Source organism: Pedobacter sp. G11 (assembly GCF_003860265.1).
Lineage (GTDB): Bacteria > Bacteroidota > Bacteroidia > Sphingobacteriales > Sphingobacteriaceae > Pedobacter > Pedobacter agri.
In genome coordinates this window covers 1,275,023-1,390,365 of the sequence record NZ_CP034190.1, presented here as the reverse complement: position 1 = coordinate 1,390,365, position 115,343 = coordinate 1,275,023, and the positions used below count along the sequence as shown (strand labels likewise).

The following is a 115,343-nucleotide window of genomic DNA, read 5'->3' as shown; positions in this document are numbered from 1 at the left end:
CATGGGTAGGATGATAACGTTCGCAACGGCGTATCCAGTAGATAACCAGGCGATATCCTCGAGGGTAGCGCCCAGGTTTCCCTGTATTTGAGGGATTGCTACGTTTACGATAGTCGTATCAATCAGCTCCAATAAAGAAGCTGTGATTACCGTAAAAGTAATAATCCACTTTTTTAAACCTACTTCGGCCATTTGACTATTAGTTTGTAGAAACTGAAGCTTTCACGCTCATTCCAGGGCGTAATTTTGCTAACAATTCTTTTGATGGATGAATTTTAATTTTTACAGGAATACGTTGTACAACTTTAACAAAGTTACCTGTAGCATTATCTGGAGGAAGTAAAGAACCTTTTGCACCAGTAATTGGAGAGAAATTGTAAACTTCGCCCTGAATTTTTTCTTCAGGATAAGCATCAACCTCGATTTCTACTTTCGAACCCGTTTTGATTTTTTCCAATTGAGTTTCTTTGAAGTTAGCGGTTACGTAAATGCTACCATCATTCACTACAGAAAATAAAGATTGACCGGCTTGCACCAATTGCCCTTTTTGCACATTCTTTTTAGAAACAATACCTGTAGCCGGCGATTTAATATCAGTATAAGATAATTGAAGTTTCGCAAAATCGATATCGCTTTGGCGTTGGCTAATCACATTACTGCTTACTGCCAGTTGCGATTGTGTTGTTCCAACCTGTTTAACAGCGGCGTTGTATTGGTCTTGCGCTGCCTGAAATGCGGCCTGTGCAGACTGCCTTGCTGCTTCCGCAGATTCTTTATTTGCTTTTGCCTGGTCGAAAGCCTGTTGTGTAATCGAACCGTCTTTTACAAGGTTTGCATAACGAGCGTAATCCTTTTGTGCTAAATTAACTTTAACGTTTGCTGCCTGTACATTTGCTCTGGCCGATTCTACATTTGCTTTAGCCGTGCTTGTATTGGCTTGTGTGGCCACAATTTGCGATTGCGCAACACCTACACCTGCGTTAGCACCTTTTTGACCAGCTTGAGTTTGCTCTAGTTTAATTTTGAAATCAGCATCATCCAGTTTAACTAAAATTTCACCTTCAGTTACGTGGGTATTCTCTTCGAAATTAATGTCTTTAACATAACCACTAACACGGGCAACAACCGGACTGATGTCGCCATCAATCTGAGCATCATCCGTATCTACGTGTTTGCTAAAATAATTCCACTCGGTGATACCGAAAACGATACCAATGATTAGTAAAACACCTAAAATGATGGGTACTACTTTGCTCTTCTTTTTATTTTCAGTTGTCATTGTTGTATTTATTGCGTTATTTTTCCTGTTGATTTTAGTAATGTGTAGTAAGCCAAACCTGCATCAGCTTTAGCTATTTCTAAATTTATTTTTGCCTGATACAATAAAGTTTCAGCATCAATTCTATCCGTAACAGATGCTACGTTGTTTTTATATTTTGATGCCAGTAACTTATCATTCTCGGTAGCCTGGGCAATGGAAGTTTCTAAAACCTGAATCTTATTCATTGCTACCTGGTAATTTTGAAAGTTTTTGTTGATATCCGTTTTTACGTTATCAGATAAAATATCTTTTTGGATGCTGATTTCGCTTTGCTGAATTTTAGCTTCCTGCACTTTATTTCTATTATTCCAAATACTACCAATATTCCAGCTTACTGTTGCGCCTAAAGTTATCGGCATTAAGTATTGGTTTACTGGCGGAATAAAATTACCGCTTGGGTTAATGTAGTATAAGTTTGCACCCACGCCAACCGTTGGTAAAGTATTCGCTCTGATGGTTTTGATATTGTAATCAGCAACTTTATTCTGCGCATCAAGTTGTTTCAATTCCTGTCGGTTTGCCATTGCCAGGCCAATATATTCATTTAATGAACTGGCTGCTTTTAAACCTGCATTCGGATCGCTGATTTTAACTTCGGTATCTTCTGGCAAACCTAAAAGAATGTCAAGATTGTAATTGATAATCTTGCGGTTGCTCTCAATGTCTAGCTGCGTAAGCGTAACATTTGCCTGTTGCAATTGAAAGCGCAACACATCGTTTTTAGTTACAATGCCTTGCTCAAAGAAACGTTGTGCCTGCTTAATTTGAGCCGCAATTGATTCTAAATTCTGGCCAACTACTTTTTTACTTTGCTCTACCTTATACAAAGCATAATACGTACTAATTACCGCGTAAGTAATTTCTTCTTTGTTTTTGTCTGCATCTAAACGGGCAACATCGGCTAATAATTTGGTCGACTCTTTTGCATATTTTAATTTTCCACCACCATAAACCAATTCCTGCACTGCTGCTGTACCTACAAAAGCATCAGCTCTGCGTGGTAATTGTAAAGAAGAACCACCGCCCGGTAACGTAAATGTACTGGTTGGGATTTCTGCGTGGTTATACATAAAACTAGCATTCGCCGTTGGCAGTACATTATCTTTTACCACTGCTAACTGCGCCTCGGCTTGCTGTATTTTATTCTGAGATAGTTTTAAGTTTTTACTATTGGCTATGCCAAGTTCTATTGCCTGATTGATATTTAGTTCTTTAGTGCTTTGCGCAAATAAAGCCGCTGGAACTAATGATGCCACAAGCATTAATCTAATCGATTTGGGTATCATTTTTTTGATGTTAAATAAACGGTTACAAGGTTTTGTAAATGAGCAATGGCTCGCTCTTTAATAAGTTTGTTATCCTTCGGGTTGCTTAAATCGATAACCTCTCCCTGAGAAATTTTATGTGGCGCAATTACAACATTGGTTAGTGTACCCATAATGGTAGAAATTACCATTCTAACATCCACATTGCTGAAACTACCGTCTTCAATTCCATCTATGATAATTCTATCCAGGATTGCCATGTTGTGGCTCATCGCGTTTTTGATTTTATCATACATTTCGGGCCTTTGTGTAAGGGAAAGCTCACGATGCATCATTTTATGAAAAGCGATGTTGGAGAAAATTCTGTTTGCATAGCCTTCAATAACCTTGTGTAATTTCTCAAGTGAAGAGATTTTATCTTCATTAATAATTTTCAACTGAGATGCGAATCCCGCGATGCGATTATTCATAATCTCAATAAATACGCCTTCTTTCGAGCCGAAGTAATAATTAATCATGGCCATGTTGGCACCCGATTCTTTCGAAATCTGTCGGGTTGAAGTTCCCTCATAACCCGTTTCACAAAACAACTTCTCAGCGGCTTCTAAAATGGCTTGTTTTTTATCTACTTTTTCTGTCTTCATTTCTATTTGATGGCACAAAATTAATCAATCGTTTGATTAACTTCCAAATGTATTTATACTTCTTTTACATTATATTGATAAAAGATTAATTTTATATTAAAAACTCACCTATGGTAAAACATCTTTTAAGTATTTTACTGATTTCTTTAGCTTACCTTTTCGGCTCATTGAAGTCGTTCGAAAATGAGCAACAGCAAAGCTGGATAAGAATCAATTTGCTTGGCTACCCTGTTCATGGATCGAAAGTGGCCGTTTGGGCAAGCAAGGTGGATAAAGTACCTGTACTTTTTGAACTTATAGATGAGCAGACTAAAAAGGTCGTTTACACCTCACTTAATATTAAGCCATTTGGGGCTTACGGACCATTCAAACATACAGCAAGAATAAACTTTTCAGGCTTTAAAGGATCTGGAAGATTTTACATTAAAGCCGATGGTGTTTTATCACCAAAAGTTATCATCAATGACGAGGTATACAAAGGCACTGCAGATTTTTGTCTTCGCTATATGCGCCAGCAACGCAGCGGATTTAATCCTTATTTGAAAGACAGCTGCCATACTCATGATGGATTTGCATTGTATGGCGCAAAAGCTGGAATAAAGGATAGTACCCACTTCGATGCTTCGGGTGGTTGGCATGATGCGAGTGATTATCTTCAATACGCTACCACATCAGCAAATGCAGCCTATCATTTATTGATGGCTTATCGGGATTTTCCTCAGGTTTTTAGCGATGAGAAACAAGCAAACGGACTTGATGGCAAGAATAATATTGCAGATGTTTTGGATGAAGCCAAATGGGGATTGGATTGGTTGCTCAAAATGCACCCTAAAAAAAATATTATGTTTAACCAATTGGCTGATGACCGGGATCACATTAGCATGCGTATCCCAAAAGAAGATAATCAATATGGCAAAGGTTTTGAAAGGCCGTTATACTTCATTTCCGGAGAACCGCAGCAACGTGGAAAATTTTTAAATCACACCACTGGTACAAGTTCTACGGCGGCAAAATTTAGCAGTGCGTTTAACCTTGGCGCATTTTTATTTAATAAAATTGATGTTAAGTATTCAAAACGACTTAGTGCCAAAGCTGGTACAGCAATGCGATTTGCAATGAAAAAGCCGGGGGTTACACAAACTGCCTCCGTAAAATCGCCTTATATCTATGCAGAAGACAATTGGGTTGATGATATTGAACTTGCCGCTGTAGCATCAAACTTCAATAAACCCAAACCAGTTAAAAATAATTTGTTAGCCGCTATACACTTTGCAGAAAGAGAAAAAATTACGCCCTGGATGGCAAAAGATACCGCAGCACATTATCAATATTACCCATTTATAAATATTGGACATTATGAACTTGCAAAACAGTTAGATGGTGAGGAAAAACTCAAAATAACAGATTATTATAAAGCCGGAATAAATGAAGTATGGAACCGGGCAAAACAAAATGCTTTCTATCGTGGTGTCCCATTTATTTGGTGCAGCAATAATTTAACGGCTTCGTTTGCCATTCAATGTTCGTGGTATGCAGATTTAACTGGCGATAAAAGTTTCATGGAACTTGAGCAGGCTAATTTCGATTGGCTTTTCGGCTGTAACCCATGGGGAACAAGCATGGTTTACGGTTTACCAAGCTGGGGCGATACCCCTATCGATCCACATTCGGCCTTTACGCATTTAAAAAATTACCCAATTGATGGTGGGTTGGTTGATGGTCCTGTTTATACGAATATCTACAACAGCTTGATTGGAATCAAACTATCTGATGCAGATGAATATGCTGAATTTCAAAGTGACTTGGCGGTTTACCACGATGATTATGGTGATTACAGCACCAACGAGCCTACCATGGATGGAACGGCATCACTCATTTATCTCCTGGCGGCAAAAGAACATCAGGCCAAATCAATTCAGCATAAAACCTACAGCTTAGGTGCGAACACCAGGAGTGATTCTACCGTTAAAAAGATTTCATTGATTTTTACTGGCGATGAATTTGCGGATGGCGGACAGAAAATATTAAAAACACTGCAGGAAGAAAATGTAAAAGCATCCTTTTTCTTAACAGGTAACTTTTATCGAAACGCCAATTTCAAATCCTTAATAAAAAAAATAAAAGCAGCCGGGCATTATCTTGGTGCCCATTCTGATAAACACTTGCTTTATTGCGATTGGAAAAATCGCGACAGCTTGTTACTTACCCAAAAACAATTCAGCGATGATTTAAATGCTAATTATGCGGCGATGTTGAATTTTGGTGTTGAGAAGAAGGATGCGAAATATTTTTTGCCGCCATACGAATGGTATAATGAAACCATAGCTAATTGGACAGCCAAGCAAGGATTAATGCTAATCAATTTTACACCAGGAACCCGTTCAAATGCAGATTATACCTTTCCTGAATTGGGCAAAAGTTATCGCTCCAGCGAGGAGATTTTTAAATCAATAACCAATTTTAATACACAGAAAAATAATGGCCTGAATGGATTTTACTTGTTATCGCATATAGGCACTGATCCAAAACGAAAGGATAAGTTTTATGATCGGTTACCAGAGTTAATCCGTTATCTCAAAAAAGATGGATATAAATTAGAAAGAATTGATAATTAATTGGAATATTGAGAGGCATTCACAAATTAAAATTTAAAATAAATACTAACTTTGCCTCCAAATAACAAAAACATGAGTGTACAAGAAAACAGCAACAATAATTTTAACTGGTTATATTATGCCTTAGGTTTATTCTTCGGAGTTTTAACTGGAGCAATCATTACACAAAATTACATATTTGCACTTTTAGGTGGCGTTTTAGGTTTGTTAACTGCAGGCTTATTTTTAAATGCTATCGTTAAAGGAAGAAAATACTAATCTATCCCTGTAGTAAGACATCCCTTTTTAAGGACATTTTAATTATACCACAGCAAATGAAAAATATCTTCATTGTTGTTTTCGCTCTTTTGTGTTTTAGCGTAAAGGCTCAGGAAACGTCATCTGGTGAGGTTAAGTTCCCTGTTGCAGATCCAAGTCCGGCAGATATTGTTTATTTTCCGTTAAATGCACCTAAGGCTAAAGATGCAACTAAACCTGTCATCAAAATTGTTTATTCTCGCCCACAGCGCAAAGGCCGTGAAATTTTCGGCGTTTTAGAGCAATACGGAAAGGTTTGGCGTTTTGGCGCTAACGAAAATACAGAAGTTCGTTTCTTTAAAAAGGTAAGCATTGGCGGTAAGAAAATCAAAGCCGGAACTTATAGTTTGTTTGCCATTCCAAATAAGGATGTGTGGACAATTATTGTGAATAAGCAGACCGATAAATGGGGAGCCTTTAGTTACGATCAGACAATGGATGTTGCCCGGGTTAATGTTCCTGTTAAAGCCTTATTGAAACCGCTAGAGTACTTCTCCTTAACCTTTACAGCAAAAGAGAGTGGCGCAAACCTGATTATTGGATGGGATAAAACCCAGGTAGATTTACCGATTTCTTTCTAAATATAAAAAATTGGAGGGCTTCTGAACTAAATCTGAAGCCTTTTTATTTAAACAACATTTCCCATAAACGGATCTGAAGTCGTAACCTCTCCGGTTTCTACCTTTCCGGCGTAGCGGTGTTTGAAAATTGAATTTCCCGCTTCGGTGATGCTGAAATCATACCAGTTTGCATTTTTTGAAAGTTTCACTGCTACTTTGGTTAGCTGTTTTGGCTTGAGGCTTAAACGTTGAACGGCTGCTTTAAACTTGTTGTCTACGATCTGAATATTTACTGGCGAGGAACTTCTATTCTCTATTAAGAAGATTAAATTCCCGGTTAACTTTTTGGTAACGAGTCCACTTTGTTCTGCCTTTGCTTTTATATTGATGTAATTTTTGTTACTTCCAACAAATTGTCTGTAAAATCCGTTCGGACCAGCAATCCTAAAATCGTAAATCTCATCATCAAAATCTTCAATATTAACTTTATCAACCAGAGTTTCACCAGCTTTAACGCCATAAGCCCAAACTTTACCTGTAACGCCTTTAAAACTGGCAATGGTATTCATGGTAAAAGGTGCGCCAACGGCTTCAGTTTCACTTCCAAAAAGCGTTTTAACAGAAGTGAAAGAGAGTTCAATTTCATTACCAACAACAGCTGCATCTACCTCAAGTTGATACGGCAAGGCGCAAGCAGGTTTAGTTCCTTTCTCCTGCTTTGGTGCATGCACTGATGTTTCTGGTGAGAAAGCCTCGAATCTATTAATTTTTGCAACTTCTGTTTTATTTAAGGCCGTTGGATTTACCTGAGCGGGTTTGTTCTTTGCATTTCCAATATTGGTTACAACGGTTTCGCGTTTCAAAAATTCGGGAGATTTTATTTCTTCGCCATTATATGGTCTGAATGCGGAAGTTAAATCGCCACAAAAATTTCTTCTCCAATCGCTGATATTATTGCTCTTAATCGTTTTTCCGGTTTTCTTACTCAACCATTTTTCCATAAACATCAATGAAGAAGTGTGGTCGAAAACCTGTGAATTAACAAAGCCCCCTTTACTCCATGGTGAGGCAATAACCATTGGCACACGGTAACCTAAGCCGATCGGACTACCTTTCCTGCTTTCAAAATCAGTAGTATAGTTTATTCCTTCCGAAACCTTTCCACTTGAAGGATCTTCGGGATTTGGTACCACAAATGGAGGTTGATGATCGAAATAACCATCGTTTTCATCGTAGGTTAATACGAATATTGTTTTTTTCCAAACTTCCGGGTTTTGAGTTAAAATATCCAAAGCCTCACTTACATACCAAGTTCCGTACAATGGAGAGCTGGTATGATCGGAAAATCGTTGTGGTGCCACCAACCATGAAACAGTGGGAAGTTTACCTTCATCTACATCCTTTCGGAACTGATGAAAAATATCACCTTTAGGAATATTGATGGTCTCTGATTTTCCCTGATCGTTGGTGAATATATATGGAGCCAGTTCTAAATAGTCCTTTTGACTAATATTCGTTTGAAAAGCTTTATCAATGAGGTTTTTTTCCCGTTGGGATAGCTGATTATATTTCGCCTGAACTTCGGAAGGAGTTAGTGCTGGTTTTACAGTATGATCACCATTTTTCCTAAAGTAAGCAGAAAGTTTAACATTGTGCCTGGTTACATATTCAACAGGATTGTCGCCATAGTTGCCTAACCAGTCATCAATTTCCCCTTCAGGAAGTTTTGATGTCCACAGTTCATTCTGATAAATGCGCCAGTCAATGCCATTATCTTCGAGCGTTTCCTGAAAAGTTGGCCAATCTACAAAAACATTATTTTGAGATTCTGCCTGGTCGTTATTTACTACGGCAACTTTGTTCAGGCTTTTCTCACCCCTTACTGTTCCGGTAAAAAAGAATAATCGATTTGGTGTAGTTCCGGTTAATGAAGAGCAGAAATGTTGGTCGCAAACGGTAAATGCATCGGCTAAGGCGTAATAGAAAGGTACATCGTTCCGATCATAATAAGATAAAGTCATTGGTGCTTTAGCAGGCAACCATTTATCATATTTGCCTCCATTTCTGGCTGCAACCTGATCATTCCAGGAGTGTGGCAAACCACCTTGCCACGTAATTTTAGTTTTGTTGATATCAACATGAAAGGGTGCGTAGGTATACCCTTGACCATCTTTCTGCAACCAAACTTTATTTCCGTCGGGTTGAATGTGAGGATGGGGATCATTAAAGCCACGAACACCTTTCATTTTGCCGAACATGTGGTCAAACGATCGGTTTCCTGCATTAGGAATACAATATGTTCTGCATCGTAAAAAGTAGTTCCGAGTTCGGCATTAATTGCCATCGCTTTTAAAATGGAACCCGGCAAGGTATTGGCCAGACCTGTGGCGCCTGTAAACAAAGCCGCTTTTTTCAGAAATTCTCTGCGTGAATCCATGTTAAGCTTTAATGATGATTACTTTTGAAAAACCCTGACATAATCTACCTTCATCGTTGCAGGAAAGATTGTATCGTCAACTCCATTTTTTCCACCCCAGTTTCCACCAACTGCCAGGTTTAAAATGACATGAAAGTTTTGATCGAAAGGCCAGTCGGCGGCGCCTTTGCCGGTATTTTTAAAAGTCAGGTATTTTTGGTCATCTACAAAGAAATCAATTCGATCTTTAAACCATTCCACAGCATAAATGTGGTAAGCATTATAAGGATTAATTTTAACACCCTTACCCACCTGTGTTTTCAATACGTGATTAAACTTTTCGGTGTGAACAGTTCCGTAAACGCTATCGGGTTCGTAACCTACATGTTCCATAATATCAATTTCACCACTTTTTGGCCAATCTCCGTATTTCCAATCGGTTGGAAGTGCCCAAATGGCCGGCCATAATCCCCTGCCTTTTGGCAACATAGCCCGCACTTCTACCCTTCCGTACTTAAAGTCGAATTTGTTCTTCGTTACTAACCGGGTTGATGTGTATTTACTATTTTCTTTGTTTGCTTTAACTGCTGTGATATTCAAATTTCCTTTAACAATTTTCGCATTTGTAGTATCTGCCTCGGTATAATATTGTAATTCATTATTGCCCCATCCTTTTCCACCAACATCGTAACCCCAATTTTTGCTCAGTGGCAAACCTTTATCATCAAATTCGTCGGCCCATTTTAATTTCCATCCACTTTTAACGGGCGTTTTCTTTAACTCTTCAAAGGTAAGTTCTGGCTCATTGGTGGTGATGTAATCTACATTATGGGCCAAAAGCCACTGCATTTCCGGGGCGGTGTTTACTGTCCAGGCGTTAACTGTTAAACCTAACTGATGTGCATTTTCAATCCAACCATCTTTTTGGTAAACGCTATAATGATAATCTACACCCGTTAATTTATCAGCTTTCAATTGCGCTGCGCTAATTTCACCCCGTAAATACGCAACTTTAGCTTTTGGTAAAACTTCTAATATACGTTTACAATAATCATAATCAAAGCTGATGTATTCCGTCCAATCTAAAACACCCACCCTTTTAACCATATCGATACAGGCATTGGTAAGTTCAATACCGCGTTCCTTGCTAATGAGCGATGGTTTTATTTCTAAGATGAGTTTGGTTGTTTTTTGCTTTTTACCTGCTGTTAAATAGGCTTCTAACGTTGGTATTTTTTCACCATTGCTCATGGTTTTGGTAAGCAACTCTTTATACTTAACTTTCTCAATTGTTAAACCTTGAAATTCGGCATCATGGTTTACCACTAAAACGTTGTCTGCCGTCATCCAAACATCGAATTCAGAGCCGTAGCAACCTAAACGCACTGCTTCATTTAGTGATGCGATTGAATTTTCGGGGAATTTATTTTTTTTCCATGCACCGCGATGGGCAATGACCTGGTTTTTATTCCAGTTAAACTTTTGGGCAAATGAGCTGGTAAAAACGAATACCATACAGGTTAAAATAAGTGCTTGTTTCATATTTGGTATGATTGTACAAAAGTCAAAAGTAGATTTTTAGGAGAATACTCGCTTAAAATTTATGTAACCTTTGTATTAATAATAACAAGGTAAAGATTTTTAAATTAATATAGGTGTTATTGTCTGGAGCTATAAAAGAACCAGATCATCGAAGCCAAACGGCAATGAATTAATGGCGAAGTTCATTCTTTCAACGTTACTTTAGTTGCCTGTATTATGTTGGACAATTTCAAACTTTAGCCAAAAGCAACAATCTTAGTTTAATAAACCCGATTGTAGCGGAAACAAAAGCTTTTTCTGCTTTTGTTGTAGCAAAAAGCGGGACTGAAAACCACCATGGAATACCAAACATTGTTTTCCAGGTTATAATTTTCGCTTTTGAATAAACTATTTGAAATAAACACGTTACCTTAAGGAGGTTTCTTTAAATTGCTGAGAACAATTTTTACATTTACGTTGATATGGTGAGCAATAATTACAACGATTTGTTGAGGAAGATAGATGAGTTTATCCGTAAATTTTATTTAAATAAGATTTTGCGGGGTGCCATTTATGCTGCCGCGATACTGCTTGCGCTATATTTGCTTGTATTTTTAGGTTTGTACTATTTGAACCCAACAGCCGGATTTAAAACCTTTATCTTTTTTGCTTATTTGCTGCTAGGTTTATTGTTAATCGGTTTCTTAATTATCAAACCTTTACTTTCGATGTTGAAACTGGGCAAACATTTGTCTTTTGATGAGGCTTCGGTTATTATCGGCAACCACTTTACTGATATTAAGGATAAGCTTTTAAACACCCTTCAACTGCATCAGCTTTCTGAAAATTTGCCAGAAAATAACCGGCTGATTCTAGCCAGTATTGACCAAAAGATTCTGGAGTTGAAGCCCGTTCCCTTTTACACCGCGGTTAGGATTAATGATAATCGAAAATATTTGAAATATCTGTTTATTCCGCTTTCTATCATTGTGCTGATTGCCATTATTGCACCTGCCATTTTACGTGAGGGAACCAATAGTTTCTTTAAATATGATGTATATATCGCTCCGAAAGCACCTTTTAGTTTTATGGTGCTGAATAAAAAGTTAGCGGTTACGCAAGGCGATGACTTAACCATTAACTTAAAATTAACTGGTGATGAGTTACCTGCCGAAATTTATGTAGAGGATGGAAAAAATACCTACAAACTGGAAAAAGAAAACAACAGCCATTTTCATTACAGCATTAAAAATATTCAAAGTGATAAAAAACTGATTTTTAAAGGTGGCGGATTTAATTCATCGGCTTTTACAATAAGCGTTAAACCTCGTCCTGAATTATTGAGTTCCACTGCAACTTTAAATTATCCGCCTTACCTGGGTAAAAAAGCAGAAGTGATTGTCAACGTTGGCGATATTCTTTTGCCCGAGGGCACTCGAGTGACCTGGAACTTTAAAACTGGCAAAAGCAATGCGCTCTTGTTTAATTTAAATGGAAAGGAAAATATGCTAAAAATTGAAGATAATGAAGCGGCCTTTCATGCAACAATTCGTAATCATTCTAAGTACAGCATTACGCCCAAAAACGATTTTGTAACACTTAGCGATTCTCTTTCGCACCAAATTTCGGTAATTAAAGATCAGGCCCCTACTATCCATGTTGAAGAAAAATCGGATTCTATAAGTAACAAAGCACTATACTTCAGCGGACAGGTTTCAGATGATTATGGTTTCAGCAGATTGACTTTTAAGTACAACATCAAGGAAAACAACAAGATAGTCAATACGGTAAGTAAGAACATCAGCATTAAACCAAATTCAACAGAAAATACATTTTTCTATTTTTGGGATTTAAAAGCAGCGGCAGCCAGACCAGGACAAGAAATTGAATATTATTTTGAAGTTGCTGATAATGACGGTGTTAATGGTTCTAAAATTACCCGTTCTGAAATAAAAACATTTAAACAACCTACAAAAAAGGAAACTGCAGAACAGGTAAGTGCTAACAGCCAGGTGTTAAAGCAAAAAGTACAGTCTGCTATACGCTTAGCCAACACCATAGAAAAGGAAAGTAAAAAAGTTGCCGAAAGCCTGATTGATAAAAAACAAATTTCGTTTGAGGATAAAAAACAGATTGAGGCTTTGTTAGATAAGCAAAAGCAGTTGGACGAGGCCGTAAAAGAAATTAAGGCGCAAAACGATAAAAATATTCAGCAGCAGGAAGACCAAAAGCAGACGGAAGAGCTCTTAGAAAAACAAAAACAGATTAAGGATTTGTTTGATAATGTGCTGGATGAAAAGACCAGGGAGCTTTTGCAGAAGTTGCAAAACCTGATGAACGAGAAGAATAAAGACCAAACGCAAAACGAATTGTCGAAAATGCAACTGGATAATAAAACGCTCAAAAATGAATTAGACAGGATTTTAGAACTCTACAAACAGCTTGAATTTGAGCAGAACCTGCAAAATGATATCGATCGTTTAAATGAATTGGCTAAGGAACAAAAAGAGCTTAGCAAGGAAACTGCCGGTAAAAAGCAGGATAATGAATCACTAAAACAAAAGCAGGATGCCTTGAATAAGGAAATGAAAGATTTAAAGGATGATTTAAAGAAGCTCGAAGAGAAAAATCAGGCTTTGGAAAAACCTAATCCATTTGAAAATCCAGAAAAAGATGTGCAGGATATTCAAAAAGAACAACAAGAAAGTAAAGATGCTTTAGATAAAAAAGACTCGAAAAGTGCTAGTCAGAAACAGCAAAAAGCTGGCGAGCAAATGGAAAAACTTTCGAAAAAAATGAGTGAAATGCAGCAGCAAGGCGAAGAAATGGAAAATAATCTGAATGCCAGAGAGTTGCGTAAACTATTAGAGAATCTTCTCAACACCTCTTTTGAACAGGAAAAGGTAATGCTGACCTTGAAGAAAATGACCGCCGCAGATCCTTCATACGTAACCAATGTTCAAAAACAAAGAAGTATTAAAGATAATCTAAAAACCATTGCGGATAGTTTGTATGCTTTGAGTAAACGTGTTCCTCAGATAGAATCTACCGTTAATGAGGAAATGAATAAAATAAACTTCAATCTTGACAAGAGCTTAGAAAGCCTTGGCGAAAGAAGAACGCCTGAAGCCAATCGTTATCAGCAGTTTACCATGACTTCAATTAATAATTTAAGTTTAATGCTGAGTGAGGCTTTAAATCAGTTGCAGAATATGCAAAAAAATTCGAAACCTGGTAATGGTAAAAAGCAAAAACAAGGAATGAAACAGCTTTCGCAAATGCAGGAACAGCTGAATAAAAGTATGCAAAAGGCTCGTGAGCAGATGCAAAAATCTGGCGGTAACCAGGGAACTGTTGGTAAAGGACAAATGAGTCAGGAGTTTGGAAAGATGGCACAACAGCAGCAAATGATTCGCCAGGCTTTGGAAAAAATAAACCGGGAAGAAAATAAAGATGGTTCTGGCAAAATGGGTAATCTCAACGAGGCCATTAAGGAGATGAAACAAACGGAAAGTGACCTGGTTAACAAGCGTTTGCAGCAGGAAACATTAAATCGCCAAAAAGAATTGTTAACCAAGCTATTAGAAGCCGAAAAAGCAGAACGTGATCAGGAAGAAGATTCCAAACGCGAAAGTAAAGCGGCAAAAGAGTTTCCACCATCATACCAGAAAATGTTAGATGATTTTAAAAAACAGCAACAAAATGGAAATGATATGCTGCAAAAATTACCTCCTAGTTTAAATTATTACTATAAAAATAAAATTGCTGAGTATTTGAAATCATTGAATACTGTCAGGTAAGTTCGATCGCTATAAAATTCTTCGCTGTCTATTGAATGACAAAGACGACGAATATTTCTTAAATTTGCGGCTTTAAACTTCATCAATATGCCTGCGATTTCATTTTTTACTGAATCTGTTCGTTACAATCTTCCACAAAAGTTAAAGGTTAAAAAGTGGATTAAAGCGACCATCGAAAAAGAAGGTTTCGAACTGCAGGAACTAAATTTCATTTTCTGCAGCGACGAATATTTGCTGGGCATCAATCAACAGTATTTAAATCATGATACCTACACCGATATTATTACTTTCGATAATTCGGACGTAGAAACGCAGATTGTTAGCGACATTTTCATCAGCATTGAGCGTGTTAAAGAAAACGCAAAAACTTTCAAAACAAATGAGTTTGATGAAGTTTGCCGCATTATGATTCATGGAACCTTGCACTTACTTGGCTACAAGGATAAAGGCAAAGCAGCGAAAACCCTAATGACTCAAAAAGAAGATGAATATTTAAGTTATAGAAGTTTAGTTGAACTGATTTAACCTTTCACTTCCCGAAAAGAATCGCCAAAGCAATATTGATCATTAAGTGATTTAAAGCCCGCTATTGCCATGCTTGTTCTACCATGGTAATTTAACTTAATATAGATTTTCTCTACATCTTTTGTTATAGAACAACCCAATTTTTGATTTCAAAAGTCCATTTTCAATGTATTAACTTCCTGTTCGTCTAACAGTTTAACACGTTGGTCGATTATTTAGCTATGCTGGTATATTCCACTCATATCTTGTGCAACATTTATCGCTTATTGCAGTCATATAGAAAAAGCAGCAAGATAATATGAGCGGTTTACAAAACTAGTTGTTAGCCTCATGAAGATAAAGTTTAGTTTTAGTTAATGATTGAAGCGGCGGCGGAGCGATTCCAGCCGCTGTTTTCTTTTAATTTCATCCTGGTTAACAAGCAGCTACCTTTAAAAAAATCAGCATTCTGCCATTTTTACCCTTATAAGGCAGCTTTGCAATAACATTTTAGTCAACCAATTATTTTATCCGTACTTTTGCACTAATTTTCCTTTATAAATCCGAAATACAAAAAATTTGAGCACACTAATTGCGGCAGAAGGTCTGGGTCATGGTTATCATGACGAATGGCTATTTAAGAATTTAACTTTGGGTATTAACTCTGGTCAGCGTGTAGCGTTGGTTGGCATTAATGGCGCTGGTAAGAGTACACTTTTGAAATTACTGGCAGAAAGATTTCCTCCACTCGAAGGTAAGATTGTTAAAAATAAAGCTGTTAAAATTGGCTTCTTAGATCAGGAACCTCAGTTTACGGAGGGTTTTTCAATCAGCGATCATATTTTCTCTTTGGAGAATAAGCAACAACAGTTGATTAAAGAATATGAAGAACTAATTGAAAATCCTAACCCGGATGAAAAAACGCTCAATCGTTTATACGAAGAATTAAGTGAGCATAACGCCTGGGAATATGAGCATGAGATCAAAACCATTCTAAACAGAATGGGCATTACTCATTTGCAACAAAAAATTGCTACGCTCTCTGGTGGACAAAAGAAGAGGTTGGCTTTGGCTAAACTTTTAATTGAAGATCCTGAAATTTTAGTGTTGGATGAGCCAACGAATCATTTGGATATTGATACCATTGAGTGGCTTGAAAAATTGTTGACTACCGGACAGAAAACCATCCTATTGGTTACACATGATCGATATTTTTTAGATAACGTTTGCAATACAATAGTAGAACTGGATCGAGGCAAGATTTTCAATTACAACGGAAATTATGCTTATTTTCTGGAAAAGAAATCTGAAAGAGAAGCTTTAGACGCGACTGTTCAACATAAGAATCAGCAACTACTGAAGAAAGAATTAGAGTGGATGAGGCGTATGCCACAGGCTCGTGCAACTAAATCTAACGCCAGGATCAATGCTTTTTACGAATTAGAGGAAAAAACAAAGAAAAAGTCTGATAATCAGACTATTAACCTCCAAATGAAGATGTCTCGTCAGGGAGGCAAGATTATTGAACTTGATCACATCGAGAAGTCGTTTGATGGACGTGCCATCATTAATGACTTTAGCTATACTTTTAAAAAGGGAGACCGCATTGGTTTAGCCGGTAAAAATGGTACAGGCAAATCAACATTACTAAATATTATCACAAGTCAGCTAAGGCCTGATTCTGGAACGGTTGATACCGGAGAAACTACAGTTTTTGGTTATTACAAACAAGGTGGCTTGACATTCGATCCCAAAGAAAGGGTGATTGATATTGTAAAGTCAGATGCGGAATATATCAAGATGGCCGACGGTTCCGTGATTACTGCTTCTGCCCTATTAACACTTTTTCTCTTCCCACCAAAGAAACAACATGGCATGGTAGAGAAGTTAAGTGGTGGAGAAAAGAAGCGTTTGAACCTGATGAAAGTTTTAATGCAGAATCCAAACTTCCTGATATTAGATGAGCCAACAAACGATTTAGATATTGATACGCTAAATGTGCTTGAAGAATTTTTAGAAAATTTCCCAGGTATATTAATGCTGGTTTCACATGATCGATATCTTTTAGATAAGATGAGTGATCAACTTTTTATCATGGAAGGTGAAGGTGTAGTTAAGATTTACAACGGTAATTATTCAGAATATCGCCTGAGTCTGGAACAAGCAAAGATAAAGAACGAAACTAAAAAAGTAGCCGAAATTCCAGCAGAACAAGTATCAGTTAAAACTGTAAAAAAATTAAGTTTTAAAGAACAAAAAGAACTTGATGATAGTGAAAAAGGAATGGCCGATACTGAAAATAAAATCGCTGAGTTGACAGAAAACTTACTTAAAATTGATACTTCAGATTATATCAAAATCCAGGAAGTTTCAAGTGAAATCGAAAAACTGAAACTAAAACTGGATGAATTTACCATGCGTTGGTTAGAACTTTCTGAGTAGTTTCTTTATAATTTCATTCAGATTTAACCGTTATGTTTCACGTGGAACGTTCAAGATTGTACACCTAAATTCGTATTGGGTACAAGCAAATCTTGAGAACCACAAAGTATTAAAAGTTACCAAAATGTTCCACGTGGAACGTTATTAGAAATAGATAAAATGTTTTCAAAATACGATTTGATTGTTGTTGGTGCAGGCCATGCGGGATGTGAAGCTGCTGCAGCTGCTGCCAATTTAGGATCATCTGTTTTATTAATTACAATGAACATGGGCACCATTGCCCAGATGAGTTGTAACCCGGCGATGGGTGGTGTAGCAAAAGGACAGATCGTTCGTGAAGTGGATGCGATGGGTGGTTATTCAGGTATCATTTCTGATAAATCAACCATTCAGTTTAGAATGCTGAATAAATCTAAAGGCCCTGCGATGTGGAGTCCAAGAGCGCAAATAGATCGAATGCGTTTTGCAGAAGAGTGGCGTTTGGCTTTGGAGCGAACACCTAATTTAGATATCTGGCAAGACAGTGTAGTTGGATTATTAGTGAAAGATAATACAGTTTATGGGGTAAAAACTTCATTAGGTATTGAGATTGAAAGCACAGCCGTTGTATTAACAAACGGTACCTTCCTGAATGGCATCATGCACATTGGAGAAAAGAAATTTGGCGGAGGCAGAACAGCAGAGAGAGCATCAACGGGTATTACGGAGCAGTTGGTGGAACTCGGAATGGAAGCCGGCAGAATGAAGACCGGTACCCCACCACGGGTGGATGGTAGAAGTCTTGATTATACCAAAATGGAAGAACAATGGGGAGATGAAGACCCAGGAAAATTTTCTTATACTGATACAGAAGTTTCGAAAGACCAGCGTTGTTGCTGGATCACCTATACAAACGGTGATGTTCACGAAACTCTGAAGGAAGGCTTTGAGAAATCGCCAATGTTCACTGGCCGAATTAAAGGTTTAGGTCCTCGCTATTGTCCATCAATCGAAGATAAAATAAATCGCTTTGCGGAGCGTGATCGTCACCAGATTTTTGTTGAACCTGAAGGATGGAATACTTGTGAAATTTATGTAAATGGCTTTTCAACTTCTCTTCCAGAAGATGTACAATTTAAAGCCTTAAGATTAATACCTGGTTTTGAAAATGCGAAAATGTTTAGACCGGGATATGCCATTGAGTATGATTTCTTCCCACCTACCCAATTATCGTTAACATTAGAAACAAAACTGATAAGCAATTTATTTTTAGCCGGACAGATTAATGGTACTACAGGATATGAAGAGGCAGCATGCCAAGGCTTCATGGCTGGGATTAATGCGCACCAAAAAATCAATCAAAAACATGAGCTGATTATGAAAAGATCAGACAGTTATATTGGTGTTTTAATTGATGATCTGGTAACCAAAGGAACAGAAGAACCTTATCGTATGTTTACTTCAAGGGCTGAACACCGTTTATTATTAAGACAAGATAATGCAGATATCCGCCTATCTCCTATCGGTCATCAGTTAGGTTTGATATCTGATGAACGTTTAGCAAAAGTTAATCAAAAAGTTTCAGCTGCTGATGCATTAGTAAAATTTACCAAGTCTCAAGGTATAGAAATGGCAGATGCTAACCCAATGCTTGAAAGCTTGGGATCTAGTATATTAAATCAGAATGTTAAGATTCATAGTTTGGTGGGTAGACCGCATGTAGGCTTGCAAGATATTATCAAAGTAAGTAAGCCATTAGCTAATGCAACTGTTAGTTTAGATAGTGAAACGATCGAACAAGCCGAAATTAAGATTAAGTACGAAAGCTATTTTGAAAAGGAAAATGAGATTGTAGCCAAAATGTTAAAAATGGAAGACAAAGAAATTAAGCCCGATTTTGACTATAATAAAATTGTTTCTATATCAAAAGAAGCCCGTGAAAAATTATTTAAGATAAAACCTCGGACTTTAGGTCAGGCATCGAGAATTTCTGGTGTTTCTCCTTCTGATATTTCCGTTTTGATGGTTTATATATCTAAGTAATTGATAATCAATATTTTAAATAAAAAATATATAGATTAAAATAAAGCGTTATAAGCTCAAAAAAACATTTTTTAATATTATATCTCCAAAAACAGTAAAAATTCGTCAGAACGCTTAAAATATGCCAAATTTAAAAGCTCATTATTTCGACCTTAAAAATTTATTGGTTGTCGTTACTTCACTCCTATTTTCTGGCTGTGCAAGTATGCAAACGCCACAAGGTGGACCGAAGGATACTACTCCACCAAAAATTTTGAGCATGACGCCAAAAAATCAAACACGTAATTTTAATGCAAAAAAGATCACGATAGAATTTGACGAATATTTTAAACTTGTAGATGAATCCAAAGAGTTTAGTATTTCTCCGGAACAAGAGCGAGCACCTATTTTAAAAGTGAGGTCCAAACGCCTGGAAATTGAACTTCAGGATTCACTGGAGAAAAATACAACCTATACCCTAAATTTTGGTAAGGCTGTTGCAGACATCAATGAAAGCAATGTCGTTAAAAATCTTTCATACGTCTTTTCAACCGGTAACGAAATTGATTCTTTATCCATAAGTGGAAATGTTAAAAGCTCCCTTAATGATGAAGCGGAAAAAGACGTTACGGTACTTATTTTTCCTATTGAACGTGACACACTTTTTGGAAAGAAACGACCATCAATTTATACCTTAACAGATAGCTCCGGAAATTATAAGTTAAATAATCTTCGTGCAGGCTCGTACAAAATTTATGCAATTAAAGAAAGTAGTGGTGGAGGTGATAAAATCTATCAGCAGGTATCAGATGAGGTTGGTTTTCTAAAGGATCCTATTAAAGTAGATAAGAATCTTGAAAATATCAATCTGCAAGTTTTTAAGGAAGTTGCTTCAGATTTTAGGGTTCTTGATCGTAAATTGGCTAATGATGGTATCATTACTATAATATCCAATCAACAACTTAAAAATCCGAAAATTACAGTAACTGATCCTCCAAAATTTGATGTAGGCAAGTATGTACATTTCAGCAAGACGAATGATACGGCGAAAGTGTGGCTTACAGACTTTGGATTTGACTCTGTTAAGGTATCGATCCAGTCGGACGGAAAGATTTTACAAACCCTTAATTTTAACCGAGGTAGAAAGGACACTTATGTACGCGATGTTACCATCACAGATAATGCAGGAAGCGGAAAGTTAAATCCTTTTCAAACCTATACATTAACCTTCCCCTTTCCAATCACTTCAGCAGATGCGACTAAAATCACACTATTAGAAGATTCAGTAAAGAGAACGACATTCCAGCTGGTAAAAGATAGCACTGATTTTTTAAGGTATTACCTACGATATCCCTGGAAGCAGAAAAGAACATACGACATCAAGTTTGCCGCGGGAACTTTTACAGCAATATTTAATGCCAAAAACAAAGAAATAAACAAAACTTTTAAACTTGAAACTACTGACAGTTACACCACACTGGTGTATAATGTGAGTGTACCAGATTCCAATAAAAATTACATTGTTCAATTTCTATCCGAGAAAAAAGATATCATAAAATCGTTCCCGATTAAAGGAAATACGAAATTACGTTTTGCAAACTATCCTGCCGGAAAATATATGATCCGTGTAATTTATGACGAGAATAGAAACGAAATTTGGGATACCGGAAATGTTAAACTGGGTACGCAACCAGAAAAAGTGTGGTACCTGAAGGCATTACTAGATCTTAAACCAAACTGGGAACGGGAAGATCCATTAGCGATACCTCCACCTCCCAACGAATAATTATGGGTTGGTGAACCACCCTGAATACATGATATAATTATCCGGTAACTTATTTAATAAAGCCCTTTGCTCATCGGTAATGGGCTTTATCTTTTTTGCAGGAGTTCCAGCATAAAGAAATCCTGTTTCGCATATTGTATTTTCCAACACTACTGCACCCGCTGCGATGATACAGTATTCCTCTACAACTGCATGATCCATTACAATAGCACCCATACCAATTAAAACGTTATCCTGGACAGTACAACCATGTACAATAGCATTATGTCCAACTGAAACTCGATTACCAATATGTGTTGATGCTTTTAAATAGGTAGCATGAATTACGGCACCATCTTGTATATTAGATTCATTTCCAATCGTAATCGCGTTTACATCGCCTCTAATTACCGCATTAAACCAAACGGAGCAATTGTTACCTAATACCACATCGCCTACAATAGTAGCATTTTCTGCAATAAAATTATCTGTACCTATTTGAGGAACTTTATCTTGAACTGGAAGTATTAAAGGCATATTATAATTATTTTTTGTTGTCCTATTAAGATTGATTAACTATTCTAAAAACTAACAAACTAAAATACAGTATCAATCAATTCTTTTGCATGATCAGGGTAATCAGTAGTGAAATGCAATCCTCTGCTTTCCTTACGTTGCATAGCTGATTTAATGACTAAATAGGCGGTTTGAATCACGTTACGTAACTCACAAAGTTTAACAGAAACCTTATTATTTTTATAAAATTCTTCCGTTTCCTGATAAATTAAAAACAATCTTCTGTGTGCTCTTTCCAACCTGAAATCAGAACGAACAATTCCAACATAATCACCCATAACTTTTTGCAACTCACGCAGATTATGTGTTACCAGAACATCTTCATTACTTTGTGTTACACCTTTAGCGTTCCATTCAGGAATATTATCAGGAATTACGTTGTTCTTAAAGTTTTCAATTGCATCCTGATAAATGCGATGAGCGAACACGGTAGCTTCTAATAAAGAGTTGGACGCCAAACGATTGGCACCATGTAGGCCTGTTGAAGAAACCTCACCGCATGCATATAAATTTTTAATCGATGATCGACCATATTCATCAACCATAATACCTCCACACATGTAATGAGAAGCCGGCGTAACCGGTATATAATCTTTAGTCATATCTATGCCGATAGATAAACATTTCGCATATATATTAGGAAAATGTTTCAAAATATCGGCTTTCTTACGCATGGTGATGTCCAGATAAACAAAATCATCACCAGATTTTTTCATCTCGTTATCTACAGCTCTGGCTACAATGTCACGAGGTGCTAACGACTTACGCTCATCGTATTCATGCATAAATTCCTCGCCATTTTTACGACGAAGAACACCGCCAAAACCTCTAACTGCCTCTGAAATTAAGAACGAGGGATACTCTCCAGGATGGTATAAAGCGGTTGGATGGAACTGAATAAACTCCATATTTCTAACTTTTCCCTTAGCACGATAAACCATTGCCATTCCATCTCCTGTTGCAATTACAGGGTTTGTTGTAGCAGAATACACATGTCCGGCACCGCCAGAAGCCATAACTGTAACGTTTGCCACAATCTTTTCCACATCGTTAAGCTCTGTGTTAAAGGCATATATCCCATAACAGTTGATATCTTCAGTGCGTTTATCCACAAACTCACCCAGGTGATGTTGTGTAATTAACTCAAGTGCAAAGTAGTGTGTTAATATCTCTATGTTCGGATTCTCGTGAATTTCTTTTAATAATACACGCTCAATCTCATAACCCGTGATGTCTTTATAATGCAAAACACGGTGTTCAGAATGGCCACCCTCTTTTGCTAAATCGTAAAATCCAGAGTTGTCTTTATCGAAATTTATACCGTAGTCAATGATCTCCTGGATTCGCTGAGGTCCCTCTTTTACAACGATTTCCACAATTTTTTCATCGCATAATCCGTCACCGGCAATGAGCGTATCCTGAATATGTTTCTCAAAAGAATCATCCTTATCCACCACAACGGCAACACCGCCTTGTGCATATTTTGTATTCGATTCATCTTCATTTGACTTCGTTACGATTAAAACCTTACCAAATTTGGCAGCCTTCAATGCAAAACTCAAACCCGCTATACCTGAACCTATTACCAGAAAATCTACTTTTCTCATCTAAAAAACATTTACTTTATCAACGCTGTTGATAACTATAGAACAACTGTTAGCTTTATGTAGAAATAAGACTAACAAATAAATTTGAATGTTTAAAGCTACTCTAAAAAGACAATTTGCCACAATCTTTTACCCAATTTTTAAGCACATTTGTACAAGTAATTAACTTTTCACACACTTATAAACAATTAACATTCCAATATTGATAAAATTTAAGTCACTTTTCGATAGTGCTGAAAATCAATCTTATCATATTACAAAAATGTAATCCAAATGTTAGTAAACGATTAACAACTTAGATTAAAGAACTTTTTTTCGAAACTTGCCAACAATACTAACACACTAATAAACAAACAAGATTTATTTATTTAAAATAACTTATTAATTATTGAGACGTGGAAAGCTTTATCTTTGGCCAACGTCAAAATTCAAAAAAGGAAAATTTAAAAATGAACATAGATGTATTAGAAGAAATCAATAAAAAAGGTTTCGTAGATGAGGAGATAGATCCCACATTGGATCTGTTTGATGAAATTGAAAAATTAAAAAAAGAAAAAAATGCGATCATATTGGCGCATTATTATCAAGAACCTGATATTCAAGATATTGCAGACTATATTGGTGACAGTTTAGGTTTATCTCAAGAGGCTGCAAAAACTGATGCTGAAGTAATTGTATTTGCAGGTGTGCATTTTATGGCTGAAACGGCAAAGATTTTATCGCCTTCAAAAAAGGTTTTATTACCAGATGTAAAGGCAGGTTGTTCCTTAGCTGATAGTTGTCCGCCTCATTTGTTCAAAAAGTTTAAAGAAAAATATCCAGATCATTTGGTAATCACTTATGTGAATTGCACAGCCGAATTGAAGGCTTTAAGTGATATCGTTTGTACCTCAACAAATGCCGTACAAATTGTAGAGAGCTTACCAAAGGACCAGAAAATAATTTTCGGTCCGGATAGAAACCTGGGTGCCTGGGTGGCAAAAAAAACAGGTAGAGATTTGGTGCTGTGGAATGGTGCCTGTATGGTTCATGAGATTTTTTCGAAAGAGAAAATTACCAAATTGAAAGAACGCCATCCTAATGCGAAGTTTATTGCTCACCCTGAATGTGAAGAAGCTGTACTTCAAATGGCCGATTATATTGGTTCTACAACTGGTTTATTAAAATATTCTATCTCGAATCCTGCTACAGAATTTATTGTAGCCACTGAAAGTGGAATTATTCACCAAATGGAGAAAGCCTGTCCGGATAAAACTTTTATTCCTGCGCCACCAAACAACAGTTGCGCTTGTAACGATTGTCCGTACATGAAGCGAAATACTTTAGAAAAACTATATTTATGTCTTAAAAATGGATTGCCTGAAGTAACTGTTCCTGAGCATATTATAGAGCAGGCTCGTAAACCAATTCAAAGAATGCTTGATATTTCAGCAGAACTAGGACTGTAAACAACAAAATTAACGTGCTTAAAAAAATATTTTTTCTCTCCATTATTACTTTTTGTTTTGCCTGTAAGTCAGTCGATAAAATAAGTAAGTATAATGCTTCAATCACAACAGATAAACATGCTGTTGCTGATTTAAAAAAGGATGTTGACTTTACTTATACGCTGCTTAAAGATGGTCATCCAGGTTTGTATTGGTATATCTCTAAACAAAAATTAGATTACAAGTTCGACAGTTTAAAAAATTCGATTGTTGAGCCTTTAACCAGTGCAGAATTTTATAAAAAATTAACGCCGGTTGTAGCTGCAATAAAATGTGGGCATACGTCTGTAAAGTTTCCCGCTATTCAATATAAGAAAGAGGAATTGAAGGATTTGAGTAAAAAAACATTTCCTATAAATCAATTCACCTATAGCGTTAACAACGGTAAACTTTATGTATTGGAGAGCAAAAGCGAGAATAAATCTATCAGGCCAGGTACTGAAATTGTAGCAATAGAAGGCATTGACACACAATCAATCTTGAATGATTTCTATAAATTAATCAGTTCTGACGGGTATAATACAACCCATAATAGCAGATCTCTGGAAAGAAATTTTGCTCAATATTTTAAAATTTATTATCAAATAAAAGATAGCGTAAACTTTCAGTTCAGAACTGCAAAAGACAGTATAGGAGAAACTTATATTACTACATTAAAGAAGAGTAAAGCAGATACCTCAAAAAATCAGATTAAGTCTAAGCAAGCAAGATATCCAAAATATGTAGGCCAATATAAAGATGGAAAAGCACAAATGGATTTTAGGTTTTTGGATGAAAAACGTAACTATGGTTATCTTAAAATTCAAAGTTTCTCCATTGTTGGTGCTGATTATAGTCGTTTTTATAAACAAGTATTTGATAGTATTGCAAAAGTAGGCACTGATCATTTAGTTATCGATTTACGTGGCAATGGTGGAGGATCACTGGAACATAGCAGAAATCTTTTTTCCTATTTAACAGATAAAGATTTTATTTATTTACAAAAATCGTTAACCAATGGTCAATACGATTACCGTAAATATGGGAATAAATGGCAGAGGTTTATGTATTTCATCAACGGACACGATGATAGAGATTATGTAAGGCAGGATAAAAACGGCGATCTTTATTCGTTTATGAAAGGAATTTATCCGCTTTCGGCAAACCCTAAAAATTTTAAAGGTAAACTTTATGTTTTAATTGATGGATATACCTTTTCTGCAGCTTCTTTACTAAGTGCAAATTTAAAAGGAATTAATAGGGCAACCTTTATTGGAGAAGAGACAGGTGGTGGTTTTAACCAATGTGTAGCCGGTAATCTACCTGTGGTAAAGCTTAAAAATTCAAAATTGGCCATACGATTTGGCTTATACAAAATGTCGCCTAATGCTAAAAGTGATGTTGTGGGTAGAGGAATTTTTCCTGATGTGGAAATCACGTCATCTTTAAACGATAAAATCACGGGTTGCGATAGAGAAATTGACTGGATTTTGAATAATGGAAATGGCTAAAATTTAAGACAATGAAAAACAGCATTCTTAAAAATTATTCGGGTTTACTTTGGCTATTAGCAGGTATTACGGCAGGTAGCATTGTAGGTTTAATTTTTGGAAAGCGTGTGGAAAGTATTAAGCCTCTAGGCGATATTTTTCTAAATTTATTGTTTACAGCAGTAATTCCATTGGTATTCTTTGCAGTTTCTTCTGCTATTGCAAATATCGATCGAACGAAAAAATTAGGAAGACTATTGACAATAATGGTTTTGGTTTTTCTTTCTACTGTATTAATTTCTGCGGTGTTAACCCTGGTTGCTACCTGGCTTTTCCCTATTCACCAGGCGCTTGGCAATAATCCTATCCCTACAGAAACTGAAAAAATTCAATCGTTCGGAGAACAAATGACGCAACTTTTAACAGTTGGCGAATTCTTTGAAATTGGGAGCAGAAAAAATATGCTTGCGCTAATTATTTTCTCTGTGCTGGTCGGATTTTCTACTTTATATTCCAATAAAGAAGGAGAGGGATTTAAGAATTTTTTGGTTTCGGGTAATGAAGTGATGAAAAAGCTCATCATCTTAATTATGAAACTTGGTCCGATTGGTTTAGGTGCTTATTTCGCTTACCAGGTTGGTGTTTTTGGCCCGCAATTATTTGGAACTTATGCCAAAGCATTAGGCTTATATTACGGAGTTGGAGCCTTCTACTTCATTGTATTTTTTACCTTATATGCCTTTATAGCAGGTGGCTTTAAAGCCATCAAAGTATTCTGGAAAAATAATATTGTTCCATCTTTAACATCCATAGGAACGTGTAGTAGCATTGCTACTATTCCTGCAAATTTAGAGGGAACATTGAAAATGGGCGTTCCGGCCTATATTACCAACGTAACCATTCCATTAGGATCAACATTACATAAAGATGGTTCAAGTATCAGTTCAATTATTAAGATAGCGGTTGTATTTGCTATTTTTGGAAAAGATTTGGTGCATGTTGATACGATTATTCTGGCTTTAGGGATAACCGTTTTAGTGAGCATTGTGGAAGGTGGAATACCGAATGGAGGATATATCGGAGAATTATTAATGATATCTGCATACCAGTTACCACCAGAAGCATTACCACCAGCTATGATTATTGGTACCTTGGTTGACCCAATGGCGACGCTTTTAAATGCTACTGGCGATAATGTTTCTGCGATGTTGATTGCCCGTTTTACTGAAGGTAAAAATTGGATGGAAAGTAAGATTTTGTCATCCTGATGACATAGGAATCTGCGAAAAATGAATAGCTATTGCTTTTTAAAGGGCAGATTCTTTGGTCCTCAGAATGAGAAGATAAATTAAAAAAAAATCGGGGCTTCGCCCCTTTATTACAAAAAGAAATAAGCATATGTTTGAAAATAAAGAGCGTACAAATATCAACGAATTAGGTGAATTTGGATTAATCAAACACCTGACATCTAATTTTAAAATCAGGAATGATTACTCGGTAAAAGGTGTTGGTGACGATGCAGCGGTTTTGGATGCAAAAGGCAAACAAACCCTCATTTCAACTGATTTACTTTTAGAAGGTATCCATTTTGATTTGGCGTATGTACCTCTAATGCATTTAGGTTATAAGGCGGTTCAGGTGAATCTGAGTGATATTTATGCCATGAATGGAAAAGCGAGCCAGATTACGGTTTCATTGGGTTTATCCAGCAAATTTCCGTTAGAAGCTGTTGAAGAGATTTATAAAGGAATTGAGTTGGCATGTAATAAATTCAATATCGATTTAATTGGCGGCGATACATCATCCAGCAAACAAGGTTTAGTAATTAGCATCACCAGTATTGGTTACGCTGATGCTGATAAAGTAACTTACAGGAATGGTGCGCAAGAACATGATTTACTGTGCGTATCCGGCGATTTAGGAGGTGCCTATGTTGGTCTACAGATTCTGGAAAGAGAAAAGTTGATCTATCTTGAAAATCCACAAATCCAGCCAGATTTAGAAGGTAAAGATTACATCATCGAAAGGCAACTGAAGCCTGAAGCACGCATGGACATTGTGGCACTGCTCGAAGAAATGGACATCAAACCTACTTCAATGATTGATGTTTCTGATGGTTTAGCTTCTGAAATTTTGCATTTGGCCGAACAATCTGATAAAGGAATTACCATTTATGAAGAGAAGATTCCTTTAGATCCGATGACTTATGAAACCGCCCGTGAATTAGGAATAGATCCAACGGTTTGTGCCTTAAGTGGTGGCGAGGATTATGAATTATTGTTTACCATCAGCCAGGATGATTACAAGAAGCTAAAGCATGATGTGGATATTACCGTCATTGGCCATGTAACAGATAAAAATTCCGGCTGTAAAATGGTTTCCAAATCTAATAATGTTCATGAATTGAAAGCACAAGGATGGAACGCTTTTAATAAGTAGATATAAGTGTATGCGTCATTGCGGGGCAAGAAGCAATCTTAATGCTTGGGTATTATAATCCATCGTTGTAGGATTGTTTCGTGCCTCGAAATGAGGAAATTTCTCCCTTCGCTATCGATGGGTTTCCTAACCAACCGATAATAATCTATTCTCCATCCAAATATTTCATATCGATTTGCTTGGTAGCTTTGGCACCTAACCTTTTAATTTTCTCTGAAGTATTGGTCAGATTGCCCGAACCAACAGACAATTTATTTAGGGCTTTATCATAAGCATCCTGACCGTTTTTAATGTGTTTACCGATGTTTTCCATATCGGCCACAAAACCCACAAACTTATCGTACATCGCACCGCTTAAACGGGCAATTTCCATAACGTTCCTATTTTGCCTTTCCTGTTTCCACATGCTGGCAATGGTGCGTAAGGTAGCCAACAAAGTCGATGGACTCACAATCACTACCCGCCTATCCCATGCAAAATTAAATAGCTCTGCATCTTTCTGCACCGCAATACTAAAAGAAGACTCGATTGGAACGAACAACAAAACAAAGTCTGGAGAATTGATTTTATATAAATCCTGGTAATTTTTTGAAGACAGTTCCTGAATATGGTTTTTAATAGAAGCCAGATGCGCTTTTACGTAGCCCTCACGCTCTTCTTCTGTTTCTGCTGATACAGAACGTTCATAGGCAACCAAACTCACCTTAGCATCAACCACAAGATGTTTATCATCTGGTAAATCGATGACTACATCCGGCTGGTATCGTCCGCCTTCGGCGGATGTATGCGAAGCCTGAATGCGATACTCCTGATCTTTAACCAGACCAGAACGTTCTAAAACCTTTTCTAAAATCACTTCGCCCCAATTTCCCTGACGTTTATTGTCGCCTTTCAACGCTTTGGTTAAGTTATTAGCATCTTCCTGAATCATTTTACTTTGGATCTGTAATTCAGAGATTACCCCTTTCAATATGTTGCGCTCATCAGATTCTGCCTTGTAAACCTTTTCTACCTTATCTTCAAAAGCTTTGATGTTTTCTTTTAAAGGATTCAAAATAATATCGAGGTTGGTTCTATTCTGTTCGATAAATTTCGATGATTTTTCTTCGAGTATTTTATTGGCAATCAGTTCGAAATCTTTATTAAGTTTCTCTTGAGATTGTTCATAGCTTAGTTTTTGTTCCGCGAGTTTTTCCTTTTCGGCCAGGTAAAAAGACCGCGTACTTTCCAACTCGCGGTTAGCATCAGCCAAACGATCGCGTTCAGCCTGCAACTCCTCAATTAAACGTTGCTGTTCTTGTTTTAATAGGATGGTGATATGATCTTTTTCTGTACCGAGATTGGAAACGCGTTCATCAGCTTTGGCTAAAGCTATTTTCAACGCATCGTTATCTGCTTTAATTCTTTCAAATTCATCAATAGAAATAATATTTACGGCAGTCTGCGGTTTTTTGAAGAATAAGAGAACTAAAACCAGTAGTATGATAACGAGAAGCCCAATTGCGGCAATTTCCATAATGATAAAAATTTTAGTAAAAATCGAAATTTAAAACAGCTTTACCAAAATATTTTGCTATGATTAATTTTATCATGACAACAGCTGTTTATAATTTCTGAATTTTAGAAGTAAAAATGGCTCATCAGTTAATAAATATTATACGCTGATAAAATTCTGTCGATGAATTTCTTATCATTGGGTATAAATTATGATTAATGAACGAATTAACCATCCTCATTTCCTGTCCGGATCAAGTCGGCCTTGTTACTAACATCACCAGCGTATTAGCGGCTCATCAACTGAATATCATAGCCATGCGAGAATTTGTTGATGAAGCAAACAAAGCATTTTTTACCCGCATAGCCTGTACCGGTAATTTAGAGAATAAAATCCGTCTGGAGCAGAAACTTTTAGAATCGTTACCACCCGAAGCGGAGGTCAAAGTAATTGGTCAGCAAGAAAAACAAATTGCGGTTTTGGTTACTAAAGAATACCATTGCCTGGCAGAGATTTTAATCAAAAACCAATTTAAAACGCTTGGTGCAAATGTTAAATGCGTAATTGGCAACTATGAATCGCTTCGCGATTTTACTGAAAAACTGGGCATTCCTTATTTTTACGTCGATCATAACGGCAAGGATAAAACTCAATTTGAAAAAGAAATTAAAGCAATATTGAATCAGTTTGATTTAAATTACCTGGTGCTGGCCAAATTTATGCGCATTCTATCGGCAGAATTTGTTAAAGATTATGAAGGAAAGGTAATTAATATCCATCATTCATTCTTGCCTGCATTTATTGGTGCAAATCCTTACCGCCAGGCATTTGAAAGAGGCGTGAAAATCATCGGCGCAACGGCCCATTTTGTTACAGATCATTTAGATGAAGGGCCTATTATTACCCAGCATACCACACACATTGATCATAATTTTGGCGTGAAAGAAATGGTTAGAGCAGGAAAAGAAATTGAAAAAAAGGTGCTTTTAGAAGCATTGGAGTTAATTTTTGAAGATCGGGTTTTTGTTAGTGGAAATAAAACTGTTATCTTTAAGTAACACACAAATTTCCTTTTATGAAACTGCTATTTTGCCTTCTTGTGCTCTGCTCAATTGGAGTAAAGGCCCAAACTGACCTAAAATTTGATAAACTTCTAATCGATTGTGAAGATAAATGGGTTGCGGTAAAGGCTGAAGATTCAATACATTACTACTTTGGTTTTATTTACCTTGATAATTCTGCGGGCTTGACATTTAACCTGGAGGGTACTTTTCGAATTGATAGTCTATCCAGGTACATAGCTAGAAAGAATAAGAATATGAAGTTAAGGTTGGCGCCTAATAAAGTTGTGGTAGCAGAAATTCCCGCTAGCCGGCTAGCGGAATTAAAAGTCCTGGCCAAACCAGACTGGCTTAGCCGATTCCGGACAGATGATCAAAATGCGGATCGCTTATTTAGGTGGGGCAGCACTTACAATAGGTGGGGCGATGCTAAAAAAGCGCTAAAGTTTTTGAAACAAGCTCGAAGCAAAGACCGAAACTATCCGGGCTTAGATCGGGAGTTCTTCTGGGCCTATAATGGCCAAAAACAAGAAGTATTGGCCAATTTATATTTAGGAGAAGCATTGGCTGATGTTTCTGAGGGAAGACAAACCAATTGTGAATTGTATAAGTCGCTTGTGTTTAAGCAAACCAATTCAAACCAGTTAAAACAAGCAGAAGAAATGTATTATTATGCCATCAAAGAATGCATTGATGAAACTGCAAAAGCAGATATGGCTTTTAATATTGCCTTTCAGTATTATAAACTAATGAACAAGGAAAAACTGAAACAATGGGAGAATGAGGTTACCCGCTGGATCGTACCAAATGAAAGTTATTCGGAGAAAGTTAAAAAGATGAGCACTGCACTTAATTAAAGGCCGGATTTAATAACGAGTTCTGCAACATCTTCGCCACTTTGCGAACCTATTGCTATCCCCATGCCATTGCACCTGGTAGCGCAGAAAATATCATGCTCCACTTCAGCAATTAATGGTTCTAGTGTATTGCCAAAGGCCATAATTCCGCTCCATCTCAAATCGATCTCGAATTTTTGGTTTGGCAAAATCACGGTTTTAAGTAAATTTTCTAAAGCCGACTGAACAGATGCAGTCTGGCCGAATTCGGTAGTTTTTTCTACCTCAAAATCGATATTTCTTCCTCCACCTAATAAAATTCGGTTATTGATGTTTCTAAAATAATAGTAACCCTTATCGTAATGGAAAGTACCTGCGGCTTTTAGGTTCTTAATAGGTTTTGTGATGATAACCTGCCCTCTTCCTGGTTCGATAGTAATCGATGGAATTAATTTTTTGATGTAAGCATTCGTTGCTAAAATTAACTTTTTGCAAGTGAACTGACCTTGATTGGTGGATACAGTAATTTGGTTTGACCGGTTTATATGGTTTACGGAGCAGTTGTTTAGAATAGTAGTCCCTATCGATTGCGCATATCGAATTAAGGCAAACATCATCTTTCCGGTATCAATCTGTGCTTCGTATTGGTTGGAGATCATGTGGTTAATCCTTCCAAAACCAAACAAATTAATTTTATCATCACTTAAAGAAAAGGCATCTTCCCCTACAATATTTTTAATCAGATAATTGAAATGTTCAATTTTCGATACACAACGATTAAGCAGATCAACATCCTCATCCTTAAATAATTCATATCCTCCTAAAGGCTGATAATCTATAGTCTTATCGCCTAGCAATTTCCTGAGTTTGAGTAGGCCTCTCCAGCGCCTTTCAATGATGCGATATAGGCCATCTGGATTGGTGTTTTTTTCCTGTTCGATCAGTTCAGAAACGCTGCCGAAGCATGCAAAACCTGCATTTTTAGTGCTGGCGCCTGAAGGTAAAAATCCACTTTCCAAAATGGCAACATTCAAATTTGGAAAAGACTTTCTTAGGTGAATAGCAGCACTTAGACCAACAATGCCGCTGCCCACCACGATAACATCATAATTGAAAAAACTGCTTTTCTCCCAATAAGAAATATTATTATCCATGCTATAAATGTAAGATAAAATGAACACCAAATATTATGGGAACGCTTTTTGATATAAGTCAAATTGAAAAACATACAGAAAAGAAATGGGAGTTTATTTAGTCATAATCATCCCGGTATTATTGCTGAGCATGTTTGTGCAGTGGCGTTTTAGAAACAAGTTTTCTAGATATGCAGAAATGCAACTCAGCTCAGGTTTATCGGGCAAAGAGGTAGCAGAAAGAATGCTACATGATAACGGAATATACGATGTGAAAGTGATGAGCACCGAAGGACAATTAACCGATCACTACAATCCATCAGATAGAACCGTAAATTTAAGTACCGACGTGTATTACAGTCGTAGTGTAGCCGCTGCCGCAGTTGCCGCACATGAATGTGGGCATGCCGTACAACACGCGAAATCTTATTCGTGGCTCAACCTACGTAGTACGATGGTACCTGTAGTAAGCATATCATCAAACCTGTTGCAATGGGTATTGCTGTTAGGGGTAATGTTATTGGTTTTCTCTGTAACGCCAATCGTTTTGGCTATCGGTGTTGTCGGATTAGCTTTGGTTACCATATTTAGCATCATTACCTTACCAGTTGAGTTTGATGCGAGTAACAGAGCACTGGCTTGGTTAAAGAACAATCCAGGTGTGATGCAAACGCAAGAGGAAAATTCTCAAGCAAAAGATGCCTTATGGTGGGCTGCGATGACTTATGTAGTTGCTGCTGTTGGTGCCTTGGCAAATCTACTTTATTATGCTTCGATGCTTTTTGGAAGAGGCAGAGATTAAATTAAGATATTATCTATGAAAAACAAAAGCGGTTTAGGAAATTCCTAGCCGCTTTTTTGTTGAACTATCTTTAATTTTCTGCTTAGATCAAAATGAGGATTCGAAGTTTTATTAATTCTTTTTCAAGATCGATTTTAAACGATAGAAATCATTTTAGATCTACGTGTCTTATCTGAGGCAATCAGTAAGAAATTATAAATGAAGAAGGAATTAATTTAATTTATACGGCGCCACCAACTGAAACTCCGGAATATCTACATCAAACTCCGATTCATCCATTAAACGTTTCATTAAATACATTCCTCTCATGCTACCCATATCTGTTTTTAGGTTACATCCTGAAACGTAAACATGTGTTTCTCCTGGCTGAATAATAGGTTGAAGACCAACAACGCCCTCTCCCTCTACTTCTCTCCGACTACTGTTAGAATCGAAAATAAACCATTGGCGACGCATCAGCTGAACAGCATAGTCAGATAAATTTGAAATTTCTACACGATAAGCAAACATAAAATGTTCATTAACCGGATTGGAGTATTCTGGTTGGTAAACAGTTTCTACCGAAACTTTAACACCGTCTGTAATTGCTGTAACCATGGTTGTAACGAATGTAAAAAAATCAATTCAAAAATCACGCCAGTACTTTTGTGGCGTCATAGTTGGCAAACTTCTCTGCCACTTCTTCTAAAATACTGTAAATGTTATTGATATCTGGTTCTGCAACCAGGCGCATGCGATATGGTTTAAAATCAGGCAAACCCTTAAAATAGTTAGCATAATGCCTTCTCATTTCAAAAATTCCGGTTTTTGGACCTTTCCATTCCAATGACTTATCCAAATGGGTACGGCAAACGTCAATTCGTTCTTCAATGGTTGGTCCAGGTAAATGTTCGCCGGTTTTGAAGAAGTGTTTTACTTCACGAAAAATCCAGGGGTAACCAATGGCGGCTCTGCCAATCATGATTCCATCAACCTCATATTCCATGCGCCAGTTCGCCGCCTTTTCCGGACTATCAACATCACCGTTTCCGAAAATTGGAATTTTAATACGGGGATTGCGTTTGATTTCGCGAATCAAACTCCAGTCGGCCTCCCCTTTGTATAATTGTGCTCTTGTTCTGCCGTGGATGGTAAGCGCCTGAATGCCAACATCCTGCAAACGCTCGGCAACTTCATAAACGTTTTTGCTATCATCATCCCAACCTAAACGGGTTTTTACCGTAACAGGTAAATGCGAAGCTTTAACCACAGCTTCAGTCATTTTAACCATTTTATCAATGTCGCGAAGTAAGCTGGAACCGGCACCCTTACAAACCACATTTTTAACCGGACAGCCATAATTAATATCCACTAAATCTGGCCCTGCAGCTGATGCAATTTCAGAAGCTTCACGCATGTGCTCGATATCGCCACCAAAAATCTGGATGCCAATTGGCCTTTCATATTCAAAAATATCTAGTTTCTGCAAGCTTTTTGCCGCATCACGAATCAAGCCCTCCGATGAAATAAATTCCGTATACATCAAATCTGCCCCGTTTTGTTTACATACATAACGGAAAGGCGGATCACTTACATCCTCCATTGGTGCAAGCAATAATGGGAACTCGCCTAAATCTATATTTCCTATCTTTACAGACATTCTCTATCTTCAACAATTAATAAAAACATACAAAGGTACAAATAATGAATTTTGTAACACCTAACAAGGAGGAAATCAATCCTTTCTTACAATTACTTTTACTTTTATTTTACGCAGTAGCGGGAGCTTTTGTATTTGGTTTATTGGCAGTTGTAATCGTTTTAATGATTTATGGCCTAGGCATGGTGAGTAATCTCGACCTGCTCATGTCTGGAGATCCAAAATATATTGATGGTTTAAAAATTATTCAAATATTCAGTTCAATAGGCACTTTTATACTACCGCCTTTAGCACTGGCGTGGACAGAACGCAGGAAAGTAAATGTATTTTATAGTTTTCGTAAACCTCAGTTTCTGCTGGTTTCTTTGGTTGTCATCATTATGATTGCAAGCATGCCATTTATGGAATGGACGGTGCTGATAAATCAGAAAATGGTTCTTCCGGATTTTTTAAAAGGTGTTGAACAATGGATGAAGGAAAAAGAGGAAGCTGCAATGAAGCTTACTATAGCGCTGATTACTGTTCGGAGTAACCTTGATTTCGTGGTCAACCTGGTGATGATTGCTCTTCTGCCTGCTATTGGCGAAGAACTCATGTTTCGCGGAGGTGTTCAACGTTCGCTAACCAAAGCATTTAACAGTCCGCATTTAGCAATATGGTTAACGGCCATTATTTTCAGCGCCATTCATGTTCAGTTTTATGGCTTTATTCCCCGCATGCTTTTGGGCGCTGGTTTTGGTTATTTGTATTTTTATAGCGGAAGCCTTTGGTACGCCATGATTGCACACTTTATTAACAACGCTTACGCAGTTTGTGCAGCCTTTTACATGCAAAAACATAACATGCCATTAGATAAAGCAGATGAACCAATTGGTTTTCCCTGGTATGGCTATTTAATTAGTGCAATAATTACCATAGCTTTGTTTAAATTTTTTAAAGATAACGCAGAACGTGAGCGAAAACTGGATTAAAGTATATACCACAAGCAACACCTTCGCTGCTGAGGTATTAAAGCAGGGATTAACGGAAGCGGGGATTCCTGCCGTGACGATTAATAAGCAACTATCGGCTTACAATATTGGTGAGATAAATGTTTTAGTGAACAAGTCAGATTTCGATAAAGCCATAGAATACATCGTTGAAAACGAAATTGAGTAAGGAGCATCGTTACCTTAAACCCTACACCTTTTACTTCAAACCTTAATGAAAACCAGAGCAATAACCGCTTTCTTTTTTACCATCGTGATGTTGGGTTCCATCTTTTTGGGGAGCTACACCTTTACCATATTTTACCTTATTTTAAGCGTATTATCGCTATTCGAATTTTATAAACTAATTAAAAACTCTGGCATTCGCCCGCATAGAAACATCGGTTTGGCAGCGGGAGCGTTAATATTTTTTATGGCAGCGGGTTTACATTATTTGCAATACGATGTTAAATACCTCTTGCTTTGTATTCCCTTAATCTTTTCGGTTTTTATCACTGAGTTATATAAAAAGAATAAAATTCCCTTTGCCAATATTTCATACACATTTGTTGGCTTTGTGTATGTAACCATTCCGTTTTGCTTTTTCCATGCACTGGGATTTTTAAAAAACTGGCATGAGTATAACTTTCACTTTCCACTGGCATTTTTATTAATGCTTTGGGCAAATGATACAGGCGCTTATCTCTTCGGAGTAAAATATGGTAAACGCAAACTTTTCGAACGTCATTCGCCGAAGAAGAGTTGGGAAGGTTTTTTTGGTGGCGTATTCACTGCCGTTTTAGTATCTTTCGGGTTATCATTTTTATTTACAGAAAACCAGGCGTGGGTTTGGGCAGGAATGGCGGTTTTAATTGCTTGCTTCGGTACCTTAGGCGATTTAGTAGAATCGATGTTAAAACGCAGTTTGGATACCAAAGACAGCGGAGGTTTACTTCCCGGACATGGTGGCCTGCTCGATCGTTTTGATGGATTATTGTTAGCCGCACCAGTAGTTTACGCCTATTTGTATTTGATTTTGTATTAATTCTTGGAAATTAATGGTTGATGCTCGTGGCGGCCATTAGTCCCGCTTTTCGCTATATCCCAAATAGAAAAAATTTGGGGATGCCGCTGCAATCGGGTTTAATAACTTAGGTAGGTTGCCTATCAACAGGCAATCACTACATAATAATCTCTTTCAACCATCAATCCTGCATTACTTTTTATCTGTTCCGTTTTCTTTTCGAATGTACCGTTACTAAAGCCAGCGTTCTTTAATAAATCAATCACGGCTTCTATCTCATAAAGAGTGAAGCCATATTTTGTGAAAGGTAGATTTTCCATGAAGGTTTTATCAGCGAAGCACAACACAAACTTACCACCTGGTTTTAATACCCTAACAATTTCACTAATGTAGTGATGAGGACGATCCCAAAAGTAAATGGTATTCACTGTAAAGATCTTTTCAAACTGATTATCGGCAAAAGGCAAATCTATGCCATTGGTCAAGTGAAAATTTACGATTTCACTGGTTAAAAAGTCTTGATTCAATCTTTTCGCTTCAGCGATAATGGTCTCCGAAATATCTGCACCAGAATACTTCAAATTTTCAGCCTTACTCAACAAATCTGCAATATGCCCGCCATTGCCATGTCCAATTTCAAGAATGTTATCTCCATCGCGGAGATTCAAAGCCTCAATAGCGGAATTAGTCATTCCAATATTACTGGCATTCATGGTTTCGCCAGTTTTAATTCCATATTCGCCTTCCGGACGACTGAGTTGTTTTGCGATATTTTTAAAATCTTCTTCAGAATATTGACGCTGCATGAACCAAAACTAAGGAATAAACGATATTAATTTTTATAACTTTTTAACGAAACGTTACAACATTATTTTATCACCTGTACCGGTTTTTTGTTTTCATCAATGGCAACAAAAGTAAAATCACCGTGTACCGCTAACTCTCTTCCTTCGGCATACATCTGTTCGATATAAATCTCCACATTTACTTTTAAGCTCGTATTTCCAACGTGGTTTACCTTACCTATGAGCTCAACAATGGTTCCTGCGGGGATGGGCTTTTTAAAATCGATCCGGTCGCTACTCACCGTTACCATAATTTGACGACTAAAACGGGTGGCAGTGATAAAAGCAACTTCATCCATCAAATGCATAGCGGTACCGCCAAAAAGCGTATCATAATGATTGGTAGTATTTGGAAACACAGCTTTAAAAATGCTGGTTTTAGAGTATTCAATTCTTTCTTCTAGGGTCATGATTGGTTTTATAAATATTGCCACGGAAACAGGAATACAAAATGAAAATGATTACATCTTCTTTTCCATCATTTCCGCACTTCCGTGGCAAAAGTATTAATTTATCTCAGGCTCAGTAACTAAAACTTCTTCTGTTTTGCGCATTTCTTTCGCCGCTTCAACCATTTCGATTAAAGCTTTTTTGGTTTCGTCCCAGCCACGAGTTTTTAGTCCACAGTCTGGATTAACCCAAAGCTGATCTGACGGAATAACTGCTTTTGCTTTCGTTAACAGATGAACCATTTCTTCCCTTTTAGGTACACGGGGAGAGTGGATATCATAAACACCCGGACCAATTTCATTAGGATATTGGAAGTTGGCAAAGGCATCCAGCAGCTCCATTTGCGAACGCGAAGTCTCAATCGTAATCACATCGGCGTCCATATCAGCAATGTTCTGAATGATATCATTAAACTCTGAATAACACATATGGGTGTGGATTTGCGTTTCATCTTTCACGCTGCTGGCCGAGATTCTGAAGGCTTTTACTGCCCAGTTTAAATAATGCTGCCATTCCGTTTTGCGCAAAGGCAAACCTTCTCTTATGGCAGGCTCATCGATTTGAATGATTTTGATTCCTGCTTTTTCTAAATCTGAAACTTCATCACGGATGGCTAAAGCGATTTGTGTACAGGTTAACGAGCGAGGCTGATCGTTACGCACAAAAGACCATTGTAAAATGGTAACCGGGCCTGTTAACATGCCTTTCATATATTTTGAAGTTAGCGATTGCGCATAGGCAGTCCATTTTACAGTCATAGGGTGCGGGCGGGAAACATCTCCATAAATAATTGGAGGTTTCACACAACGTGATCCATAACTCTGCACCCAGCCATTTTTGGAGAAAGCAAAGCCATCCAATTGCTCACCGAAGTATTCAACCATATCGTTTCGCTCAAATTCACCATGAACCAATACGTCCAGGTCAATGTCTTCCTGCCACTTTACCGCTTTTGCGGTTTCTTCGGCAATTAAGGTATCATATTCCTCTTGTGAGTATGTGCCATTTTTAAATTTTGCCCGCCAGCTTCTCACTTCTGTGGTTTGCGGAAAAGATCCAATGGTCGTGGTTGCAAAGCGTGGCAAATTCAGCGATTGTTGCTTTACTTTTCTCAGATAAAATGGGCTCAACCTTTCTGCATCGCTATCTTTTAAGTTCGCAACACGTTCTTTAACAATGGAGTTATGAATTAATTTTGATGTTTTTCTGTTGCTTAAAGCTTTTTTATTCTCTTCAAGTTTTTGCGTGGTAGATGCAGGGCTTTCGTTCGTAATCAGCTTTTTTAATGTAACCACTTCAGCAACTTTCTGCCTGGCGTAGGCTAGCCATTGTTTAATTTCTGGAGATAAATGTTTATCATCGGTTTCATTTTCGAGATCAACCGGACAATGAATTAGAGAGCAGGAAGGTGCAATCCAAACGCGATCTTCTCCCAGTTTTTGTAGGGCATGGTTAATAAGTGATAGCGAATGGTCGTAATCATTTTTCCAGATATTCCGGCCATCAACTAAACCTAGCGATAGGACAGTTTTTTCATTTAATTTGCTCAAAACTCCCGCCAGTTGTCCCTCAGCACGAACCAAATCGATATGTAGCACATTCATGGGAAGCGATGCCACCAAATCCAAGTTGTTATCTAGCCCTTCAAAATAAGTTGCCAGAACAATTTTTAGCTTTGGAAATGCTTTTTTGATTTCTTTATAGGCATATTCGTAGGCTTTTTGCTCTTTTTCAGACAAACCTAAAGTCAAAAATGGCTCATCAAACTGCACATATTCCACGTCGAGTGAGACTAATCTTGTTAAAATATCCAGGTAAACCGGAAGAAGATTTTTAATCAGATCAATTTTTTCAAAACCTGCTTCTTTTTCTTTGCCTAATAAAAGATATGAAATTGGGCCGATTAGAACAGGTTTGGTGATGATGCCAAGTTGCTTGGCCTCATAAAACTCATCAATTATTTTAGTTGAAAATAACTTAAATGGCTGATCTTTGTAGAATTCCGGAACGATGTAGTGATAATTGGTATCGAACCATTTTGTCATTTCCATGGCTACTACATCCAGGCCATCTTTTTGGTAACCTCTGGCCATTGCGAAGTACAAATCGAGTTCGGAGTTTCCCTTTTTGAGGATAACCTCATTGTATCGCTTCGGAATTGCGCCAAAAGTTAATGAATGGTCTAAAACATGATCGTAAAATGAAAAATCATTAGAAGGAATAATATCAACTCCTGCTTGCTGTTGAAGTTTCCAATTTTCGTGGCGGATGTTTTTTCCTACCTGAAGTACATTTTTGTACCCCGTTTTACCTGCCCAATAGTTTTCGCAGATTTTCTTTAATTCGCGGTGGCTACCAATTCGCGGATAGCCTAGATTTTGCGTTAGCATCTCTTTTAAAGATTAAGTGAATAAATCGTTAAAAGCCCTCAAAGCAATATTTCAAATGTTTTCTCGGCAAAATTAAAAGGAAAAGTCAGGGCACAGAAAATCCAGTCTGAGCAAAAAGCTTAGAGAAATTTAATAAAACGTTAATTTTATTGTACCTATCAGACCTGACCAGTTTCTTTTTACGCGAAAGCACCGTCAATTCGATATTTGGCAGGTCTCCTGACTTACGCCCCGTTTTATCGCCTTCCCATACCCGAAAGTACAGTGGCATGAATGATAAAACAGTTGTTCGATGAACAGCGTTTACAGTTGCGCGACAGCTCGTGATTTGCACACGATTCCCTTTTAATTCCAACATTACATCGGAAACCTCTATCGGTTGATGAAAAATAAAGTTAAGAACTTACATCGAAACAAATGTATCGAATAACAAGGAGGAATTTTAATGGTTGGCAAATTTTATTCTGAATTTATCAACCTGAAGCTGCTAAACATTGCTAATATTTGGCGGCTTAAACACTGTAACAAATTTACATCAGCAATAATATAGATCGTTTTCTAATTATATTTGAATATCCAACAAACACCCTAAATTATGATTAAAAGACACTTTAGAAAGCTATCCTTAGCTTTTCTAATCGTAAGTAGCAGCGCCATTGCACAGGAAGTGCCAACGCCTAAATCTCATTTTGGTTTTGCAATCGGCGATGATTATCAATTGGCAACTTACACCCAAACGGAAGCTTATTTTAAAAAGCTTGCTGAAACTTCAAAACGTGTTAAGTTAGTAGACATAGGAAAAACTGAAGAGGGAAGAAGTCAATATATGCTGGTTGTTTCCTCTCCTGAAAATATTCAGAAGTTAACCCGGTATAAAGAAATTTCTCAGCAGTTGGCTCATGCAGAAATTACGCTTGAGCAGGCAAAGGCACTAGCCCAAGAGGGGAAAGCAGTGGTTTGGATAGATGGAGGCTTGCATGCGAATGAGACCGTTGGTGCACACCAATTGATTCAAACAGCTTATGAATTTGCATCTAAAACAGATCCGGAAACCATGAAAATACTGGATAATGTGATCATTTTGTTTACCCATGCCAATCCAGATGGACAAGAGTTGGTAAGCAACTGGTACATGAGGGAAAAAGATCCAAAAAAACGAGTGCTTTCTGGCTGGCCAAGGCTGTATGAAAAATACGCCGGACACGATAATAACCGTGATTTTTTCATGCTCAATTTAAAAGAGACTCAAAATATGGGGCGCCAGCTTTTTGTAGAATGGATTCCGCAGATTATGTACAACCATCACCAGGCTGGTCCAGCAGGGACGGTTGTGGCGGGGCCACCTTATCGCGATCCTTTTAACTATGTTTTTGATGCGACACTTTTAACCAGTTTAGATGCTGTAGGAGCAGCGATGCATACCCGGCTCAATGTGGAAAGCAAGCCTGGTTATACACAACGTGGAGGGTCGGTGTTTTCTACCTGGTATAATGGTGGTTTGAGAACGACAACTTATTTCCACAATATGATCGGTTTGTTAACTGAAATTGTGGGCAGTCCTACGCCATCAGAAATTCCGCTGGTGCCATCGCGATTGTTGCCAAATAGTGATTCACCGAACCCGGTTACCCCGAGAAAATGGTATTTTAAAAACTCTATTGATTATTCTGTTTCATTGAATTATGCGGTGTTAAATTACGCCCAACGCCATGCTGATGAGTTGCTTTTTAACATCTATCAAATGGGTAAAAATTCGATTGATAGAGGTAAAAAAGATACCTGGTCATTCTCACCAAAGAAAATAGAAGCCATTAACGCTGCGGCTAAAAAAGGCGGTTCTGGTTCAGCAGATGCTGGTGATTCGGAATTTGGATTAAGAAGAGCAATGAGCGTAAAGTATTTCGATACGGTAATGAATGCGCCTGAAAACAGAGATCCGCGGGGTTATATTTTGTCTGCTGATCAGGCAGATTTTAATTCGGCGATTAAATTTCTAAATGCGTTAATTAGAACTGGTATTGTCGTGCAAAAGGCAACGGCTCCATTTACCGTTGAAGGCAAAAATTATCCTGCAGGGAGTTATGTTGTTAAAACCGATCAGGCTTTCCGTCCACATGTTTTGGATATGTTTGAACCGCAAGATCACCCCAATGATTTTAAATACGAAGGTGGTGCACCTATTCCCCCTTACGATGCTGCAGGATGGACCCTAGCCTATTTAATGGATGTGAAGTTCGACCGGATTCAGAACGATTTCAATGGACCGTTTGAGCGCAATCCGTACGGAAAATTACTGGTTCTGGAAAATAAAGTAGCGGGATCGAGCTTCGTTTTAAGTGCAGCTCAGAATGACTCTTACACAGCGGTTAACGACTTATTAAAAAACAAAGTAGAAGTTTTCCGTTCAAATGAGAATGGCGATTTTTATGTATCATCTGCTGGAAAATCAATACTGGAGAAAGCCAATGTAAAATTAAAATCTGCTTCAGCACCAAAAGATAAAATGAAGATTACGGCTGCCAGAATAGCCTTATGGGATAACTACGGTGGTTCAATGGCTTCTGGTTGGATGCGTTTCATTATGGAGCAGTACCATTATAACGCAACAGTGATTTACCCTCAGGATATTGACGCTGGAAATTTGAAATCGAAATACGATGTAATCATTTTTGTTGGCGGAGCAATTCCTTCTGTTCAGGCTGGTGGTTTTGGTTCGAGAAACTTTGGTCCGAAGGCGGAGGAAATCCCCGAGGAATTTAGAAATCGTTTAGGCAGAATTACTGCAGAAAAATCTATCCCTGAGTTGAAAAAGTTTTTAGAAGCCGGCGGAAATGTGGTGACTATTGGAAGTAGTACCAGTTTAGCCTATCATTTAAATCTTCCTGTTCGCAATGCAGTTGTTGAGATTGTGAATGGCGAAGAAAAAAGGCTTCCGGCAGAGAAATATTATGTTCCGGGAAGTGTATTAAACGTTGCTGTTGACACGAAGCAACCAGCCGTATGGGGAATGGAAAAAGAGGCAGATGTTTATTTTGACAACAGTCCGGTATTTAGGTTAACCGGCGATGCAATCTCCGCAAGGAAAATTAAACCTCTAATGTGGTTTGCATCTGGAAAACCTTTACGCAGCGGCTGGGCATGGGGACAGATGTATCTGCAAGATGGTGTAACCGCTTTTGAAGCTCAGGTAGGTAAGGGAAAATTACTGGCTTTCGGTCCGGAGATTGCTTTCAGGGCGCAAACACATGGTACATTTAAATTGATTTTCAATCAGTTATATAAATAAATTTAGAAAAACTAACTCTGGGGCGCTATCCATTTAGATAGCGCCCTTTTTACTTTATGCTTACCAAGCTTTATGGTTAAAGTACCTACTTTTATGTTATGAAAGTAGAAATCTGGTCGGATGTCATGTGTCCGTTTTGCTATATCGGTAAGCGTCATTTTGAGCAAGCCATTGAAAAATTACCTTTTAACGATGAAATTGTTGTGAATTGGAAGAGTTATCAGCTTAATCCTGAATACCACAACACCAATAATGAAACCATATACGATTACTTGTCTAGAAGCAAAGGAATGCCAATTGAACAGGCCAAACAAATGACCAGGCAAGTGGTAGACATGGCTGAAAATGCTGGCCTAACAATTAATTTTGATACAAATGTTCCTGCCAATACGTTTGATGCCCATCGGTTAATTCATTTAGCTTCAGAGCATGGCTTACAGGATTTAGCGGAAGAAAAACTGTTCGAAGCGCATTTTGTGAATAGCAGAAATATAGGTGAAAAAGAAGTATTGATTGATATTGCTGGTGAAATGGGTTTAGATAAAAATGAAGCTGAACAGGTTTTAAACGGCAATCAATTTGCTGAAGCCGTACGATATGATATTTATGAAAGTCAGAATTTAGGTATTCGCGGCGTCCCTTATTTTGTGATGGATAGGAAATATGGCGTTTCTGGTGCGCAACCAGTAGAAGCTTTTACTGAGGCATTAACCCAAAGTTTTAAAGAGTGGAAAGAAACGCAGCCGAAAACAACACTAACTTCATTAAATAAAAATGATGATGCCATTTGCGATGAAAATGGATGTGAGATATAGTTTGTGTCCAGCAGATTAATTAGAATGCTGGTTTTTACGCTCCATAAGTCATTTTGACTTTTAACATTCCGTCATTGTGAGGCATGAAGCAATCTTGAAACAATTGCTATCATACCACATGCATTGAGATTGCTTAGTGCCTTGCAATGACAACTTCTCAAATAACTACCTGCTCTGATTCTTCAATGGCGTTAACAGATACTCCAATCCGTTAACCCTGATCTCGAACATTGTGGCCATTAAATCGCCCAGTTTACCCTTGGGGAAACCTTTATCCTTATACCAAAGCAAATAACTTTCCGGGATATTACAAATCAAATAACCCTTATATTTTCCATAGGGCATTTGCATTTTTACCAAATCAAGCAGTAAAGTTGGATCCATTTTAATCGATTAGCGCTAAAGTTTGAATAGCCTCTTCAACCGTGCTTACATTATCAAAAGCGATACGTAAAGTATTCTTAACCTCCTTTAAGTTACACATCCGTGGATGATTTTGAGCAAAGGTTAAAATCTTGGTAAAAGTAGTGGAATCAAAATAAGCCGATTGCTTATCACTTAAGAAATAACCGCGTAAACTATTTTTCTTGAAACTGATTTTCTCGAAGCCTAATTTTTTGCCCAGCCATTGCAAACGGACCACACTCAACATGGTTTTTACCTGAGGTGGAACCGGACCAAATCGATCGGTTAAATGTTTTTCAAACACCGCTAACTCCGTTTCATTATCAAGCTTAGAAAGCTCGGTATATAAATTATAACGCTCTGTAATATTGGTAATGTAGGCATCAGGTATGTAAAGCTCCAAATCGGTATCAACTTGTGTAAACCCAACAAACGGACGAGCCGGTTCATTTTCAAACAAACCTTTGAATTCAGCTTCTTTCAGTTCCTGAATAGCCTCATCTAAAATTTTATGGTACATTTCAAAACCAATTTCAGCAATGAAACCACTTTGCTCTGCACCCAATAAGTTTCCGCTGCCGCGGATATCTAAATCCCGCATCGCTACGTTGAAACCGCTACCCAAATCAGAAAACTCTTCAATGGCGCTCAAACGTTTTCTGGCTTCAGAAGTTAAAGTTGAAAGCGGTGGTGATAACAAATAACAGAAAGCTTTTTTATTGCTCCGCCCTACCCGACCACGCATTTGGTGCAAATCGCTCAAGCCGAACATATGCGCATGATTGATGATAATCGTGTTGGCATTCGGAATATCCAAACCCGCTTCGATAATAGTGGTTGCAACTAAAACATCTTTTTCACCGTTGATAAAATCAAGCATCACATCTTCCAGGGCGTCGCCATCTAACTGACCGTGAGCAATACCAATCCTGGCTTTTGGCACTAATTTTTGAATCATTCCGCCCAGTTGCATCAAATCATTCACCCGGTTATGGATGAAGAAAACCTGTCCGCCCCGATCCAGTTCAAATTGAACCGCTTCCTGGATCAGTTTGTCATTGAAAACATGTAGCTCGGTGCTAACCGGCTGACGATTCGGTGGTGGCGTACTGATGATGGATAAATCTCGGGCACCCATCAACGAAAAGTGTAATGTTCTCGGAATTGGCGTTGCGGTAAGCGTTAATGTATCTACATTTACACGAACAGCTTTTAATCGTTCTTTGGCAGTTACACCGAATTTTTGCTCTTCATCAATAATCATAATACCCAGATCTTTGAACTTCACATCCTTGCTCAGCAAACGGTGGGTGCCGATCAAAATATCAACCTTGCCAGCTGCGGCCTCGGCCAAAGTATCTTTAATCTGTTTATTGGTTTTAAAGCGGTTGATATAATCTACCGTAACCGGAAAATCTTTTAACCTTGAAGAGAATGTTTTGAAATGCTGTAACGCCAGAATAGTGGTGGGAACTAAAACAGCGGCTTGTTTGCCCTCTGCAACAGCTTTAAAAGCTGCACGTACGGCAATTTCTGTCTTCCCGAACCCCACATCACCACAAACCAATCGATCCATTGGATGTGGCGATTCCATATCTTTTTTTACATCCTGAGTGGCTTTTAACTGATCAGGAGTATCCTCATAAATAAAAGAAGCCTCCAATTCAGCTTGTAGATATCCGTCAGGAGAAAAGGCTGTACCAGCCTGGGTTTTACGTATTGCATAAAGCTTAATCAAATCCCGGGCAATGTCTTTAACTTTTTTTTTTGTTGTTTTCTTGAGTTTATCCCAGGCGTCGGTACCCAATTTATTCATTTTAGGTACGCCACTTTCCTTACCACTATATTTCGCAATGCGATTTAAGGAGTTAATGTTCACATAAAGCAAATCATTGTCGGCATAAATCAAGCGAATCATTTCCTGGGTTTTGCCATTCACTTCAACTTTTTCCAATCCGGCATATTTTCCAATACCGTGATCAATATGGGTTACATAATCTCCCGATTTTAGCTCACGAAGATCTTTAAGGGTAATGGCCTGACTTTTCTGATAACCCTTTTTAAGCTTGTATTTATAGTAACGATCAAAAATTTGATGATCAGTGTAAAAAGCAGTTTGAATTTTTGGGTCGACAAAACCCTCACGCAACATGCTATTGATCGGGGTAAACTTTGCAGTTTTATCGATATCCTCTAAAATGGCATACAAACGCTCAATTTGTTTTGGCGAATCCGTAAAAATGAAATTTACAATCCCCTCCTTTTCGTTCTCTTTTAAATTGTGGATTAAAAGGTTGAAATCTTTATTGAACGATGGCTGCGGTTTAGTTTCGAACTCAAAGCGATGATCTGTTTTGTAGAAAAACTGTTTGCCAAATTCCACCAAAGGGAAATCATGCAAATGATCGCCTAATAATTTCTCATCACTAAAAGCAAATTTAGGGTCGATCCACTCTGGATTTTTGTTCTTATCATCCAGAGATAATGCTTTCCACAGTTCAACTGCCTTTTTGTAGCCAGCCTTTACAATATCTAAAGTAAACTCTACATCTTTGAACCAGAGTTGTGTATCCTGATCAATATAATCAAGAATGCTGATGTTGCTTTCCGTTAAAAACTTTGCCTGTACATTTGGCACAATGGTTAGCGATTTTACATCAGTTACTGAAAGCTGACTTTCGATTTCAAAACTTCGAATACTCTCTACTTCATCTCCAAAAAACTCGATGCGGTAAGGTAAATCAGAAGAAAAAGAAAAAATATCTACAATACCACCACGAATTGAAAACTGCCCGGGTTCGTAAACAAAATCCCGTCTGTCAAAATCGTAATCAATTAAAAACTCATTAATAAAATCTATGCCCAGCTTAGCGCCTAAAGAAATCTCCAAGGTATTTTTTTCTAAAGCAGAACGATCGATCACTTTTTCAGCAATGGCTTCCGGGTAAGAAACTACAATTTTGCCATATTCCGAATCATGATTCAGTTCATTTAAAACCTCGGCACGAGCCAAAACGTTAGCGGTATCAACCTGGGTAAAATCAAAAGACTTCCGGTAAGAAGACGGGAAAAGTAAAACCTGTTTATCCAGCACACTTTCCAGGTCAGACTGAAAATAAGCTGCCTCTTCCCGGTCAGGAAGTACAAAAAGCAAAGGTTTGTGCAGTAAAAAATAAGAGGAAAGAGCAACAATGGCATCGGCAGAACCCACCAATCCCTTTAATTGTATCTTCGGGTTCTTGGTACTGTTCAACGCCTTGGTAAATTCGGTTACCCTATCGTCGGTTTTGTATCTGTTTATTAAATCGCGAATGTTCAAGGCACAAAAATAAGCTTATCTTTTATATTTAACCGCAAACTTTGTTAAAGGTTTTTTAAGTTTGTGCGTAGTTTCTCGTGTTCCAATCCTCATTCGTCGGTTTAAATTTATGGTTCGTCGAATAAACGTCTATCCTTGTAACAAAGCTTGGCTCAAATCCTCTAAAATATATAAATTGAAAGCATGAAACACTTAAAAAACTTTCCAATAGAACTCGTGTTCTGGGTGACAGCTTTAGTGTTACTGGCAACAGCAAACAGTCATGAGCATCACTTTACACTTTGCCCGCTGGCCAATTTAGGTTATGAGGGTTGGTGTCCGGGATGCGGGTTGGGCAGGTCGATCAGTCATATTTTTCATGGCGAGTTTACCGAAAGCTTTTCTCAACATTGGTTTGGTTTGCCGGCACTTTTAATTATAATTTATAGAATTTATACGTTGATAAAACATAAGAATACATTTAAAATTCAAACTAAAAACACATAGAAACCATGGATATATTTCAATCGCCTTTAATGTCGTTACCAGGTATAACGCCAGAAGAATATGCATATTTACAACAAGCTACAACAGGTTTAAACGAACAACAGTTGCGTAATTTCTTAATGATTTACGGTAGCCGCAGAAAGCAACCATCAGAAATTTTATTGTTAGCCTTAATCGGATTTTTAGGTTTCGCCGGAATCCACCGCTTTGTAATCGGACAAATTGGAATGGGTATTTTATATTTCTTTACCGGTGGTTTATGTATGATTGGTACCATCGTAGATGTAATTAACCACAAAAACCTGGCTTTTGAATATAACCAGAAAATGGTTTTCGAGAGCTTGCAAATGGTAAGAATGGGCGGCGGATTTCAATAAAACATTTTTGATTATCTGGAAAGCAAAAACAAAAGCCTTTTTTAAGGTTGGTCCCGCCATACACTTCAAGTCCGCACCCAATGAAAAATTGGGTTTGCGGGCTTTTTGTTTCTGTCGGGTTTAGATTGCAACACCTGCCATGCTTGGTTTGGGTAGCCCATTGCCCACCTGACTGTTAACCTCGATGCAATAGATTTTCATCTAGATTGAAGCATAGTAAAGCAACAAGATCTATAAACCTTGCAATTCAATTCCAAGAATTTCTTGGATTCGTTCGAAATGACGGTTAATCTGCCATTAACGAAAAATATAGCTTAAAAATCCACTCTAACAAAAACATCAAATTATATATCTTTATGCCATGAGATTATCAGAACTAACGAATTATCTGGAAAGCATTGCCCCACTGAATTATCAGGAAGATTACGACAACTCCGGTTTGATCGTTGGCGATCCTAGGATGGAAATTCGGGCGGCGCTTGTCGCTTTAGATTGTATCGAATCGGTTGTGGATGAAGCCATTTCAACAGGTTGCAATCTAATAATCACCCATCATCCCATCATTTTTAAAGGACTGAAAAAGCTCAACGGAAAAAATTACGTGGAGCGTGTAGTGTTAAAGGCCATCAAAAATAATATTGCCTTGTATGCCATTCATACCAATTTAGATGCCATCCACACTGGTGTAAATGCCCGGATATGCGAACGATTGGGTTTAACCGGGACGAAAGTACTTTCACCAAAACCAGGTTTACTTAAAAAATTGGTTACTTATTGTCCGCAAGCCCAGTCAGAACAATTACGCTCTGCTTTATTTTATGCTGGTGCTGGCAATATTGGCAACTATAGCGAATGTAGCTTCAATGCTGATGGTTTTGGAACATTTAAGGGTAATGAAGATGCTGATCCTTTTGTTGGAGAAAGGGGCATTCGTCACAGAGAACCAGAAGTGCGCATTGAGGTGGTTTACCCCACCCAGGCAGAAAGAAAAATTTTGGTAGCACTTTTTGAAAATCATCCTTACGAAGAAGTAGCTTATGACATTTATAAATTGGAAAATAAGCACCAGTTTGTAGGCTCTGGTATGGTAGGCTGGTTAGAATATGACATGGATGGTTATGATTTTCTTCATTTGGTAAAAGATAGGATGCAGGCTAAAGTGGTTAGGCACACGGATGTTATCGCTAAGAGAATAAAAAAAGTTGCCGTTTGCGGGGGATCAGGGAGTTTTCTTTTAAAGGATGCAATTGCAGCAGGAGCAGATGCATTTATCACTGCTGATTTTAAATATCATGAGTTTTTCGATGCAGAGGAAAAAATCATCATTGCAGACATCGGACACTTTGAAACTGAACAATTTACATCGAATTTATTGCTTGAAATTATTCAGAAAAAATTTACTAACTTTGCAATCCGTTTAACGGAGCAAAATACAAACCCCATAAATTACTTGTTTTAATGGAACAAACCGTAGAACAAAAGCTAAAAGCTTTATACGAATTACAAAATATCCACACTAAAATTGATAAAATTCGCCAGGTACGTGGTGAATTACCAATGGAAGTTGCCGATTTAGAAGATGATGTTTTAGGATTAGAAACTAGAATTTCAAAAATCAAAGGCGAACTTGATGATCTTGAGGATTCAATCGTAACCCGTAAAAATACGATCAAAGATGCTCAGGCAGCTATCAAAAGATACGATTCTCAATTAAAAGAAGTTAAAAATAACCGTGAATACGATGCTTTAACTAAAGAAATCGAGATTCAAGGTTTAGATATCCAGGTTTCTGAGAAAAAAATTAAAGAACATGGTTTCGAAATCACTTCAAAAACTGAAATTTATGAAGCTGCTAAAGCTGAGTTAGATGGCAGAAAGAAGGATTTAGATGTTAAAAAAGGCGAACTAGATGTAATTACTGCTGAAACTGAAAAAGAAGAGCAGGATTTACAAAAGAAAGCTGATAAAGCAGAGCCTCAAATTGAAGAACGTTTATTGGTAGCTTACAAGCGTTTGCGCAAAAATGCGGTTAACGGTTTAGCTGTGGTAACCATCGATCGTGATTCTTGTTCAGGTTGCTTTAACCAAATTCCACCTCAGCGTCAGTTAGATATTCGTCAACGTAAAAAAATTATCGTTTGCGAACACTGCGGTCGTATTTTGGTTGATGAGGCTTTAACTCACGAAGTAGCAGAAGCATAATCGCTTAAGAAATTATTTAAAAAACGTCTCGATATTATCGGGACGTTTTTTGTTTATACACAAAACAAGAATAAGTTTTTTGCGTTTATTGTAGATATTTTGAAATGTGAATTCTGTACCGTTCGGCAGTATAAACGAATACCCTTCTAATGATAAAATTTTTACGCTTAGTCACGTTCTCCCTATTACTTTCGTTTCCGCTAGCTCTATTTGCAAACTTTGACTTTAACGCTAACTGTTTAAATGCATATAGAAGCATTTTTGAACTGAAATTAGGAAATGCTAAAGCTTATATCTCCACAGAAAAAAAGCAACATCCAAAAAATTCGATTATTCCGCTATTAGAAAACTATGTAGATTATTTCACCATTATCACTTCTGAAAGCAAAGCGGATTTTGATCGGTTAAAAGGCAACAAGTCGGCCAGATTGGATCAAATTAGTGATGATGATAAAGCTTCACCTTACTACCTTTATGCTCAGGCCGAAATCAATTTACAATGGGCGCTGATTCATGGCAGGTTTGGAGAATACTTTAATGCGGCAATGTGCATTAAAAGGGCGAATAGTATGTTACAGGATAATGCAAAGAAATTCCCTAATTTCCATCTTAATTTAAAGGGCTTGGGCCTTATAAATGTGGTATTAGGGAATATGCCTGATGGCGCTTTAAAAACTGCATTATCAACCTTTGGCATCAAAGGTAATATGCAAGGCGGTTTAGATATGTTTGAAAAATTAGCGCAAAACCTGCCCAAATCATCTTACGAACCCTTCTATGAAGAAGTGATTTTCTATTATGCCTACGTACTTACTGACGTAGCCCACAGTTCATCGGCCTATTCAAAAACCATGAAGTACACCGAAAGAATTGCAGACACCAGCTTACTTAAAAGTTACTTACAAAGTTATGTCTGCATTAAAAACGCCCATAACGATGAGGCCATCACTATCCTTTCAAAAAAGCCCGAAGGTAATTTGTATCAGTCTTTCCCTTATTTGGAATATTTGGAGGGAATTGCTTATTTAAACAAATTGGATTTAAATGCAACTGCCTATTTTAACCGTTTTCTGCAAACCAATAAAGGCGTAAATTATATTAAGGATACAAACCTTCGGTTGGGGTGGATTGCGTTGCTTAAAGGCGATAGAAATGGCTATACAAGCTACATGACCAAAGTAATTAATAATGGCTATACTTATAACGAAAAAGATAAGCAGGCTAAAAATGAAGCCAGCGCCGCTACACCAGCAATTGATTTGTTGAAAGCGAGGTTGCTATATGATGGTGGGTACTTATCCAGGGCATTACAGTATCTTTCTGACAAAAATACAAGTGATTTTGCCAGTGACCGAGATAAAACTGAATTTAACTATCGTTTAGGCCGAATATATGATGATCAGGGAAAGGATGATCAGGCTTTGGCAGCTTATCAGGCTACAATCAATCAAGGTAAAACCTTGAAATATTATTTTGCAGCAAATGCAGCCTTGCAAATGGGTAAAGTTTATGAAAAGCGTAAAAATATAGCTAAAGCAAAAGAGGCCTTCAATACCGCCATATCAATGAAAAATCATGAGTATGAAAGCAGTATTGAAAGCCAGGCAAAAGCTGGATTAAAAAGACTTAATTAAAAGCGATAGACAAATGCGTTAATATGCATCCCTGCACCTACAGATGCAAATACAGCAACATCACCAGTTTTTACTTTGTAGCCTTTCACTTGTTCTTTTAGCACTAAGTCTAACAGCGTTGGAACAGTAGCTACCGAACTGTTTCCAAGCCAGGAAATCGTCATCGGGACTAAATTATCAGGAACTGTGTCTTTGCCATAAAGTTTGAATAAACGCTTCATAATTGCAGTGTCCATTTTACCGTTGGCCTGATGAACGAATACGATGTTAACATCTTCCACGCTTAAACCAGCTTTATCTATGGCTTTTTTAATTACTTGCGGAACCTGAACCACAGCAAACTCGTAAAGTTTTCTGCCATTCATTTTGAGATAAAAATTACCGCTGGTTTCTTCAGGGTGTGATCCTTTGCCCATCACCAAAAGGTTGCTGTAATTTACTGCATGTGTTTCGGTTTTGTGGGCCAGAATTCCCTTTTTTTGATCTTCTTCTTCCTTAGCTTCATAAATAACAGCACCTGCACCATCAGAAAAAATCATGCTATCACGATCATGCGGATCAATAATTCTGCTTAAGGTTTCTGCTCCAATAACCATTACCCGTTTGGCATCACCACTTTTAATATAATAGTCAGCCTGAATTGATCCCTGAACCCATCCCGGACAACCAAAAATGGTATCATAAGCTACGCAATCAGGATTTGCGATTCCCAGTTGTTGTTTAACTTTTGCAGCCAGCGAAGGCAGAATGTCTATGCGGTTACTTCCTAAAGGGATATCGCCAAAATTATGGCAAAAGATGATGTAATCTAATGTCTCTTTATCAATACCTGCATTATCTATTGCTTTTTGAGCAGCTAAAGCACCAATGTGATTACTCAATTGCTCAGGACAAGCATATCTTCTTTCAACGATTTCTGTAATTTCAGAGAATTTGTGGATAATCTCCGAGTTCTCTTTTTCTAAACGCGTTCCATTCTCAAAAAAAGTTGAGTTTAAAAATTCGTTACCAGAAATTATATTTTCAGGGATGTAACTTCCTGTGCCGGTAATTACCGTATTTATTACTTTGCTCATAATTATAATACCGCATACTAAAACGGTATGTAGTATAAAAATATGGTTAATAAATTAGATAAGGAAATTTTTTAACTAAAATCATCTATCAAAAAAACAAAAAGTTCTTTAGGGCCATGTGCGCCTAATACCAAAGTCTTTTCAATATCAGCGGTTCGGCTTGGGCCGGTGATGTTACTAATCATCGATGGGATTTGATTGCCATATTTATTTTTAAGTAATTGGAACCCATCTTTTAAATCTAAAACTAACTGGCTTGTTCTGGCAATTACGATGTGATGGTGAGGGAAAATACTTAAGCGTCTCCCTGCAGCACTTTGATTACTTACCATCACACTCCCATTTCTCGCAATCAGGGCTTCGCATAGCGTTATGCCTACTTCAGCCTGCTCAAAATCTTTATCGGTTTGGTAAAAGGGAAATTCATATTTAGATAAAAACGCCTGAAGTTCTGGTTCCCAGCAATAAATTTTCCGCCATTTAAACCGATCTGCAAGTTGAAGCATGTTTTCGAAAAAATCGATCCCATCTTCACAGAAAATAAAGTTGCCTGATATTGCTGTTAACTGTTCCGCAAACAACACTTCCAGCTCCTCTGTATTTTTTTTATATAAAGGGCTTTCCTCAAGATTTGGATAAGGATTTTCACGTTTTTCTAAAAGTGCCTTTCTTATCTTTTTCAGTATTTGTTCTTTCGCGGTCGTGTTATCCTTCATTGTATAAAAAAATGAAACCTTGAATTTTTTAGGTTCAAGGTTTCAAACTTATGTATAATTGTTTTTATATGCAATTAGCATATTTTATGCTTTATCTGAAGCAGGATTAATTCCGGTAACTTCTTTATTGATATCAGTATCACTTACACCATCATGAACTAAACCTTCAGCGGCCGGCGTTTGATCGCCTGTCCCGTTTACAAATTCATCATAAGTGGTACGCGTATCAAATGGACGTTTACCTAAAATCTCTTCTAAATCGGCCTGGAATAAGATTTCTTTCTCTAATAATTTTTGAGCTAATTTTTCTAAGCCATCCTGTTTATCAAGTAATAACTGTTTAGTTTTGATATAGACATCACCAATAAGCTTACGCACTTCAACATCAATTAATTCTGATGTTTTATCAGAATATGGTTTGTTGAAATTGTATTCGTTTTGAGGATCATGGAAAGAAACATTTCCAACGGCTTCATTCATACCATAAATACTAACCATTGCATATGATAACTTAGTAATGCGCTCTAAGTCATTTTGTGCACCTGTGGAGATTTTACCAAAAGTAATGTCTTCAGCAACACGGCCACCCATTGTCATACACATACCGTCAATTAATTGCTCAGTTGTATATAAGAACTGCTCTTTTGGTAAATATTGCGCATAACCTAATGCCGCAACACCACGAGGAACAATTGATACTTTAACTAATGGATCTGCATGTTCTAAGAACCAGCCTGCAATAGCATGACCCGCCTCATGGTAGGCCACAATTCGTTTCTCTTCAGGAGAGATAATTTTATTTTTCTTTTCTAAACCACCAATTACGCGGTCAATTGCATCTTGAAAATCTTGCATATCAACCTGCTCTTTGTTTCTACGGGCGGCAATTAATGCAGCTTCATTACAAACATTCGCAATTTCAGCACCGGCAAAACCTGGTGTTTGTGCTGATAATTTTTTGGCATCTACTTCTTCAGCCGTTTTAATTGGTTTTAAGTGAACGTTAAAAATATGCTCACGGCCAACTAAATCTGGTTTATCAATTGAAATTTGTCTATCGAAACGACCTGGACGCAATAAAGCAGAGTCCAATACATCCGGACGGTTTGTAGCAGCAAGAATGATGATGCCAGAATCTGTTCCGAAACCATCCATCTCTACCAATAACTGGTTCAATGTATTTTCACGTTCATCATTTCCGCCCATTACACTGTTTTTTCCACGGGCACGACCAATGGCATCAACCTCATCAATGAAGATGATACATGGCGCTTTGTCTTTAGCTTGTTTGAACAAATCTCGAACACGTGAAGCACCTACCCCAACAAACATTTCCACGAAATCAGATCCTGATAAAGAGAAAAACGGAACCTGAGCTTCACCAGCGACTGCTTTCGCCAATAAAGTTTTACCCGTACCTGGCGAACCAACAAGCAAAGCGCCTTTTGGTATTTTACCTCCCAGATTGGTATATTTTTTAGGGTTTTTAAGGAAATCGACAATTTCCATTACCTCTTGTTTTGCTTCTTCTAATCCTGCAACATCATTGAAGGTGATGTTTACCTGGCTTTCCTTATCGAATAAGGTAGCTTTTGATTTGCCGATGCTGAAGATCTGACCTCCGCCGGCACCACCGCCGCCCATTCTGCGCATCATAAAAATCCAGAAACCGATTAATAAAAGCAATGGTAAACCAATGTTAACCAGTAAGCCCAAAAATGGGTTGCTGCGACTTTCTTTTTCTGCTAAAATTCTTGGCTGCGTTGCAGGAAGATCTTTTTGAGAGTCGGCCAATTGTTTATCCAAGCCATCCATCGTGCCTGCATTGAAATATACAATCGGGCCACTGTTGGCTGTAGCAAATCTGCTGGTGCTTTTATACTTTTCATATTCTGGCTTATCAAGCGCAGCTTTTTTAATATAAACTTCAACTTTTACAAGGTCTTCGCTTTTGTAAGCAACTAATTTTTCAACATCTCCAGTCAAAAGCATTTTACTTTCGAATTCTGGATAATCAATTTTTTTACCGCCATCTCCAGAGAAAAGCACTTGAGCAGCTATAATGGCAACAATAATTGCTGCATAAACCCAAAAGATATTAAACTTAGGTCCCTTTTGTGGTTTTTTCGGGATATTAGGAATTCTTTTTCCCGGTTTTTTGTTCTCGTTTGTATTTTGATTATCGTTCATTTGTCTTTTTCAAAATGGTTTCAGTAGGTTATGCGCTTTGGTAATTTGTGCTCTCAGCATCGCCCCACAATTCTTCAATGCCATAAAAATGGCGTTTTTCGGTTTTAAAAATGTGCACAACCACATCGAAATAATCTAGAATAATCCAATCAGCAGATTCAAAACCTTCCTTATGCCTGGGGTCAGTTTGAGTTGCTTTATAGATTTCCTTTTCTACGCTATCGGCAATCGCTTTTACTTGTGTGCCAGAATTGGCGCTAGCAATAATAAAATAATCAGCTACAGAGGTGTGAATATTTGTTAGATCTAACCGCACTATATCTTCTCCTTTTTTTTCCTGAATGCCATGAACGGCTAACTCAGAAAGGTATGTAGAAAGGGCTACTATTTTCTTTTTTACCATTAAAATGCTTTAATTTTGGAATTACAATATTATAAATTCAACACTTGCAAAATAACACTTTTTCGACACTATTTGTTGGTCAAAATTTAATCAAATTAAAAGAAGTTGATTCTACTAATAATTATTTAAAAGAATTGCTGTCAAAATCCGAGCCATTACCGGAAGGCACTGCAATTATGGCAGATAATCAGTTTGCCGGGAGAGGTCAGCAAAATAGTGTTTGGCAAACAGAAGTAGGCAAAAACATTAGTGCAAGTATTTATCTTAAGCCTTCAGCTTTAGCCTTAAACAAACAGTTCTACCTTAATATGGCCGTAAGTTTGGCTGTTAGCGAGGCTTTGGCATACTTTATCCCGCAAGGCATCAAGATAAAGTGGCCGAATGACATGTATTATCTTGATAAAAAACTAGGTGGGATATTGATTGAAAATACGCTGACAGGTTCGTCGATCAAATCATCAGTAATTGGCATTGGCCTAAATATCAACCAAGAGGATTTTGCAGAAGATATCAGTCATAAAGCAACTTCTGTATTTCGAATTTTACACAGGGAAGTTCAGTTAGAAGTCATTATGGAGAAATTATTCGTCTTTATGGAAAAATACTACCTAATTTTGAAATCAGGAAAATTTAGTATTTTACATGATATTTACCTGGAAAGGCTTTATAATTTTGGCATAAACGGATTTTACAAACAAGGTGGAGAGGTTTTTGAAGGGATAATTGATGGAGTTGAAGAAAACGGGCAATTGCTGATGAATGTTGGCGGAACTCAGAAGTTATTTAACTTTAAAGAAATTGAATTTACACACACAAAATAAACACACAATGAAAAAAATCACCCTGGCGCTGTCAATGGTATTGTTTACCGTTGCTGCGGCATTTGCTCAAATTGAAAAACCAGTCACCTGGTCATATGCAGCAAAAAAAGTTAGCAAAACTGAAGCTGTTTTATATTTAAAAGCAACCATTGATGATAAGTGGCATATTTACTCACAAAATGTTAAAGATGGCGGCCCTGTAAAAACAACTTTTGCCTTTTCTCCATCTAAAGATTTCAGTTTAGTTGGTAAAACGGCAGAGCCGAAAGCGATTACCAAATATGAAGATACCTTTAAAATGAATGTAAGCTTTTTCGAAAAAACTGTGGTCTTTCAACAAAAGGTAAAATTAAACAAAGCCGCTACTACCGTGAAGGGAAAAGTAGAATTTATGGTTTGTAATGACAGGCAGTGTTTGCCACCAGAAGAGGTTGCATTTAGTATTCCTGTTAAATAATTGATATTTAAATATTTAGAAACAGTCCCGGAATTTTTCGGGACTGTTTCTTTTTAAAGTAAAATCTGCACGGTGTAGGGCTTATCAATAAGCTCTTAATAAAATTATTCTTAATTTCACGCCTCGAACACACGAAACACACAAATGAGAAAGTTCCTATTATTATTTTTAATGGCAACAATGTTTCTGGCATTGCCTGCTGTTAAAAGTCATGCTGCTTTTGCGCAAGACACCACATCCACAAGTTTGCCAGATGATATTGTTTTTACTGAGGTAGGCTCAGCGCAAGATAGTGCGGCAAACAAGATTGTTAAGGATACAACACAAGCTGTTAAGAAAGACACAACAGCTGCTGCAAAACCTATTTCAAAAACAACAGAAACCGAAAAATTAACGCTATGGCAAACTTTCATAAAAGGCTTGTTTGGCGGTTTTCTTGCTTTTTTAATGCCATGTATTTTTCCAATGGTTCCTTTAACAATCAGTTATTTTACAAAAAGGGCAGGAAGCAGAAAGAAAGGAATCGGCCAGGCCATTATTTATGGCATCTCTATCATTGTAATCTACGTAGTTTTTGGTTTATTAATTACTTTATTATTCGGATCGAGTAAACTTAATGAACTAAGTAGTAGCGGTTGGTTCAACTTTGCTTTCTTTATTTTGCTCGTTGTGTTTGCCATCTCTTTCTTTGGCGCATTTGAAATCACTTTACCGAGTTCATTTGTAAATAAGATTGATCAGAAAGCGGATAGCAGCAAGGGATTAGGCGGCATATTTTTTATGGCAGCTTCTTTGGCATTGGTGTCATTTTCATGCACAGGACCAATCATCGGGACCTTACTTGTAGAGGCTAGCTCAAAAGGCAATGTGCTTGGTCCTGCGGTAGGTATGTTTGGCTTTGCATTGGCGCTTGCGCTTCCGTTTACTTTATCGGCAATTTTTCCTGGCTTTTTAAATAGCATGCCGAAGTCTGGAGGATGGCTAAACAGTGTAAAGGTTTGTCTTGGATTTTTAGAATTGGCCTTAGCGTTAAAGTTTTTGTCAGCAGCAGATTTAGTTTGGCACTGGGAATGGTTTGATAGAGAAATCTTCCTTTGCTTATGGATCGTGATTTTTATTTTGATGGGCATTTATCTCCTCGGAAAACTGAAATTTTCTCATGATAGTGATCTTCCTTATGTTTCGGTTCCGAGATTATTTTTGGCCATCTTATCGTTTTCATTTGCGGTGTATATTCTGCCTGGATTATGGGGAGCTCCGGTGAGTGTTTTAAGTGGTTTGGCACCACCAATGAATACCCAGGATTTCATTCTTGGCGGAAATGGGCCGGCCGCTGCGAGCTCATCTGAATTTCCGGCTAAAGTAAAATACAGCGATGTTTTACACCCACCACGTGGTTTTAACGCTTTTTTCGATTTGGAGGAGGGTTTGGCTTACGCTAAAAAAGTAAACAAACCAATGATTATCGATTTTACCGGACATGCCTGTGTGAATTGTAGAAAAATGGAAGATAAAATTTGGATTGACCCGCAGGTAGGACGGTTAATTAAAGAAGAATTTGTGCTTATACAATTATATGTTGATGAAAGATCAGCCAAAGTGCCGGCAAATCAGGTTCACTATTCGGAAATTTTGCGTAAAAATACCGAAGATTTAGGTGCATGGAATGCTGATTTTCAGGCAACAAAATACAATTCTAACTCTCAGCCATTTTATGTTTTAGCAGGACATGATTTGAATACTTTAGTTGCTCCTCAAGGTGCAATCTTTGATGCAAAAGAATATGCACTATATTTGCAAAGCGCCTTAGATATTTTCAAGGGAAAGAAATAATCAAATGAACAAGATAAAGAACATTGGTGTTTTAACCTCTGGTGGCGATTCGCCAGGCATGAACGCCGCAATTAGAGCAGTAGTAAGGGCTTCCATTTATTACGATATTGAGGTAACTGGTTTTATCCGTGGCTACGAAGGTTTAATTAATAATGATTTTATTGCAATGGATCGTAAATCTGTTGCAAACATTATCCAGCGTGGCGGAACCATTTTAAAAACAGCTCGTAGTGAAACATTCAGAACCAAAGAAGGACGCCAAACCGCATATAATAACTTAAAGGCAAAAAATATTGATGCTTTAGTAGTGATTGGTGGGGATGGAACGTTTACCGGGGCTAATGTTTTCTCGCATGAGTTTGATTTCCCGATTATTGGTTTGCCCGGAACGATAGATAATGATTTGGCCGGAACAGATTTTACCATCGGTTACGATTCAGCCATTAATACCGTAATTGATGCGGTAGATCGGATCAGAGATACGGCAGAATCTCATGACAGGCTTTTCATTGTAGAAGTGATGGGACGGGATTCTGGTTTGATTGCTTTAAGAAGTGGTATCGGCGTGGGTGCAGAAGCCATTATGATTCCTGAAGCGAACATGAATGCAGATGATATTCTGCATAAACTCGAACATAGTCGTAAAGACAAAGCCTCAAAAATTATTATCGTAGCAGAAGGAGACGATACCGGCGGTGCATTTAAAGTAGGTGAAATTCTTCAGGAAAAATACCCACATTACGATACAAAGGTTTCGGTTTTAGGGCACATCCAGCGTGGTGGTAAACCAACCTGTATGGACCGTGTTTTAGCAAGCCAGCTAGGTGTAGCGGCAGTAGAAGGGCTAATCAATGGCGAAAGCTGTGTAATGGCCGGCCAGGTAAACCGTGAAATTGTTTTCACCCCATTTGATCACGCCATTAAGCATATTGATGCTGAAAAGGTAAGTTCAAAGTGGCTAAAACTGATAGATATTCTTTCATTCTAACAAAAGGGTTCCGAAAACCGGAACCCTTTTTTATTTAAATGTCTTCTAAGATTACCGCAGTACCATTTGCGCTAACCATCAACATGCTGCCGCCACTACCAACGGTTTCATAATCTAAATCAATTCCAACAATTGCATTTGCACCCAAGGCTGCAGCATATTGTTGCATTTCATTCAATGCAGTGTCTTTTCCTTCTCTCAAAACGCGTTCGTAAGAGCTCGATCTGCCACCAACAATGTCTGTTATTCCGGCAAATAAATCTTTAAAAATATTTGCGCCAATAATTGTTTCTCCGGTAACCAAACCGACATATTTTACAATTTTTTTGCCCTCAACCGAAGGCGTTGTAGTTAATAACATAGTTTCAGTTTTTTATAATTAGAACCAAGGTTTATTTAATTGTTACATTTTTATTGAAAAGCACTCTCGCAATTTTGTATGGTTATCAACCCGATTGAACGCAGGATTATGCTTCTGTTTTCGCTTCATCGCAAAGCGCCTTCAAAATAAATTTATGTAATCTTAAATCATTTTGCATCACTATTAAAAAATCGAAGTCATGCAAATAGCTAAACACCTACTTATCTTCCCTCTATTATTCATCTCCCTTTTTGTTCAGGCGCAAATGCCGGTGTTAAAAGTCCAGCAACCTAACGATGATCAGGATAAGCCAGCTGTGAAGTTAAGCAAACTGAATATTGATGTGCAAATTACTGGAAACATTGCTACTACCACAATGACAATGACTTTCCGCAATAGCAGCAATCGGATTTTAGAAGGAGAGCTCACATTTCCAATGCCCGAAGGCGTGAGCATTAGCCGGTACGCTTTAGATATTAATGGCAAAATGCGTGAGGCTGTTCCGGTAGAAAAAGCCAAAGCAACAGAAGTTTTCGAAAGTATCGAACGTCGTCGTGTCGACCCGGGTTTACTGGAAAAGGTAGAAGGAAATAATTTTCGAACCAGAATTTATCCCTTACCTGCAAATGGTAGCAGAACCATTATTGTAGGTTATGAAGAAGAATTAGGCTTTAGTAAGGGCAATGCGCTTTGGTATCACCTACCACTTGATTATAATCAATCAATTGAGAAGTTTTCGCTAAAAACAACCATTTACGAGAGTGTATTAAAACCTGAGCTGGGCGAACAACCAGATGGGACATTTAATTTCAAAGCAAATGGAAATACCTATGTTGCCGAAATTAATAAAAGTAATTACCAGCCAAAAAACGGGCTAAGCATCAACCTGCCTAAACGAAATGATTTACCCGAAGTACAAATGCAAAAAGCATCAAGCGGCTATTATTTTCTGGTAAATGTTTTCCCGAAACAGCAAAGCCGACCGAAACAATGGGCGAATCAAATTGGCTTAATTTGGGATACATCACTAAGTGGTTTACAAAGAGATATCAAAAAGGAAATTGAGTTATTAGGTTTAATCGTTGAGAAAAAACGAAATCTTACCATCCAGTTAGGGTTACTTAACAATGGTTTCAAAAATGCCGGAACTTTTGAAATTACCAATGGAAACTGGAATGCGTTAAAAGCAAAACTCGAAAGTTTAGTTTATGATGGTGGCACAAATTTTAGTGCAATCAATACAAAAGTTTTGCCTGCCGAAGAATATATTTTATTTAGCGATGGATTATCAACCTTTGGCAAAAGCACTTTTGCATTGAATAAACCCGTTCACTGTATTAATACATCTTTGAAAGCCGATTATAGCACATTAAAGTATATCACTTCAAAAAACGGCGGACAGTTTATCAACCTCAATAATACTTCTGTTCAAAATGCTTTTCAGCAACTGGATGTAGAAAACCTGCAGTTTTTGGGCATAAAAAATGGAACTGATATTCGGCAAACCTATCCATCGATGCGTGTAAACGTAAACGGGCATTTATCAGTTGCAGGAATATTAAATGGTTTAAACACCGAATTTATACTACAATTCGAATTTGGAAACACGGTTGTAGCGGAACAAACAGTTCGTTTGAATGCAACGGAGCATGCTTTAAGTAGTATCGATATTAGCCGGGTTTGGGCACAAAAGAAAATTTCCGAAATGGACATCCAGTATGAAGCAAACAAGGAAGACATTAGTTTATTAAGTAAGCAATTTGGTATTGTTACCCGCAATACCAGTTTAATCGTTTTAGAAAACCTGGAAGATTATTTGCGGTATGATATTGCGCCACCTGCAGAATTGCGTCAGGCGTACGACGCAGTTTTAAAGCAGCGTAGAATAGATATTCAGGAGCGTAAAACCACTTTGCTGAACGCGGCTGTTGATATGACTAAGGAATTGAAAACATGGTGGAACACGGATTTCTACTACAAGGAACCAGTTAAAGCAAAAGAAGAGTACCCAATACCGGTTTCTACAAACGGAAGTGGAGACCCCATTGCAAACGTTGTGGTGGCTACGCCTGCGGGTCCGAGGCGCCAGGCTCCTGCAGCAACCCAGGCATCGCCACCAAGAGTTATGCCCCCGCCTGTGCCAGTGGAGCGGGAAGCCAAGGCAGACGAAAGCCAGGCTTTAAATGAAGTTGTTGTTATTGGTAATGCAGCACAAGCAAAACGCATTGAAACTGCGAGTGCTTCTTCAGTTGTTCGGTCTCAGGCGATGGGATCTAGCGCAGCGTTACAAGGAAGCGTTGCGGGCTTAAGTGTAAACAAAGCAAGATTACGCGAAATAAATATAAGTAGGGCTCAAAGTGTAGCCTCTCAACCTGCCATCATTATCCCTGAATTTAAAAGTGATAAAGATTACATGAAAAACCTGGTCGGAAAACCCGACAGTGCTTACCAGGCCTATCTGAAAATGCGACCAGGTTACATTACCACACCGATGTTTTATTTCGATGTAGCCAACTGGTTTTATCAACAAAAAGATAGTGTAAGGGCGCTAACCATTTTAAGTAGCATTGCTGATCTGGATTTAGAAAATGCTGATCTGTATAAAACTTTGGCTTATAAATTAAAGCAAACCGGAAATTATGCAGAGGAGATCTTTGTTACCCAAAAGGTTTTGCAATGGCGCCCGATGGATGCGCAAAGTTACCGTGATTATGCATTGGCTTTGGCCGATGCGGGTCAATACCAAAAAGCGCTGGATAATTTATACAAGGTTTTAACCCAAAGTTATAATTCGCAAATAGCAGATCGTGACCAGGGTATAGAAGAAATTATCATTTCTGAGATTAATCATCTGATTACAAAACACGGCGCTAAATTAAATACCAGTGGCATTGATAAGAGGTTGATTACGCCACTGCCTGTTGATGTTCGTGTGGTGTTGAACTGGAATAAAAATGATACCGATATTGATTTATGGTTAACCGATCCAACTGGTGAGAAGGGTTATTATTCCAATAACAGAACTAAAATTGGTGGTAGAATTAGCAATGATTTTACCTCTGGCTATGGTCCAGAACAATTTATGATTAAAAAAGCGGTAAAAGGAAAGTATAAAATCGAAGTAAACTATTTTGGTGATAGGCAAATTAACATTAGTGGACCAACAACTGTAACGGCCGAGATTTATACCCGATATGCAACCGGGAAACAGCAGCGAAAAATAATTGTATTGCCAATGTCAGCTGATAATAGAAACGGAAATTTGATTGGAGAGTTTAATTTTTAGAAAGTGATAAAATTATCCACATAAGGCACTTAAAATTCATATAAGCCCATTTCGCTTGTTTCTTCTTATGCCTGATGTGGATGATTTTGGTTTTATCCCTCTAAGAAAAGCCGCGAAATCGTTGAAAAACTTCGAGCCATTCGTTATTCTAAACGGTCGGTTGAGCGGGTTTGTTGAACTGCCTGTTTTTGTTAAGCGGGATTGCAGCGATATCCTTTTATGCTGTTGCCCTGAGCGTAGTTGAAGGGCAGCATAAAAGATTTAGCGAAAAGCCCGGCTACAAAGCCGATGAAACGCTTACGCCCCCTTTCAAATATTAAAGCAATAAACCGGCAACCTCTTCCCAGGTATTTACGCGTTCATATTCAGTAATTAGTAAATTGTGAGGAGAGGTAAATAACAAAGGCCTGCCAGAAAAATTAACGAAGTTTTTAATGCGGTCATCAATGATGATGTCTACATCTACAATTTTATTTCCGCAAAACATGATATGCTGCCAATCAATAAAAGTAAAATGTTCGGCCATCCAGTCGTATTTATCAACAAGTGAATTTCTAAATTCCATTGCGGCTGAAACAATGTAAACGTCGTACTTTTCCTGCAAAGCTTTTATTACACGTTGGCTATCGGCAATGACTTCTAAATCGCGAAAGAAGCCAGGTTCGTTTATGTATTCGAACCATTTTTGATTTGCATCCTGTGGAACGTGGTGGTAAATTTCGTTTCCGGCATCAATTTTTAAATCTAAAGGAACGTTGTAATCTCTGTTATAAAGTTTGATAAATTTCCCTAAGGCATCGGCAATCACCTCATCCATATCAATGGCTATTCTTTTCATGCTGGTAAAGATAAATGAACAAGGATGAAGGACCAAGGATAAAAGATTAAACCTGCGTTCAAGCTTTCCTGTTATACATGTCTTACCCGTTTGTTCTTTAATCCTTTTTCAATTTGCAAAGTATCAATTCATTACTTATCTTTGCAGCCCCGCAGCATGTAGCTCCGGGAACTATGTTGAATACATAAATACGAAAAGAAATGGCAACTAAAATCAGATTGCAAAGATTCGGTAAAAAAGGAAAGCCTTTTTTCCACGTTGTGGTAGCAGATTCTCGCTCTCCACGTGATGGTAAATTCATTGAGCGTTTAGGTTCTTACAACCCAAATACCAATCCTGCTACTATCGAAATTAACTTCGAAAAAACTTTAGCTTGGGTAAACAGTGGTGCACAGCCAACTGACACAGCTCGTGCTATTCTATCTTACAAAGGCGTTTTATACAAAAAACACTTAGAAGGTGGTGTTAAAAAAGGTGCTTTAACTCAAGAACAAGCTGACGAAAAATTCGCTGCTTGGGTTGATGCTAAAGCTGGTAAAATCTCTGGTAAAACAGAAGGTTTGGCTACTTCAAAAGCGGATGCGCGTAAAGCAGCATTAGCGGCAGAAGCTAAGAAAAAAGAAGACAGAGCAGCAGCAATCGCAGCTAAAAATGCACCAGTTGCAGAAGAAGTTGTTGAAGAAGAAGCTCCAGCTGTTGATGCTGAAGCAACTGAAGAAGCGCCTGCAGCAGAAGCTACTAAAGAAGAAGGAGCAGAATAATTCAGTTATTTTGTTTCAAGAAATAGCGTTCCGAATTTCGGAACGCTATTTTTATTTAAAGAGATTTTTTATTTAGTAGCGTTATTGCAAGGCGCAAAGCAATCTCATCAAGGAATTAATATCGGAATGAGATTAATCATCAGATGAAAAATCAGATTCACAATAGTTAAAATACATACCGCTTTAATTCATGAAACACAAAGAAGCATTTTACGTAGGATACGTTACCAAAACCAGAGGTTTAAAAGGAGAAGTTCAGATATTTTTCGAATTTGATGAATATGAGCAGTTGGATTTTGATGTAGTTTTCGCCGATATGAACGGAAAGTTAGTGCCTTATTTTGTGGCAGAATCAAAGCTTCAAGCCAATAAAACAGGTTATTTTAATTTTGATGACGTTGATCATATTGATAAAGCCCAGCCTTTGTTAAAAAAGAAGTTGTATTTGCCCCTAAGCCAGATGCCTGAACGAGATGAAAGTGAGTTTTTCTATACCGATTTAAAGGGCTTTACAGCTGTAGATGAAACTTTGGGTGAGCTGGGCGAAATTTTGGAAGTAAATGAATACCCGCAACAGTTTATCGCCACTGTTTTATACAACGAAACCGAAATTCTTTTTCCTCTAAATGAAGATTTCATTGTGGAAATTGACGATGAAGAAAAAATTCTGACCCTGGATTTGCCTGAAGGATTATTGGATGTTTATTTAGAGAAGTAATTCTTTGCATAAACCTTTTTGAAGTTTGTTCGTTAAGCTTTTATGAAACGTTTATTTATTGCTTTTGCTGCGGCACTGCTGTTTATAAGTTGTAATCAAAACAAGCCATCAGAACAAAAAGCTGTTGCTGAAAAACCCGTTGCGAAGAAAACCCAGAAAGATTCAATTGAGGCTGTTGGTTTAAAAGCCTTGAAGGCGTTGAAAGAAAAAGACTATTCAGGTTTCGCTTCCTGTTTTCATCCTGTTGATGGTGTGCGGTTTTCTCCCTATGGATTTATCGATCCGACACACAAGCATGTTTTAGCCAAAGATTTTTTAGAAGCCATTGATAAAAACTGGACCTTAACCTGGGGCCATTTCGATGGAAGTGGCGAAGCCATTAAAATGAAAGTGAAGCCATACATCGATCGGTTTATCTATAATGCTGATTATTTAAATGCTGAGAAAAAGAGTTACAATGAATTTATCGGCCAGGGTAACACCATTAACAATTTAAAGGAAAGTTATCCGCAACTGCATTTCACGGAATATTATTTTAAAGGTTTTGAAGAGAAGTACAAAGGATTAGACTGGACAAGTTTAAGGTTTGTATTTAAAAAGCACGAAAATGCTTATTTCCTGGTGGCAGTAATTCACGACCAGTGGACGGTTTAGTGCAATCCGTCTAAAACTCCCAACCGCATCGTAGCCATCCCTTTGGGAAAAACTTTATATTTGCACATGCGTTTCGATATTATAACCGTGCTTCCTGCTTTGTTGGAAAGTCCTTTTGCCCACTCTATTTTACAACGTGCCCAAAAAAAGGGAATTGCTGAAATTGTTGTGCATAATTTGCGTGATTATGCAACCAATAAACAGAAAAGCGTAGATGATTATCAGTATGGTGGTGGCAGTGGAATGGTGATGAGCATTGAACCTTTTGCCGCCTGTATTGAAAAACTGCAGGCTGAGCGTGAATATGACGAGATCATTTTTATGAGTCCGGATGGTGTAACCTTAAATCAAAGCACTGCTAATGAGTTATCTATTAAAAAAAATATCATTATTCTTTGTGGTCATTATAAAGGAATCGACCAACGCATTCGCGATATTTTTGTCACCCGTGAAATTTCTGTAGGCGATTATGTTTTAAGCGGTGGAGAACTACCTGCTGCTATTGTAGTAGATGCGGTGGTTCGGTTAATTCCCGGTGTTTTAAATGATGAAACCTCTGCCCTTTCTGATAGCTTTCAGGGAGAGCTTTTAGATGCGCCGGTTTATACCCGGCCGGCCGATTGGCGTGGCCATAAAGTGCCTGATGTTTTGCTCAGCGGACATGAAGCAAAGGTGAATGAATGGCGGCATGAACAGGCATTGGAACGCACCAAAAGCCGTCGCCCTGATCTTTTGGAATAGAAGCATTTACACGTTATTAATGTGGAATTCTAAAAGATTGTGGAAAAAATAAAATTAGTTTTTTTAATTGAAAAAAAATCCCTAATATTGCAATCCGAATTTCACGGGTTGAAATATCGATTTAATAGCTTAAAATCATGGATTTAGTAAAATTTGTTGAAGAGCAGGCCATCGCGAAAAAAGATTTCCCTGCGTTCAAGTCTGGCGATACAGTGAGCGTACACTATAAAATTCGCGAAGGTAATAAAGAACGTGTTCAAATTTACCAAGGTGTTGTAATCCAACGTAACAGTGCGGGTGCTAACGAAACTTTCACAGTTCGTAAAATTAGCAACGGTGTTGGTGTTGAGCGTATTTTCCCTTTTAATTCTCCAAACATTGAGAAAGTAGAAGTGAATAGCTATGGTAAAGTTCGTAGAGCAAAATTATTCTACTTACGTGCTTTAACTGGTAAAGCTGCTCGTATCAAATCTTTGAGAAAATAATATTCTTTATTATAAGATATAGCCTTCACGATTAATTTCGTGGAGGTTTTTTTGTTTATACCTTTATTTATATGTTTGATTCTGCATTTTTTGACCAAGAATTTTGGGGAAATACGGTAAAAGATTATTGCCTTTTTGGTGGAATCTTGTTATTTGGTTTGATTTTCAAACGCATTTTTTCAAAGCTTTTAAGCAAACTATTATTTAAACTTTTTAAGAGTTTCTCGCAACAATCTCACGATGAAGCCTTTGTTGCTTTGCTGGTAAAGCCTATTGAAACGTTTATCCTGCTTGCTACGTTATACCTGTCCATTAATCAACTTAAACATCCTTTAGAAGTAGCAATTTTCCATTACAGTAAATTGGTAGGAAAAACGAAAGAAGCAATTCCGGTAAGCATTGGCGATTGTATTGATCGGATATTTCTCTTCATGATCATCCTCTCCGTTTTCTGGATTATTTTAAGGATTATCGATTTTATCAGTCATGTTTTATTATTCAAAGCTTCACTCACACATAATAAATCCGATGATCAGCTGGTGCCTTTTTTAAAGGAGTTATTTAAAACCATTGTTGTTTTTATCGGCTTTTTTACCTTACTGGGCTTCGTTTTTGAGGTAAATGTATTAACATTAATTACAGGTTTAGGAATTGGAGGTATCGCGATTGCTTTGGCGGCCAAAGAAAGTTTAGAAAACCTGATTGGTTCATTCACGATATTTTTAGATAAGCCCTTTGTGGTTGGCGATTTAGTTAAGGTAGATGGTGTGGAAGGAACGATTGAAAAGGTTGGCTTTAGAAGCACCAGGATTCGTACCTCAGAGAAAACCATGGCTACCATCCCAAACCGTGGCATGATTGATGGCGTATTGGAAAATCTTTCCCTGCGCAATCTACGTAAAGTTGCCTTTATCATCGGTTTAACCTATGAAACCAACGCTGAATCAGTAAAAAAGATCGTTTCAGAAATTGAAGATTATATTAATCAGCGGGATGGAACGGCCGATGGCAATGCGTCTTTTAAAAGCTTTGGCGATTCAGGCTTGAATATCGAAATATCTTATTTTGTTACGATTTTAGATAATGCGCAATTCCTGAAAATCAGACAGGAGATCAATCTGGAAATTATGGATATTATTGTAAGAAATAAATCTGATTTCGCTTATCCAACGCAACGTTTAATTAGCGATCGCCCATTAAATGATGATCATGATAAGGAAGTGGGAAATGATGCAACTGATTAAATAATATCAATTGGTATCTCAAGAACATCAACTAATAAAAAAAGCCGGTTTAGAATCTTCTAAATCGGCTTTTTAAATGTTTTATATTTTGTCGGTTAACTTAATGTTGCCAACGTTGTTATTCCTCCCTTAACAACTTGGTTAAGTTGGACGTTAACTTTCGTTCCAACAGGAAGAAAAACATCTACTCTGGAGCCGAATTTAATAAACCCGAACTGCTCTGTTTGCTTTACCTGATCTCCTTCTTTAACATACCAAACAATTCTCCGGGCTAAAGCTCCCGCTATTTGGCGGAATAATACAGGTGTTCCATTCGCATGCTCCACAACTGTAGTGGTACGTTCGTTCTCTGTAGATGATTTTGGATTCCACGCTGCCAAATATTTACCTGGATGATATTTGAAGAATTTAACCACACCAGAGATTGGATTACGGTTAATATGAACGTTTACCGGCGACATGAAAATAGAAACCTGTAAGCGTTTATCTTTAAAATATTCGCCTTCTTCAGTTTCTTCAATCACCACAACTTTTCCATCGGCAGGGCAAATCACCAACTCTTCTCCGGCAGAAAACTGACGGCTTGGATTGCGGAAAAATTGTAAAACGATAATAAATAATGCAGCGGAGAAAATATAAATGAACCAACGTAACCAGGTCATGTCGTAATATTTATAATCAACAACAGCGTTGATAACGAAAATTAGTAAAATGGTTATTGCTATCGTGGTGTAGCCTTCTTTGTGTATGGTCATTGTGTTAGAAATTATTCGACAAAGGTGCGAAAAATAAATTAATCGGGTTTAAAAATTATCCTTCAGTTGCTCTGTAGATGTCTTTCAGGTTTCTGCCCAGGCCATTATAATCCAATCCATAACCTACAACAAATTCATTAGGGATTTCAAAACCAACGTATTCCAGTTCTTTGATATCGTATTTTAAAGCGCTGGGTTTTAGTAAAAGTGAGCTTACTTTTAATGATGCCGGATTTTTTTCTTGGAGTGTCTTGATAATATGCGTTAAGGTTAAACCAGTATCAACAATGTCTTCAACAATAATAATGTCCCTTCCTTCAATATCATCTGGTAACCCAATCAGTTCTTTTACTTTACCGCTGCTGGAAGTTCCTTCGTAGGAGGCTACACGCATAAATGCAACTTCACAGGGTACATTAATTTCTTTTATTAAATCGGCCATGAACAAAAAACTGCCGTTCAAAATTCCAATAAATAATGGGCATTTGCCATCATAATCTACATTCATTTGAATTCCCAGTAAACGAATTCTTTTGTTTAACGTTTCATTTTCTAAAAAAATCTCGAATTCCTTATCCTCAACTTTTATTTTGTGCATGTTTTTATTGTAATATTTAATGTTGTCAGTTGAAATGTTGTAAAGCCAACATTAAATTGTTTTAGCCACCATTCTCAAGTTCTCTTTCACGGCGGCGCTGTTCTCTTCGCTCCTGCCTTAACTGCTTTTTGCTTTTTGTGGTATCCGCAGGTTTAACAATTGCAGAATCCTTTTTATTCGCACCACCAAAAATCCTGTCGAAGAGATTTTTGTTTTTGTCCTGCATAATTACTGGAGCCATTCCATCTTCATCGTCATCATCAAAAGCCGTTGTATCTATTACAGCTGTATCTGGCGCCAGGTATTGGCGGAGGCCTTCTCGTAAGCGCACATTATAAAAACCATAACCCGATGTATCACCAGGAGTTAATCCTCTTCTTGCCATGATGTTTCCCATGAACCTGAAATAATTAAACATAAATGGTTTCAAACTTCCATCCGCCATAAACTTATACATTGATGCTTTTGGTTTAGGCACAATGCTGGCCAGGAACAAACCATCACCAATGGTTAAATCGGCGGGCTGTTTACCAAAATAATATCTTGATGCTTCACCAATTCCATAAATATTGCGTCCAAGCTCCATGATGTTGAAGTAAACCTCAAGCATCCGTTGTTTACTAACCAGGTGGTTGTGCTCAATTAGCCATACAATCAGAATTTCTTCTGCTTTTCGGGCCAATGTTTTCTGGCGACTCAGATAAATATTTTTTACCAGTTGCATGCTGATGGTACTGCCACCACGCTTAAACTTTTTCTCTTTAAAATTTACGGCAATCGATTTTCTGATCGATTCTTCTACAAAGCCGTTGTGGGTATAAAAAGAAGGGTCTTCAGCTGTTAAAACCGCATTAATAAAGTTTTTTGAAATTGCATTTAAAGGCGTAAAATTTGGATTCTCCGGACCAATTGTGATGTCACGCATCGGTTTGCCGTATTCATACGGCGTATACACAAATGGACTGTTTATTTTTTGCAGATTGGTTTTTCCCCACTGTAAAATTTTGAAATTTACGGGGGTAAGCGTAGAACTGAAACGTACGCTATCAGGAATTTTTGTGTCTAAATAAAAGTTTAAATTGTATTTCACTTTGCCCTGCACTTTCAAACCATCCAGTGATTCAAATAACCCTTGCGGAAAACCATCCAAAATCGCCTGGGCATCCTGCTCATCGGCATTAATTTTAAGTTCGTAAATTTTGTTTTTACCTAAAGTATATTTGATGTAAGGATGAATCTCTGCATTTTTTAAATAGGCAGTTGATGAACTATCTAAAGCCACATAGTTTGAGCCCACCAGAACATCTGCGTCCAGTTTTGCACTTTGAACAATAATGTCGTTGCTTGCAATTCGGGCCTGATTAATCAACATGTTTTTAACAGACCAGGACCCGGATATTTTATAATCATCGCCACTGTAACCAGCATCTTTCAACTCGGTTTGCAGGGTATCGAAACTTAGTTTAGCATGAAGTTTGTTATTGAGATAGGGAAGTTCGAGCTTCTTTCCATCGGCATAAGCCATAAAACTCAATTGCTTTCTGCCGGGCTCTACCAGTCCATCGACATGCCAGGTAGATTCACCTTCATTTACATTGATGGTCGATTTTAAATCGCCATCGTCTATAGTAGCAGTAGTGGCAAAACTTAATTTTGCCGTGTCATGATCGTTGAACCTGAAAACCATGTTTTTCATGTCCATATCATCAGGGATTTTATATAATACCTGGTTTAAAAGGTTATTGGCAATTTCCGGGAGATTAGCTTTTCCGGTATTTTCTGTACTATCTTTTTTCTTTCTTTTAAGGATAAAATCGATGTTACTGGTTGAATCTCTGAAAACCACATTCACAAAGCCATCACTTAGTTCAACCTGAGCCAGTTTTACATTTCCAAAAATCAATGGAAATAGCTTCACGCCAACACTTAATTCGCTGATATTAGATAAGGTATCCCGATCTTTTGGAACGACAGAAATATTGGTCATTTTTACGGTACTCATGCCGGTAAATCCTGCGGAACCAATTTTGACATCAAGCCCGTAATCTTTATTAGCCTTAGATATCGCTTTGGCCACCATTTTCTTTAAAAGCGCTTCCCTTTTACTATAGGCCACGGCACCCAAGGCAATACAAATAATTAAAAAAACACCTAAAACCCACGCTCCGATTTTTAAATATTTTTTAGGGATCTTAATTTTTGGTATGCGCATATAGTTGTAAAAATGGTTAATTGCTTAAACGTAACAATTAAATGTTTATTTCGTGTTAAAATTACAGTTTAAAAGCCTAAATAAAAGTATTTGTGGCTATGTTTTGTTAATTTTGAATTTAAATTAATACAATGCCAATTAGCCCGCAACAAGTTTTAGATGCCTTGAAAAATGTTGAAGATCCGGATCTGAAAAAAGATCTGGTAACCTTGAACATGATTAAGGATTTACAGATAGCCGATAACCAAGTTAGTTTTACATTAGAGCTTACTACTCCAGCTTGCCCGATGAAGGACATGCTAAAAAATGCCTGCACCAATGCAGTTAAACATTTCGTTTCAGCAGAAGCAGAGGTAAACATTAATGTCACTTCGAGGGTAACCCAGCCAATCAATTCATCTTCACTAGATAACATCAAAAATATTATTTTGGTTTCATCAGGAAAAGGTGGTGTGGGGAAATCTACTGTTGCGAGCAATTTAGCTGTTACTTTGGCCAAAGACGGCGCTAAAGTGGGTTTAATTGATGCAGACATTTATGGCCCGTCGGTGCCAACCATGTTTGATTTGGTTGATGCCAAACCGGGTGCGGTAGAAACTGCAGAGGGCAAAACGAAAATTATTCCGATTGAAAAATATGGAATTAAGTTATTATCGTTAGGTTTTTTTGCAGATCCTGGTCAGCCGGTACCTTGGCGTGGGCCAATGGCTTCAAATGCCGTAAAGCAATTGTTTAATGATACCAATTGGGGCGAATTGGATTATCTGATTGTTGATCTTCCTCCGGGAACCGGAGATATTCACATTACCATTACCCAAAGTTTTCCAATATCGGGAGCAGTGGTGGTTACTACTCCACAGCAAGTAGCTTTGGCAGATACACATAAGGGATTGGCCATGTTCCGTATGCCGGGAATTAATATCCCAATTTTGGGGGTGATTGAAAATATGTCGTATTTTACACCTGCTGAACTACCGGAAAATAAGTATTATATTTTTGGTAAAGGTGGTGGAACAGTGTTGGCAGAGCGATTTGATGTGCCGTTTCTAGGAGAAATTCCAATTATTCAGGGCATTGCCGAGGCGGGCGACAACGGGAAACCAGTGGCTTTAAATCAAAATCCGCTTTTGGATGTTATCTTTGGAGATATTGCCAGTAAAATAGCCCAGCAAATTTCCATTAATAACGCACAAATGGCTAATTACTAAAAAATTACTACTTTTATATTTTAAAATACACATAATGAATTTAACAGAGCAAGTAGAACAGGCATTAGAAACCATCAGACCTTATTTAAAGGCCGATGGAGGGGATGTTTCTGTTGAAGAAATTACATCTGAAGGTACAGTAAAACTTAAGCTTTTAGGCAATTGCGGTTCATGCCCGATGAGTTTCATGACAATGAAATCAGGAATTGAGCAAGCGATTATGAAGGCTGTTCCAAGCATCACTTCGGTTGTTGCTGTAAACATGGCAGAGCAGGAATAGCTTTAACAATATTTAACAAGGAAGTTTTATTTTTAAAATTACTTTTGTCTTAATGAGATATTGTATTGCCCTGATTTGTCTTCTTTTTTCTACCGCTGCTTTTTCACAACAGAGGCCGGCGCAAGAAAAACTTATTCAGTTTTCTGGGATTATTACCGATATCGACAGCACAAATGTAATTCCTTATGTTACCATCACCAACCTCTCTGCCAATGCTAAACGCGTGGCCGCAGATTACCGAGGTTATTTTACTTTCATTGTAAATCCGGGCGACACGATTCTTTTTACAGCTATTGGTTACAAAAAGTTCTCTACCGTAATTCCTGAAAGTACTCCCGATAGTAAATACACGATTATGGTGAAGTTGAAAGCGAATGTAATTGATTTGCCGTCGGTTCGGGTTTTTCCGTGGGCAACCACCGAAGAATTTACACGTGAATTTTTATCAATGAAACTGGCAGATGATGATATGGCTATCGCCAAGAAAAACCTTTCCAGATCATCAATTAATGGGTTAATCCAAACATTGCCTCGCGATGGTCAGGAGATTTCCAGCCAGAATTATCGCTACAACTTCGACCGTATGATTAATAAGAATATGGTTCAAACTAATCCGTTGCTCAATCCTTTTGCCTGGGGCAAGCTGATGCAGCAAATCTTCGACGGAGATAAGAAAAGAAACGAAAATTAAGTCTGTACTTTTCTATTCATTTGAATTAATCCGTCATTACGTACGCCCTAATCCAAATTACACCAAGAAAAGGTTAAAACCGAGCGGTGGTGTATGATATAATTTTAATTTTACCAATTAGATAGATATAAAAAAAGGGAAAACGTTTCCATTTTCCCTTTTAGGTCTTTTATCAAGAACCTATCTTTTTTTGCTTTTATTCGGAAACCTCATCTTATAATCGGTTTTAATATTTCCTTTTGAAATTGCATCAAGCTTACTTTTAAGCATCGTTTTACGCAAAATACTTACTTTGTCAGTAAATAGTTTTCCTTCAATGTGGTCATATTCATGTTGAATGACCCGGGCCGGTAAACCATCAACATCTTCAGTATGCTCTACCCAGTTTTCATCAAAGAAATTTACTTTAATGTTTGGCTTACGCATAATATTTTCGCGGATGTCAGGAATACTTAAACAGCCTTCATTAAAACTCCAGGGCTCACCAGTTTCCTCTATAATTTGTGCATTGATGAATACCCTTTTGTAACCCGGTGTTCCATCCTCTTCTTCGCCAGTATCAACAATAAACAAACGAATAGGCAAGCCAATTTGTGGCGCAGCCAAGCCAACGCCATTTGCATAGTACATGGTATCGAACATGTTTGCAATCAGTTCTTTTAATTCAGGATAGTCTTTATCAATATCGGTGCCTACCTTTTTTAAAACAGGATCTCCGTAAGCTACTATGGGTAATTTCATTATATAAAAATTTTTCAGATGATTAATCTGAGGATATTAATTTCAACAATTTATTAATCTTAGCCCTTCGAGGGCTTCTTCCTCCTGTATGTTCTGCGATCAATCCAGGGTGACAGACTAAAAACTTAATGGTGCAAAAATAGCAATTATTCCAGTATTGGACTGAAAGTAAAAATATTCAGTTGTTCTGGCGCCAATACTTCGTCGGCAATTTGAGCGATCTCCTTCGTCGTAACCTTATTAGTTTTTTCGAAAACCTGTTCAAGAGAATCGATTTTGCCGTGATCAATCAAACTCTTTGCCATTGAAATGATCAATCCAATTCTGTTTTCCTCACTCAAAGCAATCTGACCAATAAATTTGTTTTTCGCTTTTTGCAATTGCAACTCGTTTAGTGGATTATCTTTAAGTCTTTTCATCTCCTTAAAGATTAAGGAAAGCGCTTTCACATATTTTTCCTGATCGGTTCCAAAATAAATTGAAAAAATTCCGGTATCGCTTAAGGGCGAAAAGTTGGATTCGATGGTGTAAGCAATTCCGTATTTTTCCCTGATTTGAAGATTCAGAACAGAACTCATTCCATTGCCACCAAAATAATTATTCAGCAACATTAGCCCCGCTTTGTTTTGATGATGAGTGGAATAAGTTTGTGTGCCTAAAATACAGTGTGCCTGCATAATAGGCTTGTAAATGGTAGTGGTTTTAGGATTTAAATTGGCAGGCTTAATCCGGTTTTGCGAAGGAGTGTTTTCTTTCACATCAGCAAAGTATTTGGTGCCCTTTGTTACCACATTTTTCAAGCTGTAATTTCCTAAAACGGCAATCACAATTTCATTGGTACGATAATTTGCCCTGCGGAAATTAAGCACATCCTCCCGGGTAAAATTACTAACGCTTTCCGTAGTGCCTAAAATGTTATTTCCTAACGCATTTCCTGCAAAGAGCATATCCTCAAAGTCATCATTAATGGCTTCTTCTGGTTGATCGAGGTAAGATGCAATTTCATCCAATATCACACTTTTTTCCTTGTCCATTTCCTCTTCAGGAAAAGTAGAATGGAAAATAATGTCATTAAAAAGATCCAGCGTTCTGTCTAAATATGGATTTAAAAAGGAGGCATGAACGCAGGTATATTCTTTGGTGGTATAAGCATTCAAATCAGCGCCTACGCTTTCCAGCCTGTTTAAAATTTGATTGGTGCTTCGCTTTTCGGTGCGTTTAAAAATCAAATGCTCGATAAAGTGCGCTAAACCTGCTTTTCCTTCTGGCTCATCACGAGAACCGGTATTGATGATGATGCAGGCATGAGATATGGTTGAAGCCGAGGGCACATGCAATAAACGTATGCCGTTCGGTAAAGTATGAACATTGTATTCCATTGACGGGCAAAGATACGGCTAATTGCTTACAAAGCCTCCGTATCAGGGTATTGCAATTGTAAAGATGAAATCAATTTATCTTTAGTGGGGCGGTTCAGGATTAAGAAGATAAAATTTGCCGCAGCAAATATCAGGAAGAAGGCATTGTGTGTAATGAAAAATCCAACCAGGTTAAACAGCGCACCGCCTTCCAATAATGCAGAGCTAATGATGAACGCACTTTGATAAAGATTCATTTTTGTATCGAAAGATGCTGTTTTATCAATCTTCGAAATCAAATTTTTGAAAAAGAAAATACTTGCTGAAATGGTGATTAAACCCATAATAGGAAAAATTGGATTAAAAGGCGCTGTAGTAGATGGATTCGCATCAAAAAACATAATCTCCCGGTTAAGGAAAAGGGTAATTAATGCAAAAAGAAAAACAGCTGAGCACAGTGCCAGGTGAATCATTTGTATGGTTTTAAGTTTGGTATTCATTAATTTGATTTAAGTAATTTAAGGTTGAAATTTATAATTAAGCCTATCGAAAACTGATTTCGATAAGCTCACCTTACAGGAATATTATTTCTTAATTCCTTCCAGCGTGAATAAAAATGCCCATCTCAAGGCAACGTCTTTCAAATAATCAAAACGACCTGAAGCACCACCATGACCAAAATCCATATTCGTTTTTAATAGCAAAACGTTATTGTCGGTTTTTGTGGCCCGGAGTTTTGCCACCCATTTTGCAGGTTCGAAATATTGTACCTGACTATCATGCAAACCTGTGGTTACCAACATATTTGGGTAAGCTTTTTTCTCTACATTTTCATAAGGAGAATAACTTTTCATGTAATCGTAAGCATCTTTTTTCTTCGGATTTCCCCATTCATCAAATTCATTGGTGGTGAGCGGAATGCTTTCATCAAGCATGGTGTTCACCACATCTACAAAAGGAACATCAGCAATTACACCATGCCATAAATCTGGCGCCATATTTACAATTGCGCCCATCAATAAGCCGCCTGCACTTCCTCCATTGGCATATAAGTGTGCTTTAGAGGTATAATTCTTCTCAACCAGATATTCTCCGGCAGCAATAAAATCAGTAAAAGTATTTTTCTTTTTCATCAGCTTTCCATCCTCATACCACTGTCTGCCCATCTCTTGTCCGCCACGAATATTCGTAATGGCAAAGGCAAAACCACGATTAAGCAAACTTAAGCGCTGGGATGAAAAGGATGCTTCAGTACTGGAACTGTATGAGCCGTAGGCATAAAGCAGTAAGGGTGCTTTTCCATTTTTGACAAAGCCTTTTTTGTAAACGATCGCAATCGGTACTTTCGTTCCGTCTTTTGCAGTGGCAAATAAACGTTCTGTCACATAATCTTTAGGGTCATAACCACCTACAACTTCCTGTTGCTTCATTAATTTTTTATCTTTTTTCAGCAAGTCATAGTCATAAACAGAATTAGGTGTAGTTAATGAAGTATAATTGTAACGAAGGGTTTTGCCGGTGTATTCAGGATTGGAACCAATGCCCGCAGCATAAACAGGTTCATCAAATTTGATGTAATAATCACTTCCATCTTTCTTTAAAACACGAAGCTGGGTTAAGCCATTTTTGCGTTCAGATAAAACCAAATAGTCTTTAAATTCATCGCCATATTCCAACAAAACATCTTTGCGATTTGGAATCACTTCTTTCCAATTCTCTTTTTCCGTTTTATCTAAAGCACATTCCATTAAGCGGAAATTTTTTGCGTTCCAGTTGGTTACGATATAGAATTTATCATCCACAGGCAAAACATCATACAAAACATCTTTAGATCGAGGCGTAAAAATTTTGAAAGCCGATTCCGGATGATCAGCATCAATCATTCTAAATTCATTGGTTAAGGTACCTGCCGATGAAATTAAAATGTATCGACCATTCTTTGATTTGCCAACACCAATATAATTGGTATTATCTTTTTCATCGTAAACAATTACGTCAGCTTTAGCATCCGTTCCGAGTACATGTTTTTTTATCTTCTCACTCAACAAAGTCACCGGGTTCTTTGACGTATAGAACAAAGTTTTATTGTCATTAGCCCAGGCCACTCCGCCTTCGGTATTGGTGATTGCATCTTTGTAAATTTCGCCGGTTTCCAGGTTTTTAATCTGAATGGTATACTGCCTGCGGGAAACTTTATCCACCCCAAAAGCTAAAAGTTTATTATCAGGACTAATACTGAAGCCTGTAGCGCTGTAGTAAGAATGCCCTTTCGCCAATGCATCAACATCCAATAAAACCTCTTCTTTAGCACTTAAGCTTCCTTTTTTGCGACAGTATTTATAGTATTGTTGTCCATCTTCAGTACGGGAGTAATAGAAATAACCATTTTTAAAAACAGGCACAGATTCATCTTTTTCCTTAATGCGGCCTTTCATTTCCTTAAACAAATCTGCCTGAAACGTTTCCGTTCCCTTCATCATGGTATCCAGGTAGGCATTTTCGGCCTTTAAATAATCCACAACTTTTGTACTGTCTGGCCCCTTTTTAAAGTAATCAATCATCCAGTAATAATTATCCACAACGGTGTCGCCGTGAATTATTCTTTTATGCGGAATACGCTCCGCCACAGGTGCTTTTGCATCTGGCCATTTTATAGGTTCCATTTCTTTCTTTTCAGGATTATTGCAAGCTGTTACCGCAGAGAGTAAAAGCAGGCTGGGTAAAAAACGTTTCATGGTGGTTTGTTTGAGGTAACGCAATTTATGAAATTTTACGTCATATATTTGAAAATGAGGGGTCTGTTTTCCATGGCGAATTTCAGTCCCGCCATTCGCTTCAATCTTTTTCAACACATTAGGTTTCTGAAACCTAATGTGTTTGAGAAAAAGTATTTTCGCTGCTGTCGGGTTTAAGAACAACGTGAGGGATGCTATAGCCAGGGTTACATTACCATATTCGTAAAAATTTATAATGCCCTTGGCAAATTATTCTAATTATAAAAAATGATGTTAAATTGCCGCTATAAAATTGTTACATCATAATGAAGCTGGGGTACAAAAAAATAGTTGTCAAAGTTGGGTCAAACGTCATTACGCAGGCAAATGGCTTGCCTGATGAATCTCGCATTCAGCATTTAGTTGATCAGTTGGCTGAAATTAAAAAGCAAGGTATGGAAGTTATTTTAGTTTCTTCTGGTGCCGTAGCCTCAGGCAGAAGCCTGATTAAAGTTTCAGAAAAACAGGATGCAGTAACTACGCGACAACTTTTAGCAGCAATTGGACAGGTTAAACTGATCAATACCTATTCTAATTTTTTCGAGCCACACCAAATTAAATGCGCACAGGTTCTGGTAACCAAAGAAGATTTTCGCGACCGGGCACATTACCTGAACATGAAAAACTGCATGCATATTTTGTTGCAAAATGAGGTAATTCCGGTGGTAAACGAGAACGATGTGGTTTCGGTAACTGAATTGATGTTTACCGATAATGATGAACTGGCCGGATTAATTGCCTCCATGCTCAATGCAGATGCATTGATTATTTTATCGAACGTAAATGGCATTTACAATGGCGACCCAAAAATTGAGGGTTCTGCCGTAATTGAAGAAATTACAGGTTCTGTTAACAACCTGGCTTCCTTTATTCAAACAGGCAAATCATCCTTTGGCCGTGGCGGGATGGTCACCAAATCCACGATGGCGCAAAAAGTGGCAAAACTCGGTATTACGGTTCACATTGCAAACGGAACAACAGACAATGTGTTGATTTCGCTACTAAATAAAGATATAATTCATACACGTTTCGTTCCTGAAAAAATTAAATCAGGTAAAAAGAAGTGGATTGCCCACTCCGAAACTTCCGCAACAGGAATTGTAAAGCTAAACGATGGAGCAAAAAATGTATTAACATCAGGTAAAGCAACAAGCTTACTGCCTGTTGGTATCATCGAAATACAATCTGATTTTTTAAAAGGCGATATCATTAAAATTATTGATGAAAGCAATCATCTAATAGGTTTGGGTATTGCTGAATATGGTTCGGACAAAGCAAAAGAAAGAATCGGGCAAAAAAAACAAAAGGCCCTGGTACATTATGATTATTTTTATTCAGCGATTTAGGCTGATAGATTAAAGCAGAAAGACCAAGGTCATGAGGAAGTTTTTATACTATCGTCATTCCGAGGTACGAAGCAATCTTAAAGCACACTGCTAATTTACGATAAGTAAGTCTCACTACCTGATACTAAAAAAATGAACTACTCAACATACTTCGAAAAGGCAAAACAGGCAAGTCGCAGCATGATTAGCTTGAGCAAAGAAACCATTAATCAAGTGCTGGCAGAATTAGCTGATGCTTTGGTTTTGCATACCGAGGAAATTTTGGCTGAGAATGAAAAGGATCTTGGTAAAATGCCCATCGAAGATCCGAAGTATGATCGATTAAAATTAACTGCTCAGCGCATCGCTGATATTGCAGGTGATATTAAGAATGTGGTCAGTTTAACCAGTCCGTTGGGAGAAATCCTTTCTGATAAAATTTTAGAAAATAAACTTCAAATTCAAAAAGTGCGTGTTCCACTTGGCGTGGTGGGTGTAATTTACGAAGCAAGGCCAAATGTTACTGCTGATGTATTTTCACTTTGTTTCAAAACAGGCAATGTAGCGGTTTTAAAAGGCGGAAGCGATGCCGAATTTTCTAATCTGGCCATTACAAAAGTTATTCACGAGGTTTTGAATAAATATGATATCGACGCAAACGTATTGACTTTATTACCAGCAGAACGAGCCGCCACCGAAGCTTTGTTGAACGCCAGGGGTTTTGTTGATGTATTAATTCCACGCGGAAGCCAGTCATTAATCAACTACGTTCGGGAAAATAGCAAGATCCCGGTAATTGAAACTGGAGCGGGAATCGTGCATACTTATTTTGATGAGACGGGTGATCTGGAAAAAGGTAAAGCGATTATATTCAATGCCAAAACCAGACGAGTAAGTGTTTGTAATTCGCTAGATTGCGTATTAATTAATGAAAAACGTTTACATGATGCAGCGCAACTTTTGTCGCCTTTGGCAGAGGGAAAAGTTGAACTCTTTGCAGATGAAAAAAGTTACGAAATTTTAAAATCATCTTATCCAACATCACTTCTAAACCAAGCAACTGACGAACATTACGGAACAGAATTTCTATCGTTAAAAATGGCGGTGAAAGTAGTTGAAGATCTCGATGCTGCGTTAAATCACATTGCCGAGTACAGTTCTAAGCACAGTGAAGCCATCATTTCTGAGGATGCCGAAAATATCACGCGGTTTTTAAACGAGGTTGATGCCGCTGCGGTTTATGCCAATGCATCAACAGGATTTACCGATGGTGCACAGTTTGGTTTGGGCGCAGAAATTGGTATCAGCACTCAAAAACTTCACGCCCGTGGCCCTATGGGTTTGGAAGAATTAACCAGTTACAAATGGGTGGTTCGGGGCGATGGACAAGTGAGAGGGTAAAAAAAGCGACTCACGAAAACACAAGTGAACCGTTGAACTAACTAAATCTCGAAAACCTCTCCTCTTTCTGGCGCTACCACATTAAACCCGTCTTCCTGCAAGGCTGCGGTTAAACTTTTTAAACTTTTATCCTCTCCATGAACGAGAAAAACTTTTTTTGGTTGGCCAGTTTGCTTTACCGTTCGAACCAAATCATCGTGATCGCCATGGCCACTTAATAAATCGGTTTGTCGAATGGTGGCATAAACCATCATTTCGCGGTCTTTAATGCGAACAATTGGCGCACCACTTAACAGCTTGTAGCCTAACGTTCCTTTGGCGCAGTAACCAATAAATAAAATGGTACAATAGTAATTTTGAATATTGTAGTAAAGGTGATCCTGAATACGCCCGCCTTCTAACATTCCGGCTGAAGATATGATGATACAAGGATCGAAATAGTTGGAAACATCCTTACTTTCTTTCATGGTTTGCACATAAGCCAAATGCTCAAATTCAAACTCATCGCCCATGGTTTTATAGAAATCTTTCGCTTCCTGATTAACCAGATTATGGTGTTTTCGATACACATCAGTGGCTTGTATCGCCATTGGGCTATCAACAAATATTTGAACTGGAGGCAAGAGTTTTTTGGTAAAAATCTGATTTAATGCAAAAACCAACGACTGTGTTCTGCCAATACTAAAGGCCGGAATAATCAATCGCCCTGGTGTTTTAATGCAAGCTTCGGTAATTTCCTGAACCAGGCGTTCTTCTAAAGTTTGATCTTTTGTATGGTAACGACCACCGTAAGTGGCTTCGCAAACTAAATAATCTACTTCGGGTATGGGTTCTGGTTTTACCAGCACGGGGTAATGCTCCCGGCCGATATCTCCTGAAAAAGCTATTTTCTTTTCCTCTCCATTATCGTTAATGGTCAAAACAGCCGCTGCGGCACCCAATAAATGCCCAACCGGAATAAAGGTTAAGCTAATATCGCCATTAATTTTGAAGGGCTTGTTGAAAGCGATCGTTACAAAACGATCGATGGTATCCATTACATGCTTATGCAGGTACAAGGGTTTCGGTCCGCTGAAATTGCCACGTTTTGTACGGGGTTTGCGGCTTTGTTTTCTCAAGAAAAGTTCAACAGAATCGAATAATAAAATAGAAGTTAAATCGGCAGTTGGTGCTGTACAGAGCACTTGCCCATCGAATCCAAGGCGTACAAGCGTTGGTAAATTGCCCGAATGGTCGATATGTGCATGTGTTAAAATAACCAGGTTAATATCAGCCGGATCGAAAGGAAATTGTTGATTTTCTTCCTGATAAGTTTCCTTTTCATAATCCAAACCACAATCTATCAGTATTTTATAATGCCCAACTTCGAGCAGGTGCATACTTCCTGTTACCTGTTGCGCTGCACCCCAAAACGTTAACTTCATCTTCTAATCTATCGGTAAATTGTTTGGCGTAAAGTAGTACAAATGATGCGATTTTTAAACAAGATGGCGTAATTTTTTAGTTAATGAAATGTTGAACAATGTGTTAAAATTTTATTTAGAAAAGCAAAGCTTATGGTCTTTTGGTTAAGGCTGGTCCCGCCCCCGTTACAAGTCCGCACCTCGTACCTCGGTTTGCGGGCTTTCCACTTCGGTCGGGTTTAGCTGGCGCCAATAGAAGAACTATTTTAGCCACCTAAACCCAATTGCAACGAAAATCCTTTTTTACAGCACTTACCTAAAATGTTGCTACGTTGTTCCACTTGGCAATAACTGCAAAGTGAGCATAACAGCAATAAAAAAGATTGTAGTGAAAAGTGGGACGGAAAGCCGCCAAGGTATGCTGCCAATCATTTCAAAATAATTTAAAATTTTAATTTGGTTGCGGTGAAAGCCCTATCTTTACCAAGAAAAACAAGCATGCAAGAACCATTTGATATAGAAATTGGACCAGTAAATTATTCGGTTTTTCCAGAAGGAAATGATCAGTATACCATTTTTAAAGATGGTAAAGAATATATCCAGATACAAAAAGATACTTCATCCATTTGGTTAAAAATGGATTACAAAACTGAACTTCCGATTTTTGAAGAAGATGAGGAGGTGAATGCGATTGGACAGGCGATTGAAACGTATGTGCCTGAAGAAGATGATGAGGAAGAAAACGAATTATAACAGAAAATCCCGATCGATGTCGGGATTTTTTGTTTTTAAATTACCTGGTGCAATTTGCGGTCCAAGTGCCATTGGAGTTCGATACGCCAATTTTTAAAGTACTCGCATCAATTGTAATACCGATTAAACCGGTACCTACACTAACGTAAGTGTTTCCGCTTTCCTGAAATTTAACACCTGTAATATCAGGAATGTTGTTTCCAAAAAAGAAACTATAAGTGTCATTAACTTTAGTTACCGTTACTTTACCATCTGTGCTCGTGATTTGAGTGGCACCCTGATTGTAAGAAACTGTTCCTCTGTAGGTACCTACAAAAAGATCACGATCTGCGGGATCTGTATCTTTTTTACACGATACCATCACTGTTAGTGCTATTAAAAGCATGCTGAAAATTTGAACTGTCTTTTTCATTTTGTTGTTTTTCATTAGGAATTTGCTGAGGTAGTCAACAAATCGGTTAGTTAAAATGTAACAGCCAGATTACAATGGTTGTGCCAAAACAAAAATAGAAGTCGAAAATCCAGCAAAATATCTATCTTAAATAAGCTAATTTAAAATTTAATATATTGTATTTCAGTTATTTATATATCTTTTTTGAAAAAACAGTAGTCTGCTCAAAAGGAGGTCTTAAGGTGTTGGGTGAAATTTGAAGGAATCTTTGATACTGTACAATATTAACAGCTATTAATTTAGAGAATTTGGTAACGCCCTGAATTAGAAAGTTACAAGTAGCGGCTATTTTTTATTGTTACGATAGATGGGTGAATCATCAAACTTTTCGATTCCAAATTTAGGTAGCTGTGCCTCAACTTTAAAAAGATCGCTTTGACTTACAACCTGATTATTAAAAATGCTGCGGCAAACATCATGATTAAACAAATACAAAAAATCGTTAAAGCCGCATTTTTAAGTTTGGTGAGCTGCTTTTTTCTAAAATTTTGATATTCCCAAAAGATTATTCCACTATATAGAATGGAAAAACCAAGCATTAATCGGATAGCCATATCCAGCTCTGCGACAAAAGAAAATTGATCATTTTGAATAATCTTTGGCAGGAAATAATAGGCACAACAATAAATCAGGATGGAAATGAATAGAAAAATTAACAGCCTGATTAAAAAGTATAAAAGCGCATTATGATTTCCCATAAATGAATGATTCAAATTTTAGGCAGATTTCGTGAGTCTATTTATATTCGGTACCGTTAAATTTTAGCCTCAATGTTTTGCTGCTTACGGTTTCTTTTTCTATGCAATCATCGTTCACAGGAGTGTTTATGGTTTTTGTTATTTTGTCCTTAATAATCAGATCATTAAAGTTTTTGGTTTTGCGCTTCTTATCGACTATAATTGTTGAACTCACCTGTTCAAATTCGCCCACACACTTCATGTCCCATTCGCCTCCGAAAGTTTCGGTAGTATAATTGCTCAAAACCTTTTTTAGCGACTGATTGCTTTTAACGAATAACGATAAATCTGTGTGGTGGTTTGGGTTTGGCTGACTACTTCCCTGATAACTCACATTGATTCCAAAAGCACGGGTTTCGCTGTTCAAATTAAAAAGTCCTGTGTTTATCGTAATGCTGCTGAGCCTACTTGCATCAGATGTCCAGGCATTTTCTTCGTAGTATTTATAAAGTATTTTGCCATTTGTATTATCAGTAATGATAATGTAGGCATCTAATTCTAAATAATAATTTCCATAGCCATCTGGTTCATTTTTTCGATATTTCGGTATAACCATTACCGTTTGCGATTTCATGTTAGGCAAAACCTTTTCTACATAAAGTTCTTCATTAACATCGCCTTGTTTGAGTTTTAACTGCGCAAATATATTTTTTGCCAGCACGCTGCTTTCGATGTTTCTCTCCTGAGAAAAACCGTAGCTGCAGCTAAGGCTGAGTAAAAAGATTAGCGAAAATATTCTCATCGTATAAGATCTCATTTTTTTAAATTTATACTATTTTTCAAAGCTGATTTCTGCAGGGAAAACATCTATTAGATATTTTTTTCATCCCTCAATTTAAATTTAAATAAGATTTTTTTGAATTTTTGCTCCAATTAGCATTCGCAGGTGTTCATTTATTATTCGCTGAAAAACTGGTGTTTTTAGCTAATCAGGCAATGCGTTCATTTGGGCTTACCGGAATATTTAGCGTAACTTTTGTACCGCCGCCAGCCTCTTTACTTTGGGTGATTCCTGCTGTTTGATTTCGCTCTTTGCCCAGCAACTGTAATCGTTCCTTACTGATAATTCCTGAGAGCGACTGATGATTTTGCGGTTTCTTCTCGCTGATGGCTTTACCGCTGTCGATAATAGTTACGGTAAGCATTTTGCCATGAAGTGTAAAATTCACTTCGATAAAACTTTGCTTATCATTCAGGTTGATACCATGGAGAATTGAATTTTCTACGAAAGGTTGTATTAACATCGGAGGCAGCATCACCATGTCCAGATCATCAGTAAACGGCGCATCGATACTGAACCTGAAGATGTTGTTATAGCGCATTTGCTGTAAACTTAAATAGTTTTCCAACGTTTCAATCTCTTGGGGCAAAGGCACCAGCTTTTCCCGACTAAGCTCCAGGCTGCTTCTCAACAATCGGCTAAACTGGTTCAGGTATTTAATGGCTTCATCTTTTTCATCTAAACGGATAAAACTTTGTAAAGCCGAAAGGGTGTTAAATATAAAATGCGGTTCCATCTGGGTACGCAACAACTGTTGTTGCAACTGTACATTTTCTTTCTCTTGTTTTAACTTGCGTTGCTTGTAAATGCTGTAAAAGAGAAATATCACAATCAACAGAATTAAAATGATGAGTGCGGTAATGACCAAAGTCAATTTGTTACGCTCTAATTTCAGTGTGTTCAGTTTAATATCCTCATTTAAACGCTCTATCGAATTATCTTTAGCTTGAATTTGATACAAAGCGCCCATTTCAGCCACAGCCTGCGTATTTTCTACTTCATAATTTTCTTTTTGAAGTTGGTTTACATCATTAGCTGCTTTTAGCGCCTTATTTTTGTCGCCAACGGCTGCATAATAATTTGAGCGAGCTTCACCACCTCTAATTAAATCTTCATATTCTAAAAGTTTTCCGCTTTTGTTCAGTAGTTCATCCGCTTTGGTTAAAAACACTTTTGCATTACGGTAATCTTTTTGTTTGGTATAGTTGGCTAGAATATTGGTATAGGTGGTGTAAAGGTTTCCTGTTGTGGTGGGCAATAAAGGCATTTCCTCGTATAATTCCTCATCTATTTTCGCATTAAGCAATGAGTATTTTAAAACAGAATCTACCTGGTTGAGATTATCAAAATAAAGCAACTTGCTATCGTGTAAATATCTGAGATTAAAATCGTCAGGATAGGTGAGATGCAGTTTTTCTAATCTTTTGATGTAAAAAGCCACATCATCTTTTGGTAAGCTGGCTGTGTAAACTAACGAGATCAGTTGTGTAAGCACCCGCTGTTGATTTGGTGCATTTGGAGGCAACTGAGGCATAAGCTGCAGGGCCGCGATATTCATTTTATAAGCCAAACTATATTGCTGCAGGCTTTTGTTACTCTGTGCTGCTGATAAAAGCATAATGACCTTCGCCGCAGGCTTAAGTTTTACTGTTGAATCAGTAAGTACAATAATTGCCGCTTTGTTATAGTAATAATTAGCCTGATGCTCCAGTGCTTCCTCATTAGCCAGATTTCCCATGCCATTATAAACACGGGCCTTGATATCTAAGTAACGCTTGTTAACATCTACCAGTTCAAGAGCCTGTTGTAAATATACTTTCGAAGAGTCAGGATTTTTCCTGGCGTAGAGTTTGCCAAGGCTATATTTGGTTCTCGCATTCAAATCGGTATCGGCCAACACAATCGGATCAGCGTTGTAGCGCTTCCAGGCATTTATTATCGAATCGCTTGAAGCTGGTGTAGCCTGCTTGTCTGATAAGACTGCAAATGCTTCCTGATATTTTTTTAACTGATCGGCCTTGGTACCATTATCATGTTTGCAAGCATAAGCAAGGAGCAATGAGAGGAATAAAAATAAAATGGGCAATTTCATTAGGTGGAGCTTAATCGTTAGAAATACCATACCATTTTTCAAATGGTAGAATACGTAAAGCTAATATCATAAATTAAAATTAATTGAAGCCCAATTTTAATTTTATCCAGACTTGCGTTTGCTAAGGAATGCATAGTGAAATACCTAACTATCCGTTTCGAATAATTGGAAATTGTTCTCGTCAGCGTATTCTGTTGAATGGTAAGGTATAAATATCATTGGCAAGTATGGTGCTGAAGACTTTTTCTGGGGAGGAATAAATATTCAAATCATTCTCTTGAAAAACGAAATTCGATTTTCCGGAAATTTCAGTAATCCTGCGCTGTTGTTTATCGCTTAATCCGAAGAAAAAAACCGATTTGAAACCTTTGGGATACATGTATGAATTATCCGTTGCTTCTCTGTTTTCGGAAGACTGAACATTCTTGATCAGCTTTGCAAATTCTTTTCCTTTGTGATTATCGGCCAATAGCAAGTCGTGTTGTTTGCTTATGAATGCCCGCGGGAAAATCCCTGAAATAACAGGGCTAATGATTATTCTACTCCAAATTTTGCTTAAGAAAAATCGATCATTTATCTCCGGATCAAATAAAAAAACTTTAGAAAATGAAAGGCTTTTATACAAATAGGCTTGTAAGCCAGCCATGCCACCACTCCCATCAGCAACAATTCTAACTTCCTCCATATACTGACCTTCAGCATCTAAAATTTCTTTAACTGCTACTCCTGTGGCATACTCAGCCATCTTTCCAAATTCCTTTTCTTCTTGTTGAAACAGCGAATTTTTTTGAGTGGGTTTTTTGAATGTACTATTTCCGAAACCGATTCGATCTATCGCGATGATATGGAATTTTTGATTAAGGGTTTTGTTTTTGAAATAATCTATGAAATAACCAGCATTTTTATCGCTGTTATGTAGCAGTACCAAGTAGGGTTTTTTCTTTCCAAACTCATCGCCTTTTACACTATAATTCTTCTTATTACTGATATACTTGATGCTATAGCCTCTAATATTCACAGAGTCATAAAGCGGGGCATCCATTTTCAAGGCCGCAAATTCCTGATCTATTTCTTCCTGGGTATAAACCTTTGTAAAAAAATGAAATTTGCACCAGATAAAAACGTAACATACAACTACGCTAGTAATGGCAAAATATAAAACTCTTTTCCTTTTCAACTGGATGTCAACTTCGGGCAATAAATAAAATCTTTAGTCAAATCAGTAAGCGGAGCTTAACCTATAAATGGAACAATGGTGTTAAAAGGCTGATTGGTTACGCTACCGTAAAGGGATAATAAAAATAAAAGTCCGATAATTAACAAGAAAAGCGGCTTGTATCTAAATTCTGTGCCTTTTTTTACAGTGTGCCTGTAATAGAAATAAGTTGCCGCTAAATAGATCGTGGTGAAGGCCAACATCATGTAAGTAACTGTCATGGTTTTATTTTTTAGGTTTAATCATTTCTGCGCTTGCGCTACAGCTTTAACTACTTAAAACTAATTAATAGAATATTCAAATTTTGGCAAGTTTTATAAGCGTAGTATTTAGCTTGCTATTCGCCAGCTTTTAAATATTATTCGCATTTCAATTCCTTACAGCATTATAAAAATCGGTTTCTGTTACTTCTTTCCTAAAACTTCTTTCCGTTTTATTAAAATGCTATAGAAGAAGATAACCTTTCCGTTAAAGATGAAAGTATGCGTAGCACATCGGTTAAAACTATAGGCTTGCTTGCTCAATAAATAACTTGTTGTAGTTGATAAATAAAGTTTCGCATTTTATAGGTACTACGTTTTTTATCTCTTGGCCTTGTAAGTCTATCAATCGAACAAATTTATCCTGATCTAAAACGACTAAGGCAGTTTTACCGAACAGCTTTTTATCTTTTATAACGGCTTGTGAATAAGAAAAAAACAGCCAAGGGCATTCGTATTTTGTATATATGAGTTGATTATTTTCGGTAACGATAGTTAGTAAAGGAACATTACCACCTGGTTGTGGTAATGATAAACACAACAGGTTTTTATCTACATATTTGGGGCGTTTTGTTGATGTTTTACCTAGCTCGCTGGGAACTTGGCCCGAGATATAGTAAAAGTCGCCGTAAAAATTACCTTCAATATCTATTAACGAGTTGCAGGCCCAGTATTCGGAATTATACCAACTAGATGAAAAGTTAATGGGCTCATCTAGCAAGCGGTAAGTAATGCCCATATTTGGCTTTTTTTGCTCAAACCAAGTTTCTTCACCATTTTGCCCAATGGTGGTATCAAAAGGGAGTAACTGTTCTCCATTGTTTTTATACATTCTGTAAATTTTGTGGTCAAGATATTCGTCTTCTTTTTTAATATCGATAAGTACCGAAAACAAATAGGCCGTGCCCGAAATTTGATGCACTACTAATGGTGAAGTTTGGTGCGGTGTACTAACAAAACGGGTTGTTGTAACTTTTTGAAGGTGATTTTGATCAAAATCGAATATGTAAATTTGAGTTAATTCATTCGGGTTATTTTTATCTATAGCAGTTTGCAACAATACCTTGCGAGGGCCAATTGGCTCTGCCGATAAAATTGTTTGTTCATTTAGCAATTGTTGAACTACCTGGTTTTTGTAGGTGAAAATTTTGCAGGTGCTAAGGTTCTTAAATGCCGTATGTTCTATCCAAAATTCGATATACTTGTTAAATTCTAAATCTTTTCTGCTCCAGTTTAAAAAAGTAAAATTGGTATAAACCAAAACATTATCGTTTTTTGGTTTGGTATAAATAACCTCACCTATTGGATTTAATAGGTATTCGATATTGTTATCATTTATAGCGTGGTACAAGCCCAGTGTTTCGAAATGAAACAAATAAAAATCGGGATACTTTTCTTGTAAAAAATCAAAACTCATTTTAAATTCTTTTAAATACCTGTTTATGCTGTTAAAAAGGCAATCTCAAAATATAATTTTAGGGATAGATGGAGAATTTTACGCTCAAGCTAGCGTTTTACAGCGATTTATAAAAATCTGTTTCTGTTACTTCTTTCCTAAAACTACTTTCCGTTTTAGAAAAAACGCTATAAAAGAAAATTACCTTTCCGTTAAAGATGAAAGTATAAGTTCCATCGCCTCTGATATTATCTAAAGTTTCAAAAGATGCATCTATCTCTTTTTTTAAGCTCTGTTTATCGATTTTATTTTTTTTGATGTAAGTATTTAACAACTCTGTTGCAGAGCCGATGCTTCCATTGCCATTTAACAGCGGAATTAAATAACCAATCATTTCATCGGTTTTACCTAGCTTTTCGTAAACCTTACTTAAATCGTAAATTATTCTGTTGGCGTCTTTTTGGGCGTTGCTTCCACCTGCAGAAAAGAGTTTAAAATCTAGCAACGACCTTAAGAAAAACTTTTCTGCCAGCTTGTAACTGGCGCTTCCAAAATAAATATCTGCCAATGCGTGGGCAGAAGTGTGTTTTAGATTTAAAACTTCGTCACTTTTAAATTTCCAGGCTTTTTCGTCAATTTTTAAATCCAAAAAATAGTCGAGTTCTGTGGTAAATTGTCGGATATTAGAACGGTCTAGCTTTTGGCGCATGTTCTGGGCATACTCCATCAATTTTTTATCGCTTTTGTAAGGTTCTTCGCGGAGCAAATAATATAACGCAGTGCGGATATCATCTATCCTAACATCATGATAAAGCGGAAAAACATCTCTCAATTTGCTTTCCTCTGCCCACTTTACCTTTCTGTTTTTCTCCATTTGGATGAGCAAATAATCGTCGTTTGGGATTACCTTCGTGTCGAATTTGTAAAAGATAAATTCATCGCTGGTTTTACTCATTCCGATGGCATAAATTAAGTTGTTTTTTATAGTGAAATAAGTCGTGTAATTCTGGTCTTTCAGTATTAAATCATCACCTTTTTCCAATTTGGTTTCGTTAGTAAAAGTGTGGTATTTAAACGCCCTAAAATATTCGTCTTTGGCAAGAGCTGAAGGATTTTTGATGTATGCTGATAAATACGCCAACTGTTTGTCAGTCAGTTCCGGTTTATCTAAATCGACCACGCCAACTGCCGATAGCCGTGTTTTTATATCAAAAGTATATTTTGCAGGCAGTAGTTTTGTGCTGTTATTTTTTGGATTAATAACGATACCATAACCCACGTAATCTTTTGTTAAATCTAGTTGTGTGATTTGTTCAGTCTCTTTATTCTCGGCGATAAAGCTTTTTATTAAATCGGCATGTTTGCTGGTTTTAGCAACTTTTAAAGCCTGGGCTTCAAATTTTTTAAAATCGATGTTTTGCGCAAAGCTGATTTGCGATGCAAAGAGTAATAGGTAAAGTAGGTTTTTCATTTGGTAGGTTGTTGATTTATTTTATTTAGACCTAATTTTTTCTCTTATGAGATACAATTTATTTCGATCTGAAGTGTAAAAAGCAAAGCTGTTTGGCACCTTATAGATCAGAGGTGTAAAAATGATTGCCGAGGCATTAGGTTCTGAAACAATGTAAAATCTATTTTTATTTCCGTCAGATTGTTCATTTTCTACGGCAATATTTGGCTCAAAAAAATGAAAATCCCTATCGTTAACGCTCGTCTTAAAAAAGGCTTTACCTCGCCAGTTGGTTACATCAAATCCTGGATTTCCACCCCCAATGTTGTGACTGTAGGATAGTTTTTCTAGCCGATGGTGATGTAGGTATGTAATATTCTCTGCTAAATGAGGGTCTGTTTCACCAGTTCGTATCACTTCAACGCTATATCGGCCCGAACTTTCCTCGTCGCGAACGGTTTGAAAACCTTCAACCTTTTGCCATAAAATTTGCCATTGTTTGTTTTGATAATAGTAAAATTTCAGATAGCTGTTTTCGTTGTTGGTTATATATTTACAAAACCAATATTTTGAGTTTGCTTTGGCATTTTCAATATGCTGGTTTACTTTATCAGCGCTCCAATTTAAGTCGGCATTTAAAACTTTAAAATATCGTTTCGTAGTGTCACCGTCCAATGGCCAAGTTGTATAGTAGGCTTCTTCGTAATTCGTAAAAACCATAAAATCATCTATGAGCTCGGCCCAATATCCTTTGTAGGCTAAATACAAGGTATCTGTTATGTTGCCGGCTCCGTTAAGTTTATAGAAGATATAATCGCCCTGGGTTTCATCACTTTTTTCCGCATCAGCTTCTATAATCCACTGCTTGTTTATAGATGGAAAAACACGAATTGGATGAGGGTAACCTTGTGCTTCGCAAATTAATTTCACCTCAAAATGTGTAGAACGATAGTTTTCATTTAGTTCTTGAAAATTGGCGTAAGCTGATGCTAACGGCTCTTCGTTACGCTCCATAATACCATCACCTAAATTACAAGCCGATAAAAATATCGATGTAATAGAGGTAATTAAGAAGAGATATTTTCTAACTAACTTATTCATTCTCTTAATTTTTTTTATCTGGAAATTTCCCTTTATCCGACATCAGCATACTTTGTATTTTCGGATATAATTCCAAGTCGGCGTAAGCACCACTCAGTTTCCACACGCCATTTAATTTTTCGAAATCCATATTTGCGATACTGTTTGATTTGGTATGCAAGGTCTGCTCTGCGAAAGCATCAGCTTTGCTAAAAATACTTCTAGAATACCAAGAAACCAGCTTGCCATTGTCCTTCATATCATAGTTTTCTTGTTGCATTAAAAGTGGCCATATTTTAGCAAACTGTTGTTTGTTAACTTTTAAAACAGGCATATCATCATGCTCGCCATTAATGGCAAATGGAAACTGAACCAAGGGGATGAGTTGTTCTAAGTTAGCATCTTTAGTGCTCGCTCTCAGTTTCTCCCAAAAGTCTAAAAAGTCGTTTTTAAACTGATTGTCGTAATAATCGGCACTTTCAAAAGCCGTGATGTATTTGATATTTTCTTTCTCAACATGAGTTAAAAAAGGTGTTATATTTTTAAAATGGTTCCATCGGTAATCTGGTTTTTTGTTGAAATGCTGATACCACTTTCCATCTTCTTTAAACGCATAATTGTAACGGGCATAAACAGTGTTTTTCATTTCTGCCAGCTGTTGCTTGTTGTACTTTTTTACATCTATTTGGGTAAAACTGCGGGTAGAAATTTCAGGGTAATCGCCCTCCACTTCCCAATAAACTTTGCGGTAAAATCTTTCTCTATCTGCATCGTGAATGCCAAACTTGGTTTCCTTGTCGCATTTGTAAAATCTATAAAAATGCCTTTTATCTACTCTAAAATAACTTTCTCCAACAAAGAATTCTGAGGCTACAAATTGTTTGTTGATGGCATTTTTCGGTTCAAAAATATTGTTTCCAACCCAACCGCCATCGTGTACATTTGGCAAGGTTTCGCAATTGGTTACTTGTTTGTTGATCAGCCTTGCTTTACTAAAACTAAGGTGCTGGTAATACACAAAAGTGCCATACGATTTTGGGTCTACAATAATTTTAATTTGGTAAACCGTGTCTCGGTCTTCGGCGATGTAAATTCCGTTAACGCTATAAGCAAAATTGTTAGCGATGCTTTTTTGTTCGTATCCTTTTTTCAGTTCTGGTGTCCAAGCGCTAATTTCTGTAGAGCTGGTGCAGGGGCAGTTTTTGACAGCTGTTTTTTGTTGTGCCAAGCAATTAACGGCGCAACAAAAAATCAAAAACAGAAGCGAGAAATATTGTTTCATAACTATTAATATGGGGATGAATTGCCTTTTTTTTTAATTTTTTGCGGGTGGTGGAACTTTCATTTCTGCCGGTTTCAAATGTCTTTCGGTTAAGTTCTCCAGCTTAATACCCTTCATATCATCGCTTACTTCTTTCAAGCCCCATTTATCGGTAATGTACTTTGTGGTAATGCAGAAAGAACCCGTATAATCGTAGAAATTTTCGGTAACTATCAGCGTGTCATTTAACAGTTTATAACTTCCCTCGAGAATAATTTTTCCGTTTTTTGTGCCGTATTTTACAATCTCCAGGTGACTGAAATTGAGTTTATCTCTTGTAATTTTGTACACCTGTAAAGTATCTCCCTTGCTCTGTCGGCGTATTTCACTAGGTTTTTGATAGCCCAGATAAACATTAAACTTTGTTTTTTTTATACTGAAATCGGCCAAACGTTTATCAGTTTTCAAAATATCTGAAGTACCAGCAAGTCTTACCGTAGCAGGTGGTGGTCCTTTTTGTGCAAATGCGTTTAAGCTTATCGTGGCGATTATTAATGTGAGTATTTTTTTCATGATTTCTATTTTTTTTGAAAAGCAAGTTTCTGTTTCAATCGGTTCCGAAAGTCCCGCCATTCGCTTTACTTCGTTGCACTTCGTGTTCTCTTCTGTCGGGTTTAGAATGGTTAAGCCTGTGCAAAAAGGCAAAACCGTTTTTCGCTAATTATCAAGTTTAGTGCTCCAAAATATTAGGCCATCTTTAAGCTGTTTATCAAAATAATCGTTTTCATTTGATGCTCCATTTTTCAATTTGTAGTTTAAAAATTCTATAATACATTCTATTTGATTGCTGTTAAACAACGAAAATCTACTCAGCTGATATTCGCTATGCAAATCATGAGTTAACGTAAAAACTACCTCTGGCGATGGCAGATTTTGCTCTTGTAAAATTTCAGTTTCTAACAAATCGAATATTAAAAATATAGGCAGGCAAAACCTCATTCCTTTAGCATCAAAAAACGCTAAAGCACTTTCACATTTTGCCAACTCTTGATAGCTGAGATTTTCCCAATTCATTCTTTCATCTTTTGCCCTTAATTGCATCATCGTTTCCTCATCAGCATAGTTATCCAAACCTTCTGCTTCCCACAAACCAATGCCATCTTCTAGCTTTACGTTGTTAAATGCTGTTTGTATTTTTTGAACTAATTCAGCTCTTGATGTCATTTTGCCTTTTTCTTGTAATATTCAAACAGCGCATCGCTTAAATCCCCTTCATACTCATCAGGGTTGGCAATAGCTATGCTATCTTCAATGCCTCTCGAAAATTCTCTCGTTACCTTTCCTTGCTCATCATATTCGGTAACTAAATATTGTTGTTTACCTTTTACGCCGATCTCTTTTTTTGTCAATTTTCCATTTGTATAAATAAAATGATCGTCATTAATCCATTCATCTTTATAGTTTACTTTGCCGTCAGTGGCATAGCGTTCAATTAAGCCAGGTTTTTCAAATTCGGTGAGTTGGCCTTTGCTGTTATAATGTTCCAGCACCTTTTTCTCGAAGTCTTTTTTAATTACCGAAATACGAAATCTGGTAGTGGTTTTGGAAACAGGTTTACGATTACGGAAGACTGTAACCACTTCTTTATCGCCATTACTTGGGCTTTTAGTAGTTGTTTTAATGGTAATCAGATAATCATTTCGTTCTTTAACCACAGAGGGTGTAAAGGTTGTTGAGCCCAAAAGCTTACCATCTTTGTAAACAATCTCCGAAGTTAAAACGCCATGGTCGTAAGTTAATTTGCTTTCTTTTGAGGGCGATTTGCTGTAATCTTCAGCATAATGATATTCGTAATCTCCGTGGAGCAAACTATCTTGATCAATCGTAAAAACTAAACTTTCAAAAGCTGGAGCCATACTACTTGCCCGATATTTTCCGGGCGCCAATTTTTCGCGTTTTTTGGTGCGCATGTAAGCTAATCCATCTTTATTGGCAATGCGACTGTCCAAATCTCCAATGGCCAAGCTTGTGTAATTCTCTTTTGGTTCTGGTGGTAGCGGTGGAGGTAAGTTTGAAACATAGTTTTCGGTAACTGGGACCTGTACTTCAACCTCTTTTTTTCTATCGAGAAAAAGCTTTGCTCCTAATCTTTTCTGAAAATAGGCTACCATCTTATCAATGTTTTGTTCTGCATTTTTTGAGGAAACGCATTTCACAACAATTAGATAATTTTGAACTGTTAAAATTGCACCATAGAACCAACTGTTGAATTTTGGCAGTACCTTTTCTAATTCCGAAACCGATGCAAACTGTGCCACTTCGTACCCACAATCACTATTTTTTATTGTAGGGTCTTTCCAAACTTCTAAGTAAATGGCTTGTACGCCAGGCGTTTTGGCGGTAAAAAGTGCGCCCCTGGCTTTTGCAATATTGGTAACTAAACCTGGGTTTTTGTTAATACCATATTTGGTTTGAATGTCTTTGGGAATTTCGGAAATTGCCATTCCCTTAAAAAGCGAAGAGTTTGAGCGGAAACTTTCCGGAAATTTAAGTTCTTGCGCCTGCACTTTTATCGCCATGATGGCAATAAATAAAAAAGTAAATATCTTGAATAATCGTTTTTTCATAAAGTTTGTTGTAGGTTGTTTTGGTTATGTTAACTCTTCTTTACTGAAATAGCCATCCAGTTTTCGGTGGTTCATTAAAAAAGCAATGGTGGTGCATATAAAAATCGTTACCCAAATGCAAAAAATTCGAGTAAATTCCAGTTTAATCAAATAAAATAAACAAATTAAAGGAAAGCTTAAGAATAGTACACTGAAACAAATTCCAGCTAAATGGGTGAAGAATAATTTGGCAAAACCATCCATTCGATTACCAATAACACTTAAAATTAAAGCTAAAATTGGCATGCCAAAAATCGCGAAGTAAGGGAAAATCTCGCTTTCCACTATTTGTATTTTCATTGGTGCAAATAGAAAATAATTTACGCCAACGTACATTAAAATAAGGTAGGGCAATAAGTCTTTTAAAACTTTAAATGCTTTACGTGTTTTGTCTTCTACAGCCGGCGTAGCAATTACCAGGGGTTTATTGCCCTGCTCCCTTAACTCAAATTCGTGATGAGCATTTTTTATTGCATAACCCAAAACGCTTATCAAATCGCCGTTTTTTAGGGTTCTCTCCGTGTAACGGATATCATCAACTGCGTATTTAACGCTATGTAATGTGTCAGTTTTGGCAGGCAGAAGTGCCAGGTTTAATTTAGTAATCATCACCTTTATTCTTCCTGTCGAGTTACTTAAATAAAAATCCTGAAATTCTTCTTTTTCAAGGGTGCTATTTACATGTTCCGAACCCGTATCACTATCGTAGGTAATGTTTCCTTCTTCATAAGTGTAGGCAATACATTGTTGTTTGAAATAGGGCGTTTCAAACGTTTTTGGAGCGCTAATTGTTCCCTCTATTTTAACTACACCTTCCGTTAATTCGTAAATTGCTGTAGCTTTTTTATTAATCAGCATTCGCTGTGTTTTGGTAACTATAACAACAATAACTGCTAAAATTATAGGCACAGCAGGAACAACAAATCGGCTGGACAAAATCAATAGTAAAACGGATGACAACGCCAGCATAACCACCCAAATTAATATGTTGGAGAAACAGCTTTTCAATTTATATCGTGTTAGTTAAACAAATCATTTTAAGTATTAGAAAGTGTAATCGTAACCATAGCGCCCAAAAAAACAATAAAGGACAATATAATGAGGTTTGTTCTTGCCAGCTTATTTTGCTTTACTACAAACAAGCTGATGGCTTCAACGATTAAATACAAAATCCACGTTGCAGAAAAATAGGCGCTGATGTAAAATGAACCTAGCGTACCAGACCTGCCTTCAATGTGGTAAACGATTAAAAATGTAAGCGCAATAAAAGCAATCAACACGCCTAATCTAATGATGACATGTTTGTTGACATCTGCTTTTTGCTTTGCTTTTTTAATTGAATATACCAGCAAAAGGATAAATAAAATGATTGGAATTGGTAGAAGCATATTTTTTTTATTAAACCAATTTATCTATTTACATCTCTATAATACCACCCTGGTAAAATATCGTCTCCGCCTTTGTGATAGATTACCGATTGCAGGTTTTCTGCTGGATATAACCTGTAGAAAGTAGTGGTATAAAAGTGATTTCGGGTTAAATTGCTTACGAGCAAACATGGCTTTTTCACGGCGGTATCGTAAGCGAATTTGTAATTCAGCAACTCATGCATTCTCATCTCTGTTTCATACTCATCTCGCTCTGGCAACAGGTAGGCGATGTTAGAATTATATCCGTCAGCTATTTCAATTTTTGTGGTGTTAATCTGATAAGCATCTTTAATAACTACATTATAACTGATTTTATATTGTAATAACAGGCTATCGTTAACAAACGATTTTTTCAGTATCAATTGTTTGTGGTCATCATAAACCAAGCTATCGCTAATGATAAATTTTAAATTGTTGATGTTTTTATAGCGGATAAACTTAACTTTTTGACCCTTTGCATATAATGATTTTTCAAATGGTTCATTTGGTTCGGATGATGAATATCTTAATTGCCAACCATCGAGGTGATTTTTACTAAACGTAGCGGTTTTTTCAATTCGTCCGTGATCATAATCGGTTTCTAAGCCTTCCTGCAAACCATTTTCATACCTACTTCGTCGCCTAATGGAGCCATCTTCATTGTAATAAAGCCATTCGCCTTCACGTAAATTATTTTGGTAAGCACCCTTTTCTGCCAGTTTTTTGTTTCTAAAAACCTTGAATTCGCCGTTTTTTAAACCGTTTAAAAAAGTTTCGTAATTCGTTTGGTAACGATTAAATCTGACGGCATATTTACCATTTAAAGGCTGACCAGTTTTCTTTAGACAGGTTTTGTTGGTTGCATACACGTATGCGGTTTCCTCAAGATCAATATTAATCCAACCTTGTTGCGCAACGCAAAAGTTCGAAACAAAAAATAAAAGAAACGCAGTTAGTGTTTTCATCTGGTTTACTTTTTAGCTCTCCTGTTTTTTTCTGCAGTTTTATGCTTTTCAACAATATCCTCTAACTGGGTTTGATAAGAAAAATAGCTTTCTTCACTAAATTGTTCCAGATAAATTTTGCTGAATTTCATCTTGGTTTTAATGGTGGGGATTTTAACCAGTTCGCCATTTTCGTTATTTGCCAAATGGTCGAAATAATTCCAATTGCCAATGTAATCGCCGGTGAGTAAGTTTGCGCTCGCCTCGCCACTGCCATCGTTCGCGGCGTTGCCAAAAGCGTACTCGGTAATCCCAATTAGGCGAATGCGTTTCTCGCCTTTCTCGTACCTGAACTGGCAGGCATAACCTGCTCGCATCCAATTGTTTCTTAGTTCAAATCCGTTTCTGGTCGATTTGATGTATGTATTGTCGCTTGACATTTCGATTGTCTTGCTTCTTAGTTTTTTGAAGTTTTGGGCCGATAGCCTGCAGACAATTTGCAATGCCTTTTGGTCGATGTATACCGTATCTTTTTTGCCATCAAAATCGAGGTCTTTTACGAGTTTTTCTTGGCTAAAAACTGAAATATACGCCCCCAGCACGATCATAAGCATGAGTAGTTTTTTCATCTTTTTTAGTATTTAACTTTTTTCAACAGATTTCCTTTGTCATCATAGTATAGCCACTCATTGATGCATTTTCCATTTTTATATTCGCCAACGGCATTCAACCTGCCATTTTTGTGGTAATATTTCCATTCACCGGTTTCAAAATTTTCCTTGTAGATCCCGATGCTCATTAGTGTACCGTCTTCGTAAAATCTTTTCCACTCGCCCTCTTGTTGCCCGTTGATGAAAAAGCCAAAGGTGTCTAGCGCACCCTGTTCGTAATATTCAACCCATTTGCCAATTTGTTTTCCATCCTTATATCTACCCGTATTTTGCAGTTTTCCGTTTCTGTGGAAACGTTTCAATTTTCCTTCTCGTTTTCCGTTTTTATACCGTACAACATCGGTTAGTAAAGCATTTTTATCTTCATAGTAAAATTTCCATTTACCCCTGGCTTTTCCATCTTTGAATTTTCCAGTTTTCCAAAAATTTCCATTGTTGTAAAAAGCAGTCCACCTGCCATTTTCCTCGCCATTTAGAACGTTTCCGTATTCATATAACAATCCATTTTCGTGGTAAACCATTACATCGCCCGATAACGTTCCATTTGCAAAACTTCCAATACGCCATAGTTTCCCATTTTTATGATAGTATTTCCACTGGCCTGTTTCCTTTCCGTTTGCATTAAGTTGTCCAACTTCTTTTACGATACCATTATCATAAAATAGTTTATGTTCTTTTTGTGCTTTAGCGAAAACACAGGTAAAAAGCATTGCGATGATTAAAACAACTTTCCTCATAGGTTATCCGTTTAAGCCGACCTTCCAGCGTTCCCAATTTTTTCTTTCAAATTGCCTTTTAAGGGCAACATTTTTATGCTAACGATTATCATTCTATCACTCCAATCTCATAGTGATTTACTTCACGCTTCCACTTTAACTCACTGCTGTAAGTGATGCAATACATTTGATCTCCAACTTTTAACAATAGCGGTACTTTTTGTTCATCGAAATTAATTTTCGTTTTACCTACTTTTCCACCTACGTTGAACTCATAATAAATCATCGGAACGGCATCATAGGTGTAATTAATTCCGTTGTTTAAGCCTCCAGTGAAGTTTCCATCAGAACCAATTGTAATGCGGTCTAATTCTTTTACGAATGTGCTATCAAACGGTTTATAGTCTTCCGAGATTAACTTATTACTAAAATTCCAGGTGTAAGCCATCATGCTGTTGTTTACCAAATCATCATCGGTTTTATCAACTTTTGTAAAAGCTAATCGTGGTGCTTTCACCTCAAAAACCCGACTACCGACTATCAAAGTCTGGCCATCGTTGAAAACTGGCAAATCTTGATCACAGCTCTCTGTCCAAACTAATTTTTCGATTTTCTTGTTCCTCAACCTGGTTAGTGTTATAAAATTTTTTGCCGGGAATTCCATCCCAGGTTTTATCGCTTCGCGATAGCCGGTGATTAGGAACAAAGAACTATCCGCCACTGCGTAAAAGAAATAATCTTTTGTGTGAATTACCAAATCATACCCGTCGACTTTGGCAGATTTATACGCATTAAATGATACTGTGGCAACATCAAGTTTTTTGTAAAGCAATGCATTTTTTGCAAAGGCAGGAAAAGCTGGAATTTGTGGATATTTATCTTTTTCTCGCTGAATGTGATCTCCGCATGATGAAAACGCCGTTGAGAAAAGCAATCCAAAAACCAGATTAATTTTGGTATTCCCATTTAATTTATTTTTTGCCCAAAGGGATAAATAATAAATACCAAGCAACGCGATGAATACCCAAACAATGAAGGATAAAAATTGGCCTAAATTGCTAAATTCCCAGCGCAACTCTTGCCAGTTTTTAGCCAATCGATTTATAAAAATGTCGAAACTATAGGCGCCATTTTGGGCTGTTTTTACATAAAACCTAAAATAATGCGCAATGATATCGATTACAAAAACCTTTACAGTTAGAAACGCAAAAAAAGAAACCGATGTAATAACTAAAGCATTGCCTTTAATTTTATCAAACATTAGCAACGCCGATACCAAAATGTAAACTAATAAAATGCTAAAATCTGCGTAGCCATCATAAACAGTAAAATTTGCCAATCGCGTATTTAAAATCAATTTGTTTACAATTAAGCTGGAAATTAGTGCAACTAAAACATGTACCGCAAAGCAGATGGCAATTACCATTGTAACTTTGATAAGTTTTGTTTTAGTTGAATTTTTCATTTTTGCTTAAAAATTTACAGGTATAAATACTATTCCAGCAACATCGTAACCCTGAATTTTAGTTTCCCATTTGGGCATTTTGCTTAATTTCTCGCGTAGCTTATTTAAAGTTTCAGAGCTTGCCTTTAGGTTTTTCACCTCGCTTAATTTCGCCGAACCGTCTATCGCAATATCAAGTACCATAACAGCATTGCCCTTTGCATCGCTTTTGTGCTTTTGCGCTAAAATGGGGTAAACATTACTTTCTACCCATTTATAAAGTGCCATACTTTCGCCTGGATAAATTGGATGAATGGGTTTGTTATTCTTGAATTTTGGCGGAAAATCTTTCGGATACGCGTCGAGGTTTTTGCTTTCTTTAATCAGCACCAATCTGCCTTCTTTATTTGGCGCATAAACTTTATGGTTCATTTTATCACTTTGTAAATTGAACTGCAAAAAGTGTATTTCCTGTCCATTTTTCCCGTAGATGCCTCGGTATAATTCCTTGTCAGCCTTTAAATCTTTTATTAAAGCATCATGAAAAATGGTATCGGTTTGGTTTGGAATGGCATAAACGGTTTTATCTTCAACAGCGCTCTTTGTCTGTTTCGTATAAATTTTATAGCCGAAACCGGACAGATTAATTTCTTCTCTCCCTTCGAGGTTTTGCGCATAACCGAAACTGGTGCTTGCGGTTACTAATAAAGTAAGGATTAAGTTTTTCATTTGATTAGGTTAAGTTAAGTCATAAAAATACCAGCTTAAACCCACATCAAAATCCAGAATTATTATTCGCCGTTTATTTTTTATTATTCGTTAACAGACTGGCGTTTTTAGCAAAAAATCAATCCTATTTCGCCACACGTAGTTGCGAGGCACGAAGCAATCTTAAAGGAAATAACATGTTCGTTTATAACGTTGGCGGGGAGGCCAACATAAGAATACTTCTGCGTTGGCGTCCCCGCCGACGCTTAACTTGGTAAATCGGGCTATAGCTTCCCTAATTGGTATTATTTCTTGTAGGTTTTAATAAACGAAGCAAAATCCATTGCCTGGCTTTTATCTTTTAAGCAGAATTTAAACTTTCCGTTTTTATCAAACTCTTCGCTCATGTGGCAGAAGATAAACGGCGTAACTTCGTTGCCTTTTTCGTCTATAATTCCGTACCAATAATTGCTCCCATCGGCAGTTCTAATTCCTGCCATAAAATAATTGTTGACACCATAGAAGGGATTGATAAATTCGTATTTAAACGGCGTTAACAAGTTGAGGTTTTTGTCAACCAGAGCTTTTTTCTTGTTCACATCTTCTGCCTCAAACAGCGTTGGATATTTAATATCAGAAGCGATAAACTCATCTACCAGATGAATTTTTTGAATGCCTTTATTCGGAATTTTTTTGAAGTTTAAATCGTACAGTTCATCCAAATTGTGGGTTTTGCTGGCAATGATAAATTGCCCGTGTTTTTCAAAACGGTAATATTCAAATGGCAAAATAGTTTTTTCTCTATTCAGCATTACGCCAGATTTATCTTCGTTACCTACAGTTTTTTCAAAAACATCGTAACCTGGTTTTAAAGTCTGCACATAACTTACAAATTTCGGTAGCGGAACCATCTTTTTGCCAGCTACATTTAGCCAGTACAATTTTTCATCGCCTACAAAATATTCATTTGCTACCTGTCTTAATTCATCAAATTTAGGCTCAATAACGGTTTCGCCATCCCGGTTTGAGATACCAAATTTTCTACCACTATTTTTACTGTAAAAAATGATATTTGGTTGAGCTTCGTCAAAGTATTTTGGGTTTAAGTAATGATTGCCATATTTTACCATTGCTTTATTTTGCAACGAAACAGATTTTGTCGCCACAAAAACATCAATGCTTTTAATATCATCCGGAAATTCTACGATAACAAATTGCGTTTGCACTCCAATTACTTTTTTGCCTGCGTTAGCAATTTCGTTGTACAAACTCATATCGCCAAGTTCTTTTATTTTCTCCTTATCCTCAAAAAGTTTATTTAGGTAAGCATCAAATTCGGTCATGTTTTCTTTCGCATCAACCTGGTTCTGGCGGATTTTATCTAACTTTTCTTTTCCGCTTTTCTCCTCGTTTTCTTTCAATACTTCAGCGAAAATATCGAGCAGTTCTTTTAAACTTTCGCTTATCTTTTTATCAATACCTAACATGGGTGTAGCGCTTAATGCATTGCTATTCATCCTTAAATTTTGGTTATTATAAGCCTGATAACCGATAACTTCGGCATACAACTCCATCGGAATTTTGAGCTGAGCCATATTTTCTTTTAGGCTTTCAACTTCTATTGTAGCATCTTTATAATCTTCCGTTTTGGCCGATTTATCGATAGAAAAATGCTCAAAATCGGTTGGGAATTTTAAACTGATTTCCGCTTGAATACTATCAATACGTTTTAACCCGATATCAGTTTTAGCTATTTTTTTACCTCTAAAAAAGTAAGCTTTTTCGTGGGTTACCACATCATCTTTAAACGGTTTAAACAAACTGTCCTTTTTCTCCAAAATGTGATTGTCATCCGTTAGGCTAAACCTACTTTCATATGAAAACATATCCTGCCCGTAAAGACTAAAAGTGCTGTCGGCGTAGCCATCATTAAAGTTTTGTTCAAAGAGCAATTTTTTGCAGTAGTCATCAAATAGTGCCTTAATTGTTGTTTCGTCATGGTTAATTTCAAATTCCGGAACCGATTTATCAACCTTAGTTTTCTCGCCCGATGAAAAATGTGAGGTTAACTGCAAGGTGAAAGTGGCCGTTTTGATCAATTTGTTTAGCAACGCAGTATCTTTTCTGAGCTGGTTTTTGAGCTCATCGTATTTCATCGCTTTCAAAGAGGCAATGTACATCTTTGCTTCAGGTGACTGAGAAGTTGGCGTTTGACTACAAGCATATAAAAACGTACTCGTGAGCAATAAAATTAAGATCCGTTTAAGTTTCATGTTTAACTTTAAATATTATTTATTTGAAGCGCAATTGAGGTGCTTTTTTTAACGCTACTCCCGCTTTCCGCTCTCATCGCCGATAAAAATCGGCGGATTTCCGCTACAATCGGGGCTATAAACTTAAGTCGGTGCACAAGAAACCCCTCAAAAGCACTACCTACTTTTAATATAAACCCGATTGGCCTTGCAATACTTTTTGTTGCTGTCATCTTGAGCTTGTCGAAAGATTGTTTCTGGTTAGTAGGTGCTTCGACAAGCTCAGCATGACAATGTTAATTGCTGTACCAACAAAAAGATTGCAACAAAAAGCGGGGCTACCATTGCCGAAAAGTACTTCCATTGTTTTTCTAATATTTTTAAAATTTGGTTAACGTTTTGGTGTTTCGTGATGCTGGCAATCGAAGCACAAATGTTGAACTTTGCAATATCGTCCAAGGGTTGCAAACTATTTTTGTTGTTTTTACTCCCAGGGTAATTCTTTCTTTATCAAATATTTAGATGTTGTTTCTGCGTATAAGAAATTCATTAGTTCGTCTTTAAAATCGTGGTTTAAATGAATTCCTATTTCCATATAAAAATCTGCAAAAAACTCTCTGTCAGCAGTTTCAATATATGTGTTTTTTAAAAGCACTATCGTATTTTTAACATTTTCTATAGATTTTTCGTAATTATTTTCTTCTATATCGTTTAGTAAAATTTTCGTTTTTTCTTCTAACTGAACTAAGACCAGACTATCCATTAGCTCATCTTTTTTGATAAATTTGAGCCTCCTGTTTATGTCTGTCTTTAGCTTTTTAAGAGCAGTTGGCTTTCTTTTAGCGTGCTTATTGAACCATGATAATAGGAAACCGTCAATATTGTGCGTTAATATTTTTCCTAATTCAGAGTAGATGCGGGGCAAGTTGTAAAGCAAAGTCATGTTCCCGTTGCTTTCCACGATTTCAAAACCATCGAAAAAGGAAAATGAATTTGACGTAAGATTTATAAAATCTTTATTAGAAACAGTGTCTTGTGAAAGTATCGTTTCGAAATCGTTTTGGATTTTGAGGTTAATTTCTTTTTCACTAAAGTTGTACGCATTTTCTAAAAGAAACTGAATTCTTTCTTTTTGAGATAATCGGGTTGAAAACCAATTTTTGATAACATCTTCAACAATATTAGGAAGAATTTTGCCGTTTGAGTTTTCATAAATTATTGTTCTGAAAGATACTCTTAAACGTTCTCTAAAATGGTGGCTTTTTAAGAAAAATGAAATTTCTTTATCCAAAATATCATACATCAGTTTTTCAATTTCTTGCTGATTACTTGTATTTGCAAGTGTTTCGATGATATTATTTAAATTATTTCCAATGCGGAAATAATCAGCTTCCGTAATCGTATTATCTTCAACAAGATAATAGATGGTATCTATAGGTCCTTGATAAAAATTCATTTTCGTGTTTGGTTTAGATATAAGGATGCATCATTTTACAGGGCTAAAGAATTTAAGGCGGTGCAAAAGAAACCCCTCAAAAGCACCGCTAGCTTGGTAATATAAACCCGATTGTAGTGGCAATACTTTTTGTTACTGTCATCATTGCAAATCAGTAGATGCTTCGACAAACTCTGCATGATAAATATAGTAGCAGTACCAACAAAAAGATTGCAACAAAAAGCGGGACTGCAATTGCCGAAAAGCACTTCCATTGTTTTTCTAATATGTTTTAAAACTCGCTTTCGCTAGCGTATCCACCGCTGTGTTTCAGCTAAAAACTCTTCGGCAGTTTGTTTCTTACTAAAATGTGCAAATTCGATTTCCTTTTCGTCTTTACCGTCATTACTAAATGCAATTTAAACGCCATGACCTGCATTAATGAGGTTTACCGTTTTCTTTACAAGCAGGTATCTGGTAATTGCATTAAAGTTGAGAGTACTTAGTTTTAGGCCAAACCAGTGTTCTGAAACGGTTTTATTTACTACGTTAATTCTTACATTTCTGCCTAGTTTGTAGGCGTAAAGGCCGATAGGAAGAACCGTAAATGCGTAGTAGGGTCTACCATCGTGGTTGGTGCCGTTAATTAAAAAGTGTACACCAAGGCTGGCAAAAACCGCAAGCGCAAGAATTGGAAAAAGTAGCTGTCTTTTTACGATGTACTCATCGCCGTTTTGTTGGTAAAATTTGTTTTCCATAGGTTTGTTTATGCAATAAAAATAACAGCATATACTAAAACTAAAAACAGTAGTTATTATTTGCTGGGCATTATTTATTATTCGCTGGAAAGTGGAAGATTTTACTTATTCCGTTGTATCTAAAAATTCTGCTGGTGTGTAAGTAACCTTTGCGAAATTTTTCATGATCAGTTCTGTGGCTACAACTTTACCACCTTCAAATTTTAATATTTTATCTCTCCAGATTTCATTTTTTCGATAAAACTGATGATCTATTTTTAAAAACTCATGCTCTTTTTCGCTCACATGGTAGGCATAGTTAAGTTCGGTATCGATGCGTAATTCGCCTTCCAAACATTTGTCTGTAAACCAAAGGTTAATTTGAAAAGTATGCTCGGTATTATTGGTAAATTGATAATCGAGGTAATTGTAAAAAACGGTAGCGCCACTGCCAAAAGGCAAAACCCGCCCGTCATCTGGAAATGGATCAAATGAATGGTGATATCGTTCTGTAACCGTTAACGGACTGTGGATAACCAGCCAATGAATAAGGTTAGAAATTTGGCAAATGCCACCGCCAATACCTGCCTTTGCTTCGCCGAATGAAAGTTCCATTCCTAACAAATAGCCTTTCTTTTTGGTAGGCAAACCCACCAATTTGCAAAACGAAAACGTTTCGCCTGGTTTAATGATAATGCCGTTTATGTTTGCCGAAGCGATTTTGAGATTGGTTACTTTGTTAATTTGCAGTTGCTCATTGTTGTCGCCAAGTTTTTTAAGCAGAACCGATTGATGTTTTTTAATCCGGAACTCGAGCTTATCACTGGCTTTGGTTTTTGCATATTTTTTACCATCTAAAATCCATTCCAATTGTCTTTTCATCCGCCTTGCGTTAACTGCTAAAAAATATAAAAAAGGATGCCTTTGGCTGAGTAACTTTCTCTTTTTCACAGGTTAACTTTTCATTTTAAGATATTCCGAAATTTCAAAAATCCAATCGCCACCTTTGGCAAATAAAAACGACACTACGCCTAAAATGATCAGGTAGGAAACCAATCTTTTAAAGAACAGTTGGTAGTGATTTTCATCTTTCAAAAAGCGAGCGCTTACGATTAGAAAAATTAACCCAGCAATTATCCCTGTTACGGTACCCATGTAAAGCTTTGCAAAATTCTCGAAGAAAGAAAAAATTGCGATTGTTAGCTCAAAAGCTTTAGAGTTAGATTTAGATAATTCGCTCTCTGGAAGAAAGACGAACCAACAAATAATGCTAAAAATGCAACTGCAGAGAAGAAAAAGTAAACCCTTGTAAGTATTCCTACCCATAAAGGCGTACATTAAGATGAGCATAGCAATGCCCAAAGTAAAATAGGTAAATTTTAAATCGCTTACGAAGCTGGCCTTGCTATATTCTACCGGAAAGATGACGCATAAACTGATGATTAAAATTACTGCTCCCGCGATTAATATTGGTTTTTTAGGCTTAATTTCTTGTATCATTTTATTTTGCAATTATTTTTATCTTTTGTCTTTTTGCCAAAAGAATTTAACTCCGCTTCGTATCTCGCTATAATTAAAATCTCGCTTAATTTTAAAAATGTTGTTTGGGTTAGAGAACAGAAATCCATAAAACGACATCGTTAAAATTGCAATACTGTACAGTCCGAATTTTAAATATTTATGAACTATAATCGGCTTTAAATAGTTATCCACCAACCAAATTACAGTTAATAGAAACGTAAAGTAAACTAGGAAATTAAATACAAGTTCTGAAACAAATATTTGAAATGAAAGCGAGGTATGCCAACCTCTGCACATAAAAGCCAAAGGAAAACCATATAGAAATTCGTTTGTACCATCTTCAACACTAACGTATCGCCAGTGCGTAATCATACCAAAAAAAATAATTGTCAACGGCAATACAATTGACAAAACGAGTGCTATTACTCTTTTCATTGTTACTAATTTTGGCATCTATTATTCATTCGTTTCTTGCTTATATTTTTCTGTTAATTCCTTATCTAAAACAAACTTTAATCTTCGGCCCTGCGTTCGCAGTGTATCAGCATTAATAAAAAAAGTATATGATGGCGAACCTCCAGTTCTACCAGGCGTGGCGAAATCGTTCCAAGCTCTTTTAACCCGTGTGCCTTTTATTCTTTTAACCTTCATTTTTGTGGGCGATAAAATCTCAAACCAATCTTTAGGTTCATCTTTAAAAAGGTTCATTAAATCTGGTGCTTTGTCGCCACCTCTAAATGCAAAACCTTTATGCTGAATGGTTTTTTGATCCACATCTACTTTGTAAAAACCCTAGTAAATTTCGCTTTTATATTTTTTGTCCCACAATTCGGTAGTATCTCTAACACTATAGATTTTGAGGTTCTGAGCATGGGAAGTTAGTATGAAGATAAGCAACACAGAAAGCAACGGGATTGTATAAAAAATAATAAACTTGCTGAATTTTATCATAATTTCCTTTTGATGAGATAAAATCCCAGACCAAAAATCGCCAATGCAAAACCACCGATCGCATAGTAATTTAAATCCGAACTAGTCTTTTTTTTTATCGACCCTTTTACATCTTTAATTTTATATAATTCTTGCAAAGCTTCGTAATTATCGGCTTTATAATCTGCCGGATCAGCGGTTTGTATAATTTGCAGTTGTTTCGCTTTTTCATTTAAATAATACACTGCATTTTTATCTTTAAAAAAATGATGATACTTCACCTGAACCGGAGGCGTATTCGGCATATCGCCAGCACAAGAATTGATTACTTTTACAAAAGAACCTAAAGCGCTTAATGTTTCGTAATCTGCTATAATGGGGTAACTTTTTTCGCCATCGAATAAAGCGTTATTGAACAAATAAAACATACCCAGTTGTTTAACAACCTTACTGGTTAATTTCTTTTTGTTATCCATGTGGATGTTGAACCGATCGCCTATAAAATGGATGTAATTATCATCTACCAAAGCTTTCGATAAATAGGCTCTGTAGCTGTAAACGCCAGGAAAAAATTTGGCATCAGCAGAAATTTTTGTGCTAACGATTTTATAATCGTTATCGGCTTCGAAATAGTAAAAATCATCGCCTTTAAATAATTTTCCTTCTATCGCTTCAAGTTTAGAAACATCAGCTCTTATATCGTATGATTGGCTAAAATCGTCGTCCCAAATGGGATAGATTTTGTTTTGGAAACGAACATAACTGCTATTGCCAAACTTTGGTAGCAGAGGTGTAGACGCATAATAGCTAAAATAGACGTCTATGTCTTCGCCGGTTAAAGGGTCTCTGCCCGATACCGAATGACCCTCGCGTTTTTTTATTACTTTATCGCTCCACCACATTACGGTAGGGTTATCGACCAGTTTTAGCTGATTGAATTTTCGGTTCACCTTTAATGCCCTAAATTGGGGTGTAATATCTTCAAAACTGCCATCATTTCTGATGGAAAAAATGTGCTGTTCATCCGCAATAAAATCTTCATTATTTCGGGGATTACAAGCGTAATAAACTAATTGCGCTGGGTTTAAGTTTGGGATAGTTTTTACAGTTGCCTTTTGGGTGTAGAAATCGATATAAACTGAAAACACCTGTTTATCGCTTTTTACATATAGGCCAGAACTGAAGCATTTAACATTTGTAATATTTTGGGGTAATTCATTCAGCATTATTTTTTTTGTATCCTTTCCCCATGCAGTAATGTAGCTCCACTTTCCATCAATTAAAAACAAACGTCCGTTGATATGTTTTTGGTTTGGATTTGCGCCTAAAATCTTAGAATAAATGGCTGAGTGATCTTCATACTGACGATTTTTTTCTAACTGATAGAAGCCATTTTTATCACTAAACATAAAAGTGCTTTCATCTTCGCCAATGGCTTTGTAAGTTGCCAGGTCTATTCCTTTTATCGGTTTATTAATTTGCCGAACATAGCTAAAACCGTTCGGGTCTTTTTCTGTCAACTGATAAAATAAGCCACGCTCATTTTTGATAATGGCATGTTGTGTGGAAGTATGATAGTGATAACATTCGCTGGCATTTAGCGATGGACCAATAATTAAAACCAAAAGAAGAAAGATTAATTTTTTCATTTGATATTAAGATACCGCTTATTTAACAATCAAAATCAGCATTCTGTTATTCGCGTTTATATGGCCCATATTTGCGTAGTTAGACTGATTATTTGAGGAATTAACATTTTGATACTGCAATTAAAATATTGATAAAGCCATAACCTAAAAGCGTTAAAATAATCAGTACAATATTAGAAATAGCAAGTTGCTTCAATTTAGTAAACCGCAACTAAGCCGAATAAACCTAGCGTAACCGCTAAAGCTTTAGTCCAGAATTTCATTTAATAGTAAACTATTTTCCGTTTGATGATATAGGTTGGGTCAGGGATGTAATTTTTGCTATTTGACTTTTTTGTCTCTGTCTTTTCAATCCAATTGCCATTAAAATCATATTTAATGGCATATTTTGTAATCACAATGGTTCCCTCGCTTTCGTATTTATTTTCTACAATATCGCCCTCTTTATTATATTGGTAAGTTACGGTTGATGGAAAGCGTTTTGATTGCGTATCTTTAATGAGCTTATTTTCAGGGTTATAGGTTAAATCATTTTGCTGATAGATTTCGCCTTGCTTGTCTTCCAGTTTT

101 protein-coding genes, 1 pseudogene and 1 riboswitch (2 of these 103 running past the window's edge) are annotated in these 115,343 nt (G+C 37.1%); of the genes and pseudogenes, 42 read left to right on the top strand and 60 right to left on the bottom strand.

Features of this window, described 5'->3' with window-relative positions; genetic code table 11:
• The 4 genes in view from EA772_RS06070 to EA772_RS06055 are tightly spaced (at most 8 nt apart) and all read right to left on the bottom strand, a layout consistent with a single transcriptional unit that may run on beyond the window.
• A protein-coding gene (locus EA772_RS06070) for a DHA2 family efflux MFS transporter permease subunit (RefSeq protein WP_124911851.1) crosses the window boundary here: on the bottom strand, window positions 1–192 show its 5' end (the start). It extends 1,356 nt beyond the left edge of the window; the window shows 192 of its 1,548 coding nt (coding positions 1–192); its start codon is at window positions 190–192; the stop codon falls past the left edge of the window.
• 7 nt (window positions 193–199) lie between these two features.
• On the bottom strand, window positions 200–1,279 hold the full coding sequence (locus tag EA772_RS06065) for an HlyD family secretion protein (protein ID WP_116168747.1): 1,080 nt from the start codon (window positions 1,277–1,279) through the stop codon (window positions 200–202).
• Between the two features lie 8 nt (window positions 1,280–1,287).
• The gene (locus EA772_RS06060; protein ID WP_124911849.1) at window positions 1,288–2,607 is read right to left on the bottom strand and encodes a TolC family protein; all 1,320 of its coding nucleotides are present in this window, start codon (window positions 2,605–2,607) and stop codon (window positions 1,288–1,290) included.
• Window positions 2,604–3,230: a TetR/AcrR family transcriptional regulator gene (locus EA772_RS06055; RefSeq protein ID WP_010599340.1), complete on the bottom strand. Its 627-nt coding sequence runs from the start codon at window positions 3,228–3,230 to the stop codon at window positions 2,604–2,606. The genes EA772_RS06060 and EA772_RS06055 overlap by 4 nt, the downstream gene beginning before the upstream one ends.
• A 110-nt stretch (window positions 3,231–3,340) precedes the next feature.
• Here EA772_RS06055 and EA772_RS06050 point away from each other — a divergent pair, with 110 nt between their 5' ends.
• The 3 genes from EA772_RS06050 to EA772_RS06040 all read left to right on the top strand — a co-directional run bounded on the left by EA772_RS06050 (window position 3,341) and on the right by EA772_RS06040 (window position 6,723).
• Window positions 3,341–5,845 carry a glycoside hydrolase family 9 protein gene (locus tag EA772_RS06050; RefSeq protein ID WP_124911847.1) on the top strand — a complete coding sequence of 835 codons (2,505 nt, stop codon included), beginning with the start codon at window positions 3,341–3,343 and terminating at the stop codon, window positions 5,843–5,845.
• A 72-nt stretch (window positions 5,846–5,917) separates the two neighbouring features.
• Window positions 5,918–6,103, top strand: a complete 186-nt coding sequence (locus tag EA772_RS06045) for a hypothetical protein (RefSeq protein ID WP_010599342.1) — start codon at window positions 5,918–5,920, stop codon at window positions 6,101–6,103.
• 56 nt (window positions 6,104–6,159) lie between these two features.
• Window positions 6,160–6,723 carry a DUF2911 domain-containing protein gene (locus EA772_RS06040; RefSeq protein ID WP_124911845.1) on the top strand — a complete coding sequence of 188 codons (564 nt, stop codon included), beginning with the start codon at window positions 6,160–6,162 and terminating at the stop codon, window positions 6,721–6,723.
• Between the two features lie 47 nt (window positions 6,724–6,770).
• Here the strand turns inward: EA772_RS06040 and EA772_RS06035 are convergent, their stop codons facing one another.
• The 3 genes from EA772_RS06035 to EA772_RS06030 are packed head-to-tail and all read right to left on the bottom strand — an operon-like array spanning window position 6,771 to window position 10,660.
• Entirely contained in the window at window positions 6,771–8,960 is a 2,190-nt protein-coding gene (locus tag EA772_RS06035; RefSeq protein WP_246834054.1) for a phosphocholine-specific phospholipase C, read from the bottom strand.
• Window positions 8,945–9,139: a twin-arginine translocation signal domain-containing protein gene (locus EA772_RS22280; protein ID WP_246834053.1), complete on the bottom strand. Its 195-nt coding sequence runs from the start codon at window positions 9,137–9,139 to the stop codon at window positions 8,945–8,947. Before EA772_RS22280 ends, EA772_RS06035 begins: the two co-directional genes overlap by 16 nt.
• 18 nt (window positions 9,140–9,157) lie before the next feature.
• Window positions 9,158–10,660 (bottom strand): glycerophosphodiester phosphodiesterase family protein, encoded by a 1,503-nt coding sequence (locus EA772_RS06030; protein WP_124911843.1) that lies wholly within the window; start codon window positions 10,658–10,660, stop codon window positions 9,158–9,160.
• 461 nt (window positions 10,661–11,121) lie between these two features.
• Between EA772_RS06030 and EA772_RS06025 the strand changes: the two genes are divergently transcribed.
• The 5 genes from EA772_RS06025 to EA772_RS06005 all read left to right on the top strand — a co-directional run bounded on the left by EA772_RS06025 (window position 11,122) and on the right by EA772_RS06005 (window position 21,172).
• Window positions 11,122–14,439, top strand: a complete 3,318-nt coding sequence (locus tag EA772_RS06025) for a DUF4175 family protein (RefSeq protein ID WP_124911841.1) — start codon at window positions 11,122–11,124, stop codon at window positions 14,437–14,439.
• Window positions 14,440–14,526: 87 nt separating this feature from the next.
• Window positions 14,527–14,964, top strand: a complete 438-nt coding sequence (gene ybeY, locus EA772_RS06020; RefSeq protein ID WP_124911839.1) for an rRNA maturation RNase YbeY — start codon at window positions 14,527–14,529, stop codon at window positions 14,962–14,964.
• Between the two features lie 558 nt (window positions 14,965–15,522).
• A complete protein-coding gene (locus EA772_RS06015) occupies window positions 15,523–17,385 on the top strand; it encodes an ABC-F family ATP-binding cassette domain-containing protein (RefSeq protein WP_124911837.1) in 1,863 nt (620 codons plus the stop codon).
• Between the two features lie 159 nt (window positions 17,386–17,544).
• The gene (gene mnmG, locus EA772_RS06010) at window positions 17,545–19,407 is read left to right on the top strand and encodes a tRNA uridine-5-carboxymethylaminomethyl(34) synthesis enzyme MnmG (protein WP_124911835.1); all 1,863 of its coding nucleotides are present in this window, start codon (window positions 17,545–17,547) and stop codon (window positions 19,405–19,407) included.
• A gap of 121 nt (window positions 19,408–19,528) precedes the next feature.
• Window positions 19,529–21,172, top strand: coding sequence for an Ig-like domain-containing protein (locus EA772_RS06005; RefSeq protein WP_124911833.1), 1,644 nt, complete (start codon window positions 19,529–19,531; stop codon window positions 21,170–21,172).
• Here EA772_RS06005 and EA772_RS06000 read toward each other — a convergent pair whose 3' ends face one another.
• Window positions 21,173–21,688: a gamma carbonic anhydrase family protein gene (locus tag EA772_RS06000; RefSeq protein ID WP_124911831.1), complete on the bottom strand. Its 516-nt coding sequence runs from the start codon at window positions 21,686–21,688 to the stop codon at window positions 21,173–21,175.
• A 59-nt stretch (window positions 21,689–21,747) separates the two neighbouring features.
• Window positions 21,748–23,334, bottom strand: coding sequence for an L-aspartate oxidase (nadB, locus tag EA772_RS05995; RefSeq protein ID WP_010599352.1), 1,587 nt, complete (start codon window positions 23,332–23,334; stop codon window positions 21,748–21,750).
• 407 nt (window positions 23,335–23,741) lie between these two features.
• On the opposite strand from nadB, the gene nadA reads away from it, so the two are divergent.
• The 4 genes from nadA to thiL all read left to right on the top strand — a co-directional run bounded on the left by nadA (window position 23,742) and on the right by thiL (window position 28,729).
• On the top strand, window positions 23,742–24,782 hold the full coding sequence (gene nadA, locus EA772_RS05990) for a quinolinate synthase NadA (RefSeq protein WP_256370019.1): 1,041 nt from the start codon (window positions 23,742–23,744) through the stop codon (window positions 24,780–24,782).
• Window positions 24,783–24,796: 14 nt separating this feature from the next.
• Entirely contained in the window at window positions 24,797–26,311 is a 1,515-nt protein-coding gene (locus EA772_RS05985) for a S41 family peptidase (protein WP_124911827.1), read from the top strand.
• 11 nt (window positions 26,312–26,322) lie between these two features.
• Window positions 26,323–27,558: a dicarboxylate/amino acid:cation symporter gene (locus EA772_RS05980; protein ID WP_124911825.1), complete on the top strand. Its 1,236-nt coding sequence runs from the start codon at window positions 26,323–26,325 to the stop codon at window positions 27,556–27,558.
• Between the two features lie 130 nt (window positions 27,559–27,688).
• The gene (gene thiL / locus EA772_RS05975) at window positions 27,689–28,729 is read left to right on the top strand and encodes a thiamine-phosphate kinase (RefSeq protein WP_124911823.1); all 1,041 of its coding nucleotides are present in this window, start codon (window positions 27,689–27,691) and stop codon (window positions 28,727–28,729) included.
• A gap of 145 nt (window positions 28,730–28,874) precedes the next feature.
• Here thiL and rmuC read toward each other — a convergent pair whose 3' ends face one another.
• Window positions 28,875–30,245, bottom strand: coding sequence for a DNA recombination protein RmuC (rmuC, locus tag EA772_RS05970; protein ID WP_124911821.1), 1,371 nt, complete (start codon window positions 30,243–30,245; stop codon window positions 28,875–28,877).
• A gap of 197 nt (window positions 30,246–30,442) precedes the next feature.
• Here rmuC and purU point away from each other — a divergent pair, with 197 nt between their 5' ends.
• Entirely contained in the window at window positions 30,443–31,282 is an 840-nt protein-coding gene (purU, locus tag EA772_RS05965; protein WP_124911819.1) for a formyltetrahydrofolate deformylase, read from the top strand.
• A gap of 17 nt (window positions 31,283–31,299) precedes the next feature.
• A complete protein-coding gene (locus EA772_RS05960; protein WP_124911818.1) occupies window positions 31,300–32,142 on the top strand; it encodes a hypothetical protein in 843 nt (280 codons plus the stop codon).
• On the opposite strand, the gene EA772_RS05955 is transcribed toward EA772_RS05960, so the two are convergent.
• The gene (locus EA772_RS05955) at window positions 32,139–33,275 is read right to left on the bottom strand and encodes an FAD-binding oxidoreductase (protein WP_124911816.1); all 1,137 of its coding nucleotides are present in this window, start codon (window positions 33,273–33,275) and stop codon (window positions 32,139–32,141) included. The genes EA772_RS05960 and EA772_RS05955 overlap by 4 nt on opposite strands.
• A gap of 85 nt (window positions 33,276–33,360) precedes the next feature.
• On the opposite strand from EA772_RS05955, the gene EA772_RS05950 reads away from it, so the two are divergent.
• The gene (locus EA772_RS05950) at window positions 33,361–34,056 is read left to right on the top strand and encodes a zinc metallopeptidase (RefSeq protein ID WP_010599360.1); all 696 of its coding nucleotides are present in this window, start codon (window positions 33,361–33,363) and stop codon (window positions 34,054–34,056) included.
• Window positions 34,057–34,266: 210 nt separating this feature from the next.
• On the opposite strand, the gene apaG is transcribed toward EA772_RS05950, so the two are convergent.
• Both apaG and dusB read right to left on the bottom strand, forming a co-directional pair.
• Window positions 34,267–34,653 (bottom strand): Co2+/Mg2+ efflux protein ApaG, encoded by a 387-nt coding sequence (apaG, locus tag EA772_RS05945; protein WP_029204051.1) that lies wholly within the window; start codon window positions 34,651–34,653, stop codon window positions 34,267–34,269.
• A gap of 34 nt (window positions 34,654–34,687) precedes the next feature.
• Window positions 34,688–35,695: a tRNA dihydrouridine synthase DusB gene (gene dusB / locus EA772_RS05940; protein WP_010599362.1), complete on the bottom strand. Its 1,008-nt coding sequence runs from the start codon at window positions 35,693–35,695 to the stop codon at window positions 34,688–34,690.
• Between the two features lie 44 nt (window positions 35,696–35,739).
• Between dusB and EA772_RS05935 the strand changes: the two genes are divergently transcribed.
• From EA772_RS05935 to EA772_RS05925, 3 genes are read left to right on the top strand one after another with little or no spacing between them, the layout of a single operon-like run.
• Complete coding sequence (locus tag EA772_RS05935; RefSeq protein ID WP_124911814.1) at window positions 35,740–36,666, top strand: CPBP family intramembrane glutamic endopeptidase; 927 nt, start codon at window positions 35,740–35,742, stop codon at window positions 36,664–36,666.
• A complete protein-coding gene (locus EA772_RS05930; RefSeq protein WP_010599364.1) occupies window positions 36,647–36,853 on the top strand; it encodes a putative signal transducing protein in 207 nt (68 codons plus the stop codon). Before EA772_RS05935 ends, EA772_RS05930 begins: the two co-directional genes overlap by 20 nt.
• Window positions 36,854–36,898: 45 nt before the next feature.
• Entirely contained in the window at window positions 36,899–37,708 is an 810-nt protein-coding gene (locus EA772_RS05925) for a phosphatidate cytidylyltransferase (protein ID WP_116168767.1), read from the top strand.
• Between the two features lie 122 nt (window positions 37,709–37,830).
• Here the strand turns inward: EA772_RS05925 and EA772_RS05920 are convergent, their stop codons facing one another.
• The 3 genes from EA772_RS05920 to metE form a co-directional block, all read right to left on the bottom strand.
• Window positions 37,831–38,493, bottom strand: a complete 663-nt coding sequence (locus tag EA772_RS05920) for a class I SAM-dependent methyltransferase (RefSeq protein WP_124911812.1) — start codon at window positions 38,491–38,493, stop codon at window positions 37,831–37,833.
• A gap of 62 nt (window positions 38,494–38,555) precedes the next feature.
• Entirely contained in the window at window positions 38,556–38,942 is a 387-nt protein-coding gene (locus EA772_RS05915) for an acyl-CoA thioesterase (protein ID WP_010599367.1), read from the bottom strand.
• 96 nt (window positions 38,943–39,038) lie between these two features.
• A complete protein-coding gene (gene metE / locus EA772_RS05910; RefSeq protein ID WP_124911810.1) occupies window positions 39,039–41,372 on the bottom strand; it encodes a 5-methyltetrahydropteroyltriglutamate--homocysteine S-methyltransferase in 2,334 nt (777 codons plus the stop codon).
• A 191-nt stretch (window positions 41,373–41,563) separates the two neighbouring features.
• Window positions 41,564–41,761, bottom strand: a riboswitch (cobalamin riboswitch).
• Between the two features lie 206 nt (window positions 41,762–41,967).
• On the opposite strand from metE, the gene EA772_RS05905 reads away from it, so the two are divergent.
• Complete coding sequence (locus EA772_RS05905; protein WP_124911808.1) at window positions 41,968–44,658, top strand: M14 metallopeptidase family protein; 2,691 nt, start codon at window positions 41,968–41,970, stop codon at window positions 44,656–44,658.
• 98 nt (window positions 44,659–44,756) lie between these two features.
• The gene (locus EA772_RS05900; RefSeq protein WP_124911806.1) at window positions 44,757–45,473 is read left to right on the top strand and encodes a DsbA family protein; all 717 of its coding nucleotides are present in this window, start codon (window positions 44,757–44,759) and stop codon (window positions 45,471–45,473) included.
• Between the two features lie 165 nt (window positions 45,474–45,638).
• Here the strand turns inward: EA772_RS05900 and EA772_RS05895 are convergent, their stop codons facing one another.
• Together EA772_RS05895 and mfd are read right to left on the bottom strand one after the other, a co-directional pair.
• Window positions 45,639–45,857 (bottom strand): DUF3820 family protein, encoded by a 219-nt coding sequence (locus EA772_RS05895; protein WP_116168772.1) that lies wholly within the window; start codon window positions 45,855–45,857, stop codon window positions 45,639–45,641.
• Between the two features lies 1 nt (window position 45,858).
• Window positions 45,859–49,197, bottom strand: a complete 3,339-nt coding sequence (mfd, locus tag EA772_RS05890) for a transcription-repair coupling factor (RefSeq protein WP_124911804.1) — start codon at window positions 49,195–49,197, stop codon at window positions 45,859–45,861.
• 183 nt (window positions 49,198–49,380) lie between these two features.
• Here mfd and EA772_RS05885 point away from each other — a divergent pair, with 183 nt between their 5' ends.
• The 5 genes from EA772_RS05885 to EA772_RS05865 all read left to right on the top strand — a co-directional run bounded on the left by EA772_RS05885 (window position 49,381) and on the right by EA772_RS05865 (window position 53,896).
• Window positions 49,381–49,683, top strand: coding sequence for a DUF2752 domain-containing protein (locus EA772_RS05885; protein WP_010599372.1), 303 nt, complete (start codon window positions 49,381–49,383; stop codon window positions 49,681–49,683).
• Window positions 49,684–49,688: 5 nt separating this feature from the next.
• Entirely contained in the window at window positions 49,689–50,060 is a 372-nt protein-coding gene (locus EA772_RS05880; RefSeq protein ID WP_010599373.1) for a TM2 domain-containing protein, read from the top strand.
• A 361-nt stretch (window positions 50,061–50,421) separates the two neighbouring features.
• A complete protein-coding gene (locus tag EA772_RS05875; protein ID WP_124911802.1) occupies window positions 50,422–51,519 on the top strand; it encodes a Nif3-like dinuclear metal center hexameric protein in 1,098 nt (365 codons plus the stop codon).
• On the top strand, window positions 51,519–52,262 hold the full coding sequence (locus tag EA772_RS05870) for a zinc ribbon domain-containing protein (protein WP_116168775.1): 744 nt from the start codon (window positions 51,519–51,521) through the stop codon (window positions 52,260–52,262). The genes EA772_RS05875 and EA772_RS05870 overlap by 1 nt, the downstream gene beginning before the upstream one ends.
• A 149-nt stretch (window positions 52,263–52,411) precedes the next feature.
• Complete coding sequence (locus EA772_RS05865) at window positions 52,412–53,896, top strand: tetratricopeptide repeat protein (RefSeq protein WP_124911800.1); 1,485 nt, start codon at window positions 52,412–52,414, stop codon at window positions 53,894–53,896.
• Here EA772_RS05865 and EA772_RS05860 read toward each other — a convergent pair.
• The 4 genes from EA772_RS05860 to rsfS form a co-directional block, all read right to left on the bottom strand.
• Window positions 53,893–54,972: a 3-oxoacyl-ACP synthase III family protein gene (locus tag EA772_RS05860; protein WP_124911798.1), complete on the bottom strand. Its 1,080-nt coding sequence runs from the start codon at window positions 54,970–54,972 to the stop codon at window positions 53,893–53,895. The genes EA772_RS05865 and EA772_RS05860 overlap by 4 nt on opposite strands.
• 71 nt (window positions 54,973–55,043) lie before the next feature.
• A complete protein-coding gene (locus EA772_RS05855) occupies window positions 55,044–55,688 on the bottom strand; it encodes an LUD domain-containing protein (RefSeq protein ID WP_010600004.1) in 645 nt (214 codons plus the stop codon).
• Between the two features lie 84 nt (window positions 55,689–55,772).
• Window positions 55,773–57,878 (bottom strand): ATP-dependent zinc metalloprotease FtsH, encoded by a 2,106-nt coding sequence (gene ftsH, locus EA772_RS05850; protein WP_010600005.1) that lies wholly within the window; start codon window positions 57,876–57,878, stop codon window positions 55,773–55,775.
• Between the two features lie 28 nt (window positions 57,879–57,906).
• A complete protein-coding gene (rsfS, locus tag EA772_RS05845) occupies window positions 57,907–58,281 on the bottom strand; it encodes a ribosome silencing factor (protein WP_010600006.1) in 375 nt (124 codons plus the stop codon).
• 44 nt (window positions 58,282–58,325) lie between these two features.
• Here rsfS and EA772_RS05840 point away from each other — a divergent pair, with 44 nt between their 5' ends.
• The 4 genes from EA772_RS05840 (at window position 58,326) to pfkA (ending at window position 62,380) form a co-directional block, all read left to right on the top strand.
• Entirely contained in the window at window positions 58,326–59,102 is a 777-nt protein-coding gene (locus EA772_RS05840) for a biotin--[acetyl-CoA-carboxylase] ligase (protein WP_124911796.1), read from the top strand.
• 7 nt (window positions 59,103–59,109) lie between these two features.
• Window positions 59,110–59,559 carry a protein-disulfide reductase DsbD domain-containing protein gene (locus EA772_RS05835; protein ID WP_010600008.1) on the top strand — a complete coding sequence of 150 codons (450 nt, stop codon included), beginning with the start codon at window positions 59,110–59,112 and terminating at the stop codon, window positions 59,557–59,559.
• Window positions 59,560–59,703: 144 nt separating this feature from the next.
• A complete protein-coding gene (locus EA772_RS05830) occupies window positions 59,704–61,392 on the top strand; it encodes a protein-disulfide reductase DsbD (protein ID WP_124911795.1) in 1,689 nt (562 codons plus the stop codon).
• A 4-nt stretch (window positions 61,393–61,396) separates the two neighbouring features.
• The gene (gene pfkA, locus EA772_RS05825; RefSeq protein WP_116168781.1) at window positions 61,397–62,380 is read left to right on the top strand and encodes a 6-phosphofructokinase; all 984 of its coding nucleotides are present in this window, start codon (window positions 61,397–61,399) and stop codon (window positions 62,378–62,380) included.
• A 34-nt stretch (window positions 62,381–62,414) separates the two neighbouring features.
• Here the strand turns inward: pfkA and EA772_RS05820 are convergent, their stop codons facing one another.
• Window positions 62,415–62,741 carry a heavy metal-binding domain-containing protein gene (locus tag EA772_RS05820; protein ID WP_010600011.1) on the bottom strand — a complete coding sequence of 109 codons (327 nt, stop codon included), beginning with the start codon at window positions 62,739–62,741 and terminating at the stop codon, window positions 62,415–62,417.
• A gap of 199 nt (window positions 62,742–62,940) precedes the next feature.
• Between EA772_RS05820 and EA772_RS05815 the strand changes: the two genes are divergently transcribed.
• Window positions 62,941–66,027 carry a VIT domain-containing protein gene (locus EA772_RS05815; RefSeq protein WP_124911793.1) on the top strand — a complete coding sequence of 1,029 codons (3,087 nt, stop codon included), beginning with the start codon at window positions 62,941–62,943 and terminating at the stop codon, window positions 66,025–66,027.
• 316 nt (window positions 66,028–66,343) lie between these two features.
• Here EA772_RS05815 and EA772_RS05810 read toward each other — a convergent pair whose 3' ends face one another.
• The gene (locus EA772_RS05810) at window positions 66,344–66,865 is read right to left on the bottom strand and encodes a 5'(3')-deoxyribonucleotidase (RefSeq protein ID WP_168187486.1); all 522 of its coding nucleotides are present in this window, start codon (window positions 66,863–66,865) and stop codon (window positions 66,344–66,346) included.
• 200 nt (window positions 66,866–67,065) lie between these two features.
• On the opposite strand from EA772_RS05810, the gene EA772_RS05805 reads away from it, so the two are divergent.
• The 6 genes from EA772_RS05805 to EA772_RS05780 all read left to right on the top strand — a co-directional run bounded on the left by EA772_RS05805 (window position 67,066) and on the right by EA772_RS05780 (window position 71,468).
• A complete protein-coding gene (locus tag EA772_RS05805) occupies window positions 67,066–67,626 on the top strand; it encodes a 30S ribosomal protein S16 (RefSeq protein ID WP_010600014.1) in 561 nt (186 codons plus the stop codon).
• Between the two features lie 190 nt (window positions 67,627–67,816).
• The gene (rimM, locus tag EA772_RS05800) at window positions 67,817–68,344 is read left to right on the top strand and encodes a ribosome maturation factor RimM (RefSeq protein WP_124911791.1); all 528 of its coding nucleotides are present in this window, start codon (window positions 67,817–67,819) and stop codon (window positions 68,342–68,344) included.
• Between the two features lie 42 nt (window positions 68,345–68,386).
• A complete protein-coding gene (locus tag EA772_RS05795) occupies window positions 68,387–68,998 on the top strand; it encodes a hypothetical protein (RefSeq protein ID WP_124911789.1) in 612 nt (203 codons plus the stop codon).
• Window positions 68,999–69,064: 66 nt separating this feature from the next.
• Window positions 69,065–69,739, top strand: coding sequence for a tRNA (guanosine(37)-N1)-methyltransferase TrmD (trmD, locus tag EA772_RS05790; RefSeq protein ID WP_010600017.1), 675 nt, complete (start codon window positions 69,065–69,067; stop codon window positions 69,737–69,739).
• Between the two features lie 137 nt (window positions 69,740–69,876).
• Complete coding sequence (gene rplS / locus EA772_RS05785; protein ID WP_010600018.1) at window positions 69,877–70,224, top strand: 50S ribosomal protein L19; 348 nt, start codon at window positions 69,877–69,879, stop codon at window positions 70,222–70,224.
• 71 nt (window positions 70,225–70,295) lie between these two features.
• Entirely contained in the window at window positions 70,296–71,468 is a 1,173-nt protein-coding gene (locus tag EA772_RS05780) for a mechanosensitive ion channel family protein (protein WP_116168785.1), read from the top strand.
• Window positions 71,469–71,563: 95 nt separating this feature from the next.
• Here EA772_RS05780 and EA772_RS05775 read toward each other — a convergent pair whose 3' ends face one another.
• From EA772_RS05775 to EA772_RS05765, 3 genes are all read right to left on the bottom strand, one after another.
• Window positions 71,564–72,223: a phosphatidylserine decarboxylase family protein gene (locus EA772_RS05775; RefSeq protein WP_124911787.1), complete on the bottom strand. Its 660-nt coding sequence runs from the start codon at window positions 72,221–72,223 to the stop codon at window positions 71,564–71,566.
• A 55-nt stretch (window positions 72,224–72,278) separates the two neighbouring features.
• Window positions 72,279–72,821 (bottom strand): hypoxanthine phosphoribosyltransferase, encoded by a 543-nt coding sequence (gene hpt, locus EA772_RS05770; protein ID WP_010600021.1) that lies wholly within the window; start codon window positions 72,819–72,821, stop codon window positions 72,279–72,281.
• 61 nt (window positions 72,822–72,882) lie between these two features.
• Window positions 72,883–75,033 carry a transglycosylase domain-containing protein gene (locus EA772_RS05765; protein WP_116168787.1) on the bottom strand — a complete coding sequence of 717 codons (2,151 nt, stop codon included), beginning with the start codon at window positions 75,031–75,033 and terminating at the stop codon, window positions 72,883–72,885.
• 131 nt (window positions 75,034–75,164) lie between these two features.
• On the opposite strand from EA772_RS05765, the gene EA772_RS05760 reads away from it, so the two are divergent.
• The 3 genes from EA772_RS05760 to EA772_RS05750 are packed head-to-tail and all read left to right on the top strand — an operon-like array spanning window position 75,165 to window position 77,212.
• Window positions 75,165–76,241: an Mrp/NBP35 family ATP-binding protein gene (locus tag EA772_RS05760; protein ID WP_116168788.1), complete on the top strand. Its 1,077-nt coding sequence runs from the start codon at window positions 75,165–75,167 to the stop codon at window positions 76,239–76,241.
• A 34-nt stretch (window positions 76,242–76,275) separates the two neighbouring features.
• Complete coding sequence (locus EA772_RS05755) at window positions 76,276–76,521, top strand: NifU family protein (protein ID WP_010600023.1); 246 nt, start codon at window positions 76,276–76,278, stop codon at window positions 76,519–76,521.
• Window positions 76,522–76,573: 52 nt separating this feature from the next.
• Window positions 76,574–77,212 carry a hypothetical protein gene (locus EA772_RS05750; protein ID WP_010600024.1) on the top strand — a complete coding sequence of 213 codons (639 nt, stop codon included), beginning with the start codon at window positions 76,574–76,576 and terminating at the stop codon, window positions 77,210–77,212.
• Between the two features lie 180 nt (window positions 77,213–77,392).
• Here EA772_RS05750 and def read toward each other — a convergent pair whose 3' ends face one another.
• The 4 genes from def to EA772_RS05730 form a co-directional block, all read right to left on the bottom strand.
• Window positions 77,393–77,953: a peptide deformylase gene (def, locus tag EA772_RS05745; RefSeq protein ID WP_124911785.1), complete on the bottom strand. Its 561-nt coding sequence runs from the start codon at window positions 77,951–77,953 to the stop codon at window positions 77,393–77,395.
• 146 nt (window positions 77,954–78,099) lie between these two features.
• A complete protein-coding gene (locus EA772_RS05740; RefSeq protein WP_124911783.1) occupies window positions 78,100–79,332 on the bottom strand; it encodes a pitrilysin family protein in 1,233 nt (410 codons plus the stop codon).
• A 26-nt stretch (window positions 79,333–79,358) separates the two neighbouring features.
• A complete protein-coding gene (locus tag EA772_RS05735; protein WP_124911781.1) occupies window positions 79,359–79,811 on the bottom strand; it encodes a hypothetical protein in 453 nt (150 codons plus the stop codon).
• 84 nt (window positions 79,812–79,895) lie between these two features.
• On the bottom strand, window positions 79,896–82,046 hold the full coding sequence (locus tag EA772_RS05730; RefSeq protein WP_124911779.1) for a S9 family peptidase: 2,151 nt from the start codon (window positions 82,044–82,046) through the stop codon (window positions 79,896–79,898).
• A gap of 305 nt (window positions 82,047–82,351) precedes the next feature.
• Between EA772_RS05730 and proB the strand changes: the two genes are divergently transcribed.
• The gene (gene proB, locus EA772_RS05725; protein ID WP_124911777.1) at window positions 82,352–83,431 is read left to right on the top strand and encodes a glutamate 5-kinase; all 1,080 of its coding nucleotides are present in this window, start codon (window positions 82,352–82,354) and stop codon (window positions 83,429–83,431) included.
• Window positions 83,432–83,557: 126 nt separating this feature from the next.
• Window positions 83,558–84,811, top strand: a pseudogene (locus EA772_RS05720) (glutamate-5-semialdehyde dehydrogenase); the annotation flags it as partial.
• A 41-nt stretch (window positions 84,812–84,852) separates the two neighbouring features.
• On the opposite strand, the gene EA772_RS05715 reads toward EA772_RS05720, so the two are convergent.
• Window positions 84,853–86,235: an MBL fold metallo-hydrolase gene (locus EA772_RS05715; RefSeq protein WP_124911773.1), complete on the bottom strand. Its 1,383-nt coding sequence runs from the start codon at window positions 86,233–86,235 to the stop codon at window positions 84,853–84,855.
• Between the two features lie 477 nt (window positions 86,236–86,712).
• Between EA772_RS05715 and EA772_RS05710 the strand changes: the two genes are divergently transcribed.
• Complete coding sequence (locus tag EA772_RS05710; RefSeq protein ID WP_124911771.1) at window positions 86,713–86,967, top strand: hypothetical protein; 255 nt, start codon at window positions 86,713–86,715, stop codon at window positions 86,965–86,967.
• A gap of 40 nt (window positions 86,968–87,007) precedes the next feature.
• Here the strand turns inward: EA772_RS05710 and EA772_RS05705 are convergent, their stop codons facing one another.
• The 28 genes from EA772_RS05705 to EA772_RS05570 form a co-directional block, all read right to left on the bottom strand.
• Complete coding sequence (locus EA772_RS05705) at window positions 87,008–87,379, bottom strand: hypothetical protein (RefSeq protein ID WP_010600032.1); 372 nt, start codon at window positions 87,377–87,379, stop codon at window positions 87,008–87,010.
• Window positions 87,380–88,153: 774 nt separating this feature from the next.
• The gene (locus tag EA772_RS05700) at window positions 88,154–88,912 is read right to left on the bottom strand and encodes a hypothetical protein (RefSeq protein ID WP_246834052.1); all 759 of its coding nucleotides are present in this window, start codon (window positions 88,910–88,912) and stop codon (window positions 88,154–88,156) included.
• 172 nt (window positions 88,913–89,084) lie between these two features.
• Window positions 89,085–91,028 (bottom strand): sensor histidine kinase, encoded by a 1,944-nt coding sequence (locus EA772_RS05695; protein WP_168187485.1) that lies wholly within the window; start codon window positions 91,026–91,028, stop codon window positions 89,085–89,087.
• A gap of 181 nt (window positions 91,029–91,209) precedes the next feature.
• On the bottom strand, window positions 91,210–92,205 hold the full coding sequence (locus tag EA772_RS05690; protein WP_124911767.1) for an alpha/beta fold hydrolase: 996 nt from the start codon (window positions 92,203–92,205) through the stop codon (window positions 91,210–91,212).
• 56 nt (window positions 92,206–92,261) lie between these two features.
• On the bottom strand, window positions 92,262–92,465 hold the full coding sequence (locus tag EA772_RS05685; protein ID WP_010603286.1) for a hypothetical protein: 204 nt from the start codon (window positions 92,463–92,465) through the stop codon (window positions 92,262–92,264).
• A 283-nt stretch (window positions 92,466–92,748) separates the two neighbouring features.
• Window positions 92,749–93,921 carry a hypothetical protein gene (locus tag EA772_RS05680; protein ID WP_124911765.1) on the bottom strand — a complete coding sequence of 391 codons (1,173 nt, stop codon included), beginning with the start codon at window positions 93,919–93,921 and terminating at the stop codon, window positions 92,749–92,751.
• 97 nt (window positions 93,922–94,018) lie between these two features.
• Window positions 94,019–95,371 (bottom strand): hypothetical protein, encoded by a 1,353-nt coding sequence (locus EA772_RS05675; protein WP_124911763.1) that lies wholly within the window; start codon window positions 95,369–95,371, stop codon window positions 94,019–94,021.
• Window positions 95,372–95,392: 21 nt separating this feature from the next.
• Entirely contained in the window at window positions 95,393–96,451 is a 1,059-nt protein-coding gene (locus EA772_RS05670) for a hypothetical protein (protein WP_124911761.1), read from the bottom strand.
• A 4-nt stretch (window positions 96,452–96,455) separates the two neighbouring features.
• A complete protein-coding gene (locus tag EA772_RS05665) occupies window positions 96,456–97,658 on the bottom strand; it encodes a YARHG domain-containing protein (protein ID WP_168187484.1) in 1,203 nt (400 codons plus the stop codon).
• Between the two features lie 87 nt (window positions 97,659–97,745).
• On the bottom strand, window positions 97,746–98,264 hold the full coding sequence (locus tag EA772_RS05660; RefSeq protein WP_124911757.1) for a hypothetical protein: 519 nt from the start codon (window positions 98,262–98,264) through the stop codon (window positions 97,746–97,748).
• Between the two features lie 144 nt (window positions 98,265–98,408).
• Window positions 98,409–98,915: a DUF6714 family protein gene (locus EA772_RS05655; protein ID WP_124911755.1), complete on the bottom strand. Its 507-nt coding sequence runs from the start codon at window positions 98,913–98,915 to the stop codon at window positions 98,409–98,411.
• A complete protein-coding gene (locus tag EA772_RS05650) occupies window positions 98,912–100,318 on the bottom strand; it encodes a hypothetical protein (RefSeq protein WP_124911753.1) in 1,407 nt (468 codons plus the stop codon). The genes EA772_RS05655 and EA772_RS05650 overlap by 4 nt, the downstream gene beginning before the upstream one ends.
• Before the next feature lie 24 nt (window positions 100,319–100,342).
• Complete coding sequence (locus EA772_RS05645) at window positions 100,343–101,215, bottom strand: hypothetical protein (protein WP_124911751.1); 873 nt, start codon at window positions 101,213–101,215, stop codon at window positions 100,343–100,345.
• A 179-nt stretch (window positions 101,216–101,394) separates the two neighbouring features.
• A complete protein-coding gene (locus EA772_RS05640) occupies window positions 101,395–101,745 on the bottom strand; it encodes a hypothetical protein (protein WP_124911749.1) in 351 nt (116 codons plus the stop codon).
• Window positions 101,746–101,765: 20 nt separating this feature from the next.
• Entirely contained in the window at window positions 101,766–102,731 is a 966-nt protein-coding gene (locus EA772_RS05635) for a toxin-antitoxin system YwqK family antitoxin (protein ID WP_124911747.1), read from the bottom strand.
• 5 nt (window positions 102,732–102,736) lie between these two features.
• Entirely contained in the window at window positions 102,737–103,339 is a 603-nt protein-coding gene (locus tag EA772_RS05630) for a hypothetical protein (RefSeq protein WP_124911744.1), read from the bottom strand.
• A gap of 5 nt (window positions 103,340–103,344) precedes the next feature.
• Window positions 103,345–104,118 (bottom strand): toxin-antitoxin system YwqK family antitoxin, encoded by a 774-nt coding sequence (locus EA772_RS05625; RefSeq protein WP_124911742.1) that lies wholly within the window; start codon window positions 104,116–104,118, stop codon window positions 103,345–103,347.
• 88 nt (window positions 104,119–104,206) lie between these two features.
• Window positions 104,207–105,562, bottom strand: a complete 1,356-nt coding sequence (locus tag EA772_RS05620; protein ID WP_124911740.1) for a hypothetical protein — start codon at window positions 105,560–105,562, stop codon at window positions 104,207–104,209.
• A gap of 6 nt (window positions 105,563–105,568) precedes the next feature.
• Window positions 105,569–106,270 (bottom strand): hypothetical protein, encoded by a 702-nt coding sequence (locus EA772_RS05615; RefSeq protein WP_124911738.1) that lies wholly within the window; start codon window positions 106,268–106,270, stop codon window positions 105,569–105,571.
• Window positions 106,271–106,554: 284 nt separating this feature from the next.
• Complete coding sequence (locus tag EA772_RS05610; RefSeq protein WP_124911736.1) at window positions 106,555–108,522, bottom strand: WG repeat-containing protein; 1,968 nt, start codon at window positions 108,520–108,522, stop codon at window positions 106,555–106,557.
• A 463-nt stretch (window positions 108,523–108,985) separates the two neighbouring features.
• Window positions 108,986–109,957 carry a hypothetical protein gene (locus tag EA772_RS05605; protein WP_124911734.1) on the bottom strand — a complete coding sequence of 324 codons (972 nt, stop codon included), beginning with the start codon at window positions 109,955–109,957 and terminating at the stop codon, window positions 108,986–108,988.
• 398 nt (window positions 109,958–110,355) lie between these two features.
• Entirely contained in the window at window positions 110,356–110,694 is a 339-nt protein-coding gene (locus tag EA772_RS05600; protein ID WP_124911732.1) for a hypothetical protein, read from the bottom strand.
• A 105-nt stretch (window positions 110,695–110,799) separates the two neighbouring features.
• The gene (locus tag EA772_RS05595) at window positions 110,800–111,555 is read right to left on the bottom strand and encodes a VanW family protein (RefSeq protein ID WP_246834051.1); all 756 of its coding nucleotides are present in this window, start codon (window positions 111,553–111,555) and stop codon (window positions 110,800–110,802) included.
• A 72-nt stretch (window positions 111,556–111,627) separates the two neighbouring features.
• The gene (locus EA772_RS05590) at window positions 111,628–112,173 is read right to left on the bottom strand and encodes a hypothetical protein (RefSeq protein ID WP_124911730.1); all 546 of its coding nucleotides are present in this window, start codon (window positions 112,171–112,173) and stop codon (window positions 111,628–111,630) included.
• Window positions 112,174–112,191: 18 nt separating this feature from the next.
• Entirely contained in the window at window positions 112,192–112,629 is a 438-nt protein-coding gene (locus tag EA772_RS05585) for a hypothetical protein (RefSeq protein WP_124911728.1), read from the bottom strand.
• Window positions 112,630–112,650: 21 nt separating this feature from the next.
• The gene (locus EA772_RS05580) at window positions 112,651–112,968 is read right to left on the bottom strand and encodes a hypothetical protein (RefSeq protein ID WP_124911726.1); all 318 of its coding nucleotides are present in this window, start codon (window positions 112,966–112,968) and stop codon (window positions 112,651–112,653) included.
• A gap of 173 nt (window positions 112,969–113,141) precedes the next feature.
• Window positions 113,142–114,773, bottom strand: a complete 1,632-nt coding sequence (locus EA772_RS05575; protein ID WP_124911724.1) for a hypothetical protein — start codon at window positions 114,771–114,773, stop codon at window positions 113,142–113,144.
• A 263-nt stretch (window positions 114,774–115,036) separates the two neighbouring features.
• Window positions 115,037–115,343, bottom strand: the 3' portion of a protein-coding gene (locus EA772_RS05570; RefSeq protein ID WP_124911722.1) for a hypothetical protein. 557 nt of this gene lie beyond the right edge of the window; the window shows 307 of its 864 coding nt (coding positions 558–864); its start codon lies beyond the right edge, outside the window — the gene reads right to left on this strand; its stop codon occupies window positions 115,037–115,039.

What these genes read in the sequence shown, in the direction of transcription:
- EA772_RS06065 (WP_116168747.1), bottom strand. Translation starts at nt 1,279, where the DNA reads ATGACAACTGAAAATAAAAAGAAGAGCAAAGTAGTACCCATCATTTTA.
- EA772_RS06060 (WP_124911849.1), bottom strand. Translation starts at nt 2,607, where the DNA reads ATGATACCCAAATCGATTAGATTAATGCTTGTGGCATCATTAGTTCCA.
- EA772_RS06055 (WP_010599340.1), bottom strand. Translation starts at nt 3,230, where the DNA reads ATGAAGACAGAAAAAGTAGATAAAAAACAAGCCATTTTAGAAGCCGCT.
- EA772_RS06050 (WP_124911847.1), top strand. Translation starts at nt 3,341, where the DNA reads ATGGTAAAACATCTTTTAAGTATTTTACTGATTTCTTTAGCTTACCTT.
- EA772_RS06045 (WP_010599342.1), top strand. Translation starts at nt 5,918, where the DNA reads ATGAGTGTACAAGAAAACAGCAACAATAATTTTAACTGGTTATATTAT.
- EA772_RS06040 (WP_124911845.1), top strand. Translation starts at nt 6,160, where the DNA reads ATGAAAAATATCTTCATTGTTGTTTTCGCTCTTTTGTGTTTTAGCGTA.
- EA772_RS06035 (WP_246834054.1), bottom strand. Translation starts at nt 8,960, where the DNA reads ATGTTCGGCAAAATGAAAGGTGTTCGTGGCTTTAATGATCCCCATCCT.
- EA772_RS22280 (WP_246834053.1), bottom strand. Translation starts at nt 9,139, where the DNA reads ATGGATTCACGCAGAGAATTTCTGAAAAAAGCGGCTTTGTTTACAGGC.
- EA772_RS06030 (WP_124911843.1), bottom strand. Translation starts at nt 10,660, where the DNA reads ATGAAACAAGCACTTATTTTAACCTGTATGGTATTCGTTTTTACCAGC.
- EA772_RS06025 (WP_124911841.1), top strand. Translation starts at nt 11,122, where the DNA reads ATGGTGAGCAATAATTACAACGATTTGTTGAGGAAGATAGATGAGTTT.
- ybeY (WP_124911839.1), top strand. Translation starts at nt 14,527, where the DNA reads ATGCCTGCGATTTCATTTTTTACTGAATCTGTTCGTTACAATCTTCCA.
- mnmG (WP_124911835.1), top strand. Translation starts at nt 17,545, where the DNA reads ATGTTTTCAAAATACGATTTGATTGTTGTTGGTGCAGGCCATGCGGGA.
- EA772_RS06005 (WP_124911833.1), top strand. Translation starts at nt 19,529, where the DNA reads ATGCCAAATTTAAAAGCTCATTATTTCGACCTTAAAAATTTATTGGTT.
- EA772_RS06000 (WP_124911831.1), bottom strand. Translation starts at nt 21,688, where the DNA reads ATGCCTTTAATACTTCCAGTTCAAGATAAAGTTCCTCAAATAGGTACA.
- nadB (WP_010599352.1), bottom strand. Translation starts at nt 23,334, where the DNA reads ATGAGAAAAGTAGATTTTCTGGTAATAGGTTCAGGTATAGCGGGTTTG.
- EA772_RS05980 (WP_124911825.1), top strand. Translation starts at nt 26,323, where the DNA reads ATGAAAAACAGCATTCTTAAAAATTATTCGGGTTTACTTTGGCTATTA.
- thiL (WP_124911823.1), top strand. Translation starts at nt 27,689, where the DNA reads ATGTTTGAAAATAAAGAGCGTACAAATATCAACGAATTAGGTGAATTT.
- rmuC (WP_124911821.1), bottom strand. Translation starts at nt 30,245, where the DNA reads ATGGAAATTGCCGCAATTGGGCTTCTCGTTATCATACTACTGGTTTTA.
- purU (WP_124911819.1), top strand. Translation starts at nt 30,443, where the DNA reads ATGAACGAATTAACCATCCTCATTTCCTGTCCGGATCAAGTCGGCCTT.
- EA772_RS05960 (WP_124911818.1), top strand. Translation starts at nt 31,300, where the DNA reads ATGAAACTGCTATTTTGCCTTCTTGTGCTCTGCTCAATTGGAGTAAAG.
- EA772_RS05955 (WP_124911816.1), bottom strand. Translation starts at nt 33,275, where the DNA reads ATGGATAATAATATTTCTTATTGGGAGAAAAGCAGTTTTTTCAATTAT.
- EA772_RS05950 (WP_010599360.1), top strand. Translation starts at nt 33,361, where the DNA reads ATGGGAGTTTATTTAGTCATAATCATCCCGGTATTATTGCTGAGCATG.
- apaG (WP_029204051.1), bottom strand. Translation starts at nt 34,653, where the DNA reads ATGGTTACAGCAATTACAGACGGTGTTAAAGTTTCGGTAGAAACTGTT.
- dusB (WP_010599362.1), bottom strand. Translation starts at nt 35,695, where the DNA reads ATGTCTGTAAAGATAGGAAATATAGATTTAGGCGAGTTCCCATTATTG.
- EA772_RS05935 (WP_124911814.1), top strand. Translation starts at nt 35,740, where the DNA reads ATGAATTTTGTAACACCTAACAAGGAGGAAATCAATCCTTTCTTACAA.
- EA772_RS05925 (WP_116168767.1), top strand. Translation starts at nt 36,899, where the DNA reads ATGAAAACCAGAGCAATAACCGCTTTCTTTTTTACCATCGTGATGTTG.
- EA772_RS05920 (WP_124911812.1), bottom strand. Translation starts at nt 38,493, where the DNA reads ATGCAGCGTCAATATTCTGAAGAAGATTTTAAAAATATCGCAAAACAA.
- EA772_RS05915 (WP_010599367.1), bottom strand. Translation starts at nt 38,942, where the DNA reads ATGACCCTAGAAGAAAGAATTGAATACTCTAAAACCAGCATTTTTAAA.
- metE (WP_124911810.1), bottom strand. Translation starts at nt 41,372, where the DNA reads ATGCTAACGCAAAATCTAGGCTATCCGCGAATTGGTAGCCACCGCGAA.
- EA772_RS05905 (WP_124911808.1), top strand. Translation starts at nt 41,968, where the DNA reads ATGATTAAAAGACACTTTAGAAAGCTATCCTTAGCTTTTCTAATCGTA.
- EA772_RS05900 (WP_124911806.1), top strand. Translation starts at nt 44,757, where the DNA reads ATGAAAGTAGAAATCTGGTCGGATGTCATGTGTCCGTTTTGCTATATC.
- EA772_RS05895 (WP_116168772.1), bottom strand. Translation starts at nt 45,857, where the DNA reads ATGGATCCAACTTTACTGCTTGATTTGGTAAAAATGCAAATGCCCTAT.
- EA772_RS05885 (WP_010599372.1), top strand. Translation starts at nt 49,381, where the DNA reads ATGAAACACTTAAAAAACTTTCCAATAGAACTCGTGTTCTGGGTGACA.
- EA772_RS05880 (WP_010599373.1), top strand. Translation starts at nt 49,689, where the DNA reads ATGGATATATTTCAATCGCCTTTAATGTCGTTACCAGGTATAACGCCA.
- EA772_RS05875 (WP_124911802.1), top strand. Translation starts at nt 50,422, where the DNA reads ATGAGATTATCAGAACTAACGAATTATCTGGAAAGCATTGCCCCACTG.
- EA772_RS05870 (WP_116168775.1), top strand. Translation starts at nt 51,519, where the DNA reads ATGGAACAAACCGTAGAACAAAAGCTAAAAGCTTTATACGAATTACAA.
- EA772_RS05865 (WP_124911800.1), top strand. Translation starts at nt 52,412, where the DNA reads ATGATAAAATTTTTACGCTTAGTCACGTTCTCCCTATTACTTTCGTTT.
- EA772_RS05860 (WP_124911798.1), bottom strand. Translation starts at nt 54,972, where the DNA reads ATGAGCAAAGTAATAAATACGGTAATTACCGGCACAGGAAGTTACATC.
- EA772_RS05855 (WP_010600004.1), bottom strand. Translation starts at nt 55,688, where the DNA reads ATGAAGGATAACACGACCGCGAAAGAACAAATACTGAAAAAGATAAGA.
- ftsH (WP_010600005.1), bottom strand. Translation starts at nt 57,878, where the DNA reads ATGAACGATAATCAAAATACAAACGAGAACAAAAAACCGGGAAAAAGA.
- rsfS (WP_010600006.1), bottom strand. Translation starts at nt 58,281, where the DNA reads ATGGTAAAAAAGAAAATAGTAGCCCTTTCTACATACCTTTCTGAGTTA.
- EA772_RS05835 (WP_010600008.1), top strand. Translation starts at nt 59,110, where the DNA reads ATGAAAAAAATCACCCTGGCGCTGTCAATGGTATTGTTTACCGTTGCT.
- EA772_RS05830 (WP_124911795.1), top strand. Translation starts at nt 59,704, where the DNA reads ATGAGAAAGTTCCTATTATTATTTTTAATGGCAACAATGTTTCTGGCA.
- pfkA (WP_116168781.1), top strand. Translation starts at nt 61,397, where the DNA reads ATGAACAAGATAAAGAACATTGGTGTTTTAACCTCTGGTGGCGATTCG.
- EA772_RS05820 (WP_010600011.1), bottom strand. Translation starts at nt 62,741, where the DNA reads ATGTTATTAACTACAACGCCTTCGGTTGAGGGCAAAAAAATTGTAAAA.
- EA772_RS05815 (WP_124911793.1), top strand. Translation starts at nt 62,941, where the DNA reads ATGCAAATAGCTAAACACCTACTTATCTTCCCTCTATTATTCATCTCC.
- EA772_RS05810 (WP_168187486.1), bottom strand. Translation starts at nt 66,865, where the DNA reads ATGAAAAGAATAGCCATTGATATGGATGAGGTGATTGCCGATGCCTTA.
- EA772_RS05805 (WP_010600014.1), top strand. Translation starts at nt 67,066, where the DNA reads ATGGCAACTAAAATCAGATTGCAAAGATTCGGTAAAAAAGGAAAGCCT.
- rimM (WP_124911791.1), top strand. Translation starts at nt 67,817, where the DNA reads ATGAAACACAAAGAAGCATTTTACGTAGGATACGTTACCAAAACCAGA.
- EA772_RS05795 (WP_124911789.1), top strand. Translation starts at nt 68,387, where the DNA reads ATGAAACGTTTATTTATTGCTTTTGCTGCGGCACTGCTGTTTATAAGT.
- trmD (WP_010600017.1), top strand. Translation starts at nt 69,065, where the DNA reads ATGCGTTTCGATATTATAACCGTGCTTCCTGCTTTGTTGGAAAGTCCT.
- rplS (WP_010600018.1), top strand. Translation starts at nt 69,877, where the DNA reads ATGGATTTAGTAAAATTTGTTGAAGAGCAGGCCATCGCGAAAAAAGAT.
- EA772_RS05780 (WP_116168785.1), top strand. Translation starts at nt 70,296, where the DNA reads ATGTTTGATTCTGCATTTTTTGACCAAGAATTTTGGGGAAATACGGTA.
- EA772_RS05775 (WP_124911787.1), bottom strand. Translation starts at nt 72,223, where the DNA reads ATGACCATACACAAAGAAGGCTACACCACGATAGCAATAACCATTTTA.
- hpt (WP_010600021.1), bottom strand. Translation starts at nt 72,821, where the DNA reads ATGCACAAAATAAAAGTTGAGGATAAGGAATTCGAGATTTTTTTAGAA.
- EA772_RS05765 (WP_116168787.1), bottom strand. Translation starts at nt 75,033, where the DNA reads ATGCGCATACCAAAAATTAAGATCCCTAAAAAATATTTAAAAATCGGA.
- EA772_RS05760 (WP_116168788.1), top strand. Translation starts at nt 75,165, where the DNA reads ATGCCAATTAGCCCGCAACAAGTTTTAGATGCCTTGAAAAATGTTGAA.
- EA772_RS05755 (WP_010600023.1), top strand. Translation starts at nt 76,276, where the DNA reads ATGAATTTAACAGAGCAAGTAGAACAGGCATTAGAAACCATCAGACCT.
- EA772_RS05750 (WP_010600024.1), top strand. Translation starts at nt 76,574, where the DNA reads ATGAGATATTGTATTGCCCTGATTTGTCTTCTTTTTTCTACCGCTGCT.
- def (WP_124911785.1), bottom strand. Translation starts at nt 77,953, where the DNA reads ATGAAATTACCCATAGTAGCTTACGGAGATCCTGTTTTAAAAAAGGTA.
- EA772_RS05740 (WP_124911783.1), bottom strand. Translation starts at nt 79,332, where the DNA reads ATGGAATACAATGTTCATACTTTACCGAACGGCATACGTTTATTGCAT.
- EA772_RS05735 (WP_124911781.1), bottom strand. Translation starts at nt 79,811, where the DNA reads ATGAATACCAAACTTAAAACCATACAAATGATTCACCTGGCACTGTGC.
- EA772_RS05730 (WP_124911779.1), bottom strand. Translation starts at nt 82,046, where the DNA reads ATGAAACGTTTTTTACCCAGCCTGCTTTTACTCTCTGCGGTAACAGCT.
- proB (WP_124911777.1), top strand. Translation starts at nt 82,352, where the DNA reads ATGAAGCTGGGGTACAAAAAAATAGTTGTCAAAGTTGGGTCAAACGTC.
- EA772_RS05715 (WP_124911773.1), bottom strand. Translation starts at nt 86,235, where the DNA reads ATGAAGTTAACGTTTTGGGGTGCAGCGCAACAGGTAACAGGAAGTATG.
- EA772_RS05710 (WP_124911771.1), top strand. Translation starts at nt 86,713, where the DNA reads ATGCAAGAACCATTTGATATAGAAATTGGACCAGTAAATTATTCGGTT.
- EA772_RS05705 (WP_010600032.1), bottom strand. Translation starts at nt 87,379, where the DNA reads ATGAAAAAGACAGTTCAAATTTTCAGCATGCTTTTAATAGCACTAACA.
- EA772_RS05700 (WP_246834052.1), bottom strand. Translation starts at nt 88,912, where the DNA reads ATGAGATCTTATACGATGAGAATATTTTCGCTAATCTTTTTACTCAGC.
- EA772_RS05695 (WP_168187485.1), bottom strand. Translation starts at nt 91,028, where the DNA reads ATGAAATTGCCCATTTTATTTTTATTCCTCTCATTGCTCCTTGCTTAT.
- EA772_RS05685 (WP_010603286.1), bottom strand. Translation starts at nt 92,465, where the DNA reads ATGACAGTTACTTACATGATGTTGGCCTTCACCACGATCTATTTAGCG.
- EA772_RS05680 (WP_124911765.1), bottom strand. Translation starts at nt 93,921, where the DNA reads ATGAGTTTTGATTTTTTACAAGAAAAGTATCCCGATTTTTATTTGTTT.
- EA772_RS05675 (WP_124911763.1), bottom strand. Translation starts at nt 95,371, where the DNA reads ATGAAAAACCTACTTTACCTATTACTCTTTGCATCGCAAATCAGCTTT.
- EA772_RS05670 (WP_124911761.1), bottom strand. Translation starts at nt 96,451, where the DNA reads ATGAATAAGTTAGTTAGAAAATATCTCTTCTTAATTACCTCTATTACA.
- EA772_RS05660 (WP_124911757.1), bottom strand. Translation starts at nt 98,264, where the DNA reads ATGAAAAAAATACTCACATTAATAATCGCCACGATAAGCTTAAACGCA.
- EA772_RS05655 (WP_124911755.1), bottom strand. Translation starts at nt 98,915, where the DNA reads ATGACATCAAGAGCTGAATTAGTTCAAAAAATACAAACAGCATTTAAC.
- EA772_RS05650 (WP_124911753.1), bottom strand. Translation starts at nt 100,318, where the DNA reads ATGAAAAAACGATTATTCAAGATATTTACTTTTTTATTTATTGCCATC.
- EA772_RS05645 (WP_124911751.1), bottom strand. Translation starts at nt 101,215, where the DNA reads ATGCTGATTAATAAAAAAGCTACAGCAATTTACGAATTAACGGAAGGT.
- EA772_RS05640 (WP_124911749.1), bottom strand. Translation starts at nt 101,745, where the DNA reads ATGCTTCTACCAATTCCAATCATTTTATTTATCCTTTTGCTGGTATAT.
- EA772_RS05635 (WP_124911747.1), bottom strand. Translation starts at nt 102,731, where the DNA reads ATGAAAACACTAACTGCGTTTCTTTTATTTTTTGTTTCGAACTTTTGC.
- EA772_RS05630 (WP_124911744.1), bottom strand. Translation starts at nt 103,339, where the DNA reads ATGAAAAAACTACTCATGCTTATGATCGTGCTGGGGGCGTATATTTCA.
- EA772_RS05625 (WP_124911742.1), bottom strand. Translation starts at nt 104,118, where the DNA reads ATGAGGAAAGTTGTTTTAATCATCGCAATGCTTTTTACCTGTGTTTTC.
- EA772_RS05620 (WP_124911740.1), bottom strand. Translation starts at nt 105,562, where the DNA reads ATGAAAAATTCAACTAAAACAAAACTTATCAAAGTTACAATGGTAATT.
- EA772_RS05615 (WP_124911738.1), bottom strand. Translation starts at nt 106,270, where the DNA reads ATGAAAAACTTAATCCTTACTTTATTAGTAACCGCAAGCACCAGTTTC.
- EA772_RS05610 (WP_124911736.1), bottom strand. Translation starts at nt 108,522, where the DNA reads ATGAAACTTAAACGGATCTTAATTTTATTGCTCACGAGTACGTTTTTA.
- EA772_RS05605 (WP_124911734.1), bottom strand. Translation starts at nt 109,957, where the DNA reads ATGAATTTTTATCAAGGACCTATAGATACCATCTATTATCTTGTTGAA.
- EA772_RS05600 (WP_124911732.1), bottom strand. Translation starts at nt 110,694, where the DNA reads ATGGAAAACAAATTTTACCAACAAAACGGCGATGAGTACATCGTAAAA.
- EA772_RS05595 (WP_246834051.1), bottom strand. Translation starts at nt 111,555, where the DNA reads ATGAAAAGACAATTGGAATGGATTTTAGATGGTAAAAAATATGCAAAA.
- EA772_RS05590 (WP_124911730.1), bottom strand. Translation starts at nt 112,173, where the DNA reads ATGATACAAGAAATTAAGCCTAAAAAACCAATATTAATCGCGGGAGCA.
- EA772_RS05585 (WP_124911728.1), bottom strand. Translation starts at nt 112,629, where the DNA reads ATGAAAAGAGTAATAGCACTCGTTTTGTCAATTGTATTGCCGTTGACA.
- EA772_RS05575 (WP_124911724.1), bottom strand. Translation starts at nt 114,773, where the DNA reads ATGAAAAAATTAATCTTTCTTCTTTTGGTTTTAATTATTGGTCCATCG.